This window comes from Pectobacterium sp. PL64 (assembly GCF_022477975.1).
Classification (GTDB): Bacteria; Pseudomonadota; Gammaproteobacteria; order Enterobacterales; family Enterobacteriaceae; genus Pectobacterium; species Pectobacterium jejuense.
Genome location: NZ_CP092070.1, coordinates 3,397,502 through 3,512,844, shown reverse-complemented (window position 1 = coordinate 3,512,844; position 115,343 = coordinate 3,397,502). Strand labels below are relative to the sequence as shown.

Here is a 115,343-nt window from a genome sequence, read left to right as displayed (position 1 = left end):
CTCGAACCGGCTCAACGTGAGCAACTGCGGCAGGCTGGTCAGGTGGACGGCGCGTTAATGCTGCCCGATGGACAACGCCTGCGGGTGAATGTGTTTCGCCAACGTGAAGGGCTGTCTGCGGCGCTGCGTATTATCCCGTCCGCTCAGCCTTCATTGGAAGCGCTACATGCGCCACCCGTTCTATCGACGCTGCTGGAGAAGCCGAACGGACTGATCCTGATTACCGGGGCGACGGGGAGCGGCAAATCCACGACGCTGGCGGCCATGCTTGGGGCGTTAAATGACAGCAGCGATCGCCATGTGATTACGCTGGAAGATCCGATCGAGTTTATCCATGCCAGCCGACGCTGTCTGATTCAACAGCGGGAGATCGGTGCGCACAGTGCATCGTTTGCACTGGCGCTACGGGCCGCATTGCGGGAGGACCCCGATGTGATTCTGCTGGGGGAATTGCGCGATACGGAGACGATTCGGCTGGCGCTGACGGCGGCGGAAACCGGCCATCTGGTGTTGTCGACGCTGCATACACGTAGTGCATCGCAGGCGGTCGATCGTCTGATTGACGTCTTTCCCGGTGAAGAGAAAGCCTATGTTCGTAGCCAGTTAGCTACCTGTTTGCAGGCCGTCGTGACGCAAAGGCTGTTGCCCGCTGCGCAAGGTGGTCGAATCGCGCTTTATGAAGTGCTGACGGCGACTGCGGCAGTCAGTAACCTGATTCGGGAAGGGAAAACGCACCAGCTTCCCGGCCTGATTCAAACCGGAGCCGCTGCGGGAATGCAAACGTTCGAGCAAAGCTACCAGCAGCGCTGTCGGGATGGGCTTATTTCACACAGTTGCGACCTTGCCGTTTAGCCGCATAGAGGTTTTCATCGGCTAACTGAATCCAGTCCTCAACGGACGCAAGATCGGAACAGTAGGCGGCAATACCTGCGCTAATCGTGAAACGCAGATTTTGGCGATCGTATTCCAGCGTATGTTGCTCGATCGCCTGTCGAATACGCTCAATCGTTACCACCGCCGTTTGGTAAGAGACGTCTTTTAACAGAATGATGAATTCTTCCCCACCGAGGCGAGCGACCAGATCTTCCTGACGTAGCGACATGCGCATAAGCATCGCCAGCTCTCTGAGGACGGCATCGCCAGCCAGATGACCGTATTGATCGTTAATGTTTTTGAATAAATCGATATCAATAATCGCCAGACAGCTTTTGTCCGTCTGATGGCTTTGCTTCTTGTTCTGAAAAAAAGCGTTGGCCTGTTCGAAGAAACTGCTGCGATTCGGCAGGCCAGTAAGAAAATCATGCCCCGCGTTAAAGCGCAGAGAGGCTTCTATCTGCGTGCGCTCATCTTCCAGCGAACGCGCGTGAATAATGATGCCGAGCGTTTTCACTAGCGGAGCCAGTAGCTCGATCATTGTTTGATCGTAACCTTCCCGGCGGTTAGCCAGCGCGATCATCCCGATCGCTTTGCCGTTGTGGGAGATAGGAATCCCAAGCAGGGAATACAGCGCGGGATGGATAGGCGGAAGGTCTCGGCCAGCCTTCTGCCTCAGTAGGTTATTGGTGCACACCACCGTATTGTGGGTGACCACGTGACCAAACAGATTGTCCAGTTTACGGAGCCTCAGGCCACCGTTGGTTCTGCGCTGGTGCCTGTACCAGTTCAGGGTTTCGTCATCCCAGGCAAGGTTGGATATCGAGGGAAGATAGAGCGACTGGCCGTCTTCGTCTTCCTGCAATGTGGCAATGAAGCCGAAGGTGCTGTTGGTGACGCTAAGCAGTCGCTCAAAGACTTTATCGCAGGCGGAAGGCAGATTGTGGTCGAGCAGAAAGCTGTCGTGGACTGACAGCAGAATATCGAGAATGATACCTTGTTGATGGGCTTTCTTTTCGGTTTCGACATTTTGCGTGATGTTGTGAGCATATTTAATGATTTTTCGTACATTGCCGTCGCTATCCATAACCGGACTGTAAGTTGCCTGTATCCAGAATGAATGTCTGCCTTTGCCAAGGCGGTGGAATCGCCCGCTGATAGGGTGACCGCGGTGCAAGGTTTCCCAGAATGTTTGATAGTCGGCTTGTTCAGTATAGAGAGGATCGCAGAGTGACTTGTGGTGCAGGCCGAGAATTTCCTTCTCTTCGTAGCCCGTCAGCATCAGGTAATGTTTATTGACGTGGGTGATATAGCCGTCTTTATCAAACTCGATTACGCCTTGCGAATTTTCAATCGCGTCTAGCTGTGCCCGGTGCTCCGACATCAGACGCTTTTCTTGAGTAATATCGAGCGCCAGTTTTATGACGCCGATGCGGCGACCTGAATGATCAATAATGGGCGTATAGGCGGCATGGAGCCAAATGATGTCTCCTTTTTGGGTTTTCCGTTGGAATTCCCCTGCGTTGATATTCCCTTTAATCACATCGTGCCAGAAATGATCGTGTTTTTGGCGCAGCGCTTCTGGCATAAAAAGCGTGTGGTTCTTCTGAATAATGTCTTCTTTTTTGTAGCCCAGCATTTTGCAAAAAAGAGGATTGGCTTCAATCAGTTTCCCTGCCAGGTCGAATTCGGCGATGGCATAAACGGAATTGAACGCGTGCAGTTTGGCTTCATTGTCAAACCTGGTAATCAAATCAACATCAACTGACTGATTATTCATGTTTATATTTGCCTATATTCTTTCTGTCTTTACCCTTGATTCGCTGTTGTCAGAGGCATTCGTTTTATCATGATGCCATCTGTGATGTTATCGGGTGATTGGCCGTCCCCTTTTTTGTACGCGAAAACCAATGGGTCGAATTAATAAAATAGCGTGCTATTAATTAAATTAATAAATATTATATCGAGATATAATTAATAGGCTAAAACGCATGATAAATATTACCAATAAGAAACATCTCTCATTGTCTTCTTATTCAATGTATTGAGGAAATTATTTTGGTCAGCGTTAACACTGCAACTCTATTTATACGCTCATGTGTAAAAACAGAGAATAGCGGTAAAAAAATAATACTCAAATTATCTGAAAGTATATCTATGAAATAGGTGTGTTAAGGGGAAAAAGGGTTCCTGCTTTTTCTCATTATTTATTCGATTTTTTAGGGAATAGGCGGAAGCGGAGCTCTCTGCGGGGGATGCCTGTAGTCAGCGCAGGGCTGACTACAGGCGGTGCAATCCATTAGTAGATTAGGAAAGGCGAGGATCGACCTGAAACAGTGCCATGGATCGCATCAACTGCTGAGACTGCTGCTCCAGCGACTGCGTCGTCGCGGATGAGGCTTTGACGAGCTGCGCGTTGTGTTGAGCGACTTTATCGATCTGTGTGAAGGCGACGTTAACCTGCTCAATACCGCGATGCTGTTCTTGCGTGGCGGTGGAAATGTCTCTCATCAGTTGTGTAATACGGATGATTTCGTCGGTCACTTCGTCCATGGTTTCGCCTGCTTTAGAGGCTAATTCAAGCCCTTCGGACACGCGCGTCTGGGAATCCAAAATCAATGCGCGGATCTCTTTCGCCGCCTGTGCGCTATGCTGCGCCAGATTACGCACTTCTCCGGCGACGACGGCAAAGCCTCTGCCTTGTTCGCCTGCGCGGGCGGATTCAACGGAGGCGTTCAGCGCCAGAATGTTGGTCTGGAACGCGATGCCGTCAATGACGCTGAGAATGTCATTGATACGCTTGGCGCTGGTGGCGATCTCCTGCATTTTTTCAATGACGTAACAGACAGACTCGTTGCTGCGGCTGCTGGTGTTCGAGACATTATTGGCGAGCTGATGCGCGAGCTCCGCGTGATCGGCATTGAGTTTCACCGTCGCGCTCAATTGCTCCATACTCGCTGCCGTCTGTTCCAGTGCAGCAACGGATTCCTCGGTGCGTTGGGAAAGTTGCGCGTTTTCTTCAAACAGTTCGCGGCTACCGAGATCGATTTTCGTGCTGGCATCGCGCACCTGACTGACCGACTCCAGCAGTGCCCCTTGCATGCGGCCGATGGCATCATTGAGCCGACCCAGCTCGTTGTCTCCGCCTTGAATCAGGCGGCGGGTCAGATTACCGCCAGCAACCTGCTCCAACTGCTCAATCGCATAGTCCAGCGGTTTGAGCAGCATGTGCCGAAGTGCGACCCAGGCTAATGCCACCAGCGTGATAGACAAGAGGCTGGCAATGGCAATGAGCAGCAGCATCATGCGCTCATTACTCTCGGACTGCGCCAGACCCTGTTCGGAAAGCTGCTGAGCATACTGACGGAAATTCTGGATCGACAAATCAAAGGCTTCGCTCAGTGGGCCGAGCTGCTTTTCCAGAACGTCATAATATTCGTCGGTATACTGTTTTTGCAGCGCACTTAGCATCGGGGTCATGCCCTGCTGAAAATAGGCCTGATAGGTTTTCAACACGTCCTGCGCCAGCGCCTGCTGTTTGGGATCGGCATTAGCCGATTTGATCACGCGTTCAATGTCTTCCTGCGATTGGCGAAGATGTTTCTCTACGACTCCGGTTTCCTTGGCACCGTCGTCCAGCAGGCCGATTTCGATTTTCCTGACGGCGAGCGTTGCCGAGGCTCTCGCGCTGAGTGTCTGGTTATAGCCGCTCATCAGGCTGCCCAGCTCAATGCCCTGAATCTGATTTTGTGCTGTCAGCGTTTCCCTGTCTTTCTTAATCGCGACTACGCCCATGCTGCTGACGATAAGTAGCAGCAGGGTAGTTAGCAGCAATAACGTTAATAAGCCGGTACGAATAGAAATATTTTTCAACCCCATGGTGTCCTTTTCCTTACGCCGCCTTCGTGGGTGATAACCCAGTCATCATTGGATGTGGTGTGTGCAACAGAAGAGAATACGTTATCTGTGTTGCGGTGAGATAAAATTAAAAAGATATGGCAGGTGTAAAAAGGATCGGGCAAGAAGGGCGTAGCCGAGAGGTTTCCGCAACACAGGCTTCTCCCACTCGGATTTCTCGCAACGCAAAGGGTATAAATAATTAGCCGTAGCGTTTACGCCAGTTTATTATCTGTCAATAGCGTTGGTTTTTCAGGGGCGTACTCAATACGCCAGTTAATGATACCCAGAGGTATCCGAGGTTTATGTGCAGTTAACAAGTTTTACGGATTATGGTTTGCGGGCGCTGATTTACATGGCATCGCTGCCGGGCGGGAAAATGACCAGCATTTCGGAAGTAACGGAAGTGTATGGCGTGTCCCGTAATCATATGGTCAAAATTATCAATCAACTTAGTCGTGCTGGGTTGGTGATGGCCGTGCGCGGCAAGAATGGCGGTATCCGTCTTGGAAAGCCGGCAGAAACCATCCGAATTGGCGATGTCGTGCGCGAATTGGAACCGCTCACGCTGGTTAACTGTAGCCATGAATTTTGCCACATCACGCCAGCCTGTCGCTTAAAGCAGGTGCTTCAACAAGCGGTACAAAATTTCCTGCATGAGCTGGATCAATACACGCTGGCTGATATGGTCAAAGAAAACCCGCCGCTTTATAAATTATTGTTGGTTGAATGAGTTTTGTTCAGCCTCCTGCTGATGACAACGGAGGAACCGCAATGTCACAAGATCCATTCCTGGAACGAGAAGCAGAAAAATACGAATCCCCCATCCCCAGTCGTGAATATATTTTGGCGCACATCGCCAAGCGCGATACCCCGATTAGCCGGGAAGAATTAGCCGCCGACCTGCAATTAACTGGAGAAGACGCTCTCGAAGCGCTGCGCCGTCGCCTGCGTGCGATGGAGCGTGATGGTCAGCTTATCTTTACCCGCCGTCAGTGTTATGCGTTGCCGGAAAAACTCGATCTGCTGCGCGGTACGGTTATTGGTCACCGTGATGGTTTCGGTTTCCTGCGCGTGGAAGGCCGCAAAGACGATCTTTATCTGTCGGCTGAAGAGATGAAACGGGCGATTCACGGCGATGTTGTGCTGGCACAGCCGCTGGGTGCGGATCGTAAAGGGCGTCGTGAAGGGCGCATTGTGCGCGTGCTGGAACCGCGTACCGGGCAAATTGTTGGCCGCTATTTTGTCGATGCCGGTGTTGGGTTTGTCGTACCGGATGACAGCCGCCTGAGCTTCGATATTCTGATCCCGAAAGAAGACATTAACGGCGCTCGTATGGGCTTCGTGGTGGTGGTTGAGCTGACGCAACGCGCCACGCGCCGCACGAAAGCGGTGGGTAAGATCGTCGAGATCCTCGGTGACAATATGGGCACCGGGCTGGCGGTAGATATCGCCCTGCGTACCCATGATATTCCCCACACCTGGCCGCCTAAAGTGGAAGAACAGGTGAAAGATCTTTCCGAAGAGGTGCCGGAAGCCGCGAAAAAAGGTCGTGTGGATCTACGTAAGCTGCCACTGGTTACGATTGACGGTGAAGATGCTCGCGATTTTGATGACGCAGTGCACTGTGAGCCGAAACGCGGCGGTGGCTGGCGCTTATGGGTTGCGATTGCGGACGTGAGCTATTACGTTCGGCCGAATACGGCGCTTGATCATGAAGCGCGGGCGCGTGGCACCTCGGTGTACTTCCCGTCTCAGGTCGTGCCGATGCTGCCAGAAGTGTTGTCGAACGGACTCTGTTCGCTTAACCCGCAGGTCGATCGCCTGTGTATGGTCTGTGAAATGACCGTTTCGGCGCAGGGTAAGCTATCGTCCTATAAGTTCTATGAAGCAGTGATGAGTTCACATGCACGCCTGACCTACACCAAAGTGTGGAATATTCTGCAAGGCGACGCTGAGCTGCGCGAGCACTACAAGCCGCTGGTGGGCGGGTTGGAAGAGCTGCACCGCATGTACAAAGTGCTTGAACACGCGCGTGAAGTGCGTGGCGGCATCGCGTTTGAAACGGAAGAAGCGAAGTTCATTTTCAACGCTGAACGCCGTATCGATCGTGTGGAAGCGGTGGTGCGTAACGATGCGCACAAGCTGATCGAAGAGTGCATGATTCTGGCGAATATCTCCGCCGCGAAATTTGTGGAGAAAAACGAAGAGCCTGCGCTGTTCCGCGTACACGATCAGCCGAGTGAAGACCATGTCTTAGCCCTGCGTAGCGTGTTGGGCGAACTGGGGCTGACGCTGAAAGGCGGAATGAAGCCACAGCCGAAAGATTACGCAGAATTGATGAATGAGTTGGCTGATCGTCCCGATCGGGAAATGCTGCAAACCATGCTGCTGCGTTCCATGAAGCAGGCGATTTATGACCCAGAGAACCGCGGCCACTTCGGTCTGGCATTAACGTCTTACGGCCATTTCACGTCACCGATTCGTCGTTATCCAGACCTGTCGCTGCACCGTGCCATTAAGTATCTGCTGAGCGATCGTCATGAGCGCTGGACGCCAACGGGCGGCTGGCATAGCGACATTAACGAGATGCTACAGTTGGGCATGCACTGCTCGATGACGGAGCGCCGTGCGGATGAAGCCACGCGTGACGTCGCGGACTGGCTGAAATGCGACTTTATGCAGGATCACGTGGGTGAGGTCTTTACGGGGATTATCTCCAGCGTGACTGGCTTTGGCTTCTTCGTGCGCCTGAAAGAGCTGTTTATTGATGGGCTGGTACACGTTTCCACGCTGGATAATGACTACTATCGCTACGATAATATCGGCCAGCGACTGATCGGCGAATCGCGCGGGCAGGTTTATCGTCTGGGTGATGAAGTCGAAATTCGTGTTGAAGCTGTCCATATGGATGAGCGCAACATTGATTTCGCGTTGATTTCCAGCACGCGCAAGGTGCGTGGCGAAGGTAAAACGGCACGCGATCGTGTGAAGAAACCGGAGTCGCGTGAGGCCAAGCCAAGTCGACGTCGTCGTAGCGCGAGCAAAGCGCCGGCAAACTTTGAGCCGGATGCCGCATTCCGCAAAGAAGGCGATAGCAACACGAAGTCGGATAAGTCAAAAGCCAAGCCGAAAAAGAACCGCGATAAAGCGAAAAAGAACGCGGAAAAAACGCGTAAAATCGCCGCCGCGACCAAAGCGAAACGTGCGAAGAAAAAATCTGCTGAGTAAGGTTAGTTAGCCCGCGCGCTCCACTGAGAAGGGGAGCGCGCGGGGAAAACCTCTATCTCTACATTAACGGGCTCCGCCTGTTATGGTTAATTTGAAGAGTATCAATGAGCGAAATTATTTACGGTATCCACGCGGTTAAGGCACTGCTTGAGCGCGATCCACAGCGTTTTCTGGAAGTTTTTGTTCTGAAAGGGCGCGACGATCGCCGCCTTCAGCCTGTGATTGCGGAACTGGAAGCGCAGGGCATCGTCATTCAGGTGGCGAATCGCCAATGGCTGGATAAGCAGGCTGACGACGCGGTGCATCAGGGGATCGTAGCGAAGGTCAAAGAAGGGCGGAAATATCAGGAAAACGATCTGCCTGCGATGTTAGACAACCTGGAAACGCCTTTCCTGCTGATATTGGACGGCGTGACCGATCCACATAACCTAGGCGCTTGCCTGCGTAACGCGGATGGGGCTGGCGTGCATGCGGTGATTGTGCCACGCGATCGTTCCGCGCAGCTGAATGCAACGGTGAAGAAGGTGGCCTGCGGTGCGGCAGAAACCGTACCGGTTATCAGCGTGACCAATCTGGCCCGTACGATGCGCCTGTTGCAGGAGCGTAATATCTGGATCGTCGGCACGGCGGGTGAAGCTGATCATACGTTGTACCAAAGCAAGCTGACCGGGCCGCTGGCGCTGGTGATGGGCGCGGAAGGGGAAGGTATGCGTCGTTTGACCCGTGAACACTGCGATGAATTGATAAGCATTCCGATGGCGGGCAGCGTGTCTTCACTGAATGTGTCGGTTGCCACTGGCGTGTGTCTGTTTGAAGCCGTTCGACAGCGCGCATAATCAGTGTCGCGAATGATAGTAAAGAGGTGCCCTGGGGCACCTCTTTTTCGTTGGTGCTATGCAGCGGGGATTGCCAGTCTGCGAACGTCTTGCTGTGAAGGCTGTAAAAGCCGGAAAACAGACACCGCATCAGACAGCACGATCGCCTGCTGTTCCAGAGACTGAGCGGCAGACGAGGATTGCTCCACCAGTACGGTGTTTTGCTGCGTGTTCTGATCCATTTCTATAATGGCCTGACCGACCTGAGAAATGCCGCGATGCTGCTCGTCCGAAGCGGTAGTAATGTCTTTCATGATGGCGTGGACCTGCGTCACTGACTGGACAATCCCTTCCATCGTTTTCCCCGCGCCGTTAACGAGTGCCGCGCCGTTATTAATCTGCGAAACCGACTCACCAATGAGCGTATCGATCTCTTTAGCCGCCTGCGCGCTGCGCTGTGCCAGATTACGCACTTCGCTGGCAACAACGGCGAAACCACGCCCTTGTTCACCGGCTCGTGCTGCCTCTACTGCAGCATTGAGTGCCAGGATATTGGTTTGAAACGCGATGCTGTTGATCATTGAGGTAATCTCAGCGATGCGGTGGGAGCTTTGCGCGATATCGTGCATGGTGTTGACGGCTTTAGAAACCTGCTCTCCCCCTTGATTCGCGGTATCGGAGGCATCCATAACCAGTCGGTTGGCCTGATGGGCGTTATCAGCATTCTGTTTCACCGTTGACGTCAGCTGTTCCATGCTGGCGGCGGTTTCTTCAAGCGCGGCGGCTTGCTGCGTTGTGCGAGAAGAGAGATCGGTGTTGCCGGCAGAAATTTCCCCAGCGGCATAGGAAATCTGGTTCGCGCTGAGGCGAATTTTATCAATCATGCTGTGCAGATTGCTGTTCATCTGCCCCATGGCTGAAATCAACTGGCCTAATTCATCATGACGATCGTTGTGAAGCTGCACGGTGAGATCGCCTTCCGCAATCGCGCGGGTGGCATGTAACGCCTGATGCAGCGGGCGAACGATCTGCCGCGAGATAACGATGGCCGTGGTCAGACCGAGTATGATGGCAATCAGTGTAATCACGCCCAGTTGGATATCGCTGCTAATGACGTTACGGCCCGCGCGGCTCTCTTCCGTGAAGTAAAGTTTGTTGATGTTTTCCTGCAACCCTGCCATCTGCTCGTTCAATTCACTGAGCCGCTGTTGGCTGACATCCGGGCTCATCACCTGCTGGCGCTGTGAAATATAAGCGTTGAGTGACGCACTAATATCCTGAATGGCGCTTTTGTCTTCCGCTGGCCAATGTCCCGTGTCGATCGCTTTCAGCAGCGCGGACAGCTCTTCCTTAATGTTACCGATCGCACTGTCGTGCTGTTCCAGATACTGTGCTTTACGCTCCAGCGCATAACCAAAGTTGCCTTCCCGCGCGACCACCGTCTTGTCATACATGGCGCCAAGACGGCTGATGCGTTTTAACGATTGGTCGCTATTGTGCAATCCGTAAAAGCCGACCATAGAGAGGATGACTCCCATGATGAGCAATAAACCAAACCCTACCAATAACTTGCGCGTTACAGACAGGTTTTGAAATGACATCCAGCGCAGCATAAACCTCTTCCTTTCGTTCATTAATTATTTACCGTCATCGCAGGTCAATAACGGATTAGTTGTTGTTGTGTGTTTGCATAAAAAGCAGGTGATGAAGGTGAAATCGGCACTATCTAACTGATAAAAAATGCCTTATCTGTTATCGGCATTTCAGGCGCAATGCTTATCCGTTTTCTTAAAAAATGTGAGGAGATTCGTGCGGATGTGAAGGCTGAGGGGATAATGCGCTCCGCTGGGGATTCCCGCATTGTTTATCACGTAAAGTCATGTATAAACGCTTTGCTATGCAAGAATCATCTATATTCTTCATGCTTCCTCTTATTATTACTGATGCGCCAACGGGGCTCATTTAAAAGGAATATCGCTATGCCTATTGTTACGTCGCTACTCGCTTTCGCTTCCTATTTCTTTATCGGGTTTGCCATGGTGCTGGCCTTTCTGTTTATCTACACCCGCGTCACGCCGCATGATGAGTGGGCGTTGATTAAAGAGAACAACAGTACGGCAGCCATTGGGTTTGGTGGGGCGTTAATTGGCTATGTGATCCCGCTTTCCAGTGCGGCGATTAATTCGGTGAGTCTGGTGGATTACATCACCTGGGGCGCAGTCGCGCTGGTGGTGCAATTGCTGATTTATTTCGCGGTGCGCCTGTATATGCCACGCCTCAGCCAGCATATCCAGAATAATGATGTCGCCACCGGTGCCTTTCTCTGTGCCGCTTCGCTAAGCGGCGGGATTCTGAATGCGGCGTGTATGTCGTATTAATTTGCCGTTGCATGACAATACCGGGAATCTGCCCGGTATTGTTTGGCGGACCTCCTTGCCCTGCACCTTTGTTTACCGCATTTTTACAAGCAGCCCTGCCGATTTAGCGGTACAGCACGGCGCGCGCGAACCACATGCCGGGGAGCGTGGCAGCCTCGGACTTCATCACAATCACATAATAATGCGCGCCGGAGGCATCGGCTTTCTGTTGAAGGGCACGATCCACATCATCAGCGTTTCCGCGCATGCTAACTGAAATCGTCCCCATTTTTTCCAGTTTGCTGGTTTGTGCATAGCGAATTTCTAGCGCTTTCTCCGCAGGCGGCGGTGCCGCGACAGGCTTCCCTTGTATGATCTGGCAGCCGGATAGCATCAGTATTAAGGGTAAGAAAAGTATCCGCACGATGTTCATCGTTTCAGCCTGACAGGAGTAGATAGCGGGAGTGTAGCGCTATCACCGGGCCGATGGCATTCTCTTTAACAGGAAAAAATAACGGGCAGTCGGTGCTGCCCGTGAATTGAGGTTAGCGCGACGTGACCAGCGTGAAGTCTTCGCCTTTGAAGACTTTTACTGGATTACCGCGTTCGATCTGGTGGTGGAACAGACGCCGCAGTGCCCGTAGTTCAGCATGCTGCTGTTGCTGTAATGCTTCCAGACGATAGGCGATGAGATAACAGGCAAGACGCTTGTTGGCGTGCTGGCTGCGTTCGCTCTGTACCTTCACCGTGATGCCGCTGGCGATATGGGTGGCGCGGACGGCAGACTCGGTTTTATTCACATGCTGCCCACCGGGACCAGAGGATTTGGTGGCTTCAAAGCGAATCTCGTTATCGGCAAACGCCTGTTCCTGATGAAAGCGCGCGACGCCGATAAACCAGTTTTTGCGTCCGCCACCTTTACGCCAGGGGCTATTGCACGTCCATTGAAGCGTACCGCACCAGCTGGCAGCTAGCGTTTCTGCCAGTTCACCGTTTAACAGAACCAGTGCGGAACGCAGTGTGCCTGCGCGTTTCCCCGCTTCGGTTTCGATAATTTCGCAGTCGACGCCTTGCCGCGCGGCATCTTGCGTCAGAGCCTGCAAAGCCTTTGCGGTTGCCAGCATGCATTCGTCCGGCCCCTGCGCGGCGGAGAGTTGAAGTAATATCATTTATCCTCCCCGCGCGTTTTGTAGGTGAGTACCGGTTTCAGGCGAGCAATCAGCGTGATTAACCCTGCTTGCTGCATCGCGCCGATCACGCTGTCTATCGGTTTGTAGGCTTCCGGCGCTTCCTGAAAAATCAGTTGCCTGTCCTGACAAATCACGCGGCTGCCGAAGCGGGTACGCGCGAGTTGCTGGACGCTGTAACGTGAAGACAGCCGATCTTTACACTCCGTGCGCATCCACTTCCTGCCCGCGCCATGTGCCAGTGAATACAGGCTGTCGGCGTGAGGAATGGGTTGCACGATGTAGCTGTAGTCACCGCGCGAACCGGGAATGATGACCGGGCCACAGTCGGCGGGTGTCGCGCCTTTGCGGTGCAGCCAGCCGGAAATGTCTTCAATCGTTGCTGATGTCACCAGATTGTGGTTCACGTCCAGTGCGGCATCGCCTTCCGTATGCCAACGTTCCAGCATTCGCTGCGCGATCAGCCGCCGATTGTGGGTAGCAAACGTCAGCGCGAACTGGTGCTGTTCCAGATAGGCCTCCGCGGCAGGCGTGTTGGCTTCAAGCCCCTGATGGCCGAATTCCCGCACGTGAGCTTCCAGTATGGTTTGCCCTAATCCGCGTGAGCCGCTGTGGACGAGCAATAGCAGCTGTTTAGGATCAATGTACAGAGCATGCAGTGCATCTGGTTGATAGATTTCATCAAGCTGCTGTAATTCCGCAAAGTGATTACCGCCGCCGATGGTGCCCAGCGAGTAGCGAAAATCCGCCAGCGAGGGGGGAATCTCGATATCGTCTTCCAGTGGCCCATCGATATTACCAAGCCGTTTCTCCAGCTTATCCAGAGAGATTTTGTTGGCGTTCAGGCTCGTGCGCCATAGCGCCATGCCGCAGCCGATGTCGTTTCCGACCAGCGCCGGATAGAAGCGCTGTTGTGAAAAAAAGGCGGCACCGATAGGGTAACCCCGGCCCGGATGCAAATCTGGCATGCCGGCCACGCGAACCATATCGGGAAGTTGTGATGTAATTTGAAGCTGTTGGATTGCTTTATCTTCAATCCAGGTATTTTCCGTCGCGATCACACTGACGCGCGCCGAAATAGAGCGAATAGCATTGCCCATAGATCATCCTGCTGATCAATTTAAAAATAGGGTAAGGCAGGCTACAGCTGGGGGGATAACGCAAAGCGGAAAAGAATGCGGAATTAGTCCCGAGATGTCCTGCAAAGAATCAGAGTAAGTTTTGTCATGATGTCGTCTCCTTTGTCAGTGTGGGGGATGGGTGAAAAAACGTCGGGATAATACGCAAGTGGTGACCATCGTGCAATACCCACAACACGATGACCGTTATACCCGTCATACTTCAAGCTGCAGGTGTGTTGGCTGCGCTTAGTTACCCGAATCACTTACTTGAGTAAGCTCATCGGGATGAAATGAGAGACATCCTGTCTCTCACCGCAGGCCAGCCTATGGCTGGTCAAATTCGTTCCCGACGAATTTGTCCTTCTATTGCCGCCTGCCTGCAACTCGAATTATTTAGGGTATGTGTGAATGTTAAATACGGAAGACGCTGACCAGCTCGCTGAGGTGGTGGCCTTTCTGGCGCAGGTTCTGCGCGGTGTCTTCCGAATTGTTGACCAGAATGGTGTTTTCCTGCGTTGCCTGACCAATCTGTACAATCGCGATATTCACCTGACCAATACCGGCGGACTGCTCGCGTGAGGCGATATCGATATCGTTCACGATGGTGCTGACTTGCAAGATGCGGTTACGCAAGTCGTCCATTACCGCCTGTGTCTTCTCTGAGAAATGGTAACCCGCTTCGATTTTCTCCAGTGATTCATCAATCAGACTTTCGATCTCTTTCACCGCGGTGGAGCTGCGCTGTGCCAAGGCTCGCACTTCGGCTGCAACCACGGCGAAGCCTCTGCCGTGTTCACCTGCGCGAGCGGCTTCTACTGCGGCATTCAGTGCCAGAATATTGGTCTGGAAAGCAATAGATTCGATCACGGTCGTGATATCCGCAATCCGCTGCGATGAATTCTTGATGTCGCTCATCGTAGAAACGGAGTCGGTGACGGTCTGGCTGCCGTTTCGTGCTGCTGCGGCGCTCTGCTCTGCCAAATCTTTGGCGGCGGAGACGTTATCGGCGTTCTGCTTCACGCTGGCGGAGAGTTGCTCCATGCTGGCAGACGTCTCTTCGACGCTGCTGGCCTGACGGGCAATCTGTTCGCTGATGTTTTCGCTATCGGCAGCCAGCGCATCGGTGCTGGCACTGATTTCTTCGGACGCATTTCGCACCTGCGACACGATGGTCGTTAGCCCTTGTCCGATGCCGTTAATGGCATCGATCAGGCGCCCAACTTCATCGTAACGGTTGCTGGAAAGCGTCGCGGTCAGGTTACCGGCAGAGAACTGTTCCGCCACTTTGACGATTTCAACCAGCGGCTGGCTCAGCCATTTGCGCGTCAGTACGACAAAGAATCCAGCGAAGAGCAGAACCAGAATAATGCCGCCGCCCAAAAACAGGTTACGGGTGTGATTAATTTCTGCCATTAGGCTTTCTTTGCTCACCGTGCCTGCAACAATCCAGTTCCACTGCGGAATACTGCGGTACACCATGATTCGGGTTTTTTCTTCGCCCGTCATCGTGTTGTTGTCGTATTCGATTGTACCATTACCGGTTGCCAGCACTTTCTCTAACGCACCTTCTGACCAGTCAGGACGCTGGTTGGCATTGCTTTGGTGGTAAAGATAGTTGCCTGTATCCTTTCCTTTTTTCGAGCTAAGTACAAAGAAATGGCCAGTTTCACCCATTTTCTTGTTCAGAATAGTTTGCTGCATCTCGGTAAATTGCTTCGTGATGTCGACACCGACGAACAGAATACCGATCACCTTGTTTTCACTATCGCGTATCGGTTGATACTGAGTGATGTACTGTTTGCCGAACAGCGTGGCTAATCCGCTGTAGGTGTCACCTTTCATCACGGGCGCATAGGCTGGGCTTTCACGATCGAGTTTGGTGCCCATCGCGCGCGATCCATCTTCTTTTTTCAGCGACGTGGTGACGCGCGTAAAATCCTCTCCATCGCGGACAAAAATCGTTGAAATCGCGTGGGTACGGCTCAGAAAATCGTCTGGCACTTCGGTGTTGAGGTTCAATACCGTATCGCCAGCCTTAAGCGTTGGGTGAGAGGTGTTGCCAAAAGGCGTGCGGTTAACGGTATCCAGTGAAAACCGCGTCGGCAGAAAGCTCGCCAGCAGCCGCGTATAATTGCTGACCTCGGCTTGTAGGCTGGTATCGTACATGTTGATCATGTCGGTGACGCCATTCACCTGGCTCTGCATGTCGTTAAGGGTCAGGGTCTTGAGCTGATTGCCTGCTGATCGGGTGAGGGATAGGGTGAATGCAATGAAAAGTATCGCCACGCTCAGTGAAGCGATGACGGATAGCTTGATACCCAGGCCCCAGTGTTTAAAAGAAAGTCCCAACATATGTGTGTCTCTTATAATAAAAAAGGTTATTTTTTAGTCTTGCTTCACATGCGTTAACGGCAGTAAGTGAAAAAAAATTAATCACGGAGTGTAAACATTCATTTCAGTTATTGATCTGGATCAATGTGATTTTTTTATTTACATAAATACGCCGATTAAACCAGCACGGAATCAGTGACAACACGGAGATAAGAAAATGGCTGTGAGTGGGTTATCGTAGAAGGTCACCCCCTTCTGCTAAATACGATTTCGCTACATAAGCATAGGCTGACAGAACAGAAAACGAGGGAAATATGGTCGAAATGTCACTGGATAAACTCGGTAGCGGTATTGAAACGATTCACGCGGCACCTGCGGAAAGGAGAGAGCAGCCTCTACCGACGATTTTTTTCTTTCATGGTTACACTTCATCAAAAGAGGTGTACTCGTATTTTGGCTATGCGTTGGCTCAGGCCGGGTTTCGGGTGATTTTGGCCGATGCGGCCATGCACGGTGCGCGCTATGACGGGGATGACGCACGGCGGTTGTGCCATTTCTGGGATATTCTGCAATCGAATATAGAAGAACTCCCTGACTATGTGGCGGAATATCGGCAGCGTGGCCTGATCGATGGCGAGAGGATTGGCGTTTGCGGCGCGTCGCTCGGTGGAATGAGTGCGCTTGGGTGTATGGCGCGCTATCCCTGGATTACCGCGGTGGCGGCGTTTATGGGGTCGGGCTATTTCTCTACGCTATCGTCCGCGCTGTTTCCTCCGGTTCCGGCCGATGGTGAGGAAAATCAAGCGGCGTTGCAGGCGTTAGCGAGCAACCTGGCTGATTATGATGTCACTACGCGTCTGGACGCGTTGTCCGAACGTCCGCTGCTGGTGTGGCACGGTGAAGCGGATGATGTCGTGCCGGCGGCAGAAAGCGCACGTCTCTATCAGGCATTACAGGCGCGCGATAAGCTGGCTAATCTGACGTATTTGACCGAACCGGGCGTGGGGCATCGCATTACGCCAACGGCGCTGCAGGCGGGCGCTGATTTCTTCCTGCGGACGCTGTAATCCTGCCCTGATGGCTTAAACATCACCATGCAGAAAACTCCTGTGTTTCTTCCTTGTGTTCTTTAATGTCGGGCACTATACTTACGCGTCATTTTTTCAGCCGCACATACACACGTTCCTTGCCTCCACGGGCCGCGGTTGACCCAGACAGGAGGCTGAATAATCCGTAAGGAGCAATTCGATGCGTCATTACGAAATCGTATTTATGGTTCATCCTGACCAGAGCGAACAGGTTCCGGGCATGATCGAGCGCTACACTGCCACTATCACTGGTGCGCAGGGCACGATCCACCGTCTGGAAGACTGGGGCCGCCGTCAACTGGCTTACCCGATCAACAAACTGCACAAGGCACACTACGTTCTGCTGAACGTTGAAGCGCCGCAGGAAGCGATCGATGAGCTGGAAACAAACTTCCGCTTTAACGATGCCGTTATCCGCAGCATGGTTATGCGCGTTAAGCACGCGGTAACTGAAGCATCTCCAATGGTGAAAGCGAAAGACGAACGCCGTGAGCGTCGTGAAGATTTCGCTGAAGCTGGCGATGATGTGGATGCAGGGGATTCTGAAGAGTAATTGTTGTGGTGACGGTGAATCGTCTGGTGTTGTCCGGCACAGTGTGCAAGACGCCCATTCGTAAAGTCAGCCCGTCAGGCATTCCTCACTGTCAGTTTGTGCTTGAGCACCGCTCGACGCAGGAGGAGGCCGGATTGAGTCGGCAAGCATGGTGTCGTATGCCCGTGATTGTCAGCGGACTCTCGTCACAAGCAGTTACCCACAGTATAACGGTCGGCACGCAACTTACCGTGCACGGGTTCATTAGCTGCCATCAAGGGCGCAATGGCTTGAGCAAGATAGTGTTACATGCCGAGCAGATTGAATTGATAGATTCTGGAGACTAGCCACATGGCACGTTATTTCCGTCGTCGCAAATTCTGCCGTTTCACCGCGGAAGGCGTTGTAGAGATTGATTATAAAGATATCGCTACGCTGAAAAACTATATCACTGAAAGCGGCAAGATTGTTCCGAGCCGTATCACCGGTACTCGTGCAAAATACCAGCGTCAGCTGGCCCGCGCTATCAAGCGTGCGCGTTACTTGTCTTTGTTGCCGTACACTGACCGTCATCAGTAATCGGCCACTGTCCATTAACGAGACTTTGAGAGGATAAAGTAATGCAAGTTATTCTGCTTGATAAAGTAGCAAACCTGGGCAGCCTGGGTGATCAGGTAAACGTTAAAGCGGGCTATGCTCGTAACTTCCTGGTTCCACAGGGCAAAGCTGTCCCGGCAACCAAGAAAAACGTTGAGTTCTTCGAAGCACGCCGTGCTGAACTGGAAGCCAAACTGGCTGACGTTCTGGCTGCTGCTGAAGCTCGCGCTGCTAAGATCAAAGAACTGGGTAGCGTTACCATCGCGTCTAAAGCAGGCGACGAAGGTAAACTGTTCGGTTCCATCGGTACTCGCGATATCGCTGATGCGGTAACGGCTGCCGGTGTTGACATTGCTAAGAGCGAAGTTCGCCTGCCGAACGGCGTTCTGCGTACTCTGGGTGAGCACGAAGTGAGCTTCCAGGTACACAGCGATGTCTTTGCTGAACTGAATGTTGTTGTTGTTGCTGAGGCGTAATTCACGTTTATCGTTGAATTAACACTTTAGTTAACATGTGAAACGCTGGCCTTGTGCCAGCGTTTTGCATTTTAGGGATCGGGAAATGACCTATCATTACCTATACCTAAAAAGCAGGCCGGAGGCCGCATGTCTGACTTGATTCATCTCACCCGTGTTTATGACGCGCACGCGCCTTTCTCTTCCCCCACCTTTCTGATTGACCGCTTGTGGCCGCGCGGCATCAGCAAAGCGCGTCTGGAGGGCGTTGAGTGGTTTAAAGACATCGCGCCGAGTAGCGAGTTGCGGAAATGGTTTCACGCCGAGCCGGAGCGCTGGGCGGAATTTGTGGATTATTATCGTAATGAGTTAGCGCAGGGTTCGGCGTGCGGCAGGCTGTTGGCGTTACTTGAAGAGAAGCGGGCAATCACGCTGCTTTATGGCAGCAAAGACGCGCAGCACAACCATGCTATCGTCCTGCGCGAGTTTCTATTGGAACGGCTGGCTCGCTAGCGAGTGCGAGTAAAGGCACCGTCTGCACCGCGGGTGAACCGAATCGTCTGGTTCGCCGTGGTTTCGATCTCTAGCTCGGCGACCATACCTTGTGCATTCAGCTGTAATTTAACTGCCTGACCTGCGCGTAAATTGCTGAGCGGCTTATCCCTGCCTTCCACCTGAGCCATCGCGAACACATCGCTGACGGGGAGATTGTTATCGCGAAAGAGCTGGGCCAGCGTTTGCCCCGAGGCGATCTCATACTGTCGCCACGGTGCTGATGATGGTGTCTGAGGTTCGGTAGCCGCAGGCTGCTGTTGGGGTATGGAAGGCTGGTTTTCAATAATCACGGCCTGCATCGCAGCCTGATTATCTGCCTGCGTAAGAGGTACGGGCGTGGTACGGGCAGGCTGCGGATGTTGGGCGCTGTAAGGCCAAAGCAACACAACGAGCAGCAGTGCGATAGCGATTAAAATCCAGCGGCGATGGAGGAACGGCAACGGTTCCATCCAGTGATAGCCGTCGGGCAGATGCCAGACTTTCTGTAGCATGGCACCAAGACGCTCGCGCAGGGAAGGAGAGGGCAGTTGTTCCTGCTCTTCGCGTTCCCCGTCGTTTTCTACGGCTACAGCATGTGAGGGCTGCCGCTGGATGATTCGCTGGCAGAAGCGTACTAGCGTTTGATAATCCCAGGTGGTTTTCCGCTTCCTGGGCGCAATTCTGCCCATGGTGACCTCTCTTACTACGGTTTAATATAAAAACAGTTCAGTATAAAAAATCAGTATAAAAACAGCATCATATAAAAATGATGTTATTAACAACGCTATGCCAGTCACTACGCTATACCAGTAGCCAGACGGCGTCGGCATAAAAACAGTATCAGGATAATAACGCAATCCAGTATACCGATAATCCGCATAGGCTGACCAGTTAACGCGTTGATGATTAAGGCAACCCGTGCGATAGAAACATCAGAACTACCAGTATAGGCCAGCTTCCCGGAATGGCTTGGCTGGCGTGCGGTTAACGTGATTACCTGCACACAGGATTTTACCCCAATCCCCGTCGCTGTTATGCTGCGCTTTCAGTTTTTTACAGATTAAAAGGAACATCCATGACAACTCCTTCTTTTGATAGCGTCGAAGCGCAGGCAAGTTACGGCATCGGCTTACAGGTTGGTCAACAGTTACAGGAATCAGGTCTTGAAGGCCTGATCCCAGAAGCGCTGCTTGCTGGTTTACGTGACGCGCTGGAAGGTAATGCGCCTGCGGTGCCTGTGGATGTGGTTCATCGTGCGCTGCGTGAAATTCACGAACGTGCTGATGCGGTACGTCGCGATCGCCAACAGGTGCTGGCGGTAGAAGGTCAGCAGTTCCTGGCTGAAAACGCGCAGAAAGAAGGCGTGAACAGCACGGAATCTGGTCTGCAATTCCGCGTGTTGACGCAGGGTGAAGGTTCGATCCCAGCTCGTCAGGATCGCGTACGTGTGCATTACACCGGTCGTCTGATTGACGGCAGCGTGTTCGACAGCTCCGTCCAGCGTGGTCAACCTGCTGAATTCCCAGTAAGCGGCGTGATTCCAGGCTGGATTGAAGCGTTGACGCTGATGCCAGTGGGTTCCAAGTGGGAACTCTATATTCCGCACAATCTGGCGTATGGCGAACGTGGCGCGGGTGCTTCCATTCCGCCATTCAGCGCGCTGATTTTTGAAGTGGAACTGCTGGAAATTCTGTAATCTCCAGACAAAAGAAAGGCGCTCAATGAGCGCCTTTCTTGTTTCTACGGAATGGTTTTTACTGAATGGTTATTTCTACTGACTTTCTTTTTTATTGAAGCGACATTACTCACCGCGCAGCGCGCGTGGGAACAGCAAATTGTTTTCCAGATGGATGTGTTCCATCAGGTCGGTAATGAACTCGTTGATACCGGAGTACAGCGCACGCCAGGTATTGCAGGCCCCTTCCGGCGGTACAACGCCGTTGGTCAGCTCTTTGACCACTTCCACATCACGTCCCGCGTCATCGTGCTCATGCTCCATCACTGAAATCGGTGCGGCAGCATTCGCGCCCATTCCCTGACTGATCATCGGGAAGAGGATGCGTTCTTCTTTCATCATATGCTGAGACAGCTCGTTATAGATGGCGGTCAGCTGGTTTGCGAGGCCGTGCGGGCAGTCGGCTTTATCGTGATGCACGCGCTCGACTTTTTCTGCCATCAGAATCAGCTCTGGCAGCTGTTCGCGGTGGCGATCGTGAAAGCGAGGGATGATGTACGCGATAATGTCGGCCAGCGGTGCTTCACGCCAGTCACGCGCGTCAGAAGGCTGCGCGGCCAGTTTTTCTAGCTGTGCTTCCAGCTCGTCGATATTGAGATCTTTTTTGCCAGCGGCGCGGCTGAGGGTTTGCTTTCCGCCGCAGCAGAAGTCCAGATTGAGTTCACGAAAGAGTTTGGTCGCGCGCGGAATAGCGATAGCCAACTCACCCAGGGATTGATCGCGGTATGCCATGATGATGCCTCTCAACGAATGCAGTTTATAAATTGCATTTTAAATGCATCTTTAATCATTGAATATACCGCTTACGAGGTAGGCGGTATAAAGTATGTCGTTCTACTGCACGGTATTGCGGGTCTCAAGTGACTGCGTGATGGTGTGTAAGAGCGCGGGAATATCCATTCTCGGCAGTACGACCTCTATAAGCGACAGGCGAGATTCTGTGTTCACCTGCTCAAGCGCCTGCGCGAGTGCAGCCGCTGAACACACCTGTTTGCAGAGTATCTCGTTTTCATCCGCGCCTAGTGCGGCGGGAAGCTGTGTCCAGTTCCATGCGGCAATATCGTTGTAGCGCTGTTCAGGGCCGTGAATGGCGCGTTCGACCGTGTAGCCTTCGTTATTCAGCACCACAATGACCATGTTCAAGCGATCCCGAATGATAGAGCCAAGCTCCTGTACGGTGAGCTGAAGTGAGCCGTCGCCGATCAACAGCACCACGCGCCGTTCCGGTTCGGCAATTTGTGCGCCGAATGCCGCTGGCAGGGAATAGCCTATCGATCCCCACAGCGGCTGGACGATGAAGTGGCAGTTGTTCGGCAGCCGGAGTGCCGCGGCCCCAAAACAGGAGGTGCCCTGGTCGGTCACGAGAATATCGCCAGAGCGGAGGAAGCGCTGCATCTGTTGCCACAACTCCCGCTGATTGAGTGTGTCTGTGTGCTCTGATGGTGGTAAAGCCGGAGGCGTAATGGTGCGGTGATCCCAACGGGGCGAGAGTGTCGCGGTGATGTTTTCCAGCGCGGCGATAGCGTCTGACATTGGAATCGCTGGGAAAACCTGACTGCCGACACGCGCCAGCGTGGGCTGGATATCGATATTTTTTTCGCTGGGAATCTGGTGGCTGAAGCCTGCGGTAATCGTATCGGTGTAGCGTACACCAATGCTGATGATGACATCCGCGTCTTCGATGTGTGCCCGGATCGCTTCGTGACTGCCGCCACCCGAGTAGGTGCCGGTAAAGCTATGGTGCTGTTCGTTTAGCGTGCCTTTCCCCATCAGTAAGGTGGCGTGGGGGAGCGGCGTTTTATCGAGCCAGCGTTGGATTTGCTCTGCAACGCCAACGCGCTGAGCCAGAAAATCAGCCAGTAATGAGACCGATTTTGCCTCGCTCAGCATCGCTGTGGCGGCGGTAACAAAGGCTTGCAGTGACTCATCAGAGCGTAATGGTTCAGGGATAACGAGCGAATACGGTCGTGTTCCAGCCGGTGCCGCAGCCACGTCTAAGGGCAGAAACAGGTATACCGGCTTGTGCTGAGCAAGCGCTTCTCCAATGACCCTGTCGATCTCTGTGGTGGCGTTCTCGGCGGTGAGGCTGGCTTGCGCAACGGTGACTTCTGCCGCCATGCGGGAAAAGTGGCTAAAGTCGCCGTCGCCTAATGTGTGATGGAGTAATTCTCCGTTGTGCTGTGATGCCAGACTGGGCGCAACGGCAATGTGAATGACGGGCAGGCATTCCGCGTAGCTGCCTGCGATACCGTTAATCGCGCTGAGCTCGCCGACGCCGAAGGTGGTGAGTAGGGCTGCCGCCGGACGGCATCGCGCATAGCCATCGGCGGCATAAGCGGCATTTAACTCATTCGCACAGCCGACCCAGGCGATCTCCGGATGCCTGATAACATGATCGAGAAAATGCAGGTTGTAATCGCCCGGCACGCCGAAGAGATGCTGAATACCAATTTGTGCCAGGCGATCCAGTAAATAATCACCCACTGTATAGTTTTTGCTCATCGCTGATTCCTCTATGAATGACGGATATTCTGACGTTAAGTATTAGCGTTAAGGTGAATATTTCTAATATTTATTCCCTATGGTTACTCCTTAATGCTACGTTTTTTCGTACTTGAGAGTTTTTTTAGTATTAAATTTATTAATGAATTAATAGGGTGCTGATGAATAGCGTGTATCGGCGTTAGCGAAACGTTAAGAATGGTAAAATCAGGAAAATAAGTATTTATCTGATAGTGGTGTAGAGGATTTCCCCGTATATCTCTGTCAGGCCGCAGTCGCGGTGAGCAAGGAGTTACCCTATGTTTAAGCCACTCGTCATCAGTGCCCTGTTTGTGGGAATGTTTGCGGTCATGCCAGCGCCAGAGGCTAAGGGTGCCAGCATCGATCTGATGCCCGGTGTCACGTTGAATATCGGCGAGCGTGACAGACGAGGTAATTACTGGGATGGCTATGACTGGCGCAGCGAGCGCTGGTGGCAGGAGCACCGGGGTTACCAGCGTGGTGAACGTAATCGGCACGGTTACTATTGGGATGGTTGGCGTTGGCGCGATGCCCGCGGGTGGCGTGAAAGTCAGCGCGACAGACGTGATTATGACAAGCGCCGTTTTGATCCCCCTCGCTATGTTGACGAGCGCGGGCCGCGTCGCGGTGATTGGGACAGACGCGGGCATGAGCGGGGTAATGGTTACTATCGCAATGGTCGGGGATCGTTTCGCGACTAGCCGTTCATACAGGCTCCTGCCGAAACAGGAGCCTGTGGATGACATCGCTGTCAGTCTTTATTTCGCGTGTTGCAGATCCAAGCGATAAACCGCAAAGCCCGTTTCGTCATTGCCGACGGACGTCATCGGGTACTGTGCTTTCTCTTTGATAAACGCCGTGGCTTTCTCAGACGGTGACGTCTCAAAACGGATATCCAGCGGCGTATCGCTGACGATAGGCGCCAGACGCCAGTTGTTATCCGCCTGCGGCTTCACTTCTCCCGACTTTTGCGTTTCCGCGCTGATGTAGGCCGCCAGAACGGAGCGGTTTTCATCTGGAGAGGCGAAGGCCACATACTTCTCACCCGTACCGGCAAATTTCTCACCGTAGGCGCGGTAGTTATTGGTGGCGATCAGGAAGGTCGCTTTGGGATCGATCGGTTTGCCGTTAAACGTCAGCCCTTTGATACGGTGCGATTTATCGTTGATCAATGCGCACTCGCTGTCATAGCGGGCAGGCTGCGTCACATCAATCTGATAATTGACGCCATCGATCACGTCGAAGTTATAGGTGCGGAAGCCGTCCCAGTTGAGCAGGGATTGCGGTTCACGCTTGTTTGGATCGATTTGTTTGAACTGACCCGCAGAGCACTCCAGCCACTCTTGTACCTGCTGCCCGTTAACTTTCACCACCACCAGCGTATTCGGGTAGAGATACAGGTCGGCAGCGTTACGGAAGGTGAGCTGGCCTTTTTCCACTTCGACATAGCTGGCAGGATCATTTTTACGTCCACCGGCTTTAAACGGTGCAGCGGCGGAGAGTACCGGTAGATCGGCCAGATCGGGATCGCCCTGAATAAAGTGTTCGACATAGGCGCGCTGCGCATTGTTGACGATCTGCACGGTAGGATCGTCCTGAATCAGCGACAGGTAGCTATACATGTTGTCTGCGGATTTGCCGATCGGCTTGCTGACAAATTCGCGCGTATTCTGGTGGGCATCGGACAGCACTTTCACCAGCTTGTCATCTTCCGCCGCCAGTGATTTCTTCTGCGCTTTGTCATAGATCGGTCTGGCTTCCGCTTTCGCCTGTTCCACCTTCCATGTGCCGCTGTCGTTATTCAGCGTGAAATCGACGACGCCGAGGTGGTCACCCCATTGTCCCGGCATTACCGCAGGCACGCCGTTGAGCGTTCCCTGTTTGATGTCTGCGCCCTTGATGTTCGCAAAGTCATTGCTGGGGAAAACCGCATGAGCATGGCCGAACATGATCGCGTCGACCCCAGGAATTTGGCTGAGGTAGTAAACCGAGTTTTCCGCCATCGCTTTATACGGTTCGGCAGAAAGGCCGGAGTGGGGGATAACGATCACCAGATCGGCACCTTGCTTACGCATTTCCGGAACCCACTTTTTGGCACTCTCCGTGATGTCTTCTACGGTGACTTTTCCTGTCAGATTGGCTTTATCCCACACCATGACCTGCGGCGGGACGAAACCAATATAGCCGATACGCAGAGTATGCTGTTTGCCGTCGCGATCCGTAACTGACTTGTTTTCAATGTGGTAAGGCGTAAACAGCGGTTTACCCGTTTTCGCATCCAGCACGTTGGCGTTCACATAAGGGAATTTCGCGCCGGACAGCGCCTTGTGCAAGTAGTCCAGGCCATAGTTGAATTCGTGGTTACCGATGTTGCCGACAGAATAATCCAGCGTGTTCATCGCCTGATAAACCGGGTGCACATCGCCCGCTTTCAGCCCCTTCGCGGCCATGTAATCGCCTAACGGGCTGCCCTGAATCAGATCGCCGTTATCCACCAGCACGCTGTTGGTGGCTTGTTCGCGTGCGGCGTGAATCAGGCTGGCGGTACGCACCAGACCGAATTTATCGGTTGGCGTATCCTTGTAGTAATCGAAATCCATCATATTGCTGTGCAGATCGGTGGTTTCCAATACCCGTAGATCAACAGTAGCTGCATGAACGGTCGTGGCGACCAGCGTAGCAAGCAGGCTGAGTGCCAGTGAATGCTTCATTGCGTAACTCCTTGTGAGGTAATTGTCGACGCGTGAGGCGATCGGGGGTGTCTTTCATATCATGATGAAGTTAAAGTGATTATCGTCTCTAAATGCTGAGGATGACATCAATAATGGCAATAATCGTAGATTGCCTCACAGATGTATAATGAATGACAGAGATGAAGTCTGCGTTACGTGTAACCGATAACGACGAGGTCGATCATGTTAGAAACTGTTTGCCAACTGGCTCGCGATGCCGGTGCTGCGATTATGCAGGTTTACGAAGGGCAACATCCTGTCGATGTTGCGCACAAGAAAGATGATTCGCCGGTGACGGCTGCCGACCTTGCGGCGCATCGAGTGATTAAGGACGGGCTGGCTGCGGCGTATCCCGATATTCCTTTGCTGTCAGAGGAAGATCCGCCTGAATGGGAAACCCGTCGGCACTGGCAGCGCTACTGGTTGGTCGATCCGCTGGACGGCACCAAAGAGTTCCTCAGCCGCAATGGTGAGTTTACGGTGAATATTGCGCTGATCGAGAACGGTCAGCCCGTATTGGGTGTGGTGTATGTGCCAGTCACCGACGTAATGTATTCTGCGGCGGACGGCAAAGCCTGGAAAGAAGAGAACGACCAACGTCGGCAAATTACAGTGAAGCAGGCTAGTCTGCCGCTGGTGGTGGTTAGCCGCTCTCATGCCGATCAGGAATTAAAGGATTACCTCAACCAGTTGGGAGAACACCAGACGGTGGCGATTGGATCATCGCTAAAATTTTGTCTGGTGGCGGAAGGCGAAGCGCAGCTTTACCCACGCTTCGGGCCGACCAACATTTGGGATACCGCAGCAGGCCATGCGGTAGCGGTGGCGGCCGGGGCGCAGGTTAACGACTGGCAAGGGCGTCCACTGTCCTACACGCCGCGTGAATCCTTCCTCAATCCCGGTTTTCGCGTCTCTTTATTTTAATCAGCTAGAGCCTGAGTTCGTTATTTCTCTTCCAGCAACTGGCGCAGCAGGGACATCACCTGCTGCACTTCCTGCCCGCTCAACGCGCCATCCTTCACGAAACGGACTTTCCCCTGTTTATCCAGCACCGCGATAGCCGAGCTTTGCGGCTGTAGCTGCCAGGTTTTCCGCACGTTGCCGTTGCTATCGACAATAAATTGCGACCACGGGAAGGCTTTCTTGTTGTCCTCAAGGCTACTGCGCACAAACATGCTGGTGCCGATGATGGCATCGTCGGTATTCACGATTGTCGTCGTTTGATAATAATCATGCGGTAGGTTAGCGGCCTTCAGTGCGGAGATGAGCGGATCGTTCATCTCTTTGGCAGAGGTGCGGCCAGCGATATGTTGTATCACCCGCACTTTTCCAGGCAATTGCGCGCTGTTCCAGTTTTTATAACTAAACTGATTATTAAGGTACTGAAGTTCTCCTCTGTCTGCGACGCCGACGGGAGGAACCAATTGGTTGAGTACCAGCGTATGGGCTAAGGCTGGGAGCCCCAACAGAGGCGTGATAGAGAGCGCGAGGAGCAGATGGCGTATTTTTATCATGGTATGTCCTTCAGTGTGGGGCCCGATGCGATGTCAATGATGGAAAATATCGAGCTATGGAATAAGCGTAGATTCAGGAAACTGGTCTGTCCTGCTTTGCGATAAAACGGTTTGTGCCCGAGTGCACAAAACCCTTATTTTTGAAGGTTTATACTGATGACTAAGGGTTTCCTTAAACACTACTCTGTAAAAATCTGTAAAAGCAGTTAAGAATACTGAATAGTGGGGAACTAAATGCCGTTTTACTGCACTAATTAGCAGTATCCGTTATCTCATTAGCGCTCCAGAACCTCAGCCATGTTGGCGAAAGGGAGAGCGTAAAAAAATAAAACGGGAGAGTAAAACGATGAGGATCTTCGAACGTTACAATCCTTTGAAAGTCGCCAAATATGTGAAAACCCTGTTTCGCGGGCGGCTGTACATAAAAGGGGTTGGTGCTTTTGAGTTCGACTACGGCAAAATTCTATTGCCAAAGAAACAGGATAAGCAGCATCTTCTGGTGATGTCTGAAGTGAATCGCCAGGTCATCCGGCTTCAGGCCGAGATGGGATGATTTATAAAGAAACGGCCCGTAGCGGGCCGTTCTGGTTTCTATGAAGCCTGATTGGCTTATGCATGTCTTTTAGCGGTTAATCGTCGCTATCAATCTTCACGGTGGATGAGACAATCGGGCGGTCTTCCAGACGCGTCACCAACAGCTGATCGATCTTGTAGCTGTCGATATCCACCACTTCAAACTTATAGCCTGAGAAGCGCACTGCATCGGTACGTTTCGGGATTTTCCGCAGCGTATACATCATGAAGCCGCCAATGGTTTCGTAGTTGCCGGAATGCGGGAAATCATCAATATTCAGCGCGCGCATCACGTCTTCTATTGGCGTGCCGCCTTCAACCAGCCATGAATTCTCGTCGCGCGCGACAATCTGTTCTTCCATTCCCTGACCCACGAGGTCGCCCATCAACGTCGTCATCACGTCGTTAAGCGTGATGATGCCGACGATCAGCGCATATTCGTTCAAAATAACGGCAAAATCTTCGCCCGCGGTTTTAAAGCTTTCTAGCGCTTCGGACAGCGTCAGCGTATCCGGCACGATCAGCGCCGGACGAATCTGCACGCCGCTACTCAGCGTCAGGCTCTGGTTTCCCAGTACCCGAATCAGCAGGTCTTTGGAATCCACGTAGCCGACGATCTGATCGATCGTGCCATCGCAAACCAGAAACTTGGAGTGCGGCTGCTGGGCGATCTTTTCCTTAATGCTATCTTCCTGCTCGCGCAGATCGAAGTAGACCACGCTTTCGCGTGAGGTCATCGAAGACGGGACGGTACGGGATTCCAGCTCAAACACGTTCTCGATCAGCTCATGTTCCTGCTTACGCAGTACGCCAGCCAGTGCACCGGCTTCCACCACGGCATAAATATCGTCGGACGTGATGTCGTCTTTACGCACCATCGGCAGTTTGAGCAGGCGGAAAATGACGTTAGCCAGACCGTTAAAGATCCAAACCAGCGGACGGAAGAGGAACAGGCAGAAGCGCATGGGGTTGATTATGCGGACCGCGACGGTTTCCGGCGCAATCATACCAATGCGTTTCGGGGTGAGATCGCCAAACAGGATAAACAGGCTGGTGACGAGAACGAATGAACAGATGAAGCTGACTTTATCTGCGGCTTCGGGTGACATGAAGCGTTCAAACAGTATGGAAAACGTCGGGGAAAATGCCGCATCGCCGATGATACCGGCCAGAATCGCGACGGCGTTGACGCCAATTTGAATTACGGTAAAGAAGATGCCCGGTGTTTCCTGAAACTTGAGCACCAGATCGGCATTGAGGTTTCCCTCATCGGCCATTAGCTTGAGTTTGATTTTACGGGACGCCGCCAGCGAGATCTCGGACAGCGAGAAAAACGCACTGATGGCAATGAGACAAAGAATCAGTAATAGACTGTTTAACATCATTTTTAAAGTTTTCGCATGAGTCGAGATTGACGCAGCGATCCTCAGAAAGGTGAACACATTATGGTAGTTATTGAAGGACTATAACCGGGCAACGCGCTGCCCGGTTCGGACGCATTATAGCAGGAGCGGTGAAATTACCGCCAGTGGTCAACGCTGAGGCGGAAGACAGACGCCGATACCGCCTAATCCACAGTAGCCGTTCGGGTTCTTGTACAGGTATTGCTGGTGATCGTCTTCCGCATAATAGAACGGACCCGCAGGCTCGATTTCTGTGCTGATGGCGCGTCCGTCACCGTTTTCCCTCATTGCTTGCTGGAAGCGTTGAAGGCTTTCCTGTGCCGCCTTTTCCTGTTCAGGCGTGAGCGTATAGATAGCAGAACGGTACTGGCTACCGATATCGCCCCCCTGACGCATACCCTGCGCGGGGTCGTGATTTTCCCAGAACAGTTGCAACAACTGCTCGTAGCCGATCACCGCAGGATCGAAAACGACACGCACCGCTTCGGCATGATCGGTCTGTCCGCTACACACTTCACGGTAGGTCGGGTTGGGCGTGTAACCGCCAGTGTAACCCGCAGCGGTGCTGTAGATGCCTGGCTGTTGCCAGAATAAGCGCTCTACTCCCCAGAAACAGCCCATCGCAAAAATTGCCACGGACATGTGATCCGGCACATGCGTCATCGAATGTTCATGCACGACATGCAGCCTGGCGACGGGCATGGGGGTGGAACGCCCAGGTAAAGCATCGGATTGCGTAATCCGCTGCGTTTTATCAATTGAATTCATCACGTTGTTAACTCCAGCTAGACTGGGTAAATAACCCGTTTTCATGGAAAGCATAACCAAGAAGCGTTGGGCTGTCTTTATATCTTCATGGTGTTTGATGTTAAGGTAATGTTTATCTGTAATGTCGCATATTGATGTTTGTAGGTGAAAATCTATTCTTAAGATAGAAAATTAGTATTTATCACTAATATCATGCAAAGTTGGTAGGAGATTTCGGCGCTGCGTGGCGGATTGTCAGGTAAGCGTACAGCGACGGCCGTCAATGCGGCGGGCGAAGTGATAAAAGCCATGCTATAGGTTTTATAAGACAAGGTTTTAGGCGACAGACAGATTTATCAGGGAGCTCAGTGACTATTTTCATCTCAACGAAAAGTTTCATTGGAAAAAAAAGCGTTACCGGGCAAAAAGGCATAGCAGGACAAAAAAATAGCTTTGCTGGCTGCGGTGCGTCACGATACCGGGTTCTTGGCCTGATGTGTGCGCTGCTGATGCTGGCCCCAGAGAGCCAGGCGGCGAATGTGCGTCTGCAAGTTATGGGGCTGGAAGGGCAGTTACAAAAGAATGTACGGGCACGCTTATCGACCATTTCGGTTGATGAGGTGAATGCCGATGGGCGTTTCCGCTCACGCGTTGATGAAGCGATCCGTCAGGGATTACGCGCGCTCGGCTACTACGATCCACAGATTGGTTTCGAATTCCGGCCTGCCGTTAATGGCGGACGACCCGTATTGATTGCCACCGTTACTCCCGGTGAACCGGTAAAAATTGCCGGGGTGAACATCACCCTGCGCGGCGGTGCGCATGACGATAAAGACTACCAACAGCTGGTTAAAGACGATCGCCCTGAAATCGGTTCGGTGTTGAACCACGGTGATTTCGATCGCTTTAAAAGCGGGCTGAACGGTTTGTCATTACGCAAAGGCTATTTCGATGCGCGCTTCCAGCAAAGTCAGCTTGGCGTGATGCGGGAAGAGAGAGAGGCGTTTTGGGATATCGACTTTGACAGCGGCGAGCGCTATCGCTTCGGTGCCGTACATTTTCAGGGCGCACAAATCCGCGATGACTATCTGCAAAATCTGGTGCCGTTTCACGAAGGTGACGCTTACACCAGCGAAGATCTTGGTGAATTAAACCGCCGTCTTTCTGCGACGGGTTGGTTTAACTCTGTCGTAGTCTCGCCTGATTTCGAGCGGTCGAAAAGCTCCAAGGTGCTGCCGCTGGAAGCCGTGGTGACGCCGCGAACCCGTAACCGTATTGAAACTGGGGTCGGCTATGCCACGGATGTTGGCCCACGCTTTAAAACGACCTGGAATAAGCCTTGGGTGAACTCACGGGGCCACAGTCTGGAAAGCAGCCTGAGTGTGTCCGCACCGGAGCAATCACTCGATTTTAGCTACAAAATCCCCTTGCTGAAGAACCCGCTTGAGCAGTATTACCTGCTGCAAGGCGGTTTCAAACGCGAAGATCTCAACGATACTAAATCCGATGGCACCACGCTGAACGTGGCACGCTATTGGGATCTCTCCAGCGGCTGGCAACGGGCGATTAACCTGCGCTGGAGCCTCGACCACTTTACGCAGGCGAGCGTGACGGATACTACGATGCTGATCTATCCGGGCGTTAGCATTAACCGAACTCGCCAACGCGGCGGGCTAATGCCGGTGTGGGGCGATACGCAGCGCTATTCCATCGATATTTCTGACACCGCCTGGGGATCGGATATCGACTTTGCCGTGGTTCAGGCGCAAAACGTCTGGATTCGTACGCTGGCGGATAAACACCGCTTTGTCGCGCGCGGTAATTTGGGCTGGATTGAGACTAATAATTTCTCCCGCGTCCCGCCTTCGCTGCGTTTCTTTGCCGGTGGCGATCGCAGCATCCGTGGGTATAAGTACAAATCGATTTCGCCGCGCGACAGCGACGGCAAACTGACCGGTGCGTCCAAGCTGGCGACCGGCTCGCTCGAATACCAATACAACGTCACAGGAAAATGGTGGGGCGCAGTGTTTGTTGATTCAGGTGAAGCAGTGAATGACATCAAACGGAGTAACTTCAAGACCGGCACGGGCGTCGGCGTACGCTGGGCCTCACCGATTGGCCCGGTGAAACTCGATGTTGCTATGCCGATCGGCGATGCAGAGAAGAAGAACGATGTTCAGTTCTATATCGCGCTGGGGCCTGAATTATGATGGATGAGAAAAACGAAAAAAAAGCCCAGGATCTGGTGACAGAAGAAAACGTCGCGCAGGATAACGTGCCGACGACGCCGGCACGAAAAGGGCGCTGGTGGAAACGCATCGGTATTGGCTTCGTGGCATTCTTACTGCTGCTCGTGGTTGGTGTGGGGCTGCTGGTGGGCACTACGCCGGGTCTGCACCTGTTGCTGAATACCGCCGCACGCGTGGTGCCGGGGTTGGACATTGCCAGCGTGAGCGGCGGCTGGCGTGATTTAACGCTGAAAAATGTCAGCTACGAGATGCCGGGAGTGACGGTAAAGAGCGAGGAGTTTCATCTGTCGCTCGCGCTGGGATGTCTGCGCAAAAGCCAACTGTGCATTAACGATCTTTCGGCGAATCGTGTCGATGTGATCGTGGATACCAAAGCCTTGCCTGTGGCCGAAGAGCCACCGCCGCCTTCAGAGCCGGTGACGGAAATTTCAGCACCTTTCCCTATCTCTCTACGTCAACTCGTGCTCAATAGCGTTCAGGTTACCGTGGATGACACGGCGATTTCACTGAGCGAATTCCGCACTGGGATGCAGTGGGAAGGGCGCGCGTTGACGCTATTGCCGACCAAAATCAGCGCCCTGCTGGTGGCCTTGCCGAAAACCCCTGTGGACGTGCTGGAGGATGGCAAAGTGACGGCGGCAGAAATGGCCGCGGTTATTAAAGAAACGGCGGCGAACGTTCGCGAGGCGGCTGAGCAAGGCTCTTCGCAAACCGTTCAAATCGATAAAGTGCTAGAGGCAAATAATACGGTAGCGGCCGCCACGACGACGACACCGATACCAACAGCATCGACATCCAAAACGGATAGCGCTTCTGACAAGCCAGCCGTGCCTGAACAACCGCTGGGTGAACGCCTTAGCGAGCTGTTCTCCAAACCGCTATTACCTGATCTACCCCAGTTCACGCTGCCGCTGGATCTGAATATTGTCGAGATTCACGGCGAACAGCTGCGGCTGACGGGCGATCAGGACATTTTGATTAATAACCTGTTCGTACAGGCCTCTACCCAGCAACAGCATTTGCGTCTGGACAAGCTGATCGTGCAATCGCCGCAGGGCGGACTGAATGTTCGCGGTGAAGCGACGCTCAGCGAGAACTGGCCCGTCTCGCTGACGGCGAACGGCGTGTTGAACGTCGATCCGATCAAAGGCGAAAAGCTGAAACTGACGGTTGATGGCGGCCTGCGCGAACAGTTGAATATGGCGCTGAATCTCTCGGGACCGCAGCGTGCTCAGCTGGATTTGCAAACCATAACTGGCGGAAGCCGGGTTGCCGCTGGCGTTGACGCTGCAAACCGAACGCGTGCGCTGGCCGCTGACGGGTGCAACGCAGTATCAAGCTGACAACGTCAGGCTGCGTTTTAACGGTAAAGCGACCGACTATGCGCTGTCGCTGCGTGGCGATCTGAGCGGGGCGGACATTCCCCCTGCGATGCTGCTGTTGGATGGCAAAGGCAACGAACAGCAGTTTACGCTGAGCCGCTTGCGGCTGGCGGCATTGCAGGGGAATGCTGACCTGACGGCGCTTATCGACTGGAGCAAAGCAATAAGCTGGCGTAGCGAGCTGCTGCTGAACGGGATTAATACCGCGAAACAGTGGCCTGAATGGCCTGCAAAAGTCGACGGCAAGATTACGACGCGCGGCAGCGTTTATGGCGGTAGCTGGCAGTTGCAGGTGCCGGAACTGCGTCTGGACGGCAATGTGAAAGCGAATAAGCTCACGGCCAGAGGCGAACTGCGCGGTAACGCGGCGGGACAGTGGACAATTCCAGCGCTGAATCTGGCGTTAGGCCGCAACCAACTGAACGTCAAAGGCGACCTGAGCGACAAGTGGCAGTTGGATGCGGACATCAATGCGCCATCGCTGGACGGTATGTTGCCCGGCCTAGCGGGGCGCGCCATCGGTACACTCAAACTCCGAGGCAATCTGCGTGAACCGCAGATGCTGGCGGATATCACGGCTTCCGGTCTGCGCTGGCAGGCGATAACGATTAGCCAGGTGAGAGTAGAAGGCGATGTGCGCTCCGAGCAGCAGATTCAGGGCAAGCTGGCCGTGCGTCTTGAAGCGCTCAAGCAGGATGGCCTGAATATTGCGCTGTTGACGCTGGATGCCAGCGGTAATGAAAAGCAGCACCAGCTCTGGCTGAATATGCAGGGCGAACCCGTTGCGGGGCAACTGGCACTTTCGGGCAGCTTTGATCGTCAGGAACAGCGCTGGCGCGGCACGCTGAACAATACCCGCTTCGACACGCCGGTGGGTGAATGGCGTCTGACGCAGGATATGGCGCTGGATTACCTGAATGCGCAGCAGAAGATCACTATCGGCACGCACTGCTGGCGGAATCCGAATGCAGAGCTGTGCGTACCAAAAGCGATTGAGGCCGGGCCGAGCGGACAGGCGAGTATTCGACTGAACCGCTTCGATCTTGCCATGCTGAAACCGTTCCTGACGGCGGATACAGTGCTGGCCGGGACGTTTACCGGCGGTGCCGATATCAGCTGGCAGGCGGGACAAGGCTTACCGCAGGCGAAAGTGTCGCTGGTGGGTAACGGCGTCAGCGTTCGTCAGCAAATGCAGGGCAACACGCTGCCGATTGATTTCGATACCTTTACGTTGAATGCCGGGCTCGATCGCGGGCGAGCACAGCTTGGCTGGCTAATGGCGATTCGCGAGAACGGACGCTTCAGCGGTGATATTCAGGTGACCGATCCACAGGGCCGACGCAACCTCGGCGGCAGCGTCACGATCAACAATATTTCGCTGGCGCTGCTCAACCCTGCGTTGAGTAAAGGAGAAAAAGCGGCGGGGATACTGAATGCGAACCTGCGTCTGGCGGGGGATGCGGCGCGTCCTCAGATCTTCGGCCAGATGGTGTTGGAACGCTTGGATATTGATGGCAACTGGATGCCGGTCGATCTGACCAATGGACGGCTGGCGGTGAATTTCAGTGGGATGTCGTCAACGCTGCAAGGCTTCCTGAAAACGGATAACGGGCAGTTGAACCTCGGCGGGAACGCGGACTGGTCGCAGCCTGATGCCTGGCGTGCGCGCATTGCGGCGAAAGGCCAGAAGCTGCGGGTGACGATTCCGCCGATGGCGCGGCTTGATGTCTCGCCGGATATTGTCTTTGAGGCTACGCCGCAGCTGTTCGCATTAAACGGATCGGTCAGTATTCCGTGGGCACGCATTGTGGTTAAAGACATGCCGGAAAGTGCGGTGGCGGTGTCATCGGATGAAGTGATGCTGGATGCACAGCGCCAGCCGCTGAAGAAAGCCAGCGCCGCGATTCCGATTAACAGCAACCTGACGATCCGCGTCGGTAATGATGTGCGGCTGGATGCGTTCGGGCTGGCGGCTCGTCTACAGGGCGACCTGAAAATGGTTCAGGACGAACGCGGATTAGGGCTGAACGGCCAGATCGACATTCCATCTGGCCGCTTTAAAGCCTACGGGCAGGATCTGATCGTCCGCAAAGGGCTGATTCTGTTCTCCGGCCCGCCGGATCAGCCGATCCTGAATATCGAAGCTATTCGTAACCCAGACAACACGGCCGATGACGTCACCGCTGGCGTACGTGTTACTGGCATGGCCGCGACACCGAAGCTGGAAGTCTTCTCCGATCCGGCAATGTCACAGCAGGAAGCGCTTTCTTATCTGCTGCGTGGACAGGGTTTGGACAGCGGTGGAGCAGATAGCTCGGCAATGACCTCAATGTTAGTCGGTTTAGGGGTTGCACAAAGTGGTCAAGTTGTGGGTAAAATCGGCGAGGCCTTTGGCGTAAGTAATTTAGCTCTGGATACACAGGGTGTTGGCGATAATTCTCAGGTTGTCGTCAGCGGCTACGTCCTTCCGGGTCTGCAAGTGAAATATGGTGTTGGCATATTCGATTCTTTGGCAACGTTAACGCTACGTTATCGCCTGATGCCAAAACTATACTTGGAAGCGGTGTCTGGAATTAGCCAGGCATTAGATGTGCTCTATCAGTTTGAGTTCTAGCGATGCGAATTATTGTTTACGGCAGTTTACGACGCAAACAGGGAAACAGTCATTGGATGACAAATGCGCAATGGTTAGGGGATTGTCAGCTCGCAGGTTTCGAGCTGTACGATCTCGGCCATTATCCGGCAGTCGTACCCGGCGATGGAGAAATCCATTGCGAGGTCTATCGCATTAGTTCGTCGATTTTGACAGAACTGGATGCCTTAAAGCGGGACGGTCACGAATACCAACGTGAGTTGATTCGTACGCCTCTGGGCAGTGCCTGGATCTATTTGTACAAGCACCCTGTTGTAGGGCTGACGCGTATTGCCAGCGGTGACTGGCTAAAGCGCAGTGAAGAAGAGGCTTGAGGCCGAATCGCCAATCAAGTCATGGTCGCCATAAATAAAAACACCGCGCAAGGCGGTGTTTTTGATCATGCGATATCTTGAGCCCGTAAGGGCTTTAATGCATATCGTGTGGCGCTTATTTGTTTTTCGCGCGCTCGAAGGAAGCAACGATCTCGGCTTTCGCCGCAGCCGCGTTATCCCAACCTTCAACTTTAACCCACTTGCCTTTTTCCAGATCTTTGTAGTGTTCAAAGAAGTGGCCGATCTGTGCACGCAGCAGTTCAGGCAGGTCGTTAACGTCTTTAATGTGATCGTATTCTTTGGTCAGCTTGCTGTGCGGAACGGCAACCAGCTTGGCATCTTCGCCCGCTTCGTCGGTCATTTTCAGCACGCCAACAGGACGGCAGCGGATCACTGAGCCTGGTTGCAACGGATACGGAGTTGGCACCAGAACGTCAACCGGGTCGCCATCCAGAGACAGCGTGTGGTTGATGTAGCCGTAGTTGCATGGGTAGAACATGGCCGTAGACATGAAACGGTCTACAAACAGCGCACCGGTATCTTTATCAATTTCATATTTGATCGGATCGGCGTTCGCGGGAATTTCAATCACTACATAGATATCTTCCGGCAGATCTTTACCCGCCGGGACATTGTTCAGACTCATGTCGGTTTCCTTCTCTTAAACCTGAAATAGCGTGGCCGTCATTATAGCCAAAAAGCGTTTAATGTCCCCGATTTTTAGCGTGTGCAAGGCGCGATGCGCTGGCGCGAGTCGTTTAAGTAAAAATACTTTCGTTACTAAAGTTTCTTTAAAGAAAGCAGGCTTGCTACCGATAGGAATATGATCTGGATCACGTTATGCGGAGCCTTTCTCCGCATTTATTTATCATTTGTAATATCAGGGAAACAAAAATGTTAAGAAACATCACAATCAAGACGAGCTTGATTGCTTTGTTAGGAACGATGGTACTGCTGTTATTGCTGGTGTGCGGAATTGGCATCACCTCAATCAATCAGGGAATCACTTCACTTACGACAATCGACAAGATTCAGGGCAAAGAAGTCACGGCGCTGGCGGGGAGCTATACCGCGTCACTGCGTGCAAGAACAGGGGCTGCGTTAGCGGCTCGTCAGATGGAAAGTGGGTTGACCGATCTGGCGAATGCATCGGTCGCACGAGCAGAAGCCTACACGGCGCTTTCCCACAAAGAAATGGCACGCTTTCTTTCCTACGGCACCGTAACGGAGCGCGGTGCCAAAATGGCCGCAGAGGTTAAAAGTAACTACGAGCAATACATGAATCTTGGCGTTCAGCCGATGGTTGATGCGCTGAAACGTGGCGATGTCGCAGCTTACTACGTGCTGTTGCAGGACGTGTTACCACCGCTTAGCGTAAAGATGGACAAGGTGGCGAATGAATTCCGCGACTTCGGTCTGGAAGTGGGGGAAAACATGCTCGCAGAAGCGGAAAATTTCGCGTTCAACCGCCTGATGATCATCGGTATTGCCTGTATATCTGTGCTGCTGCTGGTGTTGGCTGCCTGGATTGCCTTGAAGCGTTCTATTCTGTCTCCGCTTGAAGAGACGGTCGGTCAACTGGAGTTTATTGCCCGTGGTGATTTGACCCAGCGCATCGCCGATGGTGGCAATAATGAAATTGGCCGCCTGATTCAGGCGATGAAGGCCATGCAGCATTCGTTGGCAACCGCCGTGGGCCGCGTCCGTGATGCCGGTATGCAGATTGACGTCGGCACGCGCGAGCTGTCTTCCGGCAATACCCATTTAGCCGCACGTACGGAAGAATCAGCCTCTTCGCTGGAAGAAACCGCAGCCAGCATGGAGCAGTTGACCGCGACAGTGACGCTGAACGCAGAGAGTGCAGAGCAAGCGCATACGCTGGCGCAAAATGTATCCGATATCGCTAATAAAGGCAGCGAAACCGTGGGGAGCATGATTGAGAAAATGCAGATGATCTCCAGCAGCTCCGCACGCATTGGCGATATTCTGGCGGTGATTGACGGCATCGCGTTCCAGACCAATATTCTGGCGCTGAATGCGGCGGTTGAAGCTGCACGTGCGGGTGAGCAGGGGCGTGGATTTGCGGTGGTTGCGGGTGAAGTCCGCAGTCTGGCGCAGCGCAGTGCGCAATCGGCCAAAGAGATCAAAATGCTGATGGAAGAATCTCAAAGTCGCGTCAGTGAAGGCACCGTGATGGCGAAAATGGCGGGCGAAACGATGAATGACGTTTCTGACGCCGTGGCGCGCGTGACGTCTCTGATGCGTGAGATCTCAACGGCCACGCGTGAGCAAAGCAATGGCATTGGGCAGGTGAATCTGGCGGTATCGCAGATGGATGAAGTCGCACAGCAAAATGCGTCTCTGGTAGAAGAGTCCGCCGCTGCCACGCGCTCACTGGAGGATCAGGCGCGCCTGCTGGCAGAAAGTATGTCTCAGTTTAAAGTGCAATCGCAGGAGTTTGCCGCCATCGGCCGATTCTAATTCCCCCTTCATACTTCATAAAAAAATTCCCGTGAAAACGGGAATTTTTTTGTCTTATTCTTCGGAGGACGTCTGTTCGTCTTCTGGCTGCTTCTTCTTGCGTAGCTTATTCCAGATTTTACTTTCCTGTCCGCGCCAGAGGCGTTGGATATTGTCATGATGGCGCATCAGTATCAGGCAAGAGAGCATCGCGACGGGGAAGGTAAACTGTGGCTTGAACCACCAGACATAAAACGGTGCGATGAGCGCACTGACAATCGCGCCAAGCGAGGAATAGCCGCTGAGCAGCACGGTCAGTAGCCAGGTGCCGGTCATCAGACCCGTCAGATCCCAGCCAATAGGGGCAATGGCACCCAGCGCCGTTGCCACGCCTTTGCCACCGCGAAAGTGGAAAAAGACTGGATAGATATGGCCGAGGCAGGCAGCGATAGCGGTTAGCCCAAGATACAGCGGCGGAACGCCCAATTCGTAAGCGGCCCAGACTGGCAGCATGCCTTTCAGAACATCAAACACCAATACGGTTGCAGCGGCCGCTTTGCCGCCAATACGCAATACGTTAGTGGCTCCGGGGTTCCCAGAACCATGCTGGCGCGGGTCGGGTAGCCCAGCAATTCTGCAAAACAAAATCGCACTGGAAATAGAGCCACACAGATACGCGATTAACATCATACCAAGCGCGGTAACACTCATAACGCTATTCCGTTTAGTTTGTATAGAGAGACGTTTAATAAGGGTCGTTTTACTCTTCTCATCTGTGGATAATACGCACATTCCGTCGGAAGTGGTATCCGACAGCGACAAAAACAGAGAATGGCGTGATGGATATCGTATTTATTGAAGAACTTACTGTAATCACCACTATTGGTGTTTACGATTGGGAACAGACCATCCAGCAGAAACTGGTGTTCGATATCGAAATGGGCTGGGATAACCGTCAGGCAGCTGCCAGTGACGATGTGAATGACTGCCTGAGCTATGCCGATGTCAGCGAGGCGGTGATTGCCCACGTGGCAAACCAGCGCTTTGCTCTGGTGGAACGCGTTGCCGAAGAAGTCGCACACATGCTGATGCAGCGCTTCTCGATTCCCTGGCTGCGGATCAAGCTCAGCAAGCCGGGTGCCGTCGCACAGGCACGTCAAGTAGGCGTCATCATTGAGCGCGGTACACGATAAATCTGATTTAACAGAATAAATACTGATTTACGTGCAACTAAACCGTAACCCAAATAGTCTATAAGCCAGTTATAGCGGCTCGCGGAAGTACGCAGCCGCTTTTTTGTGCGCTGCATTTTTCGTTTTTATTAGAGGCAAGGATTTTTAGATGACTGACCTGCATTCATTGCTAATCGCATTTATTCTTGGCGTGGTTGAAGGACTGACCGAGTTTTTGCCCGTATCGTCTACGGGGCATATGATTATCGTTGGTCATTGGTTAGGGTTTGCTGATGAGAAAGCCAAGACGTTTGAAGTTATCATTCAGCTTGGCTCGATTCTGGCCGTTGTCGTGATGTTCTGGCGCCGCCTCTTTGGTCTGATAGGGATTCACTTCGGAGAAGTTCCGCACGAGGGGCAAACCTCTGGGCGTCTGAAACTGACGCACATCTTGCTGGCAATGATTCCTGCCGTGGTGCTTGGTCTGATTTTTCATGACGTCATCAAGTCGCTGTTTTATCCGCAGAACGTGATGTATGCGCTGGTGATCGGTGGCTTCCTGCTGTTAGCGGCGGAATGGTTCAAGCCAAAACAGCCGCGTGCTGTCGGGCTGGATGACATCACGCATCGTCAGGCATTTATGATTGGTTGTTTTCAATGTCTGGCGCTGTGGCCCGGCTTTTCACGTTCGGGGGCGACCATTTCCGGCGGGATGCTGATGGGCGTCAGCCGCTATGCCGCTTCTGAGTTCTCTTTTATTCTGGCGGTTCCCATGATGATGGGCGCGACCGTTCTGGATCTGTATAAAAGCTGGCATTTCCTGTCGCTGGCCGACGTGCCGATGTTTGCCGTTGGTTTCGTGACGGCGTTTATCGTGGCGCTGATTGCGATTAAAACCTTCCTGAAAATCATCAAACGCATCTCGTTTGTCCCATTCGCGATTTACCGTTTTATCGTCGCGGGCGTGGTTTACATGGTGTTTATGTAAGACTGAGAACGTCGATTTTAGGTTGATCGTTATAGAGAAAAGAGGCCACGCACTAGCGTGGCCTCTTTGTTTCAGGACGCGCCTGATGAATCTGGCTGCTGTGCTTTCCAGTCTGCCAGTGCATGAATGCGGCGGCGTGCCAGTTCGTTACGCACGTCAATGCCCTTAAATCCATCGGCGACGACATCCGCACTGCTGACCTGGCTGGCGACGCGGAAGGCTTCACGCAGATAGTCGCCTTGTGGATACGGGTTCTCTTCAAAACCGGCACGGCCTCTGGCATCGGCTTCGCTCGTGAGCGCTAATTGCTCCAGACGCTGTGGCTTGCGCCAGACGTCAATCGCATCAAATAACTTCAGCAGGGTTTTGGGTTGCAGCACCTGCACGGTATGAACCAGATCATGATATTCCGCAACCAGCTTTGCCAAATCGCGAATCGGGTTAGGGATGCGCAGACGCTGACACAGGGCTTCAACCAGTTTGACACCCGCCGGGCCATGCCCGTGATGACGCGGCCAGAGTTCAGGCGGCGTCAGCCCTTTTCCTAAATCGTGGCACAGCGTAGCAAAACGTACGTCAATCTCAGGGCTGAGGCGAGCAGCCATCGCCACTGTCATCATGGTATGAATGCCGGTATCGATTTCCGGGTGCCATTTGGCGGGGGCGGGCACGCCGTACAGGTTATCGATTTCAGGGAACAGCACGGCCAGCGCGCCGCAGTCTCGCAGCACCTGAAAATAGACATCTGGCGACGAGGTACCGAGCGCTTTTTCCGTCTCTTTCCAGACGCGCTCTGGCGTCAGGTAAGCCAGCTCGCCCTCATGCGCCATTTTTTGCATCAGCGCCATGGTTTCTTCGGCAATCTGGAAGCCGAGATGCGCAAAACGCGCGGCAAAACGGGCGACGCGCAGCACCCGTAACGGATCTTCGCTGAATGCATCGGAGACGTGGCGCAGCACGCGATTCTCAAGATCGCGACGACCGTGATAAGGATCGATAAGGTCGCCTTGCTCGGTGCGGGCAATGGCATTGATGGTCAAATCGCGGCGCAGCAAATCCTGCTCTAACGTGACATCGGGTGCGGCATGACAGACAAACCCAGTATAGCCTTTGCCAGATTTGCGTTCGGTGCGCGCGAGAGCGTATTCATCGCGGCTAACGGGGTGTAAGAAGACGGGGAAATCCTTTCCAACCTGCTGGTAGCCCTGCGAGAGCAGGTTCTCCGGCGTCGCGCCGACCACCACCCAATCTTTCTCGGTGACGGATAAACCCAGCAGGCTGTCCCGAACAGCGCCGCCGACAAGGTAAATCTTCAACGTCGGGCTCCTGAATCAATAACCAATACTTCATTACATACTACCATCTTTGCGCCGCTACGTTGGCTGCAAAGAAAAATGCCTGCAAGAAGCAGGCACATGTTCTGATTAGCTCATCCAACGGTCATTTTTCTTTTTGCGGGGGATGATGTGCGGCAACAGCAGACCTAGCAGCAAGCCTATGCCAGCAACGCCGCCGCCATACATAAACCACTGTAGAATGATGGTGCGCTGCTTATCATCAAGTTGGACATTCGCTGCGCTGACTTTCTTCTGCGCAACGATAAGCTGATTTTTCAGATCCTGATTTTCCTGGCGTAATCCATTGATAACACTATCGCTGGCAGCGACTTTCTGCTGCATATCAGCGGTACGCTGGTTCCAGGTCTGATCGATATTATTCAGTTTGTCAGTCAGGTCTTTAACCTGATTTTCCAGCTCCGGCACCCGCGTGCGCAGGCTCGGCGTATTGCTAAGCTGGTCGAGAGGAATCCAGGTGGTGCGGTTTTTGTCATCACGGATCTGCGCATAGCCCGCGTTCTCATTAACGCTGAGTAACGTGACCTCTGCACCTGCATTCAGTGTGCCGACGATACGATATTGATTGCCAGGGCCGCTGTGGACATACGTCAATAACTCATCGGAAATGTAGCGTTTTTCTTCTGCCTGTGCGGTCCAGCTCAGCGTGAGAGAAAACAAAGTAAAACAGAGTAAGCCTAATTTCTGCATAAGATCATCATGTTGCGTTAATGGTGGTCCGATAGTAGAGGCTTAAGTCTGACGAGGCAATGTATAAACCGAAATGAGAACAGTCTTAGAACCTCCCCATTAGGGCTATTTCACACCAATAATGCCTACAGGGATAGGTTGTTAGAAGGCGGCAGGCCGCCTTGTTTAAGCGGGTGAAAGCGGTGTCGCTGATAGCAGGTTTGCATAAGAAATGCGCGCTTGTTCGCAGGTGAAAAAGAGTGTGTGCGGTAAGAGTAGTAAGCTGAAGTAAAATGTTATTTACTGACATGATAATGAACGTGGTCTTGGTGTTGTGAATGCTATGAGTGAAGAAATTGAGCTGAAGTTTATTGTTCATCCCGACAGCGTTGAATCGCTGCTGACGCAACTGGCTGACTGGGAGAGTGATTACAGTCAGTATGAGCACATGCGTGCTCAGCGTCTGAGCAATACCTATTATGAAACGGCGGATAATTACCTGCGCCGCAATGGCATCGGCCTGCGTATTCGTGGCGAAAATGAACGCTACGAAATGACGGCGAAAACGGCTGGTAAGGTGATTGGCGGGCTGCATCAACACCCAGAATATAACGTTGAGCTGGAGAAAGCTGAGTTGGATCTCAGCCTGTTTCCGGCGGAAGTCTGGCCGGAAGATTGCGATGTTGTGGAACTGCAATCGTCGCTCAATCCGCTGTTTAGTACGGATTTTACGCGTGAAAAGTGGGTGTTTACTTACTATCAAAGCGTGATTGAGGTTGCCTTAGATCGCGGTGAGATTCGTGCCGGAGATCTGAGTGAACCGCTGTGCGAGCTGGAGATGGAACTTAAGATTGGGCAGACCACCCATCTGCTGGAACTGGCAAAGGAAATCGCAGAGTTTGGTGGTATGCGGCAGGGTAGCCTGAGTAAGGCGGCGCGCGGATATCATCTGGCTAAAGGTAATCCCGTTCGCGAGTGTCAGCCTCTCACTCGATTGGCTGTGGATCCAAAAACCAATATCGATCAGGCCATTCGCGCAGCGCTGGAGCTGGGGTTGAGTCACTGGCAATACCACGAAGAACTGTGGGTAAGAGGGAATGCCTCTGCCCGTGAAGCCCTGCCAGAAGCCAGCGCGATGATGCGTGAAATGTTGGTGCTGGTGGGCGGTGTCGTGTTACGCAAGGTCACCACGCTTTTTCGCTCTGCACTCGCCACTCTGGAGGCTCGGCTACAAAGCTCCGACGGTGCGGAAGTGTGCTACAGCGTCGACTATCTGCAAAGTAAGTTGGTACTGACTTCTTGGCTGGTTGAGTCTGGCTGGCGTGACCATATGGATAATAAAGATCGCATTAAGCTACAGGGTTCGTTCAAACGCTTTGCCGACATTATGCTAAGCCGTAGCACCGCGGATCTGAAAAGCGCCTTTTCTTCTAAATTAACGGAAGCGCAGTACGAACAGCAAATCCCTCGTCTGCAACGTAATATCTACGCGTTTCTTCTCTTATCCAGTGCTTATCCGGCGGAGCAGGTGGAAACCTACATTTCACACTGGCGGGCGTTACTCCAGGAAATTGAGCGGCTCGCTGCCGGGCAGGCACCTTCTGCCTATCTGGAAGCCTACCGTAAAGAGGTGCTGAACTTGTCTCCGTTCTGGCTACATAGCGGCGGACCATCACAGTAACCGTTAACTGCCGCTTGTCAGTGAGGATAGGCGGCGCATCAAGGGAACCCCCATGTCGATACTTCCTTTGCCCGCTTTACCTGTGCTTCTGACGGAACAATCTCAGCGTGCTCTGTCGCGTTTGCGGGAAGCCGCACCTGATGAACCGATAACCGACAGTGACTCTGCTGTTCTGGCATTGAGCGATTTTGTCAGCGATGCGCTTGCACTGCATCCTGACTGGTGGCAAGGGATTCATCAGCAACCGCCGCAGCCCGAAGAGTGGCAGCATTACGCTGACTGGTTGAATAACGCGCTGGTCGATATTAACGATGAAAATGCGTTGATGGCGGCATTGCGCCGGTTTCGTCGCCATATGCTGACGCGAATTGCGTGGTCGCAGGCGCTGCAAACCAGTACCACGGAACACACGCTGCGTCAGTTGAGTGAACTGGCAGAAGTGGTGATCGTGGCGGCTAGAAGCTGGCTATATCAGGCCTGTTGTCGCGAGTGGGGCACACCTTGCAATGCGCAGGGCGTGGCTCAGCCTCTGCTGATTCTTGGCATGGGAAAACTGGGTGGGGGAGAACTTAACTTCTCTTCGGATATCGACCTGATCTTCGTCTATCCCGAAAATGGTCATACGCAAGGCGGACGACGCGAGCTGGATAACGCGCAGTTCTTCACGCGTCTGGGACAGCGACTCATTAAGGTGCTGGATCAGCCGACCGTTGATGGTTTTGTTTATCGTGTGGATATGCGGCTACGTCCCTTTGGCGACAGTGGCCCGCTGGTGCTCAGTTTTGCGGCGATGGAAGATTATTATCAGGAGCAGGGCCGCGACTGGGAACGCTATGCGATGGTCAAAGCGCGTCTGATGGGAGGAATGGACGATGCCTACAGTCAGGAACTGCGCAGTACGCTGAAGCCCTTTGTCTTCCGTCGCTATATCGATTTCAGCGTGATCCAGTCGCTGCGAAATATGAAGAGCATGATTGCACGCGAAGTGCGTCGCCGGGATCTGCGCAACAACATCAAGCTGGGTGCGGGCGGCATTCGTGAAATCGAATTTATCACGCAGGTTTTCCAACTGATTCGTGGCGGGCGTGAACCGGGGTTACAGGGGCGCTCGCTGCTGCCTACGCTCCAGCATGTCGGCACTCTGGGATTATTAACGCCGCAGCAGGTGCTCGATCTCAGTACCTCTTACCTGTTTCTGCGTCGTTTAGAGAACCTGTTGCAGGCGATTGCCGATGAGCAGACGCAAACCTTGCCGGGTGATGAGCTGAATCAGCAGCGGCTGGCATGGGGAATGGGTTTCGAGAACTGGGACGCGCTGCAATCCATGCTGGAACAGCATATGCAAGCGGTGCGTCACGTCTTTGATGACCTGATTGGCGATGATGCGCCGGACAATAATGATATCCCTGAACATAGTAGCTATAGCAGCCTATGGCAGGACACGCTGGATGATGGCGAGCTGGCTCCGCTGACGCCGCATCTCTCGGAAAACGTGCGTGAAAAGCTGATGCGGACGATTGTGGAGTTCCGTCACGATGTAGCGAAACGCACGATAGGGCCGCGCGGGCGAGACGTGCTGGATCAGCTCATGCCGTGTTTGCTGGCGGAAGTCTGCGCTCGTCAGGAAGCAGATACGGTGCTGTCTCGTCTGACGCCGCTGCTGCTGGGGATCGTCACACGCACCACCTATCTCGAACTGCTGCTGGAGTCTCGCGCTGCGCTCGGCCAACTGATTCGCCTGTGTGCGGCATCGCCAATGGTTGCCAGCCAACTGGCGCGTTATCCCCTGCTGCTGGATGAATTGCTCGATGCGTCAACGCTGTATCAGCCGACGGCACCGGGCGCGTATGCCGATGAGCTACGTCAGTATTTGATGCGCGTCCCTGAAGATGATGAAGAACAGCAGTTGGAAGCGGTTCGCCAGTTCAAGCAGTCGCAGCAGCTACGCATCGCCGCAGGGGATATCGGTGGCGTACTGCCCGTGATGAAAGTGAGCGATCACTTAACGTATCTGGCGGAAGCGATTATCGCGGCGGTGGTTCAGCAGGCGTGGGGACAGATGGTGGCGCGCTATGGCCAGCCGTCCCATTTGCAGCACCGTGAAGGCCGTGGGTTTGCCGTTATTGCTTATGGCAAACTCGGCGGCTGGGAGCTGGGATACAGCTCCGATCTGGATTTGGTATTCTTGCTGGATTGTCCCTCGGACGTGATGACGGATGGCGAACGCAGTATCGATGGTCGCCAGTTTTACCTGCGCCTTGCACAGCGAGTGATGCATCTGTTTAGCACCCGGACGTCATCAGGCATTTTATATGAAGTGGATGCCCGTCTGCGGCCATCGGGCGCGGCGGGTATGCTGGTGAGTACGGTAGAAGCGTTTGATGAGTATCAGCGCAATGAGGCATGGACGTGGGAGCATCAGGCGCTGGTGCGCGCGCGTATGGTGTACGGCGAAAGCGGCGTGCAGCAGACCTTTGAGTCTATTCGCCGCAGCATTCTGTGCGCCGAGCGTGACGCGGAGACGCTGCGAACCGAAGTGCGCGAAATGCGGGAAAAAATGCGTCAGCATCTGGCGAACAAAGATAAAGCACTCTTTGACATCAAAACGGATGCGGGCGGTATTACGGATATCGAATTCATTGCCCAATATCTGATGCTGCGTTACGCCGCTCAGGAACCGCGTTTGACCCGTTGGTCAGACAATGTGCGTATTCTGGAACTGATGGCGCAATATGGCGTGATGGAAGAGAGCGAAGCCAATGCGCTCAAGCTGGCCTACGTCACCATGCGCAATGAACTGCACCATCTGGCTTTGCAAGAGCTGTCCGGTCGGGTCAGCAAGGATCGGTTTGTTGCGGAGCGGGAGCAGGTGCTGGTGAGTTGGAATAAGTGGCTGGTGGGAGCGTAAGTTCCTTCTATCTATTGGTCAAATGTGTCGTGCGGTTTAGAGCCGCGCGGCAGTGGCGTGTATGATACGTGCCTATGATATTATTACGCGCATTATGCGAAATAAGCCTGGAGTAGAGGATGAAAGTGACGCTGCCTGATTTCCGTCAAGCGGGTGTGTTAGTGGTGGGTTGATGTCATGCTGGATCGTTACTGGTATGGGCCGACCAGCCGAATTTCACCGGAGGCACCGGTGCCTGTAGTCAAGGTGGATACGATCGAAGAGCGCCCCGGCGGCGCGGCGAACGTCGCCATGAACATCGCTGCATTGGGCGCGGGGTCGCGTCTGGTGGGGTTAACGGGCATTGATGATGCTGCTCGCGCACTGAATGCCAAACTTGGCGAAGTGAATGTGAAGTGTGACTTTGTCGCGGTTCCTACGCATCCGACGATCACCAAGCTGCGCGTGCTGTCGCGCAATCAGCAGTTGATCCGACTGGATTTCGAAGAGGGCTTTGAGGGAATTGATCCTCAGCCGATCATCGAGCGTATTCAACTGGCGCTGCCAAAAATTGGCGCGCTGGTGCTGTCTGACTATGCAAAAGGCGCATTAGCGCATGTGCAAACCATGATTCAGACGGCAAAAGCGGCTGGCGTTCCGGTGTTGATCGACCCGAAAGGCACGGATTTTGCCCGTTACCGTGGCGCGACGTTGCTGACGCCAAATCTGTCTGAGTTCGAAGCGGTGGCAGGGCGTTGCAAAACGGAAGAAGAACTGGTTGAGCGCGGTATGCAACTGGTGGCCGATTACGATCTGTCCGCGTTGCTGATTACCCGTTCCGAGCAAGGAATGACGCTGCTACAGCCGGGCAAAGCACCGCTGCATTTGCCGACGCAGGCGCAGGAAGTGTACGACGTGACTGGTGCGGGCGATACCGTAATCGGTGTGTTGGCCGCTGCGCTGGCGGCAGGCAACCCGCTGGAAGAGGCCTGTTTCCTGGCGAATGCCGCCGCAGGCGTCGTCGTCGGCAAGCTGGGTACGTCCACGGTCACGCCGATTGAATTGGAAAATGCTATTCGCGGCCGTGCCGACACCGGATTTGGTGTAATGACCGAAGAACAGCTGAAGCATGCCGTTGAACTGGCGCGTCAGCGTGGCGAAAAGATCGTGATGACCAACGGCTGCTTCGATATTCTGCACGCCGGACACGTGTCTTACTTGGCAAACGCCCGCAAACTTGGCGACCGATTAATTGTTGCGGTAAACAGCGATGCCTCAACCAAGCGTCTGAAAGGACCGACTCGTCCCGTCAACCCGCTGCCGCAGCGGATGATCGTTCTAGGTGCGCTGGAAGCTGTCGATTGGGTCGTGCCGTTTGAAGAAGATACGCCGCAGCGCCTGATTGCCAGCATTCTCCCGGACATTCTGGTGAAAGGCGGAGACTACCAGCCACATGAAATCGCCGGTAGTGAAGAAGTCTGGGCCAACGGCGGTGAAGTGAAAGTCCTGAACTTTGAGGACGGCTGTTCCACGACGAACATCATCAACACAATTAAAGCCAACACGTCTAAATCTTAAATGAAATAAAACTGACGGTGCTCGAAAGATTTCGGCGCCGTTAGGCCGCAAGCTAATGATTCTCGCTTTGGTACATCACGGGCGAGAATCATAACAATCACGACGCCGACAGGGCGACACGTCAGATAAAACAGGTATGAAACCAGTGAAGAAAGAACCAGCCGAAGTGAATGCGGCCGCACTGCGGGTAGCGGAGTTGCGCCGGGTCTTACGCCATCACGAATACAAATATCACGTTGAAGATGCGCCCGAAATTCCTGATATCGAATATGACAAGCTCATGCAGGAACTGAAAGCGTTAGAGACGGATCACCCCGAGTTGGTGACCAGCGATTCTCCCACGCAGCGCGTGGGTGCCGCACCGCTGGCGGCATTTGAGCAGGTACGCCATGAAGTGCCGATGTTATCGCTGGATAACGTCTTTGATGAAGAGAGCTATCTGGCCTTCAGCAAGCGAATTGGCGACAGGCTGAAGAACGGTGACGATCTGACCTTCTGCTGCGAGCTGAAACTGGATGGTTTAGCGGTCAGCCTGTTGTATGAAGACGGCGTTCTGGTACAGGCGGCTACGCGCGGGGATGGCACGACCGGGGAAAATATCACCAGTAACATTCGTACCGTTGCAGCGATTCCACTGCGCCTTGAGGGTGACAATATTCCGCGTCGTGTTGAAGTACGCGGTGAAGTGTTTATGAAGCACAGCGGTTTTGAAAAGCTGAACGAAGAGGCTCGTCGTACGGGGAGTAAAGTGTTTGCCAACCCGCGTAACGCTGCCGCCGGATCGCTGCGCCAGCTTGACCCGCGCATTACGGCTAAGCGTCCGCTGACCTTCTTCTGCTATGGCGTCGGTCTGCTGGAAGGCGGTGAGTTGCCCGCCAGCCACTGGGAGCGACTGATGCAGTTCAAGAATTGGGGACTGCCGGTTAGCGACAGAATTAAGCTGTGCACTGGTCTGGCCGAGGTGCTCGATTTTTATCGTCAGGTTGAGCAGACACGTAGCGCGTTAGGCTTTGATATCGACGGCGTGGTTGTCAAAGTTGACTCTCTGGAACTGCAGGAACGGTTAGGGTTCGTTGCCCGTGCGCCTCGCTGGGCGGTGGCTTTTAAATTCCCGGCGCAGGAACAGCTGACTTGGGTGCGCGATGTCGAGTTTCAGGTCGGGCGGACAGGCGCGATTACGCCCGTCGCGCGTCTGGAGCCGGTCGCTGTGGCTGGGGTTATCGTCAGCAACGCCACGCTGCATAATGCCGATGAAATTGAGCGGCTAGGTTTGCAGATTGGCGATCGCGTTATTGTGCGCCGAGCGGGGGATGTGATCCCGCAGATCGTCGGCATCGTGGAGTCTGAGCGGCCAGAAACGGTGCGCCCGATCATTTTCCCGGCAGCCTGTCCCGTGTGTGGATCTGACGTTGAACGCGTAGAGGGCGAGGCCGTCACGCGCTGTACCGGTGGCCTGATCTGCGGTGCCCAGCGCAAAGAGGCACTGAAGCATTTTGTTTCTCGTCGCGCTTTGGATGTGGAAGGTATGGGCGATAAGATCATCGATCAACTGGTGGAAAAAGAGTACGTCAAGACGCCAGCCGATCTGTTTCGTCTGAGCGCTGGGCTCATGACGGGGCTGGATCGCATGGGGCCGAAATCCGCGACGAATCTGGTCAACGCGCTAGAAAAGGCGAAAAGTACCACGCTGGCACGTTTCCTCTATGCGTTGGGGATCCGTGACGTTGGCGAATCGACGGCGGCTAATCTGGCTGCTCATTTTGGTTCGCTAGAGGCGCTTTTTGCTGCCGATGAAGAAGCACTGCTGGCGGTGCCGGATGTCGGTAAAGTCGTTGCCGCGCATGTGCGTCATTTCCTTGAGGAAGAGCACAACCAAACCGTGATCCGCGAATTGACCGATCCCGCTGGCATTAACATTCACTGGCCAGCGGTTCAGGTGGTTAATGCGGAAGAGATCGACAGCCCATTTGCGGGGAAAACGGTGGTCTTGACCGGATCGCTAAGTATTCTGTCCCGCGACGAAGCCAAAGATCGGTTAACGGCGTTAGGGGCGAAAGTAAGCGGCAGCGTCTCGAAGAAAACCGATATGGTGATTGCGGGTGAAGCTGCGGGTTCTAAACTGGCGAAGGCGCAGGAACTAGGGATCCCAGTGATCGATGAGGCGGAAATGATCCGACTATTGGGGGCGTAAACGGATGGAAAAAGAAGACCTGATAGACATTGCCACGATGCAGATGCCGTTTGGTAAATACAAAGGGCGAGTGCTGATCGATTTACCGGAAGAGTACCTGCTGTGGTTCTCCCGCAAGGATGAATTTCCTAAAGGTCGCTTAGGGGAATTGATGCAGATTACGCTGGCAATCAAGATAGAAGGTCTGCAAGGGTTGGTCACGCCGCTGAAGCGGTCCCGCTCCTGATTATCATTTCCTGTCGTAACCTCTGACGAAAAAGGTCGCTTCAATGAAGCGACCTTTCACATTGACTGGCTACCCCATCCCTGACGCAGACTACACGTAGATATTAATCTGGTTATCTGCTGTCGGGCGGTTAACGCCTTCTTGTTTAGCACTTTGAGCCGAAGATGTGGAATCAGACTGCTGTTCCGATTTTTCACAATCTGCAAGCGGGCAATTTGTGCCTGTAACGCCTGGATCTGCGCTTGAATGGCCTGCTGCTGCTGTTCGATCAGTTTACGTTCTTCGTCGCTTTCTGCGCTGGAAGCGGATTCGGTCAGTTTACTCACCTGTTTGGTAAGCGCCTGAACCTGCTTGGTGAGCTGCGCAATCTGTTGCTCTGAGGTGTTGCTGCTTTTACTGCTGCTTGCCGTGGTTGTCGATACGCTGATACTACTGATGGTGTTTGACATTTTCCCTCCTGAAAAGATGCCGATGTACCCGAATGACTTGGGCTAGATGCCTGTGCATCGGCAATTTAAGCACTTTCTCGAAGGGGATATTGTTGGCAATGAAACATGAAATGCTCACTTTCCTGACAGCTCATGTAACAAAATGTATCAGTCAGGAAAGGGAGAAAAAGAAAGAGAGGGATACGCCAGATATTGCAGTTAGACGTAGATATCAACACCGCCTTTTTGGGCTTTATTTACAGTTTGTTGTGATGTTGTTTTGGATGCAGCTTCCATCGCTTTCTTTTCCGCTTCTTCTTTTTGGATGCGGGCAATTTCGGCATAGAGCGCCTGGATTTGTGCCTGAATCATCTGCTGCTGCTGTTTGATGAGTTTACGCTCGTCTTCACTTTGCGCATTGGCAGCCGATGTGCCCAGATCTTTTAGCTTTTTGGTCAGCTGTTTGATCTGATGTTGTATTGCGGCAATTTTTTGTTGAGCAGCACTACTGCCAGCAGGCGCAGCTTTACTCTCACTCGTCGATGCAGCCTTACCCTCCGTATTAGATCCAGACTTGCTGGCCGTAGAGGCCGCTGCTACGTTTGATACCGTATTCATTGTAATCCGGCTGATATCATTGGCCATCACTTCCTCCTGAAATAAGTCAATTCTGCAGTGATTATCGGCAGTCTCGCCCTTTTCTTTACGAAAAGCTTACAAAACTACGAGGGGGACATGCGCTTACAGGAGGGAAAGAAAGGGGGGCAAGGGGGCTTTCTACTCCCTTGCCGCAATGGATGAGATGACGTTAGTTAACTACCGTACACGTTAATCGCGCTATTCAGCCGCCTTGCCTGAAGGTTGAGCCCTTCAGCGGCTTCTGTTGAGTGCGTAACCATATCGGTGTTGCGCTGTGTCATTTGTTCTATCTGCGCAATAGAGGTATTGATCAGGCCCAATGCTGAGGTTTGCTCATGCGTTGCGTTGCTGATCTCTTTGATCATGGTGGAGACCTGCAAGACTTCATCAACAATGTCGCTGATATGTTTGCCCGCGTTCTCGACCATTGTGCTGCCCTGTTTCACACTTTCAACGTTGGCATCGATCAGCGTTTTAATCTCTTTGGCCGCAGAAGCGGAATGCTGTGCCAGATTGCGAACCTCAGCGGCCACCACCGCAAATCCGCGCCCCTGTACGCCCGCACGAGCGGCTTCAACGGCCGCATTCAGCGCAAGGATGTTGGTCTGGAAGGCAATACTGTCTATCACGCCAATAATATCAACGATTTTATCGCTGGCGCTGGAGATGGAATCCATCATGCCGATGGTTTCCTTCATGATATTGCCACCTTTAAGCGCGGTACCGCTGGCGGCTTCTGCCATGATGGTGGCCTGTGCCGCCGTTTCTGCACTCTGCTGCACGGCAACGGTAATTTCTTCAATGGCGGCGGCAGTTTGTTGCAGATTGGCCGATGTTTCTTCCGTGCGGGTATTCAGGTCGACATTGTTTTCCGCCAGCTTATGGCTGACGTTGGTGATGCCGTTTACCTGTGTACTAACGTCGTCGACAAGCGAATGCAGGTTCAGGCCAAACTGGTTAACAGAGCGTAGCAGCAAGCCAATTTCGTCGACCCGGTTCAGGTGGACATGCTTTACTTTACGGCCCGATACCACATGCTGAGCCTGCTTCAGTATCATCCTGATTGGCTGTGCAATTTGCTGTTGCAGAAACTGATCCATGATGACGATGAGTAGTAGCGTCAGTGCCAGCAGCCACAGCGGATTCATACCGCTGAAAGCAAGCAGTGCGGGAATGAGGCCCACCGCTAAGATCGCAATGCGCAGGCGCCAGCGGACTGACAATTTTTGCAGAAGCGAAAGTGGCGAAAAGAGTCCGGTGCGAACGACTAATCCTTTGTAGAAATTACGGCTGCCTGCCTGTTTTTTCTGCACGGCGCTATACAGCGCTTCGGCAGACTTGATTTCTTCGGCGTTGGGCGTGTTACGTACGGAGATATAGCCTGCGAGCTGTTCCTGCTGGTAGACCGGCGTAACGTTGGCACGAACCCAGTAGTGGTCACCGTTGTTGCGACGATTTTTAACTAACCCAGTCCAGCTATCGCCTTGTTTCAGCGTAAACCACATGTCGGCATAGGCTTCAACGGGCATGTCAGGATGGCGCACAATATTGTGAGGCTGATTGATGAGCTGCTCTTCGGAAAAACCACTAACCGTAATGAAGGCAGAGTTGGCATAGGTAATGTGGCTGTGAATATTTGTCGTGGACATCAATATGGTGTCCATGTCTAACAGATACTCCTGCTGTGTAACAGGTGTATTCAATCTCATTAGAAACCCCGGCGTACGTATCCCGCTCAGTTTCCAGGTTCAGACACGCTGGCCGCTTTTCTCGCCTCAGACGCTCTGGTTATTACAGAGGTTGAAACGTAGTGTCGCTGCCGAATGGTTCGTCCCGTGAAATCTGTCAGGCATATTGCTGTGTAAATATTCAAGTTATTCAAATGGGTATACTGAAATTTTTTGGGTGACTCGTTCATTTATATAAAATAATTTTATGCATTATTTATAATGATCGGCCTATTTACCCTATATTGTGCGTGATGGCGATTTTGTAACAAATATTTCATCAGTGTTAGCACGCTTTTTCAGCACGCGTAAATTTATGATGAGGGCGATTATCTGTCAATTGATTCATTTTATTAGCAATAAATAATTGGTAAAAAATGATTAAAAAATAGGTAGGAAGTAAAATAGGGATTTTTCTTAAAAGATGTTTTGGAATCGATGAATTTGACGCTAAGAAGAATGACTTGTTAAGTTTTTTTTATTTTTTCTTTGCGTGAATGAAATTAAATGTTGCTGCTCTGCTGTTTATTCTTTTAATTACCGCCTTTCTTTCGTTTTTATTAACGCTGAATTTATTGTAGATCAAATAACGCTATCCGCAGACCAGATAATGACGCTGGCCTGCGGAGAACGGTAATCAGGTTACTGGCGCTGGATTGAAGACGGCCAGTGCATTATGCAGCCCCCATTGATCGGACCAGGTTTTTTTCTTGCCGCTGGCGATATCCAAAATGAAGTGGAAAAGCTGCCAGCCTACGTCTTCGATTGTGGCTTCTCCGGTAGCAATCGTACCGGCATCAATATCCATCAGATCGTGCCAGCGGTTTGCCAATGCGGTGCGGGTCGCCATTTTGATGACGGGGACAGCCAGCAGGCCATAGGGGGTACCGCGACCGGTGGTGAAGACCTGCACGGTGATACCGGAAGCAAGCTGCTGGGTACCGCACACAAAGTCGCTGGCGGGTGTTGCGGCGTAAATCAAGCCACGTTTGGTTGGACGCTGTCCGGGGGACAGGACTTCGACAATCGCGCTGGTGCCGGATTTGGCGATGGAGCCGAGCGCTTTTTCCACCACGTTCGCTAGGCCGCCTTTTTTGTTGCCCGGCGATGGGTTGGCGCTACGGTCAGTTTGCCCGCTGTCGAGGTAGTTATCGTACCAGGCCATTTCTTCCAGCAGGCGTTTACCGACTTCTTCATTGATGACGCGTGGCGTTAACAGATGAATGGCGTCGCGTACTTCGGTCACTTCGGAGAACATGACGGTTGCGCCGCAGCGTACCAGCAGGTCGGATGCAAAACCAACGGCTGGGTTCGCGGTGACGCCGGAGAAAGCATCGCTGCCACCACACTGCATGCCGACAACCAGCTCGGAGGCCGGGCAGGTTTCACGCTGACGTTTGTTCAACCGCTGCAGGTGCTTGTCTGCCATCGTCAGAATGTCATCCACCATCGATCTGAAACCAACGTGGTGTTCATCCTGCAAGCGGACAATGCTGGTGTCGTCAAGGGAGATGGCCTGTACGTCAGACGTTCCTTCCAGCAGGCGCTCCGGCTGTAATTTTTCACAGCCCAGGCCGACCACCAATATCTCGCCGCCAAAATTCGGGTTCAGCGCCAGATTGTGAATGGTACGGATAGGAACCACCGCAGCGGGGGCATTGATTGCTACGCCACAGCCATAAAGATGGTTGAGTGCGACCACGCCATCCACATTGGGATATCTCGGTAATAAATCGCGCTCGATAATTTTGACGACATAGTCCACCACACCCGCGACGCAGTGCACGCTGGTGCTGATGCCTAACAGATTTTTCGTGCCTACGCTGCCGTCGGCGTTGCGGTAGCCTTCAAAGGTATAACCTTCCAGCGCAGGCAGTGCAGGGGGGATTTTGGTCGCTAGCGGCAGGGTTTCCAGCGCGGGAGCCTGAGGCAACTCGACCAGCGATTCATCGATCCAGCTTCCTTTGGCAATATCGCGCAGCGCATACCCGATAATTTCACCATAGCGGATGATGGCGCCTGATTTGGCGATATCTACAAGGGCCACTTTATGACCTTGCGGAACATGCTCAATTAATTCCAGATCGTCATTAAAACGGGTTCCAGCACGTAAGCCATTATTATTAACAACAATGGCAACATTATCAGAATCGTGGACCTTAATATAAAGTGGCTGCTCTTGTGCAGCATTACTTTCTGATTTATCTGACATGATGCAAGCCTTTATTATTGGTTTATCAGAAACGCGGTGATAACTATTATCACGCTATTATTTCATTGCTCGCTAACGAGTATACGTGAGGTTCTCTTCTCGTACATTATGCAATTGACCTAAGCCAGCGCTTTTTGTTTCGGATTTATCAGGCGAAGAACCAATTTTCGGTGAGTTTGATCACATTCTGACTGCGTACGGTTTTTTCAGGAGGAAATGACAATAATGTGTATAAATGTAAAAAGAGAACGGCGGTGTTTTTCGTGAAATACCTCGCATTATATCGTGCAAGTGCACCAACATATTCAAAAGGACATTTTTAATGTTGTGCTTTTATCTAGTGAGCAGTCAGTAGGTAAAAATTATAATGTTCCTGCGAGTTGAAGATGTCAGCTAATTACTCTGATGCTATATAGCCTGGCTATTCGCAAAAAAAATAAAAATGGGAATGTTAACTATCCACTGATCTTCATTCTGATAACCCTACACCGTTATCTGTTATTCGGAATGAATGAGCGAACCGCGATTGAAGCAGGAGTTCATCATGAATACAGTAAGCTCAGCAGCTGGCGCGATACAAAAGAGAACAAACGCCCGCTACTGGATTGTCGTGATGTTGTTTATTGTCACGTCATTTAACTATGGAGACCGTGCGACCTTGTCCATTGCTGGCTCAGCAATGTCTAAGGAAATTGGGTTGGACGCGGTGGGGATGGGTTATATCTTCTCGGCGTTCTCCTGGGCCTATGTTATTGGGCAAATACCCGGAGGCTGGCTGCTCGATCGCTTTGGCTCAAAGAAAGTCTACTTCTACAGTATCTTGACCTGGTCGCTTTTTACCTTATTACAAGGCTTTGTCGATATCTTCAGCGGCGCGGGCATTGTTATTTCTCTGTTCCTCCTGCGCTTTATGGTCGGTTTGTGTGAATCGCCTTCCTTCCCAGGAAATAGCCGCATTGTCGCTGCCTGGTTCCCTGCACAAGAACGTGGTACTGCCGTTGCGATATTCAACTCGGCACAGTATTTTGCCACGGTCATTTTTGCACCGATCATGGGATGGTTGACGCAGGCCGTTGGCTGGGCGCACGTGTTCTGGTTCATGGGCGGATTGGGTATCATTCTGAGCTTCATCTGGCTGAAAGTGATCCACGATCCGAAAGATCACCCTGGTGTGAATCAGGCCGAACTGGACTACATCGAAGCCGGTGGCGCACTGATTAACATGGACGCCAAAGGGACGAAGAAAGCGACCGAAAAAGGCGAAAAATGGCACCAGATCAAGCAATTAATGCAGTCCCGTATGATGCTGGGTGTGTATATCGGTCAATACTGTATTAACGCACTGACCTACTTCTTCATCACCTGGTTCCCGCTTTATCTGGTTCAGGCTCGCGGTATGTCGATCCTCAAAGCGGGATTTGTCGCCTCGGTTCCTGCTATCTGTGGTTTTGTGGGGGGCGTTCTGGGTGGCGTGATTTCCGATTACCTGATGCGCCGGACCAATTCACTGACCTTTGCCCGTAAAACGCCCATCGTTCTCGGTATGTTGCTCTCCATGTCGATGGTGATTTGTAACTACGTTGAAACCGAATGGGTGGTTATTGCGGTGATGTCAGCAGCCTTCTTCGGTAAAGGCATTGGTGCGCTGGGCTGGGCGGTTATGGCCGATACCGCACCGAAAGAAATCAGCGGGTTAAGCGGCGGACTGTTCAATATGTTCGGTAACGCGTCTGGTATCGTGACGCCGATTGCGATTGGCTACATCATCGGAATGACCGGTTCCTTCAATGGTGGTCTGGTGTATGTCGGGATTCATGCGCTGGTTGCGATCTTTAGCTACCTGTTCATCGTGAAAGATATTAAACGTATCGAATTGAAGCCGTTCGTTAAGAATTAAGGCTATTCGTTACCGCATTAATCTAAATATAGGCAATAACACAAAACGCTGCGCTATCTGCATGATGGCGCAGCGTTTCGCTATTAGGCTTGCCGTTTATTTATCTCATGGAAATCCAGGTGTTATCTCTTTGAAATCGGCGTCTGGGAGGACGTATTTCGGTGTTTATAAGGCGGAAATTCGCTTTCCCCGGTTTTCGTGAAACACCTCCCATTGGCCTGTGATAATGACATATTTAATCTGCATTTCGGCAGGGAATGCTGTGCTATTGCCCAATGAGTTGTGAAATAAGAAAACTTATACTTTTTACTGAGGTTGGTAAGGCGGTACGGGGTACAGCATCGCTTTCCTGACCGGTTTATTTCGGTATCGGGACAGTTATAACCTGTTTTTATTCTGATAACCCTACAAGCTGTGTTCAGTTCAAATCAGAGTAAAAACAAGGTCGCGCTAATAAAGTAGGAAAACAACATGAAATCATCTACTGGTGCACCATCTGTTTTTTATTTCTGTATGACTGAATTATTTTCATCCGCCTCAGCGCGCCCCTGCGTTGTGGCACACATCGGAAACCTAAGCGTCAATTCTGTGCGCGCCATTCATGACGGGAGCCTGTCATGACAAACTTTTCAGCGACGCCTGTGATTACCGACATGAAAGTCATCCCCGTTGCGGGCTATGACAGCATGTTGCTGAACATCGGCGGTGCGCATGGTGCTTACTTCACGCGTAACCTCGTCATTTTAACCGACAGCGCCGGGCATACCGGTGTCGGCGAAGCGCCCGGTGGTGAAGTCATTTACAACACGCTGGTTGAGGCGATTCCCCGTGTGAAAGGCGAGCAAATCGCCCGTATGAACCGTCTGGTTCATGACATTCATGTCGGCAACCAGTCTTCTGATTTTGATTCCTTCGGCAAAGGTGCCTGGACGTTTGAGCTGCGCGTGAATGCGGTGGCGGCACTCGAAGCGGCGCTGCTCGATCTGCTGGGGCAATTCATGGGTGTTCCCGTTGCCGAGCTGCTGGGGCCCGGTAAACAGCGTGATGAAGTCACCGTACTCGGTTATCTGTTCTATATCGGCGATCGCACGAAGACGGACTTACCTTATTTATCTGGTGAGAAAGGCAAGCACGAGTGGTATCACCTGCGTCACCAGCAGGCGATGGACAGCGAAGCGATTGTGCGTTTGGCCGAAGCCACAACTGACCGCTACGGATTCAAAGATTTCAAACTCAAAGGCGGCGTGTTGCCCGGCGAGCAGGAAATCGATGCCGTGAAGGCGCTGAAGAAACGTTTCCCGGATGCGCGTATCACCGTCGATCCAAACGGTGCCTGGCTGCTGGATGAAGCGATTGGGTTGTGCAAAGACATGAAGGGCATTCTGACCTACGCGGAAGACCCGTGCGGTGCCGAACAAGGTTTCTCCGGCCGTGAAGTGATGGCGGAATTTCGCCGCGCCACCGGGCTGCCAGTAGCGACCAACATGATTGCCACCAACTGGCGTGAAATGAACCATGCCGTGATGCTACAGGCGGTCGATATCCCGCTGGCCGATCCGCATTTCTGGACGATGCACGGTGCGGTGCGTGTCGCCCAACTGTGTGATGAGTGGGGCCTGACGTGGGGCTGCCATTCCAATAACCACTTCGATATTTCTCTGGCGATGTTCACGCACGTGGGGGCTGCGGCACCGGGCAATCCGACGGCGATTGATACGCACTGGATCTGGCAGGAAGGGCAGCATCTGACCAAAGAGCCACTGCAAATCGTCAACGGCAAAATTAAGGTGCCGGATCGTCCCGGTCTGGGGATTGAGTTGGATATGGCACAGGTTATGAAAGCCCACGATTTGTACAAAAAATTACCGAGCGGGGCACGTAATGATGCCGTCGCCATGCAGTACCTGATTCCTGGTTGGAAATTTGATCGTAAACGCCCGGTTTTTGGCCGCTAACCCTACATAGAAAAATGAGAGAGAAAGGATAAGAAAATGACATTGCAAAGTTCAACGCCGGTGATTACCCACATGCAGGTTATTCCGGTTGCAGGTCACGACAGTATGCTGCTCAACCTGAGTGGCGCACATGCACCTTATTTCACTCGCAACATTGTGATTCTGAAAGATAACGCCGGGAATACCGGTGTCGGCGAAATTCCCGGCGGTGAGAAAATCCGTCAGACGCTGGAGGATGCTGCTGCGCTGGTGGTGGGCAAAACGCTGGGCGAATACAAAAACGTGATGACGGCGGTACGTGCACAGTTCGCCGACCGCGATTCTTCCGGGCGTGGTTTGCAGACGTTCGATCTGCGTACCACCATCCATGTCGTTACGGGGATCGAAGCCGCCATGCTCGATCTGCTGGGGCAATTCCTCAACGTCAGCGTGGCCTCGCTGCTGGGCGATGGTCAACAGCGTGATGCCGTCGAGATGCTGGGCTACCTGTTCTACATCGGCGATCGTAATAAAACCGACTTGCCTTACCAGAGCCAGACTAATGAGAAATGCGACTGGTATCGCCTGCGTCACGAAGAAGCCCTGACGCCAGAGACCATCGTGCGTCTGGCTGAAGCTGCGTACGAAAAATACGGTTTCAACGATTTCAAACTGAAAGGCGGCGTACTGGCCGGTAGCGAAGAGGCCGAGGCGGTTACCGCGCTGGCAAAACGCTTCCCACAGGCGCGTATCACGCTGGATCCCAACGGTGCCTGGTCGCTGGATGAAGCTATCGGTCTGGGCAAACAGCTCCGCGACGTGCTGGCGTATGCGGAAGATCCGTGCGGCGCGGAGCAAGGCTTCTCCGGGCGTGAAGTCATGGCGGAATTCCGTCGTGCGACGGGGCTGCCTACCGCGACCAACATGATCGCCACCGACTGGCGGCAGATGGGGCACACCATTTCGCTGCAATCGGTCGATATCCCGCTGGCCGATCCGCATTTCTGGACGATGCAAGGTTCCGTTCGCGTGGCGCAAATGTGCCACGAATGGGGCTTAACCTGGGGTTCTCACTCCAATAACCACTTTGATATTTCACTGGCCATGTTTACTCAGGTTGCCGCGGCGGCACCGGGCAAGATTACGGCGATTGATACGCACTGGATCTGGCAGGAAGGCAACCAACGCCTGACGAAAGAACCGTTGCAGATTGTTGGCGGCATGGTGGAAGTGCCGAAGAAACCGGGTCTGGGCGTCGAGCTGGATATGGACCAGGTGATGAAAGCACATGAACTGTATAAAAACATGGGATTAGGCGCACGTAACGACGCTATGGGAATGCAGTACCTTATTCCTGAGTGGACATTTGATAATAAACGTCCGTGTCTGGTTCGCTAACGTTCTGACTTTCCGTTTTTTGAGCGCGCCGCTTCAGGCAAGCGGCGCTGGAATGACCGAGGATAAAAAATGAAGACTCCGCTGTTACCTAACCGTTTTCGCCAAGATTTGCTGCAGGGGAAAACGTTGATTGGCTGCTGGTGTGCGCTGGGCAACCCGATTTCAACTGAAGTGCTGGGGCTGGCGGGATTCGACTGGCTGGTGCTGGATGGAGAGCATGCGCCTAACGATATCGTGACGTTTATTCCTCAGCTCATGGCGCTGAAAGGCAGCCACAGCGCGCCCGTCGTCCGTCCGCCGTGCAATGAGCCGATCATCATCAAGCGGCTGCTGGATATTGGGTTCAATAACTTCCTGATTCCCTTCGTGGAAACGGCGGAAGAAGCCGCGCGTGCGGTGGCATCAACCCGTTATCCACCCGCGGGGATTCGCGGGGTTTCCGTGGCGCACCGTAGCAACTGCTATGGCACCGAACCGGATTACTTCGCCAAGATTAACGACAACATTACCGTCGTGGTGCAAATCGAAAGTCAGGACGGCCTCGACAATCTGGATGCGATTATCGCAGTTGACGGCGTAGACGGGGTGTTTGTTGGCCCGAGCGACCTGTCTGCGGCGCTGGGCTATCTCGGCCAGCCTAACCATCCTGAGGTGCAGAAGGCGATCCGCCACATCTTCGATCGTACCGCGGCGCATAACAAGCCGTGCGGCATTCTGGCTCCGGTTGAAGCCGATGCGCGTCGCTATCTGGAATGGGGCGCAAGCTTCGTTGCGGTCGGTAGCGATCTGGGCGTGTTCCGCAGCGCAACACAGGCGCTGAGCGACAAGTACAAGAAGTAATTCATTAATTCCGTGCGAATCGGATCCGCCATGAGGCGGGTTCATCGTGAATTGAAGTGATATCTACATCAGACAATGAGGTTAGGGCGATGAAAATTGGTTTTATTGGATTGGGCATCATGGGAAAACCGATGAGTAAAAATCTGCTGAAAGCAGGTTACTCATTAGTCGTGATGGATCGAAATCTGGACGCGGTCGCGGAAGTGGTTGCAGCGGGTGCTACAGCGGCTGAAACGCCGAAACAGGTTGCAGAGCAGTGCGATGTCATCATCACCATGCTGCCTAACTCTCCGCACGTTAAAGACGTGGTGCTGGGTGAAAACGGCGTCATCGACGGTGCACGCGCCGGAAGCATTGTGGTGGATATGAGCTCAATCGCCCCGCTTGCCAGCCGTGAAATTGCTACCGCACTGGCGGCGAAAGAGATCGCGATGCTGGACGCGCCGGTCAGTGGCGGTGAGCCTAAAGCGATCGACGGCACGCTGTCCGTGATGGTCGGTGGCGACAAAGCGCAGTTTGACCGTTGCTTTGAGATTCTGAAATCTATGGCAGGTTCCGTTGTGCATACCGGTGATATCGGCGCGGGCAACGTGACCAAACTGGCGAACCAGGTGATTGTGGCGCTGAACATTGCCGCCATGTCTGAAGCGCTGGTGCTGGCAACGAAAGCTGGCGTTAACCCGGATCTGGTTTATCAGGCGATCCGCGGTGGGTTGGCGGGCAGCACCGTGCTGGATGCGAAAGCGCCGATGGTGATGGATCGTAACTTTAAGCCAGGTTTCCGCATCGATCTGCATATCAAGGATCTGGCGAACGCGCTGGATACCTCACACGGCGTTGGTGCACAGCTGCCGTTAACCGCGGCGGTGATGGAAATGATGCAGGCACTGAAAGCGGACGATCTGGGATCGGCCGACCACAGTGCGCTGGCGTGTTACTACGAGAAGCTGGCCAAAGTTGAAGTTACGCGATAAGCCGTGAAGCGATAGTCACGAGGCTGGCACAGGATGCCAGCCGACTGGCAGATAATCACTCTGATCTACCTACTGGGTTTCAGGATCTTCTGCCCTGAACGTTGGCAGGTATAAGCGCCGTTTCATGAGCGCGCGGATTATTGATGCAATCGGAACGTTGATGAAATCGGATCGTTTATGAAAATAGTGATCGCACCGGATTCTTATAAAGAAAGCCTGTCTGCACAAGATGTTGCTACGCAGATTGAAAAGGGATTTCGTGAAATATTCCCCGATGCCTGCTATGTCAAATTGCCTGTTGCAGATGGTGGGGAAGGCACCGTTGAAGCCATGGTCGCTGCGACCGATGGCAAGATTGTGAATGTTAAGGTGACAGGACCGTTAGGCGATAACATCGATGCGTTCTTTGGCCTGTCTGGCGATGAAAAAACGGCTTTTATTGAGATGGCGGCGGCAAGCGGTCTGGAACGAGTGCCTTCGCAACTGCGTAATCCGTTAAAAACCACCAGCTATGGCACGGGCGAGTTGATTCGCTGCGCGTTGGATCACGGTGTTCGGCACTGCATCATCGGAATTGGCGGGAGTGCAACCAATGACGGCGGGTCGGGCATGGTACAGGCGCTGGGCGCGAAGTTGCTGGATAAGCAGGGCGAACAGATTGGTTTTGGCGGTGGTGAACTCGACAAACTTGAACGCATCGATATCAGCGAGTTGGATGAGCGTATTAAAAATTGTCGCTTTGAAGTGGCCTGCGATGTGACTAACCCGTTGACGGGGAAACAGGGCGCGTCGGCGATTTTTGGCCCTCAGAAAGGGGCAACGCCAGAGATGATTGAACAGCTGGATAATGCGCTGAAGCATTATGCGGCGGTGATTCGCCACGATCTGGATATGGACGTGGAACACGTTCCCGGTGCGGGGGCGGCGGGCGGTATGGGGGCGGCGCTACAGGCCTTTTGCGGTGCTGAGCTGCGTCAGGGCATTGAGATTGTCACTGAAGCGTTGGGGCTGGATGAACTGGTACGAGATGCCACGCTGGTGATTACCGGGGAAGGGCGCATCGACAGTCAGACGATCCACGGCAAAGTACCGATTGGCGTGGCGCGGGTTGCCAAACAGTATAATAAACCGGTGATTGGCATTGCCGGTAGCCTGACGGCAGATGTTGCCGTGGTGCATGAACATGGCCTGGATGCCGTATTCAGCGTGCTTTACAACATCTGCTCACTAGAAGAAGCGCTAGATAATGCGGCAGAGAATGTACGGATGACGGCACGTAATATCGCTGCCACGATCCGACTGGCGCAGTCGGTATCACGTTGATCGTCATCGTGATGGGATGGCGCTACGGTTAGTCAGTGCCTTTTATCTACATATTTTTATGCAGACTGAGAGACGGTTTCGTGCGCTCGTCCCTTAAACGTTCAGCGTTAGGTTCTCCCTCTGTCAGGCTGCTGTTTCTTATACGAATGCAGCGACATTGTGGGTTTTGCCGTTATCCGGCGTAAAAAATTATGCTGAGGAGATAGCGGGCTTCGGATGAGCCGCAGGACGCGGCGAAAGCTTGCGCCACGTAGGGAACGTGTCGCAAGCGGTCCGTAAAGCCCGATACCGACGAAGGCCCCGCGTTAGCGGCATAATTTCCGCCTTAAAAAGCCTGGGGTCACGGGGCGAGCGGCGTTTGAGCCGTCCCGTGTCGGGCGCGTGCTGCGGAGGAGCATGGAATAGCCATATTGTAAGCGCACGAAACTGTCTCTGTAGCCCCATAATATGTAACGAAGAGACAGGGCTTAATTACGAATGCATAGGGTTGATATGCGGTTGGGCGGCTTTGTTGACGTTGTCGATTTCGTCCAGCAGCTCCAGCCATTCGGGTTCCAGATCGCTGGCGTGAACGCCTTTACGCAGCTGTTGTTCCAGGTAGCGGCAGATACGTTGCAGACGCGGAACGCCGCTGTAGCTGCAACTGCCGTGCAGTTTATGAACCAGCTCGATGATGTCATCATCCGTCTGGCCCTTCAGCACGTTTTCTATCTTCCGCTGAACCTCCGGCAAGAAATCCAACAGCATTTGCAGCAGATCACGCGCTAACTCTGGTTTGTTGGCCGCCTGTTGCTGCGCCAGCGCCCAGTCGAGTGATAGCTGGCTATCGTCGTGCTCGTTCAGTAATCCCGTCATATCGCCCTGACTGTGCTTCAACGGATCTTGCCGTGCATGACGTGTCAGCACGCTTTTCAGCATCTGTTCGTCTATCGGTTTAGCCAGATAGTCATCCATACCCGAACGCAGTAGATGCTCGCGCTCACCGGTCATGGCCTGCGCCGTTACTGCGATGATCGGCGTGGTGGCATGGTGAGGGATCTGACGGATCAGCTCACTGGCGCAAATGCCGTCCATACCCGGCATCTGAATATCCATGAGGATAATATCGCACTGATTCAGTTCTGCCTGTGCAATCGCATCTTGTCCGCTTTCGCACAGGATAATCGTCTCGACCTGTTCTTCCAGCAGCGTGCCGATCAGTTTCAAATTAGCCGGATTGTCATCCACCGCCATCACGCGCAGCGGCAAACGGGCGGGATGGCGTACGACACCCTGATTCGGTGCTGCATCGTCCGGCAGAAAAGAGAGCTGGAACAGCGTACTGTCCTGTAACAGCGGCAGCAGGCGTGACGCGGCGAGCGGTTTGCTCAGGCAGGCATGTACGCCGAAGGTTTTCAACTGCTCGGCATCCATTTGCGCGAGGCTGGGCAGCGCCAGAATCACACAGGGCGAGCGGCGGCAGATATCGCGCAGTCTGGGCGTGTAGTCGAGCAGGGTATTGCGATATTGCACGGGAATACCGAGCAGTAGGATATCGAACTCCCCTTCCGGCAGTTGCTCAAACGTCGGGCTGTAGCTCACGATAAGCGGCGTCTGGCTCAGGATATCCAGCGTAGCCTGCGCGGCGATGGGATGATACTCAACGTAGGCCAGATGTTTGCCTTGCAGCATCGTGTAGGCTGGCTCGGTCGGCATAGCGTGCGGGTTGAGCGGCAGCGTGATGTGGAACCAGAAGGTCGATCCCTTGTTGAGCTGGCTCTGGAAACTGATGTCGCCCCCCATCTCTTTGACCAGACGCTGGGTGATGACCAGCCCGAGCCCCGTACCGCCATGACGGCGCGAAATACTGGTGTCGGCCTGACGGAAAGCCTGGAACAGCTGCGATTGCTGTAACTCGGCGATACCGATGCCGGTATCGCGTATTTGCACTTCTAGCTGCACCTGATGAGATTCCTGTCGGCGCTTCTCCACCCGAATATCGATATTGCCCTGTTCGGTGAATTTGATCGCATTGCCCAGCAGATTGGTGATGATTTGCTGTATCCGCAGCGGATCGCCGACAAACTGTTCGGGCACGTCATTCTGAATACTGAGCGTCAGCTCCAATCCTTTTTCATGTGCCGTGTGCGCCAGCAGCATCACAACGTCGTCCAGTGTGTTGTGCAGCGAGAACGGAATATCCTCCAGCACCAGCTTTCCGGCCTCCAGCTTCGAGAAATCCAGCACATCGTTAATAATATTCAGCAGGTTATTGGCGGACCGTTCGATGGTGAGCAGATAGTCCGTCTGCGTGGTGTTCAGCGGCGTCTTCAACGTCTGGCGGGTGAAACCAATCACGCCATTCAGCGGCGTTCTCAGTTCGTGCGACATATTTGCCAGAAACTCTGATTTGATGCGTGCCGCTTCCTGCGCGCGCTTTTTGGCCAGATCCAGCTCGACGTTCTGGATCTCCATCTGCTCCAGCGTTTCCCGCAGATCGTAGGTCGCCTGATCGATATTTTGCTGCATTTCTTCGTGGTAGGCGGTCAGCGACATTGCCATCGAGTTGATGCCGTTTTTCAGCATATCCAGCTCACCGAGCATGTAACCTTCGACCCGGCTATCCAACTGCCCACGGCGAATGCGGTCAACGGTATCCACCATATTACGAATCGGGGTGGTGACATCCCGCATCAGACGATAGGCAAAGATGACGGCGGCACCCAAAGAGAGCAGCAGCAGGAGCGCGGCGATGAAGATTTCCTGATACTGCTGAAGCCGAATGGTGCTGGTATCCAGCTCGATCACCAGATAGCCGAGAGGCGTGGCGGTACCGGGCAGCACCGGTGTTGTTCCGCCCGGCATGAATTCGCTGTCATTGACGATCGGCATGTGCAGAATCAGCGCGTCATTCGTGTGGTGCAGGTGCAGTTTATTGTGTGCAAGCGCATCGCTGCTGAGCGGCTGCAATGTCACGTTGTTGCGTACGTTGGTGGTTGCCAGAAGCTGATTACGCGCATCGAACACGCTAATGGTACGAATAATCGCGGAGTGGCGGCGATGAAGCGTATTGATTAACGCGGGAATCGTGTCCATCTGGCGATGGGTAATGGCGTAAGCGCTGATGGTCGCCAGCGGCTCAATGATACTGGTGCCCGAATCGGCCAACTGCGACTGCAGCTGATTGTAACGATGAATGACGAAGAACGAACTCAGCAGCAGCCCGATCATCAACGTCGGTGCCAAAATCAGTATCAACATCCGTGCACGAAGACTGTATTTGGTCATGGGGTTCCAATGTGGGAGAATTAGGGGATGCTAGGCACCCTATTATGTCATTAGTTATACCTTAAATAATTCGAGTTGCAGGAAGGCGGCGACACAGTGAATCCTCAGGAGCTTACTTAGGTAAGTGACTGGGGTGAACGAGGAAAGCCAACGCACATGCAGCTTGAAGTATGACGGGTATTCGGGTACAGCCGTTCAACTCAAGAGAAAATCGATAGTACATTATGGCGCAATTCTACTCTCCAAACCGGCGTGTGACGACCCGGAAAGCGATTCCTGCTAAGAACCTCACTGTTACGGTCACGTCGCTTGATCCGTTTGGGCAGGGGGTGGCGCGTCACGAAGGCAAGACGGTGTTTGTCACGGGTGTACTGCCGGGAGAGCAGGCCGAGGTTCAGTTGACGGAAGAGAAGCGTCAGTTTTCGCATGCAAAACTGAAACGCCTTCTGACGCCTAGCCCGCAGCGTGTTACGCCGCCGTGCCCCCATTTTACCCGCTGTGGCGGCTGCCAGCAGCAGCACGCAGACATCACGCTGCAACAGAGCAGCAAAACGGCTGCATTGGTGCGCCTGATGACGCGGGAAACGGGCGCAGAGCTGCCTGAAGCCTCGCTGATTGCCGGCACACCTTATGCCTATCGGAGGCGCGCGCGGCTTGCGTTATACTTTCAGGCAAAAGAGCAGCGTCTGTTGATGGGCTATCGACAGTCAAATTCTCACGATCTGGTGGATATCAAAGCCTGTCCGGTGTTGCGCCCCGAGCTTGAAGCGCTGCTGCAACCGCTGCGTGATTGCCTGAGCCGATTGAAGGCCGTGAAGCGTCTTGGGCATGTGGAACTGGTGCAGGCGGAAAACGGTCCGCTGCTGGTGCTGAGGCACCTTGACCCACTCCATTCATCGGATCAGCAGGCGCTGCGTGATTTTGCCCAGCAGCAGGGCGTATCGGTTTATCTGGCACCGGATGCCGACTTGCTGACGTGTCTACAGGGTGAAGAACCGGTTTATCACGTTGCCGGGCTGACGCTGGCCTTTAGCCCGCGCGATTTTATTCAGGTCAATGACGCGGTGAACCAGCAGATGGTCGCGCAGGCGCTGACATGGCTGGATGTGCAACCACAGGATAGAATATTAGATCTGTTTTGTGGCATGGGTAACTTTACGCTACCGCTGGCACAGCGTGCCGCTAGCGTCGTCGGCGTGGAAGGTGTGACCGCGTTGGTTGAGAAAGGACGCGAGAATGCCCGACGCAATGGGCTGTCCAATGTCACATTTTTTCACCAAAATCTTGAAGATGACGTCACCCAGCAGCCGTGGGCGGCTCAGGGTTTTGATAAGATATTACTTGATCCGGCACGTGCAGGCGCGGCAGGCGTGATGGAGCAGATAACCAGACTGGCACCGAAACGCGTGGTGTATGTCTCCTGTAACGCCACGACGCTAGCACGCGACAGCAAAGTATTACTGGCCGCAGGTTTTAGGCTGGCGAATGTCGCCATGTTGGATATGTTTCCACATACCGGTCACCTTGAATCGATGGCACTGTTTTTGCACGAAACCGGCACGCGAAAGGCGTAACAGGCAGCAAAGCGGCGTTGTTTGCAAGGTGAAGGGTAACGTAGGGAGAAATTATGGTTGCGGTAAGAAGTGCGCATTTGAATACGGCAGGTGAATTTGTCCCTGACGCGTGGATTGCTTCACTGGGTATTTCCAGCCAGCAATCGTGTGAACGTTTAGCCGAAACCTGGCGTTACTGTGAGCAGCAAACGCAAGATCACGCCGATGCGTCGCTACTGCTGTGGCGCGGCATTGAAATGGTGGAAATTCTGTCCACGCTCAGCATGGACAATGACAGCATGCGCGCGGCGCTGCTCTTTCCGCTGGCCGATGCAAACGTGGTCGATGAGGCGACGCTGGAAGCCGCGTTTGGTAAAAACATCGTTGATTTGGTGCATGGCGTGCGCGATATGGATGCAATTCGTCAGCTCAAAGCGACGCAGAATGATTCCGGCGCGTCTGAGCAGGTCGATAATATCCGCCGCATGCTGCTGGCGATGGTGGAGGATTTCCGCTGCGTGGTGATCAAGCTCGCGGAGCGGATTGCGCACCTGCGTGAAGTGAAGGATGCCCCAGAAGAAGAACGGGTATTGGCGGCCAAAGAGTGTACCAATATCTATGCGCCGCTGGCTAACCGCCTGGGTATCGGCCAGTTGAAGTGGGAGCTGGAGGATTTCTGCTTCCGCTATCTGCATCCTGATGAATATAAAAAAATCGCCAAGCTGCTGCACGAACGCCGTATCGATCGTGCGCAGTACATTGACGATTTTGTTAAAACGCTGCGCAACGCGATGAAAGAAGAGGGCGTGCAGGCGGAGATCTACGGTCGTCCCAAGCATATCTACAGCATCTGGCGCAAGATGCAGAAGAAGGCGCTGTCGTTCGATGAGCTGTTCGATGTGCGTGCGGTACGTATTGTCGTTGAACGCTTGCAGGACTGCTACGGCGCGCTCGGTATCGTGCATACCCACTATCGCCATCTGCCGGACGAGTTCGACGACTATGTCGCTAACCCTAAACCAAACGGTTATCAGTCCATCCACACCGTGGTGTTAGGGCCGGGCGGGAAAACGCTCGAAATCCAGATTCGTACGCGGCAGATGCATGAAGATGCCGAACTGGGCGTGGCGGCACATTGGAAATACAAAGAAGGCACCTCCGTGGGCGGACGTTCCGGCTACGAAGGCCGCATTGCCTGGCTGCGTAAACTGCTTGCCTGGCAGGAAGAAATGGCGGATTCGAATGACGTCCTGGACGAAGTTCGCAGCCAGGTGTTTGACGATCGGGTTTATGTCTTTACGCCGAAAGGCGATGTGGTGGATCTCCCCACAGGCTCCACGCCGTTGGATTTTGCCTATCACATCCACAGTGATATCGGGCACCGCTGCATCGGGGCGAAAATCGGCGGACGCATCGTGCCGTTTACCTACCAACTGCAAATGGGCGATCAGATTGAAATCATCACCCAGAAGCAACCGAACCCGAGCCGTGACTGGCTGAACCCGAATCTGGGGTATATCACCACCAGTCGCGGACGTTCGAAGATTCAGAACTGGTTCCGTAAGCAAGATCGCGACAAGAACATTCTGGCGGGTCGACAGATCCTGGATGACGAACTGGCGCATCTGGGTGTCAGCCTGAAAGCAGCCGAAAAACTGCTGCTGCCACGCTACAACGTGAATTCGCTGGATGAATTACTGGCTGCTATCGGCGGCGGTGATGTTCGCCTGAACCAGATGGTGAATTTCCTGCAATCGCAGTTAAAACAGCCGAGCGCGGAAGAGTTGGATCGTGAAGCGCTGCGCCAGCTGACGCAAAAATCGCATCAGCCAGCGGCACGCAACACGAAAGACAACGGCCGCGTGGTGGTAGAAGGTGTCGGCAATCTGATGCACCACATTGCCCGCTGCTGCCAGCCGATTCCGGGTGATGAGATCACCGGATTTATCACGCGCGGACGGGGAATTTCTATTCACCGTGCCGATTGTGAACAGCTGGACGAACTGCGCGCCAGCTCGCCAGAGCGCATTGTGGATGCCGTCTGGGGCGAAAGCTACTCCAGCGGTTATTCGCTGGTGGTGAGGGTGATTGCTAACGATCGCAGCGGGTTGCTGCGAGATATCACCACGATTCTGGCGAATGAGAAGGTCAATGTACTGGGTGTCGCCAGCCGTAGCGACACCAAGCAGCAACTGGCCACGATTGATATGGATATCGAGATCTACAACCTGCAGGTGCTGAGCCGCATTCTGGCGAAACTCAACCAACTGCCGGATGTGATCGACGCGCGGCGCCAGCAGGGGGCGTAAATGGTGGTTTCACCATCAGCCTGTTGAAAACCTTGTGCAGGCGTGGCGAAAAGTTTCGTGCGTGATTAGCAGTATTGTTCTTTGTGGCACCATTGCCACGCCCGACTGAGGGATGCTCAGACGCCGCATCCCTCAGAACCCAGGCTTTTGGCGAGAATTGTGCCGCGTTGCGGTTCCTTCGATGAACATGTCCGCTGTCGAGCCACCTGTGACGCGTTTACTCGCCCATAAATGGGGCTCGCCCTTCGGGCCAGCACAAGTGCTGTTCAAAAACGTTTTTGACGTTTTTGTCCGACGCGGCACAGGTTTTCGCCGCATCCATGCGGCTCACTCGGCGGTCATGTGCATCTCAGCACAATTTTCTACGCCGTTGAAATGAAAATAGTGATGTCTTGGCGCTTTTTAGCCGAAGTTGGCTGCCGTGTTTTGCTATTTTTACACAAATTTTTTCAGGAATATTATGACCGTACCTTTGACGAATGTATCCCCCGTCGAGCGCCTGCTCGCCATCATGAAAACCCTGCGCGATCCCGAAAATGGCTGCCCGTGGGACAAGAAACAGACCTTTGACACCATCGCGCCTTATACGCTGGAAGAAACGTATGAAGTGCTGGATGCCATCAGCCGTCAGGATTTCGATGACTTGCGCGGTGAGCTAGGGGATTTGCTGTTTCAGGTGGTGTTTTACGCGCAAATGGCACAGGAAAAGGGCCTGTTCGATTTCTCCGATGTGTGTAACGCCATCAGCGACAAGCTGGAACGCCGCCACCCGCATATTTTCGGCGACCTGATGCTGACGGACAGCGATGCCGTGCTGGCAAACTGGGAGCAGACCAAAGCGCAGGAGCGTGCGGAGAAAGATCGTCATTCGCCGTTGGATGACATTCCTGATGCGCTGCCAGCCTTGATGAAAGCGCAAAAAATTCAGCAGCGTTGTTCGTCTGTGGGCTTCGATTGGAACAGCCTGGGCCCGGTGCTCGACAAAGTGTATGAAGAGATCGACGAGGTGATGCACGAAGCGCGGCAAGCCGTTGTCGATGAAGAAAAATTAGGTGAAGAGATTGGTGATTTATTGTTCGCCACAGTCAATCTCTCTCGTCACCTGGGGCACAAGGCTGAGAATGCATTGCAGGCAGCAAATCGCAAGTTCACTCGTCGTTTTCGTGAGGTAGAACAAATCGTTACTGCATCGGGAAAAACGCTGGAACAGGCGACGCTGGATGAAATGGAAGCCGCATGGCAGCAGGTGAAAAAACAGGAAATAGGCCATTAATCCATTTTTAGTCACAAACCGTATTTTTATCGATTTTAATGAGTTTATTGCATTGTTATTAAAGGTGATTATTGGTTGTGGTAAGGGCGGTTTTATCTCGCCTTCGAGTGTGTTGGAATCGCCACATTGTGTAAAACGAACATTTGTGGCGTTCATCAGGTTCAGGTATACTACTTTCCCGTCTTGGTACCTCCATCGTCTTTAAACCTAAACTCTCAGGTTCAGCATGACAACTAATTATATTTTTGTGACCGGCGGGGTCGTTTCCTCTCTGGGTAAAGGCATTGCCGCAGCCTCTCTGGCGGCTATTCTTGAAGCCCGTGGCCTCAACGTTACCATCATGAAACTGGACCCGTACATCAACGTGGATCCGGGCACGATGAGCCCGACGCAGCACGGTGAAGTGTTTGTCACCGAAGACGGCGCCGAAACCGATCTGGACTTGGGTCACTACGAGCGTTTCATCCGCACTAAAATGTCGCGCCGCAACAACTTCACCACTGGCCGTATCTACTCTGATGTCCTGCGCAAAGAGCGTCGTGGTGACTATCTGGGCGCGACTATTCAGGTGATTCCACATATCACCAACGCGATTAAAGAGCGCATCATTGAAGGTGGCGAAGGCCACGATGTCGTTCTGGTCGAAATCGGCGGTACCGTCGGCGATATCGAATCTTTGCCGTTCCTTGAAGCGATTCGGCAGATGGCGGTGCAAGTAGGCCGCGAACACACGCTGTTTATGCACCTGACGCTGGTGCCGTATCTGGCGGCGGCGGGCGAAGTGAAAACCAAGCCGACGCAGCACTCCGTTAAAGAACTGCTTTCCATCGGTATTCAGCCTGATGTGCTGATTTGCCGTTCCGATCGCACCGTGCCGGCCAATGAGCGTGCAAAAATTGCTTTATTCTGTAATGTGCCAGAAAAAGCAGTAATCTCCCTTAAAGACATTGATTCGATTTATAAAATCCCGTCGCTATTGAAATCACAGGGGCTGGACGATTATATTTGTAAACGATTCAGCTTGAACTGTCCTGAAGCGAACCTGTCAGAATGGGAACAGGTTGTATATGAAGAAGCGAATCCGGGCGGTGAAGTCACTATCGGTATGGTCGGCAAATATGTTGCGCTGCCGGATGCCTACAAATCCGTGATTGAAGCCCTGAAACACGGCGGGTTGAAGAACCGTTTGACGGTAAATATCAAGCTGATCGACTCACAGGATGTTGAAACCCGTGGTGTCGAAGTATTGAAAGATTTAGACGCTATCCTGATTCCGGGCGGTTTTGGTTATCGTGGCGTCGAAGGGAAAATCATGTCGGCGCGCTACGCCCGTGAGAACAATATCCCTTATCTGGGCATTTGCCTGGGGATGCAGGTCGCATTAATGGAATTTGCCCGTAACGTTGCCGGAATGGAAGGCGCAAACTCAACGGAGTTTATGCCAGACTGTAAGTATCCGGTGGTTGCGCTGATCACCGAATGGCGTGATGAGAACGGCAATGTTGAAGTCCGTGATGAAGCTAGCGATCTGGGCGGCACCATGCGCGTTGGCGGGCAGCAATGCCATCTGACCGAAGGCAGTTTGGTGCGTCAGATGTACGGTGAGCAGACGATTATCGAACGTCACCGTCATCGTTATGAAGTTAACAACATGCTGTTGAAACAGATTGAAGCGGCGGGATTACGGGTTGCTGGTCTTTCCGCCGACCGCAAACTGGTGGAGATTGTTGAATTACCCGATCATCCCTGGTTCGTTGCCTGTCAATTCCACCCGGAATTCACATCAACGCCGCGAGATGGACACCCCCTGTTTGCCGGCTTTGTGAAAGCCGCTGGCGCGTACCAGAAGCGTCAGGTGAAGTAAGAGTTATATCAGCAACGCGCGATCACTATCGCGCGTTGTTCGTCTAGGGTTTTAGTTCTATCTAAAGTTTTAGTTTAACTTGTACTGAGGAAAATCTAATGTCCAAAATTGTTAAAGTCATCGGCCGTGAAATCATCGACTCACGCGGAAACCCAACTGTTGAAGCGGAAGTTCATCTGGAAGGTGGTTTTGTAGGTCTGGCTGCTGCGCCATCAGGAGCTTCTACTGGCTCTCGCGAAGCACTGGAACTGCGTGACGGTGACAAATCCCGTTTTCTGGGCAAAGGCGTAACGAAAGCCGTTGCTGCTGTTAACGGCCCGATTGCTCAGGCTGTACTGGGTAAAGACGCGAAAGATCAGGCGAACATCGACAAGATCATGATCGACCTGGACGGTACTGACAACAAATCTCAGTTCGGTGCTAACGCTATTCTGGCCGTTTCTCTGGCAGCCGCTAAAGCAGCTGCAGCGTCAAAAGGCCTGCCGCTGTATGCTCACATCGCTGAACTGAACGGCACCCCAGGCAAATACTCTATGCCACTGCCAATGATGAACATCATCAACGGCGGCGAGCACGCGGATAACAACGTTGATATCCAAGAGTTCATGATTCAGCCTGTTGGCGCGAAAACCCTGAAAGAAGCCATCCGTATGGGTTCTGAAGTGTTCCACACCCTGGCTAAAGTTCTGAAATCCAAAGGTATGGGAACTGCTGTTGGTGACGAAGGTGGCTATGCGCCAAACCTAGGTTCCAACGCTGAAGCGCTGGCCGTTATCGCTGAAGCGGTAAAAGCAGCAGGCTACGAGCTGGGCAAAGACATCACCCTGGCGATGGACTGTGCAGCGTCTGAATTCTACAAAGACGGTAAATACGTTCTGGCTGGCGAAGGCAACAAAGCGTTCACCTCTGAAGAATTCACTCACTTCCTGGAAGATCTGACCAAACAGTACCCAATCGTCTCTATCGAAGACGGTCTGGACGAATCTGATTGGGCTGGCTTCGCTTACCAGACTAAAGTTCTGGGCGACAAAATCCAGCTGGTTGGTGACGATCTGTTCGTAACCAACACCAAGATCCTGAAAGAAGGTATCGAGAAAGGCATCGCTAACTCCATCCTGATCAAATTCAACCAGATCGGTTCTCTGACCGAAACGCTGGCTGCAATTAAAATGGCGAAAGATGCAGGCTACACGGCTGTTATCTCTCACCGTTCAGGCGAAACTGAAGATGCAACCATCGCTGACCTGGCTGTTGGTACCGCAGCAGGCCAGATCAAAACCGGTTCTATGAGCCGTTCTGACCGTGTTGCTAAATACAACCAGCTGATTCGTATCGAAGAAGCGCTGGGTGATGCTGCACCGTTCAATGGCCTGAAAGAAGTTAAAGGCCAATAATTACGTCTCTGGCGTCATCAGCTCGCTGAGAACGCGGCCTGATCTACACCAACGTGATTAACCCTAAAAATCCAGAAGCGTGAAAACGTTTCTGGATTTTTTTATGGCAGACATCCCTGTCTGCCACCCTGCGGGCCGTTGCTTGCGTAACGTTGAAAAATGCACTGTCCCTTCCTTTTCTTGGGTATCCACTGCCCACTTTGTGGTATCGGTCTACTACCCGTTTTTATATTTTAATTTTTAAAATTCAAGGTTTTATAAAATAAATCCCTCTATGGCTCGCCTTATTTTCTTTTTGTCATGTCTGTATAGTATGCGGCGATATATAAAAACTTACATATCGATTATTGACATAATATTGACCAACAGGGACATAGCAGATGAAAGCCCCAAGAAAAAATAATAGAAAAAAAGCACAGTGGTTATTGCCAGCATTGATGGTGGTTGTTCCACCCGTATTGAGCGCCGAACCGACAACCAGCAAGGTCAACGAAAAGGCAAAAGCGGCCGATGTTATGGTCGTCCAAGCGGAACGCAGTGAGGCGAATGCGAATCTGGCTGGCGCAGGCATGACGACCGATGATGTGGAGATCGGGCCGCTGGGGAAACGTTCACGGCTGGATACGCCGTATTCGACCACGACCGTGACGGAAGCCATGATTGCCAATCAGCAGGCGAAGAACGTTAACGACCTCCTGAAATACAGCGCGTCCAGCCAGATGCAAGCGCGAGGGGGCATTGACGTTGGCCGCCCGCAAAGCCGTGGTATGCAAGGCGATGTGCTGGCGAACAGCCGGTTGGATGGATTAAACATTATTTCCACCACGGCGTTCCCGGTCGAAATGCTGGAAAGACTGGATGTGATTAACAGCCTGACTGGCGCGCTGTATGGGCCTGCCAGCCCGTCCGGCCAGTTTAACTTCACACAAAAAAGACCGACAGCTCAAACGCTGAACCGTTTTACCGTGGGCTATTCCGGTAAAGGTGCCGCGATGGGCCATGCCGATTTAGGTGGACATCTGGGTGATGAAAACCAGTTCGGCTATCGCATCAACCTGCTGCACGATGAAGGCGAGGGGAGTATTAGCAACAGCACGCTGAGACGGCAACTCGCCAGCGTCGCGTTTGACTGGAATCTCTCACCCGACACGGTGTTGGAAGTTAACGCCAGCGAGTATCGCTTCAGAAAAATGGGTTATGCCAGTGGCTTTTCCTATGGTCCGGCGATTCAGTTACCTAGTGCACCGGACGTGACAAAACAGGGATACGGGCAGAGCTTTGCGGGTCTCGACCTCATTACCAAAACGGCCAGCACACGCCTGAAGCACTACTTCAACAATAACTGGTATGCCTCGGGCGGGGTGGGTTATCAAACTGCCGATCGTGGTATGCGCTCGCTGTCGAATGCGATTACTAACAATCAGGGCACTGTGAGTACCTCTCTGACGCAGCCTTATACCGCCGGACGCTTTAAGGTATTGAGCAATACGTTGCAACTGAACGGCCATATTGATACGAACGGGCCTTCTCATGATGTGGTATTCAGCACCACCGGATACCAATGGACAATCTATAACGGACTGGGGAATAGCAAGCGCTTCCCGTTGGGAAACAGCACCATTGATTCACCGCGTAGTTATACCGATCCTAGCGATGGGCGTTTCTATCTGGGATCGGGTCGCTATAAATCCAGCCGTACCAGTCAGCAGGCTATCACCGCTGGCGATACCGTTACGTTCAACGATCGCTGGTCGGCGATGGGCGTGGTGAGCCAAAGTTGGATCACCTCACGCAGTTTTGGCTCTGATGGTGGAGTGACACGCGATACCGGCACCAGTCCGACTGTGTCATTGATGTATAAGCCTTTGCCTAACGTGATGACTTATGTCGCCTATGCTGATTCACTGGAACAGGGCGGCACTGCGCCAACAGATGATTATGTGGTGAATAAAGGGCAGACGCTGAAGCCTTATCGCAGTACCCAGTATGAAGCGGGAGTGAAATCGCAGTGGGATGGGATGAACCTGAACGCGGCTATTTTCCGTCTGGAACGTCCCTTCGCGTATGTCGCATCAGATAACGTATTCAAAGAGCAAGGTAATCAGGTCAATACGGGTCTGGAGTTAATGGCGGATGGTGAAGTGTTTTCCGGCTTGCACCTTTACGGCAGCATGACGTTATTGGATCCCAAGCTGAAGGACACCGGATTAGCCGCAACGCGTGATAAGCGAGTGGTTGGGGTGCCGAAGCTTCAGGCCAATCTGCTGACGGAATACAGCTATCCGTCTACGCCTAATCTGGTCTATATCGCGAATCTTCACTACACCGGTAAACGTGCGGCCAATGATACCAACACAACCTGGGCGGGTAGCTACTTTACGCTGGATTTGGGCACACGCTACGGCTTCAAACTGTACGATAAGCCTGCGGCATTTCGTGTTGCACTCAATAACGTCACCAATGAACGTTACTGGGCTTCCATATTCCCTGGCAGCACGGACGGCATTAACGGCGGTGCCAATGCGTTTGTCGGCGAACCACGTGAAATTCGTGCTTCTCTGACCGTTGACTGGTGAGTGTGATGCTGAAACGTAACCTTACCACGCGGTATCGCGAGCTTCTGCTCAATGCGTTAGTGCTGTTGGCGGTGAGTTTCTCTGGCGTGCATCTGGTTCAGGCGGAAACGCCTGAACCCGCTACGCGGACGATTCACTATTACGGCGATCGCACTGTGACGGTGCCCGCGACGGTTGAGCGGGTTGCCACCTCGTGGAATGCGCAAAACTCGATACTGGCGATGCTGGGCTATGGCGATCGTATTGTCGGGACGACGAAACTCGTGCGCGATATGCCGCTGTTCCGCCAGTTTGTGCCGTCCATTACGCAGGCATCGCTAGTTGCTCATAGCGGAAACATGGGAATTAATACGGAAGCGCTGATTTCTCGCCGTGCTCAGGTCTTTTTCGTATCGGACAGCGTGCCGGTTGCTGAAGCGGAAGCGCTGAGTAAAGCGGGGATTACCATCGTACCGCTCCGCTATAACTCGCTGGCGGCAATGGTCGAACGCACACTGATTACTGGTGAGGTTCTGGGGCCGGACGCATCGCGTCGGGCAAAGGATTTTGCCGCCTACTATCAGGATAACGTCAGGCGCGTGACGGAGGTGATCCAGAACATTCCGTCACAGCAGCGTGTGAAGGTCTACCATGCGGTTGGCGATCCGCTAACGACATCGGGACGTCCTTCGTTGAATCAGGACTGGATGGATCTGGGCGGCGCGATCAACGTGGCGGAGCCGTGGTTTAGCCGTTCTGGCGTGACGACGGCACCCGTATCGCTTGAGCAGATTTTTCAGGCCGATCCCGATGTGATCATTACGATGCGGGCTGACGATGCGAAGGCGATTCGGCAGGATGCGCAGTGGCAGCAGCTACGTGCGGTAAAACAGGGGCGCGTTTATGCGAATCCGCTAGGGATGTTCTGGTGGTGTCGGGAAACGTCGGAACAGGCGTTGCAGTTTCTTTGGCTGGCAAAAACGCTGTATCCGCAGCAGATGCAGCACATTGATATGGCAAAAGAGACGCATGATTTCTATCAGCGCTTTTACGGTATCGATTTAACCGCGCAGCAGGTTGATTCTATTTTGTCTCCACCCTGAGTATGCCGAGGTGGATTATTTAATGACAGGGCCGCATCGTGATGCGGCCCTGTTTTTTTAGACACAGACAAATGAGGGGATAGCGCGGATTATGCCAGCTGCTTGAGAATCGCTTTAGCAACCACTTCCGAGCTTGCCGGGTTCTGACCGGTGATCAGCTTGCCGTCTTCAACGAGGTACGGCGCCCAGTCAGGGCCTTTTTCATACAGGCCGCCGAGTTTCTTGAACTCATCCTCAATCAGGAAAGGTACGACGTCAGTCAACTGAACCGCTTCTTCTTCACCGTTGGTAAAGCCTGTCACTTTGCGGCCTTTAACCAGCGCGTCGCCATTTTCTGCTTTCACATGAATCAGTACGCCCGGCGCGTGGCAGACAAACCCGGTCGGCTTGTTGGCGCGAACAAAGGCTTCGATGAGCGCGATAGAGACCGGCGATTCTGCCAGATCCCACAGCGGGCCGTGACCGCCAGGATAGAAGACGGCATCGAAATCCTGTTCGTTGACGGTATCGAGTTTTACCGTATTGGCCAGTTCCTGCTGTGCAGCAGGATCTGCTTTAAAGCGATGCGTCAGTTCAGTTTGAAAATCGGCCAGATCGCTTTTCGGGTCGAGAGGCGGCTGGCCGCCAGCAGGGGAGGCGAGCACCAGTTCGGCACCGGCATCTTTAAAGGTGTAATAAGGGGCGGCAAACTCTTCCAGCCAGAAGCCGGTTTTATTACCGGTGTTGCCCAGTTTGTCGTGAGAAGTCAGGACCATTAAAATTTTCATTATTTTTCTCTCTATGGTTGCAGGATGATTGGGTGAAAGCTGCCGATTACCCTTTGAGGACGGCAACAATCGCGTCTTGTTTTTCATGGTAAGGCGCACGCAGTGTCAGGTTAGACGCGCCATCTTCACTTTGTATGACAATCGGTTTGGCATGGCTGAAACGGCGGAATCCGTGAACGCCGTGATATGCGCCGATGCCGGATGCGCCGACGCCGCCGAACGGAAGTGTGTCGATAGACACGTGCGTCATCACATCGTTGATAACCAGCGCGCCTGATGTCGTTCTGGCAGCGAAACGCTGTTGCATGGCTTCATCTTTGCTGAACAGATACGCCGCCAGCGGGCGTGGATGTGCATTGATGTAGTTAATCGGTTCCTCTGCCGCCTGATAGGTTTTAATCGGCAGCAGCGGACCAAAAATTTCTTCCTGCATGATTGTCATATCATCATGTACGCCGAACACCAGATGCGGAGCAATTTTGCGGCTTTTCGCATCGTAGGGCGCTTCGCCTTCCGGTGCCAGACTGACGACGGTCGCGCCTTGCTGCTCAGCCTCTTTCAGAATACGAATCAGGCGATCGTAATGCTTGTCAGCAATGATAGACGTGTAATCCGGGTTCGCCTGTAGCGTCGGGAAACTTTTCTGCATAAACGCTTTCGCCGCATCGCGGAAAGCCTGCTCCTGACCTTCGGGCAGCAGAACGTAGTCCGGCGACAGGCAGATTTGCCCGGCGTTGAAGGTTTTCACCGTCAGCGTGCGTTCAACGGCTTCGGTGATGTCTGCGCTGCGATCAATCACGACCGGTGATTTGCCGCCCAGCTCCAGCGTGACCGGCACCAGATTCTCTGCCGCCGCACGCATCACATGTTTCCCAACGGCGGTGCTGCCGGTGAAGACCAGATGATCGAACGGCAGTTCGCTGAATGCCTGACCGATTTCTGCATCACCCAGCACCACGGCCAATTCCAGCGGATCAAAATAGTGGGCAATCAGTTCTGCCAGCAGTTCAGACGTACGCGGCGTGAGTTCTGACGGTTTCAGAATCGCGGTATTACCAGCGGCAAAAATGTCAGCCAGCGGGCCGAATGACAGATTTACCGGGAAGTTCCACGGGCTGATCACGCCAATCACGCCCAGTGGTTGATGCTGAATCCACGCCTGCATGCCGGGAGCGGGTTCATCCACGGGTTCTGGCTGCATCCAGCGTTCAACGTTGTCGATGGCGTTCTGAAGTATTTTCAGCGTAATGCCGATGTCGGCAGCGAACGAGTGATACAGGCTGCGATGGCCGAAATCATCACTCATGGCCTGCGCGAGCGCCGCATGGTTTTCACGGAGCAGGTTGATGCTGCGCTGTAAGCGATCTTGACGCAGCGCGGCATCGGCTGGGCCAGATGCAATGTGAGCACGTTTCATCGTATTCAGGATGGCTTGTAAATCCTTTTTGGATTGTTGTGTCGACATGTTTTGTCCCCTTTTAGTCGTCGATTACCAGAGAAAACAGAAGGTTAGCCGGGGTTTCCGGGTCACTCAATATGGGGTAAAGGATACGGCAGGGGTTGATCCGTCCGCCAACAAGATTATTATTCGGGGGGTATAAATAATTTTATGGGTCTCGTATGTCACTCATCCGTCTACGCACGTTTGTGGAAGTCTATCGGCAGCGCTCGATTAGCGGAGCGTCGCGCGCGCTCAATCTGACTCAGCCGGCGGTGTCGCAGCACATTGCCGGGCTGGAAGTGGCGGTGGGGCGGCGTCTCTTTGAGCGTCAGGCAAATGGCGTAACGCCAACGTCAGCGGCAGACGACTTAGCGGCGGATCTGGGGGACAAGCTTGATGAGGCCGAGGCGGCGCTGGCGTCTGCCCGCGCGAGGTCAATGGACGTCTCAGGGACGCTGCATATCATTGGCCATGCGGACTTCATGGCTGAAGTGGTGTCGGAACAGCTATTGCCGCTGCTTGAGGCGGGTGTGCGGGTACATATGCATACCGGCGACGGCGATTTGATTAAACAGATGCTGCTGGAAGGACACTGTGATTTGGGCATAACGGCGCATCCGGTGACGGATAAGCGGCTGAAAAGCGATTTGTTAAAGAGTGTGACACTACAGGCGGTGGCGGCTCCCGCGATTGTCGAACGGCTATTGCAGACGGGCGATCTGCCGCAGGCGCTGGCGCAGGAACCGATGCTGGCGTATGACCTTGAGTTTCCTCTAATCGATCACTGGTTGAAGAAGAACCGCATGGAGGAGAAGGGGCTGGTGCCCGCCGTGGTGAGTCAGGATCTGCGTGCGCTGCGTCGCGTGCTGACCAGTGGATTTGGCTGGACGGTGATGCCGGTGTATTTATGTCAGGACCTGCTGGATACGGGGGAGCTTGCCATTATTCCGCCTCCTGTCGGCACAACACAGCTGGATTACTATCTGGCCTGGGTACCGGGGGCACTGCGCCAGCCGCGCTTAGCCCACGCGCGGCAAACCTTCCTGTGGCGATTACAGCACGCTGAATAGCGCTAGTCTCTGCTAAAAAAACACCATTTTTCAAGACATCACGAGGCAACGTCCGCTGGCGACGCTGCCTTTCTTCCTGCTGACTTCCTATCTTCTATCCTGTGATCGCCATAAACGAACTGCTGGTTTCGTTCAGTTAAAATGGCTTTTTATAAAATCTTTGAAGCGGATCGCACCAATCTTCCCTGTGCTGCCAGCGTGGGGCGCGTGGTGGCAAAAGCGCAAAGGTTTTCACGATCGCCGGGCGCTACCGTATCAGCGTGACACCTTCATAATTAAAAATGTTCGGGGAAGGATGGCGATGAAAACGCGTAAGATCGGTTTGGCTAACTATTTAGCCTACGGTTCAGGGGACTTTCTTGGCGCTGGTACAACGGCGCTGACGGCCGCTTGGTTACTCTATTTTTACACCACGTTCTGTGGCTTAACGCCGATAGAGGCAACGTTTATTTTTGCGATGGCGCGTGTGCTTGATGCCGTCGTCAGCCCGCTGATGGGCTTCCTGACTGATAACTTCGGTTCAACCTGGCTGGGCAAACGCTTTGGCCGCCGCAAATTCTTTATTCTGCTCGGTATTCCCTTCGTGTTCAGCTACAGCTTCATGTGGGTCGGGGATATGAGCTATTGGTACTATCTGCTGACGTACCTGCTGTTCGATATCGTCTATACGATGGTGCTGGTGCCGTATGAAACGCTGGTGCCGGAAATGACCGACGATTTCAAACAGAAGACCAAGTTCTCCGGCGCGCGCATCGCGCTGGCGCAGCTGTCTGCAATTTTGGCCGCGTTCCTGCCAGGCATCCTGCTGGGCTACTTTGGTAAAGACAACGCTATTTCCTTCTTCTATTCGAGTCTGGTGTTCTCCGTTATCTGTGCGCTGGTGCTGACGCTGGTCTATTTCTTTACCTGGGAACGGCCGCGCGATCAGATGTCGGAAGCATCGCTGCGGGCGGAGAAAGAGCGCCAGTCTCTGACGTTAGGCCAAAGCCTGAAACGGCTGAACGTCGAACTGGTTTCCACGCTGCGTATTCGCATTTTCCGTCAGCATCTTGGGATGTATCTGGGCGGGTATATCGCGCAGGACGTGTTTAACGCCGTGTTCACCTATTACGTGGTCTTTGTGCTGATGCAAAGCCCGACGATGGCGTCAAACCTGATGGGAACGATGGCGATTCTGCAATTCATTGCGGTGATCGGCATGATTCCGCTGTGTATCCGTTTTGGACCGGCTCCGTCTTATCGTTTGGTCGTGTGCCTGTTTGGCGTGAGTGCGCTTTCCTACGCCGTCTTGTGGTACAGCGGCCTGCACGACACCTTCTCTCTGCTGCTGTTGATTTCTGCGCTGGCGGGTATCGGGCGCGGCGGGATCAACTACGTGCCGTGGAACACTTACACTTACATCGCGGATGTGGATGAGGTGATCACTGCGCAGCGTCGCGAAGGGATCTTCGCTGGGATTATGACGCTGACTCGCAAAGCCTCTCAGGCTGGTGCGGTGATGCTGGTGGGCGTGGTGTTACAGCTCTCCGGTTTTGTGTCCGGCCAGAGCGTACAGGCACCGGGCGTTAGCCACACCATTCTGATGATTTTGAGCTTCGGCACCGTCGGCGTGCTGGCGCTGGGCTTCCTGGTTTCTCTGCGCTTTAAACTCAACCTGCAAACGCACAGCGTGCTGCGGGAAGAGACGCTGAAAATGCGTGAAGCCGGGCGTCCTGTGCCGGAGAAGATTACGCCGCAGGCGCGGGCAACGGTCGAAATGCTGGCTGGTATGCCGTATGAATCGCTGTGGGGCAATAACAATATCGGCTACCTGAACCGCCATAAAGGCGACAAGCCGGTCACGCACGCTACGCAGCCGTAACTGTATTGAACTGTTAACTGATAACTCAATTGGATGAATGACTATGACCGTATTCAGTGTAAAACATAGCCCGCTTTTACGTCAGCCAGAACGCTTCATCTCCCGCGAGGATCTGAAGGCGCTGATTTGCCGTATCACCGACAATCTGGTGAATATTGAGGATAAAACCGGTGAGTTCTTGTTACGGCTGGACGATGGTCGGGTAATTGATACCAAAGGCTGGGCGGGATGGGAATGGACGCACGGCATCGGGCTGTACGGGATTTATCAGTATTACCAGCAGACGGGCGACGAGCAAATGCGCGCCATCATCGACGACTGGTTTACCGAGCGCCTGGCGGAAGGTACGCCGACGAAGAATGTGAACACCGTGTGCCCGTTCCTGACGCTGGCTTATCGCTATGAAGAGACGGGCGATGCGCGCTGGCTGCCATATCTGGAGCGCTGGGCGGAGTGGGTGATGTATGAAATGCCGCGCACGGACAAGCAGGGCTTGCAGCACATTGTTTATAACAATGAAAACCACCAGCAGCTGTGGGACGACACGCTGATGATGAGCGTGCTGCCGCTGGCGAAAATCGGCAAGCTGTTAAACCGGCCGGAGTTTGTGGAAGAAGCCACGTATCAGTTCCTGCTGCATGTGCAATATCTGATGGATCGCGAAAGCGGCTTGTGGTTCCACGGCTGGACGTTCGAAGGACAGCACAACTACGCCAAAGCACGCTGGGCGCGTGGTAACAGCTGGCTGACGATCGTTATTCCTGAATTTATCGAACTGCTGGATCTGCCGGAAAACAATGCGACGCGCCGCTTCCTGTTGCAGGTGCTGGAAAGCCAGATTGAAGCATTGGCGAAATATCAGGATGACAGCGGCCTGTGGCACACGCTGATTGACGATCCAAATTCGTACCTTGAAAGCTCGGCAACCGCCGGTTTTGCCTACGGTATTTTAAAAGCGGTGCGTAAGCGCTACGTCGATCCGAGCTACGCTGAGGTGGCGGAGAAAGCGATTCGCGGCGTTATTAATCATGTTAATCAGGACGGCGAACTGACGCAGGTGTCATTCGGCACGGCGATGGGTAACGATCTGGATTTCTACCGCAACATCGCGCTGACCTCCATGCCGTACGGTCAGGCAATGGCGATCCTGTGTCTGGCGGAATATCTGCGGGTATATTTGTAACAGGTTAACGCAATTCTTATATGTAAATGCTGCGAATTTTTATGGTTTGGCCGTTATCCGGCGTGAAAATTATGCAGCGGTGCGCTTGACCGCCGAGTGAGCGACAGGACGTCGCGAAAGCCAGCGCCATGCCGGGAGCATGTCGCTGGCGGCTCGAAAAGTGGGCAGGGGCACCGATGGAACCGCGTAGCGGCATAATTTAGCCGGAAGCCTGGGTTCGTAGGGCGGCGGCGATTGAGCCGCCCTACGTCGGGCGCGAGTCTGTATCGCACATGAATTTCCGCAGTATGGCGCACGAAAGCCTCTCTTAATCTGCATACAAGTGTGATTAAGAAACAGACTAAGCGGTGGGAACCTGCATAGGTTGCGTCTATTTCCCACCCGCGAGATCGATAAAATTCCCTGTGACGTAAGACGCCTCATCCGATAACAGCCAGCCTATCGCTTGCGCGACCTCCATCGGGTGACCACCTCGCTTCATGGGCAGCGAATGCTTGATGCGATCGACCCTTGCTGGTTCGCCTCCGTCGGCATGCATATCGGTATAAATAAAACCAGGACGCACGGCGTTAACTCGAATGCCCTGATCGGCGACTTCCAGCGATAAGCCAATCGTCAGCGTATCAAGCGCGCCTTTTGATGCCGCATAATCAATATATTCATGCGGTGAACCCAGCCGGGCAGCGGCGGATGACACGTTGACGATAGCCCCGCCTTTTCCGCCATGACGGAACGCCATACGTTTGACCGCTTCCCGAGCACAGAGAAAACTGCCCACCGTGTTGGTCGCAAAAATGTCGTTAAGCCGCACGGCATCAAGCTGTTCAATGGTGGCTTGAGGTTTAAGCATCGCGGCGTTATTCACCAGACCCGTGAGGCAGCCAAGTTCTTTATCCGTCCGCTTAAAAAGCTCGATAACCTGCTCTTCATCAGCGATATCGACCTGAACGGCGATAGCCGTTCCGCCACTCGCGCGAATCTCTTCGAGAACGCTATTCGCACTGTCCTGCTGGGTGCGGTAGCCGATGCAAATCTTGTGGCCTTTTCCGGCCAGATAGCACGCGGTTGCGCGGCCAATGCCGCGCGAACCGCCAGTAATCAAGGTAATGGGTTCCACTCTGATACCTAGTTCTTTAGCCCTGCGACACTGTAATTCGCCGGAAGCCAGCGGTAGCCGTTGGTGGTGCCGTTGCGTTCCAGACGAGTACCCACATGGCCGATGCCGGGGAAGGGCAGGTGAGCGCCCGCAACCCAGTAACCCTGACTGGCAGCGTCGGCCAGCGCTTTATTACGGGATTCCGTCGCCTGATCCATATTGGAGTCAAAGCTGATGGTGGTGGCCGGTAAGCTCATTTGTACCGCTTCCGCATGAATGATGTCTCCCCATGCCAGCAGTTTTTTGCCTTCGCTCTCAATCAGAAATGACGTGTGCCCCGGCGTATGTCCCGGACTTGGAATGGCGGTAATGCCGGGCAGCAGTGTTGCTTGCTGAGCCGGGAACGTTTTCAGCTTGTTCTCTTTGCGAACAACATCAAAGGTACTTTGCACGCGTTGGAACGCGGCCTTTCTGTTCTCTGGCGCACTCTTCAGATTATCTGGGCTGAGCCAAAAATCGGTTTCTGGCTGGCTGACATACACAGTGGCATTTGGGTAATTCAGCTTATTGTCCTGCACTAAACCGCCAAAATGGTCGCCGTGCAGGTGAGTCATTAACACGGTATCGACCTGCTCAGGTTTGTAGCCCGCCGCAATCAGGTTCGGCAGCACTTTTCCGACCGTAGGATTGCTCTGTTTACCGTTACCGGTGTCGATTAGAATCAGGTGTTTGCCGGTATTGACCAGATAGGCGTTGATAGAGGTTTCCACCTGCGGTGTCAGCGCTTTTTCTGCCAGCAGTTCGGTGATTTTTTCCGGCGGGGTGCGCTGTAACAGCTTATCCATCGGCATGGTATTGGTGCCGTCAGACAGCGCGGTAATTTCAAACTGGCCCAGCATCATGCGGTAATAGCCCGGCTGCGTTTTAATCTGCGCGATATCCTGCGCCTGAGTAAATGCAGGCACAAAGGCACACGAGACGAGTAATAGGGCGAGAGGTTTCAATAACTTCATTGATTCTTATCCTTGTTAATAATGAAACGTATGAAAGCAGGTGAAGTTGTAACAACAGATTGATTATTGACGCACCGGCCAAATTACTCAACTGTCCCTGATGTCGTGTGCTCCAGCCAGATTTGCCCGCGCATTGCTGACGTCCTGCAACGCGAATGATTTAGGGTATAATGCATTTTTAAGTGAACGAGACAGTGAAAACCATGCAGTACCCGATTAATGAAATGTTCCAGACGTTACAGGGCGAAGGCTATTTTACCGGTGTGCCGGCGGTGTTTGTGCGCCTGCAAGGCTGCCCGGTCGGCTGTAGCTGGTGCGATACCAAACATACCTGGGACAAACTGGCAGAGCGGGAAACCTCATTGGATCAGGTGCTGGTAAAAACGGAAGAGAGCGATGCCTGGGGCGCGGCGAGTGCGGACGACATTCTGGCGCTGATGGTGCAGCAAGGCTACACGGCACGCCACATTGTGATCACCGGTGGTGAACCCTGCATCCACGATTTGGCACCGCTGACGCTACAGCTGGAAAAGCAGGGCTTCAGTTGCCAGATCGAAACCAGCGGCACTCATGAGGTGCGCTGTTCGCCAAAAACCTGGGTGACGGTATCGCCGAAAGTGAATATGCGCGGCGGTATGAAAGTGCTCGATCAGGCGCTGCAACGGGCGGATGAAATAAAACATCCGGTGGCGCGTGAGCGTGACATTGAAGCGCTGGATGCGCTACTGGCACGGCTTGATGATGATAAGCCGCGCATCGTAGCGCTACAGCCGATCAGCCAGAAAGACGATGCGACCAAGTTGTGTATCGAGACCTGTATCGCCCGCAACTGGCGGCTGTCTATGCAGACACATAAATACCTGAATATCGCCTGATATTCATTTACTGATAATAGCGACCGATCGTAGCGGCGTGAGAGAGGGATGCTCACGCCAGACTACAGCACCACCACTGCTTTATTACTCGCCTTTATAGACGCAGCCGGCGGTGCAGGTTTCTTTCACCATTACGGCGCTGAGCAGCGGTAATGTCGGCTTCAACTGGTGCCAGATCCAGTGTGCCAGCACTTCGCTAGTTGGGTTTTCCAGACCGGGGATCTCATTCAGATAGTGATGATCCAACCGTTCCCATGTAGGTTTAAACGCGGCTTTCAGCTCAGAGAAATCCATCACCCAGCCGGTATACGGATCCACTTCACCGGTAATTTCCAGTCTCACCATGAAAGAGTGCCCATGCAGCCGCCCGCATTTGTGGCCGTCTGGTACGTGAGGCAGATGATGCGCGGCTTCAAACTGAAAATCTTTAAAGAGTGTAGTGACCATAGCGATGTTCCCGGTTTCGTTCTGAAAAAGGAGCTCTCAGAACATAGTATGCAAAAAACCGTCGCATACTACCCGAAAGTGCTTATTCTTCCAACTGCACGATCGCGGCATGATTCCAGCCGGAAGGCAGCGGATCGGGACGGTGGATCGTCATATGGCTGGTGGTCAGGTTCAGGACGCCACGGGCAAAGAGCGCGGGCATGCCGCCAGGGTAGTGCTCAACGCCGAATGCACGTCCCGTGGTGGGATCGACCCCCGATACGCATTGTCCAGCCCCATACCCGTCGGGCGTTCTGGATTGCAGGGCGGACGCACATCGTACATGCCCTGTTCCGGTGAGTCGCTCTGCCGTTGTTCGAGATGCATGGCATGGAAATGAATATCCCGAATGTAGCCTGCGGGCGTGCTGTGCAGGTTAATCGCTCCCTCGCTGATCCCCGCGATCTGAGAAAACTGTACCGCTTCGATCCGGCCCGGTTCGATGGTGGGATCGCGATAGCGCACGGAGATAAAGATCGGATCGGCCTTGCCCCAGTGGCACGGATGCGCGGCGACGCACTGGAATGTGATATTGCTGAACTGTAGGCGTCGGAACGCGCCGCCATCGCGCGAGATCAGGCCGATCGCACGGTTGGTATCGTAAATGGCGCAGTTGCTGACGGAAATGTCTTCAATATCGGCAAAGGTTTCGGTGCCGATCTTCAGGGCGCAGCTCTTGGATCGCAGCAGGCAATTGCTGATGACGACCTGCTGCACCTTACGTTGCAAATGGGGCGGCTTATTAGTGGTTTTGATGCACAGCGCATCGTCGGCGGCGCTCAGCGAGCAGTTGCTGATTTGCACCTGTTGGCAGCTGTCGAGATCCAGCGCGTCGGTATTCGCCATGCTCAGATCGTTATCAATCGTCAGCCGTTCGACGATGATGTTGCGACAGCTGACCAGATGCACGGTCCACATCGGCGCGAGTTCAATCGTAAAATCACACAGGCGGACGTGTTCGCAATCCTCAAAGACCACAATACGCGGGCGATGTTGTGCAGGCAGGCGATAGCCCTGATCGTCGGGCTCCGCCGAGAAATAGGCATCGGCATTTCCCATAATCTTACCCTGACCGCAGATCGTGATATTGCGCTGCTGATAAGCATAAAGAAACGCCCGGTGCGACAGTTCGGCCATGCTGATCGTCGTGGCCTGCGCAAACTGTTCATAGTCACCGCTGACGATTAACTCAGCCCCCGCCTCCAATTGCAGACAAAAATTGGAAGGCAGCAGTAATCCCCCTAACAGATAGCGCCCCGGTTCCACCGTTAGGGTGCCGCCGCCCTGTGCCGCAATCCGATCGATAGCCTGCTGAAAGATAGCGGTATCCGGCGTGATGCCGTCGGCGGCGGGGGAGTATGACTGAATAGAGTGCTTCATTGCTTTATCCTATCTGATCGAGCCTGCTCCGATTGCAGCACGTTTGCTGGCCTTTGGCTGTGTCTGTGGTGGTTAAATCTACGGAGGTTGGAGCGGGCTTCACAGCGCGCGGCGCGCGGCATCAGAGAATGTGAAAGGCATAACGAAGAGGGCGATGCGGCGCGTTATGCAGTGTGTGTTTCATCACACTTTTACGCCGTTTTTTCTCTTTCGCCGCGCACATGGCGTAGTTTTGTTGTTTTTGTGTTTCTTATTTGTGAATTAAATCTCTTTTTGGTGTGGTGCGTCGGTTAATGATGTGAGGCACCTCCCTGCCGCGTCACATTGGGCTTACACCGCGTGGTTGAAACGCCCGCTAACGCGGTGCAGCCATCAGCATTTCTTCTGTCAGCCCCGCAAATCACACGTTTTCCCGCCGTGATGACTAGCGCGATAAAAAGGGTTCTGCCTATCTTGTCAGGGTCAGGGAGAGGTTGATTCCCAAGACAATAGGCGGTTGTGTACCCGACCTGCTTTCTCATCCATACGCCACACCAGTACGCCAGACACACGCACAAACACAATAATAATGTCGTTGGGGGAAAAATGAGATTACCTGGACTGATTGTCATCGCCTTCTCTGCGCTCTGTTCGTTCGCGCAGGCTGCTGAACCTGTGGAATTACGCCTCTCCTGGTGGGGAGGAAACAGCCGCCATCAGGCGACCTTGACTGCGCTGGAAGCGTTTCAGAAAAAGTATCCGCACATCAGCGTGAAACCAGAATATACCGGTTGGGATGGGCACCTATCCCGCCTGACGACGCAGATCGCCAGCGGTGAAGAACCGGATGTCATGCAGGTCAACTGGAACTGGCTGCCGATTTTTTCCAAGACGGGCACCGGCTTTTATGACCTGAATAAGCTGACCGATACGCTGAAATTACAGGATTTCCCCGAAGATGCGCTGAAGCCCGCGACGATTGACGGCAAGGTGAATGCGATTTCCACCTCGCTGAATGCGCTGGTGATGTACTACAACACGGAAACCTGGAAGAAGGCCGAACTGGCCTATCCGACCACCTGGGATGAGCTGTTCCATGCGGGCAAGGTGTTTAAAGAGAAACTGGGCGATAACTATTTCCCCATTGCTTCACCTGCACAGGACAGCGGTGAAGGCATGCTGGAACTGATTAACTATTACATGACGCAGAAGTACCAGATCGGCATGATCGATGAAAAGAACAAACGCTTTAACTACAGCGAAGCGCAGTGGATCGAGGCGTTTCGTTTCTATAAGCGTTTGATCGACGAGCATGTGATGCCGTCCTCGAAGTATTACAACGCGTTCGGCAAAGTCGGGATGTATGAAACACGCCCCTGGATTAACGGGGAGTACGGTGGGGCACACCTGTGGATTTCGGTTGTGAAGAAATACGCCGATCCGCTGGCGGCGCCCAGTAAGCTCGAATTAGGGCCATACATCATGACGCCGGGATCGGATAACTCCGGGCAGTTCTTCAAACCGTCAATGCTGTTTGCCATCAGCAAAAATACCAAGCACCCGAAAGAAGCGGCGCTGTTGTTGAATTATCTGATGAACGATCCTGAAGGCGCGCTGCTGATGGGCACCGAGCGCGGCATTCCGCTCAGCCGTATCGCCAGACAAGCGCTGGAAGAAAAGCAGAAGCTGGATACGAACGATTTGTCGGTTGCCGGGCTCTCGATGGCACTGGAAAAACCGATGCAAACGCCCGTGTCCTCGTATCTTGAAGATCCACAGCTGGCCAGCCTGATCCTGCAAACCATCGAACAGCTCGACTATGGCAAAAAGAGCGTGGAAGAATCGGCGAAAAACTTCAGCAACTCTGGCGATCGCATCCTGAAGCGGGTTATTCGCTAGCAAGCGACTGACTAAGATCGTTATTGATTAAGATCGTGTAGTAACTGCCGGTGCGTTACGTGAGTTCAGCCAACTGCTGTTGCAGGCTATCGGCTAACGCGCGTGGACGCCCGGCATCAAACATCACATGTAGGCTCACCGGGTAATCCCGGTGTTGCAGGCAGAAATCCTCCATTTCATGCCCAATCCCGTATAGCGCCTGAATATTGGTTTTGGCGATTTCCCGCAGCGTCCAGTTGTTCTCCACTTGTTTGCAGTAGTGCAGCGTAAAGAAGGCTTTCTGCGCGTGAACAAAGGCGCGGCAATACAGCGTCAGACCGCGCCATTCCTGCTGCCAGCGCACGTTAAGCGCTTCTGGCATCGCGTGTTCGCGGGAGAATTGCAGTGCGGCCTGCTGGCACTGTTCCGCCAACTGCCAGGCGGCATCTTTCTCTTTGGCGATGTGATAGAGGTTCTGCGAAGCCAGCTCTGCATGCTGCGGATCGAACGTAATATCTTGACCGGAACCCGGTAGCCAGTGGTTGCGATTGAGCTGACCGTACAGGCTCCAGATCGCCTGACCAAAGCTGGTCGGCAGCAGACTGTGGCGATGGAAAACGTGGTGGCGTGCGTACAGCGACAGGGAAATGGCCTGATGTGCATGCTCCAACAAGGCGAGCATCGCATGCAGAATGGTATCGTCCGGCTGCCATTGGTAGCGCGCCATTAGCCACTGTGCGAACAGCGTGCTTTCGTTTGCCGCTGCGGTCTGGTTAGTCAGCAGTCGGGAACAGGCAAACAGCGTAAATTCGCTCAGTGTGCCGATCACGCTGTGATTATCCACCCCTTCCCAACTGATACGGCACAGTGCGCTGACAATCGCGGGATTTTTCTCCCGGCACCACAGCAGACGCCCCTGAACTTCGGTGTAGCGCAGGAAGGGGAGATTGCCCCAGCCGACTTCTTCGCCAGCCAGATCCAACTCAACCCAGACTTCACGCCCGCTGACGCCCAGCAGTGCGGGGTTATTGGGAAATTCCGGCCAAAAGCGTTCCGGCGTGACTTTGATGGCGACGGAGACCGATTCCGGCAGCGTGCGAATGGCGTTCAGGACATTACCGATATCCTGATGGCTGGCGGGAAACGCACGTAATACCAGATGGCGCTGGTGGTAGTGCATCACGCGGGTGACGGCGGAAAATAGGCGGTGGTAGATTTGTTCGCTGTCGGCGTGGGTCGGCCAGAGTGTGGTAACGGGAACGACGCCGTTGATCGCATCGCCGGAAGGGGCAGAAAAGCGCAGCAGGCTATCGCTGTTGGAGATCGCCAGCAGCAGGCCGCTCAGCCGTGGGATCTGCTGCATCAGCAGTTCGACTTTGGCGGCAAGGTAGTCGCACCAAAAATCGGTATCCATGCGGAGGCTATGTTTGTCGTCCAGCAATTCCGGGTGATGGAGCAGTAAATCTGTGGGAAAGGACAGCTCTTTGCATTGCAGATATAGCGCTAGCCCCTGTTCACGGCAGTGCGCCGCGACCTGATTCAGGTAAACACAGCGTGAACGCTGCTGGCTGCTGATGCGATCGTCAAAACGCGCGTTATTGTAGGCTTCCGGCGTCACCAGCTTATCCAGCAAATCCGCCGCGCCCAGCACCAGCGTATTGAAACCCTGTTCACGGGCGTAATCGACGACCGAGATGACCTGTTGCCAGTGCCAAATATCCTGCGTATTGAGTTCCAGCGCGCGTCGTTGCCACATCATTTTTCTCCCGTTGCCACTGGCGTGAGTATCGCATTGATGTGTTATCGCAAAGGAGAAATTCCCAGAGTGAACGCCAGAAATGTGAGCCTGTTCGCTAATCGCGAGCGTCTAAGGCATTGTTGGCTGGACATTTATTGTGGGAGTGGGTATCGCGGATTGACTATGATGCGTTAACCCACGAGAGGCAGGACAGAAAAATCGAGGATGCTAGCTAAAAGCCTTCCAGCAGCCTTAATTGGCTGAATGTGAGTGGGCGATAGAAGATATATCCTTGAATCCCAATGGGGTGGTATTTATTTAACCGGTTTAAATCGGTCGCCTTCTCAACGCCTTCACAGATAATGTTTACGCCAAGAGGAATGAGTTTGTTCAGTAAGACCTTGAGTTTTTGTGATTTGGTCTCTTCTTTCCCGATGCCATCGATAATAGAGCGATCGATTTTTATGGTATCGAAGTCAAACAAGCTCAGGCTGTCTATTTGTAGATTTCCTGCGCCGAAGTCATCTAATGAAATCATAAAGCCATATTTCTTGGCCTGATTTAAAAAGGGTATCCCATCTATTAGCTGCTGCCGGGTCGTTTTTTCACTGATCTCTATTTCTATATTCTTCGGGTTAACCTCATGTATGAGGCATTTTTGGTATAACGTTTCCAGATAGGCGGAATTATTAAAAAGTAAATGTGACAGGTTGAATGATATTGTCATACTACTTTTGTTTTTTATTACCTGACAGACCACATCAAACATAAAGTCTGTCACTTTATCGATTGCTTTACATTCCTCAATTTTATCTATGGTCTGCTGAGTCGATGTTAAAACGCCTTCCGAGTTATAAAACCTGGCGAGGGCTTCATAGCGGAATATTTTATTTTGAGGGAGATGGATAATAGGCTGAAACTCGGCGGTCAGCCTAAGAATTTTTCCATCGATATTCAATGTTGTTGTATTCATTTTACTGATTACTCACCCTCTCCATAGAAATAGGCATTCCATAGCGTTACTCGTCTGGATTCTACACAGCAATTTGGAATATTTGGAAATTGTTTAAAATGATCAATAATCCCCATTTGATAGTATTTGTCTATTGAATGAAAAATAATGATCGTTTAAATCTATGTTGTTGTTGGTTTTTTATTCCATATTTATTAATTTACATGAGTTTTTATATTGCTATTTTTTGTTTAATTGGCTTTTAAGTTGTTTTTGTTTGAATTTAAGCCAATTTGATCGGTGTGTGTGACCGTTGAGACTTTATGACATCCTTGTTAGGATGATAAACGACATAAAGCTCGTCGTTTCGTCATGGTACTGGAGTGAAGAAGAACGCATAAATTAAATCTGGGGAATGTTTGACTCAGTAAGAATAAGTGTTTTTCTACCGTGTTTAATGTGTGTGAAAAATTTAATCTCGTGTAAAAATTTGTTTCTATTAAAAGAGAAATCCTTTTTGGGTTTTGGGGTATATCACCATCGCGTTAATAGGTAGATCTTATCGTGGAACACTTTTCTCCTCCTCCCGCTAAAGTGATTAGCGCATTACTGCAACATCCCTATGTGATGTCTATCTATGCCAAGGATATGCTATATGCATTAAAGGCAGACGTTGCGGAATTGAATCCGGATAAAAACCGTATCGTGTTAGATGTGGAATACTCTGGCTCGGATATCGACAGATATCTTGCCGATGGTGGTTTGAATTTTGATCTGGAGGCGCTCAAGGGCACGGATAACATCGAACGAGAAACCTACAGTCTGTGTAATATTTCTACCCAATTATTCAAGACGGACAGTATGTTTTATCGTCTGGAATGCCGCCTGCCAGAATCTGTTTTTGTCACTGAAAACAGGGGGGCGATTCGTATTCCCTTTATTCTTGGCATGCAGGCTCGTGCTCGCATTGAAGTTTATCTACACACCCTGAATGTGCCCGGAACGCTGCGTAATTTATCGACCGGTGGATGTCTGGTCGAAATCGATCTGGTTGAGAGTATTGCGATTGAAGTGGGCCAAGATATCCCCGGCATTACGCTTGAATTCCCTAACGGAGAAAGCTTCTATGCCGAGGGGAAAATTCGCCATATACGCCCCTTTGGAAATAATGGCTATGCGGCCGTTGGCATCCAATTTATCCATTTGTCTTCATCTCAGTCTGAAGCCCTGCTTCATTACACAAATGAGTCGGAAAGAGAGGCGGCATACCGAACCGGCATAACTGGCAGCATGGTGTATTCGTCCCCGTTGTTCATTCCGGGCACCAAGGAGAAAAATCTGTTGCTGCGAGAAAGTCAGGAGCGAGAGAAACGTACCCGGCAGACGCCCATGGAACGGGGTGTCATGGAAGTTGCCCATCGGCTTCAGATTGGGCTTATGTACATCAAAACGCGCAATCAACTGCCGGTTGAGATCTTTTATGACTGTGTCGATACCTTGCTGTATATGGTCAAAAAAGAGAGAAAGGCTTTTCTGTATGCGCTGTCGTTCCTGCGCGATGAGGCGGACTGGGTTAGGCATGCGGTACAGGTCGCGGGGAAATTGGCCGACATGCTGTTAATTGCCGATCCGCACGATCCCTATGTGCGTGAGGCTGTGTTAGGCGCGTTACTGCACACGATGGGTAAACCGCTGCTGGTTAACGCCCGTCTTCCGTCGCTGAAGGTCAATATGAATCCGGCGCAGAAAGCGATCCTGAGCGGTCATGTGGAGGTGCTGTGCGCGAAGTTACGTGAGCTAGGCTGGTCGATAACCCCCACCTGTCGCGATGTGATTGAGAATGCCAACGAGCGTTTGGACGGCAGCGGCTATCCGCAAGGCAAACGCGCCGAACAATTGTCGCCGTTAGTCCGGCTGGTCTCTGTGATTAAGGCGATTAATAAGCTCAGGCATGCGCGTAATGGTGTTTCTCCCCGCACGCCATTGGCCGCCTATCGTAAAATCTATGAGGCTAACGCGGCCTATGATAAGGCGGTGTTGGTCAAATACGTGCAGATTTACGGCCTCTATCCCATCGGCAGTCTGGCGAAATATTCGGGAGGCTTCCTCGGGTGGGTGATGGATATTGATAAAAAGGGTAAGCCTATCGTGGTGCATCTCACCAAGAACCTGCGTTTTCCTGATACCAATATCAGCAGTGTCGTTTCTAATGGCGACTTGCAGCAGGTCGGTAAGCTCGAAAACATCGTTCATCCTGACGATTTCGGCATGAAGGTCCTGAAAATTTAGCGTAGTATCGTCTGCACAGAGGGCTGCATAGCAGCCCTTCTTCCTCATCACATCCTACCGACATTTTTCCCGCAACAGGCATGAAGCGCACGTGCTATCAGGCATAACACTTTAAGCAATAAGGACTATCAGAAAAACCATTTAGTCATTTTGGTTATTTAATATTTCCATCATTTCTTTAATTGTTAAGATGCAGATCGTTACCCTTATCCTCCATCCATCTTTTTATTGCATGTTTTTGTATTAGCGTCGTTGGCTAACAGCACAGGCACAAGGAAACAGAAATCACAATGACTACTCCGGTTTCCCCCACTTCATTGCTTCCGCTGAGTGTGGAGCAATTAACGCGTTTACAGGCGGCAACCGGTGATTTCTCATCGACGCAGCTGGCCTGGCTATCCGGCTATTTCTGGGGTTTAGTACAGCAGCCAGGGAATGTGCAGCCGGGGGCGATCACCGCCACGGCAACTACAGCATCCGCAGTCACGGTGCCAGTACAAACGATTACGCTGATTTCTGCCTCACAGACTGGCAATGCACGTCGAGTGGCGGAACAGCTGCGTGACGACCTGCTGGCAGCCAAGCTGTCCGTCAATCTGGTTAATGCGGGTGATTACAAATTCAAGCAAATCGGGCAGGAAAAACTGCTGCTGATCGTGGCCTCGACGCAGGGAGAAGGGGAGCCGCCGGAAGAAGCTGTCGCGCTGCACAAGTTCCTGCTGTCCAAAAAAGCCCCGGAGATGAAAGACACCGCGTTTGCCGTGTTTGGTCTGGGTGATACGTCTTACGAATTCTTCAGCAAGGCGGGTAAGGATTTTGATAGCCGTCTGGCTGAGCTAGGCGCTGAACGCCTGCTGGATCGCGTGGATGCCGATGTCGATTATCAGGGGCTTGCCGAACAGTGGCGACGCCAGCTGGTTGATATTTTGCAGGCGCGGGTGCCGGTTCAAGGCGAAGCCGTCGCGCAGATTGCCGCTCAGGGTGCACTGGATGAAATTACCAGCAGCCCGTACAGCAAATCCTCACCGCTGCATGCCACGTTTGCCGTAAACCAGAAAGTGACCGGACGTAACTCCGAAAAAGATGTTCGCCATATCGAGATCGATTTGGGCGATTCCGGTTTGCGTTACCAGCCGGGAGATGCACTGGGCGTGTGGTTCGATAACGATCCTGCGCTGGTTCAGGAATTGTTGGAACTGCTGTGGCTGAAAGGCGACGAGTCCGTCAGCGTTGACGGCAAGACGCTGCCATTATCGCAAGTGCTGAAAAGCCACTTTGAGCTGACGCAGAACACTGCACCGATTGTCGAGAAATATGCGGCACTGTCGCGTAATGAAACGCTGTTGTCGCTGCTGGCCGATAAGCCTGCGCTTCAACAGTTCGCACAGCGCACACCGCTGGTGGATATGGTGCGACAAGCGCCGACTGAGCTGACGGCGGAACAACTGCTGGGTCTGCTGCGTCCGCTGACGCCGCGTCTTTATTCTATTGCCTCCTCGCAGGACGGAAGTCGAAAGCGAAGTGCACATCACCGTTGGCGTGGTGCGCTACGAATACGAAGGCCGCGAGCGCGCCGGTGGTGCCTCCAGCTATCTGGCCGACAGACTGAGTGAAGACGATGAAATCCGCGTCTTCATCGAACATAACGATAACTTCCGTCTGCCAGCGAATTCCGACACTCCGGTCATCATGATCGGGCCGGGCACCGGAATCGCGCCGTTCCGCGCGTTTATGCAGCAGCGTGATGCCGATGGGGCCGAGGGGAAAAACTGGCTGTTCTTTGGTAACCCACACTTTACGGAAGATTTTCTGTATCAGGTTGAATGGCAGCGCTACGTCAAAGATGGCCTGCTGACCAACATCGATCTGGCTTGGTCGCGCGATCAGGCGCATAAAGTTTACGTGCAGGACAAACTGCGGGAAAAAGGCGCAGAAGTCTGGCGCTGGATTCAGGATGGCGCGCACCTGTACGTGTGTGGTGATGCCAACCGTATGGCGAAAGACGTCGAGCGGGCACTTCTGGACGTGATAGTTGAGCATGGCGGCATGGACAGTGAACAGGCCGATGAGTTTTTAAGCGATCTGCGCCTTGAGCGCCGTTATCAGCGAGATGTGTACTAATGAGTGAAAAATACGTTTTCAGTGAAAAACACCCCGGTCCCTTGGTCGTAGAAGGGAAACTCGCTGACGCCGAGCGCATGAAGACAGAAAGTAACTTTCTGCGCGGTACGATTGCTGAAGACCTGAACGATGGTCTGACCGGTGGCTTCAGGGGCGATAACTTTCTGCTGATCCGCTTCCACGGTATGTATCAGCAGGATGACCGCGATATTCGCGCCGAACGTGCCGAGCAGAAGCTGGAGCCGCGCCATGCGATGCTGCTGCGCTGCCGTCTGCCGGGTGGCGTGATGACGCCAGAGCAGTGGCTGCGGATCGACAAATTTGCGACTGAAAATACGATCTACGGCAGCATTCGCATCACGAACCGCCAGACGTTCCAGTATCACGGTATTCTCAAATCGAACGTGAAACCGGTACACCAGATGCTGAATAGCATCGGGCTGGACGCGCTGGCGACGGCGAATGACATGAACCGTAACGTGCTGTGTACGTCCAACCCGATAGAATCCGAACTGCATCAGCAGGCGTATGAGTGGGCGAAAAAGATTTCTGAGCATCTGCTGCCGCGCACGCGTGCCTATGCCGAAATCTGGATGGATCAGGAAAAAGTGGCAACGACGGATGAAGAGCCGATTTTAGGTTCAACATATCTGCCGCGTAAGTTCAAAACCACGGTGGTGATCCCGCCGCAGAATGATATCGATCTGCATGCGAACGATCTCAACTTCGTGGCGATTGCTGATAACGGCCGTCTGGTGGGCTTCAACGTGCTGGTGGGTGGTGGGCTCTCTATCGCGCACGGCGACAAAGAAACTTACCCGCGTACCGCCAGTGAACTGGGCTACATTTCCATTGAACATACGCTGGCAATCGCGGAAGCGGTGGTGACCACGCAGCGCGATTGGGGTAACCGGACCAACCGTAAAAACGCGAAAACCAAATACACGCTGGAGCGCGTAGGTGTAGACAACTTCAAGCAGGAAGTGGAAGCGCGTGCCGGTGTGAAATTTGAAGCGGTGCGCCCTTATGAATTCACCGGACGTGGCGATCGTATCGGCTGGGTAAAAGGCATCGACAATAAATGGCATCTGACGCTGTTTATCGAAAACGGTCGTGTTCTGGATTATCCGGGCCGTCCGCTGAAAACCGGTCTGGCGGAAATTGCCAAGATCCACAAAGGGGATTTCCGCTTAACGGCGAACCAGAATTTGATCATCGCGGGCGTTCCTGCGCGTAGCAAAGCGAAGATTGATGCGCTGGCGCGTGAGCACGGCCTGATTGATGACGGCGTCAGCGAGCAGCGCAAGAATTCGATGGCCTGTGTGTCGTTCCCGACCTGTCCGCTGGCGATGGCGGAAGCCGAGCGTTTCTTGCCAGAGTTTGTCACGAAAGTGGAAGACATCATGCAGCAGCACGGCGTGGGCGATGAGCACATTGTTCTGCGCGTGACGGGTTGCCCGAACGGCTGCGGTCGCGCAATGCTGGCGGAAATCGGTCTGGTGGGCAAAGCGGTGGGACGTTATAACCTGCACCTTGGCGGGAATCGCGAGGGGACACGCATTCCGCGTATGTATCGCGAGAACATTAATGAAACCGAGATCCTGGCAGAAATGGATCGGCTTATCGGGCTGTGGGCGCAAGATCGCCAGCGCAATGAAGGCTTTGGGGATTTCGTGATTCGTACCAACATCATTAAACCGGTGCTGGATCCCGCTCGCGATTTTTATGACTGACAGGAGAGCCTGATGGCCGAATTTAATCTTGAGGCGCTCAACGCGTTACCGAAAGCGGAACAGGCGGCAGAATTGGCTGTCGTGAATGGTCAGCTTGAACAGCTATCGGCGCAGGAAAGAGTGAGCTGGGCGCTGGAGAATCTGCCGGGCGATTATGTGTTGTCGTCCAGCTTCGGCATTCAGGCGGCGGTGTCGCTGCATCTGGTGACGCAACAGCGGCCGGATATTCCGGTTATCCTCACGGATACGGGCTATCTGTTTCCTGAAACCTATCAGTTTATTGATGCACTGACGGAACAGTTGACGCTGAATCTGCAAGTGTATCGCGCCGCTGAATCCCCGGCCTGGCAAGAGGCGCGCTACGGCAAGCTGTGGGAGCAGGGTGTGGAAGGCATTGAGCGCTACAACCTGCTGAATAAAGTCGAGCCGATGAATCGGGCGCTGAGCGAGTTAAAGGCGAAAACATGGTTTGCTGGCCTGCGTCGTGAGCAGTCCGGCAGCCGAGGTGAATTGCCAGTGCTGGCGATTCAGCGCGGCGTCTTCAAATTCCTGCCGATTATCGACTGGGATAACCGAACGGTGTACCAGTACCTGAAAGAAAATGGCCTGAGCTACCACCCGCTGTGGGATCAGGGCTATTTGTCCGTTGGCGATACGCACACCACCCGTAAATGGGAGCCGGGTATGGCCGAAGAAGAAACGCGTTTCTTCGGCCTGAAACGTGAATGTGGGCTGCACGAAGGGTAAAACAGAAAACCGGGCATCGCCCGGTTTTTTACTTCTGGGGTTAAGGGGTGTGCTGCGCGCCCTGAATCGCGGTCACATACAGCAAATGGGTTATGCATAAAATGGGTTATGCATAGTTGGATGCGCCAATGCACTGCCCTGAATGTAAGTTATTGAGAGCTGGGTTAACCGTGATTTAACGCCGCCAGGCTACTGCTACGTAAATCAATGACCATCCGGCCTTTGATTTTTCCTTGCTCCATTTCTTCAAAAATGGCGTTGACGTCAGTCATTGGGCGTAGTGTCACTTTAGGGACGACTTTCCCTTCCTGAGCAAACTGGAACGCTTCCTGTAAATCCTGACGTGTCCCTACCAGTGAACCGATGACCTGAATGCCATCGAGCACCAGACGCGGAATGTACAGATCCATGCTTTCGGGAGGCAGGCCGATGGCAACCACCCGCGCACCAGCGCGTACCGCATCAATGGCAGAATTAAACGCCGCTCGCGCGACGGCAGTGACGACGGCAGCATGCGCACCGCCCACTTTTTCCTGAATAATATCCGCCGCGTTTTCTTTCGCTGGGTTGATGACTAAATCTGCACCCATCTCTTTTGCAAAGGCCAGTTGTGCATCGTTAACATCCACGGCGATAACGTTGGCGTTAAAGACATTTTTTGCGTATTGCAATGCCAGATTCCCTAACCCGCCGAGGCCATAAATAACAATCCACTGGCCGGGTTTAACGGTGGAAACTTTGACCGCTTTGTAGGTTGTTACACCCGCGCAGGTAATACTGCTGGCCGCAGCCGGATCCAATCCATCGGGAACCTTGACCGCATAATCTGCGACGACAATACATTCCTCAGCCATACCGCCATCGACGGTATAACCGGCATTTTTGACGCCACGGCATAGTGTTTCATTGCCGCCGACACAGTATTCACAGTGTCCACATCCTTGATAGAACCAGGCCACGCTGGCACGATCGCCCGGTTTGAGTGAGGTGACACCGGGCCCAATGGCTTTAACGATGCCAATGCCTTCATGGCCGAGAATGACCCCCGTTTTATCACCATAATCGCCATTTTTGACGTGTAGATCCGTATGACAGACACCGCAGTATTCCATGGCGAGTAACGCTTCGCCGTGTCCGGGTTTGCGTAATGCTTTTTCAATAATTTCGGCTTTTCCACCTTTACCGGCGACAACTGCTTTCATAACTGACTCCTGTTTGTATTTCACATATCAATAAGCTGACGATGAAACATGCCTCTTGTGAGGCGACGGCGAAAAATTAAGACGAGTTTGACCTTGTGATGCTGGATGGCATCACATAAAGACTCGTTATACGGATAAAGAAAAGATAAGTAGCTAGTGTTGTAAGCGCCGTCGTAGCGTTAACGATGGCTTCTCGTTAAAGAGCTTTTGATAATCTCTGGCAAACTGGCCCAGGTGCCAGAATCCCCATTGCATGGCGGCATCTTGAACCGTACGGTGCGGCGATATTGGGCTGATGAGTTCGCGACGAACCGCGTTGAGACGGATGATTTTTAGCCAGGCATTGGGACCAATGCCTACCACGTTGTGGAAGGCGTTCTGTAATGTTCGGCGACTGACGTGTAACTGGCGGCAGAGATCGAGCACGGTGACAGGCTCTGATGTCTGGCTCAACACATACTCACGTACAAAAGAAATCAATTTGCGATGGTGATGACTTTGTGCATATTCAGAGGGCGATTGAACGTTTTCCAGAAAGGAAATGAGCGTAGTCAGTAGGTTATGTTTCAGCACTTTTTCTGCATTACGTGTTTTCATCACGTGGGGAAAATGGCAGCTATACCAGAGAGCCTGACGAATAAATGAACACAGTGTGGCTTTTTTGTCGTGTTCTATTTGCAGCGTTGCGCCCTGATTCAACCTCTGAGTCAGCCATTCTGGATCGCTAAGTGCGCCAATATACTGATTAAGCACATCGTGTGAGATAACAACGCCCAAAATGGAAAACTCGTCGGGTGTGCTTAATTCAAACTCTTTGCCGCCGGGGCTAACCGCGATGCTGTATTCATCCAGCGGTTGGGCATCAATAAATCCCATACTCTCTTGTGTCAAAGGGACGCCGAACCAGAATGAACCGGGCCATACCATACAAGATTGGCGGAGCGCGAGGTTCGTGTATTCGTGACAAAGCTGAATGCCATCTAACAGTAATTCCTGAAGTTCGCCGCGGAAATGGCCGGGTGAAACCTGATCGTACAACTGCTGCCAAGCTGTGATCGTACAGGACTGGGCATAAACATCCTGTGTGGAATACTGATGGATGTACTGCTCCTGAGAAGACAATCGTTTTTCTGGAGGAGTGACCCTGGCATCAAGCTGATGCAGTGGTGGGGTATTCTCGGTTCTCATAGGCATTTTCCTCCCAGAAAAAGCTTTACTCTATGGTGACATCCAACATTCTGATACCCAACATATTTGCAAGCCATCGTCGCTATAACGCGCTCCTGCCTGTTATTCACGTCGATGGCTGTATACCCGTCATACTTCAAGCTGCTTGTGCGTTGGCTGCCTTTAAATACTCGCCCTTAAGGGCCGCGGCAACTCAAATTATTTAGGGTATGGTTCTGATAAAATTAAACGATCCTGAACATATCAACCATCACACAGCGTCGAATTCGCACAAAAGTGCGTGCAGATGTCACACCTTCGCCCGTCGGCGTGGAAATGGTCATTGACGTACACCCTTCGCCGCCCAATCCTAATCCCGCAATACAGGGGCCATTTTTCACAAAGATGCTGGTGTTGATCGCATTCGCCATCTTGTGCAGGTTATTAATATTTGTCGAGTGCATGGCGGCGGTATGACGACGTCCGCCTTCCAGATGGATGGCAAGCTCGATGGCCTCCTCTACATCCCGTACACGAACAATGGGCAGAACCGGCATCATCATTTCGGTTACGGCGAACGGGTGATTTGCGTCCGTTTCCGCCAGTAGCAGGCGAGTGTGTTCGCTAACATCCAGGCCAATGGCTGCCGCAATTTTTGCCGCGTCGCGTCCTACCCAATCGCGATGTGGACGACCGTTCCCATGTTCATCAATATCGGTGAGTAACAATGACTGAAGTTGCTCGGTTTGTTGGCGAGTGAGTAATACAGCCTGATGGTATTGCATTTCCGACAATAACTCATCGGCAACGCTGTTGACCACGATTGCCACTTTCTCATCGACACAGATAATGTTGTTATCAAACGATGCGCCGCGAACAATATCACGTGCGGCACGTTCGATATTTGCCGTCTCATCAACAACTACCGGTGGATTTCCCGCACCAGCAGCAATCAAACGTTTGTCTGTATGTTTGCGGGCTGCTTCCACGACGGCTTCGCCGCCGGTAACAACCAGCAGGCTGATACCGGGGTGCCGGAATAGCCGCTGTGCAGTTTCAATATTAGGCTCAGCCACCGTCACTAACAGGTTCTCTGGGCCACCTACGGCAACAATGGCTTTATTCAACAGGCTGATCGTGTAGAGCGATACTTTCTTTGCCGAGGGATGTGGAGCAAAAACGATACTGTTGCCTGCGGCAATCATACTGATGGCGTTATTGATAACGGTGGCGGCCGGATTGGTTGACGGCGTGACGGATGCCACGATGCCCCATGGTGCGTTTTCAATCAGCGTGAGGCCGTTGTCCCCTGTTACGACTTTTGCCGACAGGCTCTCGGTTCCGGGCGTACTACGTGCCTGTGAAACATTTTTGGCATATTTATCCGCCACGCGCCCCATGCCGGTTTCTTCCACGGCCATTTCGGCCAGAACCTGCGCATAGCGTTCGCCAGCCTGACGGATAGCCGCAATAACGTTTTGCCGCACAATGACGTTATCCAGCCGCTTTTGCGCGTGCGTTGCTGCAGAGACGGCATCGTCCAGAGAGGCAAAGATCCCATATTGTGCATCAAAGTCAGTAATAGGGCGTGCCGGGGCGTTGAGCTCGAGTGTTGATTGTTCCATACGCGCAATCCTCTTCTATTAATAAGCTAATTTGGCTTGACGTTTGTCGTGGCATGACCACAACAGATTCGCGTCCATACCACGAGGAATCTTGATCCATTCTGTTCAATCAACGCTTGAACGAATCGTGTGAACCTCTTCTCGTTAATGGCTTTTTGCTACCCGCGGGGCTACTGGCATGTTGCAATGAATCTGGAAAAGCAAATATCAAAAATCGGCAAACTGTCCGCAACTTTGACATGCGTCATAAACTCTTTTGAACAAATGTCGGTGTAAGGTCGATAGCTGACGAGGATGTGTGAGTAGTCGGATTTATTTTACTGTTATTCCATTACGGAACTTGTCATTCCAATTCGGCATTTCATAAGTGTTCTGTCCGCACCGTATAGTCGCATTATCTATTTTTTTGCTTAGTTAAGGCGACTGTGAACTATCTCCCTTTATTTGCCGATCTTCGTCAGCGTCCGGTACTGGTTGTTGGCGGCGGCGAGGTTGCTACGCGCAAAATCGATCTGCTGCAACGCGCGGGTGCGGAGATAAAAATTGTCGCGCAGGTGCTGGCGGAACCATTGGCGGCGCAGCATCAGGCCGGGCAGCTTGAATGGCTGGCGCACTCTTTTACACCGGAACTGTTATCCGGCGTGTTTCTGGTGATTGCCGCTACGGATGACGCCGAGCTGAATGCTGCGGTATTTGAGGCGGCGAATCAGCGTCATTTGCTGGTGAACGTGGTGGACGATCAGCCGAAGTGTTCGTTTATTTTCCCCTCGATTGTCGATCGCTCTCCGCTGGTGGTGGCCATTTCCTCGGGTGGACAGGCGCCGGTGCTGGCGCGTCTGCTGCGTGAAAAGCTGGAATCCTTATTGCCCGCCAGTTTGGGTACGATGGCGGACATCGCCGGAAGCTGGCGCGACAGAATTAAAACCCGACTGCATTCGATGCCAGCACGCCGTCGTTTTTGGGAGCGGCTGTTTGTCGGGCGCTTTGCGTCGCTGGTGTCCGCTGGGCAACTGGCGCAGGCCGAAGACGAATTGCAGCAGCAGCTGGTGCATCAGCAAGAGGAACAGCAGCAGCCAGCGGCCGCACGCGGTGAAGTCGCACTGGTTGGTGCCGGCCCCGGCGACGCCGGACTGCTGACGCTGCGTGGATTACAGGTGATGCAGCAGGCGGACGTGGTGCTGTATGACCATCTGGTCAGCCCCGAGGTGCTGGATCTGGTGCGACGCGATGCCGAACGCATCTGCGTTGGAAAACGTGCCAGTGCGCATTCGTTGCCGCAGGATGAGATTAATCAGCTACTGGTGACGCTGGCGCAGGAAGGAAAACGGGTAGTGCGCCTGAAAGGCGGTGACCCCTTTATTTTTGGCCGTGGTGGCGAAGAGCTGCAAGCGGTGGCGCAGGCGGGCATCACGTTTCAGGTGGTGCCCGGCGTGACGGCTGCGGCGGGCGTCACGGCGTATGCGGGAATCCCGTTAACGCACCGTGACTACGCGCAGAGCGTACTTTTTATTACCGGACACTGTCGCCCGGATGGCGACGAGTTGGACTGGTCGACACTGGCGCGTGGCCGTCAGACGCTGGCGATTTACATGGGGACGATGAAGGCTGCGGAAATTTCGCAGCAGCTGATCGCGCATGGTCGTTCATCGCAGACGCCTGTTGCCGTGATCAGTCGCGGTACCCGACACGATCAGCAGGTGCAAATTGGCACGCTGCAACAGTTAGAACATTTGGCACGGCAAGCGCCGACACCGGCGCTGCTGGTGATTGGTGAGGTGGTGGATTTGCACCAGCAGATTGCCTGGTTTGGTCAGACAACGCCGACGGTGCCGCAAGACAGCCGCCCAGCGGTAGTAAACTTGGCTTAAGGAAAGGGTATGGACGAGAAACGACTCACGCATTTACGGCAGCTTGAAGCCGAAAGCATTCACATCATCCGCGAAGTAGCGGCCGAGTTCAGTAATCCGGTGATGATGTACTCCATCGGCAAAGACTCTTCGGTGATGCTGCATCTGGCGCGCAAGGCGTTCTATCCGGGATCGCTGCCTTTCCCGCTGCTGCACGTTGATACCGGCTGGAAATTTCGTGAAATGTACGAATTCCGCGACCGGACGGCGAAGGCCTACGGCTGTGAACTGCTGGTGCACCGCAACCCGCAGGGTGAAGCGCTGGGGATTAACCCCTTTGTGCACGGCAGCGCCAAGCACACCGACATCATGAAAACGGAAGGGCTGAAGCAGGCGCTGGATAAATACGGTTTTGATGCCGCGTTTGGCGGGGCGCGCCGCGATGAAGAGAAATCGCGTGCTAAAGAGCGTATTTACTCCTTCCGCGACCGTTTCCACCGCTGGGATCCGAAGAATCAGCGCCCAGAGCTGTGGCATAACTACAACGGCCAGATTAACAAAGGCGAGAGCATCCGCGTTTTCCCGCTCTCTAACTGGACCGAGCTGGATATCTGGCAATACATCTATCTGGAAAACATCGATATTGTTCCGCTGTATCTGGCTGCCCCGCGTCCGGTGGTGGAACGTGATGGCATGTTGCTGATGGTGGATGACGATCGCATCGATCTGCAACCCGGTGAAGTGATCGAACAGCGCATGGTGCGCTTCCGCACGTTGGGCTGCTGGCCGCTGACGGGCGCGGTCGCCTCGCATGCGCAGACACTGCCGGAAATCATCGAAGAGATGCTGGTTTCCACGACCAGTGAGCGTCAGGGAAGGGTAATTGACCGCGATCAGGCCGGTTCAATGGAGCTGAAAAAGCGTCAAGGGTATTTCTGAGGAATCGTCGAATGAGCCAAATTTCTTTAAAAGACACAGCGGCAGACAATGCGGCTGAGAAAGATGCAGTCGTCATCAACAATGCGATTGCACAGCAGATCGCCGAGCAGGGCGGTGTGGAAGCCTATTTACACGCGCAGCAGGATAAAACGTTGTTGCGTTTCCTGACCTGCGGTAGCGTCGACGATGGAAAAAGCACGCTGATTGGCCGTTTACTGCACGATACGCGCCAGATTTATGAAGATCAGCTCAGCACGCTGCATAATGACAGCAAGCGTCTGGGCACGCAGGGCGAAAAGCTGGATCTGGCTCTGCTGGTCGATGGGCTTCAGGCCGAGCGTGAGCAGGGCATCACCATTGACGTGGCCTACCGCTATTTCTCGACGGAAAAACGCAAATTCATCATCGCCGATACGCCGGGACACGAGCAGTACACCCGCAACATGGCGACCGGCGCATCAACCTGCGAGTTGGCAATTCTGTTGATTGACGCTCGCAAAGGCGTCCTGGATCAAACCCGTCGCCACAGCTTCATTGCGACCCTGCTGGGGATTCGCGATCTGGTGGTGGCGGTAAACAAAATGGACTTAGTGGATTATCAGCAAACGGTGTTTGAGCAGTTTAAGCAGGATTATCTGGATTTTGCTCAGCAGCTGCCTGCCGACCTGAATATCACCTTTGTGCCGATTTCCGCGCTGGATGGCGACAATGTCGCGACGCCAAGTACGACGATGGGCTGGTATACCGGGCCGACGCTGCTGGACGTGCTGGAAACGGTCAATGTGGCACAGCGTACGCTGGAGCAGCCGATGCGCTTCCCGGTGCAGTATGTGAATCGCCCGAATCTGGATTTCCGTGGCTACGCGGGAACGCTGGCATCCGGCATCATCCGCGTTGGGCAACGGGTGAAAGTGCTGCCATCCGGCGTAGAATCCACCGTCAGCCGTATTGTGACCTTTGACGGGGATTTACCGCAGGCGCAGGCGGGTGAAGCAATTACGTTGGTGCTGGCGGATGAGGTGGATATCAGCCGTGGTGATCTGCTGATCGACAGTAGCGAATCGCTGAAAGCGGTGCAGCATGCGCTGGTGGATGTCGTCTGGATGGCGGAGCAGCCGCTGGTGCCGGGACAGAGCTACGACATCAAGATTGGTGGTAAGAAAACGCGCGCTCGGGTCGAGAATATTCAGTATCAGGTTGAGATCAATACGCTAACGCAGCGCGTAGCGGAGAACCTGCCGTTGAATGGTATCGGTTCGGTTGAGCTGATTTTTGATGAGCCGCTGGTATTGGACAACTATCAGTATAACGCGGTGACGGGCGGGATGATCTTTATCGACCGTCTGAGCAATGTCACGGTCGGTGCTGGTCTGGTGCGGGAGCCTATCGAGCAGGTGTATCAGGAGCCGGGCGCACACAGCGCGTTTGAGCTGGAACTGAATGCGCTGGTACGTCGCCACTTCCCACATTGGGGTGCGCGCGATCTGCTGGGAGGCAAGTAACGTGTCTTTACGCGATGAACCGACTGACGATAACGTCGTCTGGCATGCGCACGATGTCACCCGAGAGTCGCGCGAGAAGTTGCATGGTCATCAGGGCGTCGTTATCTGGTTTACCGGGTTGTCTGGATCCGGTAAATCCACGCTGGCGGGGGCGCTGGAACAGGCGCTACACGCTCGCGGCGTCAGCACCTACCTGCTGGATGGCGACAATGTGCGGCATGGGTTGTGCCGCGATTTAGGCTTCACCGACGACGATCGGCGCGAAAACATTCGCCGTGTGGGTGAAGTCGCCAAATTGATGGTGGACGCGGGTCTGGTAGTCCTGACCGCGTTTATCTCGCCGCACCGCGCCGAGCGTAAAATGGTGCAGGATTTACTGGGCGAAGGGCAGTTCATCGAAGTCTTCGTGGATACGCCGTTAGCGACCTGTGAAGCGCGCGATCCTAAGGGGTTGTATAAAAAAGCCCGTGCCGGAGAGCTGCGTAATTTCACCGGGATCGACTCAGCGTATGAAGCGCCGGAAGCGCCGGATAGTCATCTGGATGGCGAACAATTAGTAACAAATTTGACAGACCAATTGTTAGATCTGCTCGGCAAGAGAGCTATTATCAAGCTCTGATATCCCGCTTTTTTCACCGCGCTAGAGGGTGATGAGGGGACGAATGGGAAAGATTATGCAAAATGCCACGCAGTTAACGATTAGCAAGACTCGGCCAGCGCAACAAGAAGAAGATGACGGCGTTTCCTACCTGTTTATGGGGGCGGTAACGGGGTTCTCCTTTTATTGGTTGGCCTTTACGATCCCTTTTCTGGTATACGGCTCTAATACCACGTTTTTCTTCATGCTCTACACCTGGCCGTTTTTTCTGGCGCTGATGCCGTTTTCAGTGCTGGTTGGTGTCGGGTTTAGCTTCCTGCTGAGAGGCTATATTTTTTATACGCTTTTTGCGACAGGGCTGACGGTGGTCTGCCTGTTTTGGCTGGTATTTTCTTTTCTGACGGGGTGGTAAAAGAAAAAGGCTGCCAGCGAGGAAGACGCTGACAGCCCAGGTCTACCGTATTTACAGTATCTTGCTCAGGAAAGCCTGCGTGCGCGGGTTACTCGGATGAGTAAAGATTGCGTCTGGCGTTCCCTGTTCCTGAATAATCCCCTGATCGATAAAGATCACTCTATCGGCCACTTCTCTGGCAAATGCCATTTCATGCGTCACGATGACCATTGTCATGCCTTCATTTGCCAGCGTTTTCATGACTGCTAACACTTCGCCAACCAGCTCCGGGTCCAACGCGGATGTCGGTTCATCGAACAACATTATCGCGGGTTCCATCGCTAACGCGCGGGCAATCGCGACACGCTGCTGCTGTCCGCCGGACAGGCTATTCGGCCAGGCATCAATTTTATCCAGCAGGCCAACCTTGCTGAGCAACGCTTTAGCCCGTTCAACGGCCTGTGCGCGCGGCAATTTTTTCACATCCATCGGTGCCATAATTATGTTTTCCAACACCGTCATGTGTGGAAACAGATTAAAGCGCTGGAACACCATCCCCACGCTTTCGCGCACGCGATTGATATTGGTTTTCTGATCGTGAATAGCAAAACCGTTGACCGTAATCTCGCCTGCCGATAGCGTCTCCAGTGCGTTGATGCAGCGCAGAAAGGTACTTTTTCCTGAACCGGATGGGCCAATCAGGCAGAGCACTTCCTGAGGGGCGATGTCGCAGGAAATACCGCGCAGGACATGCGTATCACCAAACTGTTTTTGCAGGTTTTTAACGTGAATCACTTTTGCCAAACCTCGTTTCCATGTGCCGCACCAGCAGCGAAAGCAGGAAAGTAATAACCCAATAAATGATAGAGATCGTCAGGTAGGGTTCCCAGTACGTGGCGTAAGCCCCTGACACCGTACGTGCGGCATAGGCGAGATCCGCCAATCCGATTGCCGAAGCCAGCGATGAATCTTTCACAATCGCGATGGCGTTGTTGCCCAGCGGCGGCAGCATGCGGCGAAAAGCCTGCGGCAGAATGACTTTCCGCATAGTGCGGCCATAGCTCATTCCGAGAGAGCGTGACGCTTCCATCTGACCGCGATCGATCGACTGAATACCGGCGCGGAATATCTCGGAGACATAGGCACCCGCATTCAGCGTAATCGCCACGACGCATGAGAGGAACGCGCCGTAATCTGAGCGTAGCGTGCGGGCAAAATCGACCGACATAATATTGCTGGTCACCAGCAATCCATCACGTGGGTTGATGAATAGCGGCACCAGCGCGAAGTGCACCACCATGATTTGTACAAACAGCGGCGTGCCGCGGAAGGCGCTGATGTAGATGCGTACTGGCCATTGCACGCCGTAGTGCAGGATATATTTCCACGGCCCGTGCGGCGCCTGCGCTAAGCGGCCTAATCCGAGTGTTAATCCCCAGCAGGTGCCAAGAATGACACAGATAATGGTGCATTTGATGGTCATCCAGGTGCCTTCCATAAACAGCGGGGCATATTCCTGAATGATCTCCCAACGAAATCCCGTCAAGATCGTTTCCTTTTTTGAATAGGCTAACGTAATGATTATTCTAAATTAAACCGGACAGGCTAGCTGTCCGGTTGATGCGACGTCTCATGTGAGGCGGTGGAGGCCTGGAGAGGTGCGCAGTATCTGCAGGCGTTATTCTGCGGGTAAGGTTGGAACGTTGTTATCAAACCAGGTTTGATAGATCTTGGCGTAGGTACCATCAGCAACGATTTTTTTCAGCCCAGAGTTAATCTTCGCGCGCAGCTGATCGTTGCCTTTCGCGACAGCGATCCCGAAATACTGGCGTTCAAATTTGGCATCGGAAACCAGATTGAACTGTTTTTCAGGGTGAGTCTTAATGTAAAACTTCACCACGCCCACGTCGCCAACCGCGGCGCCCACACCATCTTCATACAGCTCTTGTAACATTAACGGGGTGTTATCAAAGCGCTTAATCGATGTACTGTTTTTGCCTAATACATCGGAGACCACGATATCGGCGGTACTGGAGTTCACGACACCGACTTTGTGATCTTTCAGCGCAGCAATCGAGTCGATCGTTGAGCCTTTAGGCACCACGATGGACTGCTCGGCTGGGAAATACGGTGCGGAGAAATCGACCATTTGCTTACGTTTGTCGGTAATCGTGATACCGGAAATGATAATGTCGCGGTCGCCGGAGTTAAGGGTCGCGAAGATCCCTTCCCACGGCGTATTGATCAGCTTGATATTAAAATTCTCCGCCTTGGCGATCGCTTTAATAATATCAATATCAAAGCCTTCCAGCTCTTTCTGCGCGTTTTCAAATTCAAAGGGACGATAGGTTCCGCCAGAGCCAACAACGTAAGTGGGTTCTGCAGCGAAGGCGCTGGTGGGGAGTACGGTAGTGGATAGTGCGGTGGTGAAGAGCGCACCAACGAATAACAATTTTTTGAACATGGTTTTCTCCTGGTTTAAATGTAAAACTTTCTTTTTTTATGCACTTTGTATGCATAAAAATACACAGATAGCATTAATGGTTCAACTGACGTTTTTCCTATGGACGGTTTTAGCCAGGCGGACGCGATGTTCTTGCATCTTCTGACGAATAGAAAGTACGAGAGGATGAATGGACGACGTGAGTGTGTCGTGGGCGCGCGTTTGGCGTGCTCTTCTGCCCGAAATATCCCCATTTGGGCACGTGGCAGGGTGAATATTG

The 115,343-nt window shown here is 53.2% G+C and carries 85 protein-coding genes and 5 pseudogenes (1 of these 90 cut by a window edge); 53 read left to right on the top strand and 37 right to left on the bottom strand.

Annotated elements, in window-relative coordinates:
• On the top strand, nucleotides 1-852 hold the 3' portion of the coding sequence (locus HP572_RS15740) for a type IV pilus twitching motility protein PilT (protein ID WP_240583696.1). The gene continues 165 nt to the left of window position 1, outside the view; only the last 852 of its 1,017 coding nucleotides appear in the window; the start codon falls outside the window, past its left edge; it ends in the stop codon at nucleotides 850-852.
• Here the strand turns inward: HP572_RS15740 and HP572_RS15735 are convergent.
• Together HP572_RS15735 and HP572_RS15730 are read right to left on the bottom strand one after the other, a co-directional pair.
• Complete coding sequence (locus tag HP572_RS15735) at nucleotides 821-2,653, bottom strand: diguanylate cyclase (protein WP_240583695.1); 1,833 nt, start codon at nucleotides 2,651-2,653, stop codon at nucleotides 821-823. The genes HP572_RS15740 and HP572_RS15735 overlap by 32 nt on opposite strands.
• A gap of 527 nt (nucleotides 2,654-3,180) precedes the next feature.
• Nucleotides 3,181-4,752, bottom strand: a complete 1,572-nt coding sequence (locus HP572_RS15730; protein WP_240583694.1) for a methyl-accepting chemotaxis protein — start codon at nucleotides 4,750-4,752, stop codon at nucleotides 3,181-3,183.
• Nucleotides 4,753-5,077: 325 nt separating this feature from the next.
• Here HP572_RS15730 and nsrR point away from each other — a divergent pair, with 325 nt between their 5' ends.
• The 3 genes from nsrR to rlmB all read left to right on the top strand — a co-directional run bounded on the left by nsrR (nucleotide 5,078) and on the right by rlmB (nucleotide 8,837).
• On the top strand, nucleotides 5,078-5,503 hold the full coding sequence (gene nsrR / locus HP572_RS15725; protein WP_010279087.1) for a nitric oxide-sensing transcriptional repressor NsrR: 426 nt from the start codon (nucleotides 5,078-5,080) through the stop codon (nucleotides 5,501-5,503).
• Nucleotides 5,504-5,544: 41 nt separating this feature from the next.
• Nucleotides 5,545-8,001, top strand: coding sequence for a ribonuclease R (gene rnr / locus HP572_RS15720; protein ID WP_240583693.1), 2,457 nt, complete (start codon nucleotides 5,545-5,547; stop codon nucleotides 7,999-8,001).
• A gap of 104 nt (nucleotides 8,002-8,105) precedes the next feature.
• Nucleotides 8,106-8,837, top strand: coding sequence for a 23S rRNA (guanosine(2251)-2'-O)-methyltransferase RlmB (rlmB, locus tag HP572_RS15715; RefSeq protein WP_010279080.1), 732 nt, complete (start codon nucleotides 8,106-8,108; stop codon nucleotides 8,835-8,837).
• Nucleotides 8,838-8,893: 56 nt separating this feature from the next.
• Here rlmB and HP572_RS15710 read toward each other — a convergent pair whose 3' ends face one another.
• Nucleotides 8,894-10,429 (bottom strand): methyl-accepting chemotaxis protein, encoded by a 1,536-nt coding sequence (locus HP572_RS15710; RefSeq protein WP_240583692.1) that lies wholly within the window; start codon nucleotides 10,427-10,429, stop codon nucleotides 8,894-8,896.
• A 366-nt stretch (nucleotides 10,430-10,795) separates the two neighbouring features.
• On the opposite strand from HP572_RS15710, the gene HP572_RS15705 reads away from it, so the two are divergent.
• The gene (locus HP572_RS15705) at nucleotides 10,796-11,194 is read left to right on the top strand and encodes a DUF350 domain-containing protein (protein ID WP_205551492.1); all 399 of its coding nucleotides are present in this window, start codon (nucleotides 10,796-10,798) and stop codon (nucleotides 11,192-11,194) included.
• Nucleotides 11,195-11,297: 103 nt separating this feature from the next.
• Here HP572_RS15705 and bsmA read toward each other — a convergent pair whose 3' ends face one another.
• The 4 genes from bsmA to HP572_RS15685 form a co-directional block, all read right to left on the bottom strand.
• Nucleotides 11,298-11,606 carry a biofilm peroxide resistance protein BsmA gene (gene bsmA, locus HP572_RS15700; RefSeq protein WP_240583691.1) on the bottom strand — a complete coding sequence of 103 codons (309 nt, stop codon included), beginning with the start codon at nucleotides 11,604-11,606 and terminating at the stop codon, nucleotides 11,298-11,300.
• A 112-nt stretch (nucleotides 11,607-11,718) separates the two neighbouring features.
• Nucleotides 11,719-12,342, bottom strand: a complete 624-nt coding sequence (prfH, locus tag HP572_RS15695; protein WP_240583690.1) for a peptide chain release factor H — start codon at nucleotides 12,340-12,342, stop codon at nucleotides 11,719-11,721.
• On the bottom strand, nucleotides 12,339-13,460 hold the full coding sequence (locus HP572_RS15690) for an RNA ligase RtcB family protein (protein WP_240583689.1): 1,122 nt from the start codon (nucleotides 13,458-13,460) through the stop codon (nucleotides 12,339-12,341). Before HP572_RS15690 ends, prfH begins: the two co-directional genes overlap by 4 nt.
• Before the next feature lie 432 nt (nucleotides 13,461-13,892).
• Nucleotides 13,893-15,833, bottom strand: coding sequence for a methyl-accepting chemotaxis protein (locus HP572_RS15685; protein WP_205551484.1), 1,941 nt, complete (start codon nucleotides 15,831-15,833; stop codon nucleotides 13,893-13,895).
• 293 nt (nucleotides 15,834-16,126) lie between these two features.
• On the opposite strand from HP572_RS15685, the gene yjfP reads away from it, so the two are divergent.
• From yjfP to HP572_RS15655, 6 genes are all read left to right on the top strand, one after another.
• A complete protein-coding gene (yjfP, locus tag HP572_RS15680; protein WP_240583688.1) occupies nucleotides 16,127-16,879 on the top strand; it encodes an esterase in 753 nt (250 codons plus the stop codon).
• A 181-nt stretch (nucleotides 16,880-17,060) separates the two neighbouring features.
• On the top strand, nucleotides 17,061-17,453 hold the full coding sequence (gene rpsF / locus HP572_RS15675; protein WP_005974793.1) for a 30S ribosomal protein S6: 393 nt from the start codon (nucleotides 17,061-17,063) through the stop codon (nucleotides 17,451-17,453).
• 5 nt (nucleotides 17,454-17,458) lie between these two features.
• Nucleotides 17,459-17,779 (top strand): primosomal replication protein N, encoded by a 321-nt coding sequence (priB, locus tag HP572_RS15670; RefSeq protein ID WP_015841576.1) that lies wholly within the window; start codon nucleotides 17,459-17,461, stop codon nucleotides 17,777-17,779.
• Between the two features lie 4 nt (nucleotides 17,780-17,783).
• On the top strand, nucleotides 17,784-18,011 hold the full coding sequence (rpsR, locus tag HP572_RS15665; protein ID WP_005974788.1) for a 30S ribosomal protein S18: 228 nt from the start codon (nucleotides 17,784-17,786) through the stop codon (nucleotides 18,009-18,011).
• Nucleotides 18,012-18,052: 41 nt separating this feature from the next.
• On the top strand, nucleotides 18,053-18,505 hold the full coding sequence (gene rplI / locus HP572_RS15660) for a 50S ribosomal protein L9 (RefSeq protein ID WP_010279043.1): 453 nt from the start codon (nucleotides 18,053-18,055) through the stop codon (nucleotides 18,503-18,505).
• Between the two features lie 129 nt (nucleotides 18,506-18,634).
• A complete protein-coding gene (locus tag HP572_RS15655; RefSeq protein WP_240583687.1) occupies nucleotides 18,635-18,997 on the top strand; it encodes a DUF488 domain-containing protein in 363 nt (120 codons plus the stop codon).
• Here HP572_RS15655 and HP572_RS15650 read toward each other — a convergent pair.
• Nucleotides 18,994-19,707: a LysM-like peptidoglycan-binding domain-containing protein gene (locus HP572_RS15650; protein ID WP_240583686.1), complete on the bottom strand. Its 714-nt coding sequence runs from the start codon at nucleotides 19,705-19,707 to the stop codon at nucleotides 18,994-18,996. The two genes, HP572_RS15655 and HP572_RS15650, sit on opposite strands and share 4 nt — an antisense overlap.
• 386 nt (nucleotides 19,708-20,093) lie before the next feature.
• Here HP572_RS15650 and fklB point away from each other — a divergent pair, with 386 nt between their 5' ends.
• Nucleotides 20,094-20,714, top strand: a complete 621-nt coding sequence (gene fklB, locus HP572_RS15645; protein WP_010279036.1) for an FKBP-type peptidyl-prolyl cis-trans isomerase — start codon at nucleotides 20,094-20,096, stop codon at nucleotides 20,712-20,714.
• 105 nt (nucleotides 20,715-20,819) lie between these two features.
• On the opposite strand, the gene ytfE is transcribed toward fklB, so the two are convergent.
• Both ytfE and ipdC read right to left on the bottom strand, forming a co-directional pair.
• The gene (ytfE, locus tag HP572_RS15640) at nucleotides 20,820-21,485 is read right to left on the bottom strand and encodes an iron-sulfur cluster repair protein YtfE (protein WP_010279034.1); all 666 of its coding nucleotides are present in this window, start codon (nucleotides 21,483-21,485) and stop codon (nucleotides 20,820-20,822) included.
• Between the two features lie 102 nt (nucleotides 21,486-21,587).
• A complete protein-coding gene (gene ipdC, locus HP572_RS15635; RefSeq protein ID WP_240583685.1) occupies nucleotides 21,588-23,255 on the bottom strand; it encodes an indolepyruvate decarboxylase in 1,668 nt (555 codons plus the stop codon).
• A 299-nt stretch (nucleotides 23,256-23,554) separates the two neighbouring features.
• Here ipdC and HP572_RS15630 point away from each other — a divergent pair, with 299 nt between their 5' ends.
• Complete coding sequence (locus HP572_RS15630; protein ID WP_205551475.1) at nucleotides 23,555-23,977, top strand: DUF2502 domain-containing protein; 423 nt, start codon at nucleotides 23,555-23,557, stop codon at nucleotides 23,975-23,977.
• 57 nt (nucleotides 23,978-24,034) lie between these two features.
• On the opposite strand, the gene HP572_RS15625 is transcribed toward HP572_RS15630, so the two are convergent.
• Complete coding sequence (locus tag HP572_RS15625; protein ID WP_240583684.1) at nucleotides 24,035-25,987, bottom strand: bifunctional 2',3'-cyclic-nucleotide 2'-phosphodiesterase/3'-nucleotidase; 1,953 nt, start codon at nucleotides 25,985-25,987, stop codon at nucleotides 24,035-24,037.
• Between the two features lie 204 nt (nucleotides 25,988-26,191).
• On the opposite strand from HP572_RS15625, the gene cysQ reads away from it, so the two are divergent.
• Nucleotides 26,192-26,932 carry a 3'(2'),5'-bisphosphate nucleotidase CysQ gene (cysQ, locus tag HP572_RS15620; RefSeq protein WP_240583683.1) on the top strand — a complete coding sequence of 247 codons (741 nt, stop codon included), beginning with the start codon at nucleotides 26,192-26,194 and terminating at the stop codon, nucleotides 26,930-26,932.
• Between the two features lie 20 nt (nucleotides 26,933-26,952).
• On the opposite strand, the gene HP572_RS15615 is transcribed toward cysQ, so the two are convergent.
• Nucleotides 26,953-27,522, bottom strand: coding sequence for a YtfJ family protein (locus tag HP572_RS15615; RefSeq protein ID WP_010279011.1), 570 nt, complete (start codon nucleotides 27,520-27,522; stop codon nucleotides 26,953-26,955).
• A 346-nt stretch (nucleotides 27,523-27,868) separates the two neighbouring features.
• On the opposite strand from HP572_RS15615, the gene HP572_RS15610 reads away from it, so the two are divergent.
• Nucleotides 27,869-28,075 (top strand): DUF1107 domain-containing protein, encoded by a 207-nt coding sequence (locus HP572_RS15610; protein ID WP_005974755.1) that lies wholly within the window; start codon nucleotides 27,869-27,871, stop codon nucleotides 28,073-28,075.
• Between the two features lie 76 nt (nucleotides 28,076-28,151).
• Here HP572_RS15610 and HP572_RS15605 read toward each other — a convergent pair whose 3' ends face one another.
• Nucleotides 28,152-29,477 carry a hemolysin family protein gene (locus HP572_RS15605; protein WP_240585768.1) on the bottom strand — a complete coding sequence of 442 codons (1,326 nt, stop codon included), beginning with the start codon at nucleotides 29,475-29,477 and terminating at the stop codon, nucleotides 28,152-28,154.
• A gap of 150 nt (nucleotides 29,478-29,627) precedes the next feature.
• Entirely contained in the window at nucleotides 29,628-30,266 is a 639-nt protein-coding gene (gene msrA, locus HP572_RS15600; protein ID WP_205551830.1) for a peptide-methionine (S)-S-oxide reductase MsrA, read from the bottom strand.
• A gap of 473 nt (nucleotides 30,267-30,739) precedes the next feature.
• Here msrA and HP572_RS15595 point away from each other — a divergent pair, with 473 nt between their 5' ends.
• The 3 genes and pseudogenes from HP572_RS15595 to HP572_RS15585 all read left to right on the top strand — a co-directional run bounded on the left by HP572_RS15595 (nucleotide 30,740) and on the right by HP572_RS15585 (nucleotide 36,843).
• A complete protein-coding gene (locus tag HP572_RS15595; protein ID WP_240585767.1) occupies nucleotides 30,740-32,455 on the top strand; it encodes an autotransporter assembly complex family protein in 1,716 nt (571 codons plus the stop codon).
• Nucleotides 32,452-36,490, top strand: a pseudogene (locus HP572_RS15590) (translocation/assembly module TamB domain-containing protein). Before HP572_RS15595 ends, HP572_RS15590 begins: the two are co-directional and overlap by 4 nt.
• Nucleotides 36,491-36,492: 2 nt before the next feature.
• Complete coding sequence (locus HP572_RS15585) at nucleotides 36,493-36,843, top strand: gamma-glutamylcyclotransferase (protein ID WP_095992797.1); 351 nt, start codon at nucleotides 36,493-36,495, stop codon at nucleotides 36,841-36,843.
• A 115-nt stretch (nucleotides 36,844-36,958) separates the two neighbouring features.
• Here the strand turns inward: HP572_RS15585 and ppa are convergent, their stop codons facing one another.
• Nucleotides 36,959-37,489, bottom strand: coding sequence for an inorganic diphosphatase (gene ppa, locus HP572_RS15580; protein WP_010278977.1), 531 nt, complete (start codon nucleotides 37,487-37,489; stop codon nucleotides 36,959-36,961).
• A 248-nt stretch (nucleotides 37,490-37,737) separates the two neighbouring features.
• Here ppa and HP572_RS15575 point away from each other — a divergent pair, with 248 nt between their 5' ends.
• On the top strand, nucleotides 37,738-39,324 hold the full coding sequence (locus HP572_RS15575; protein WP_240583682.1) for a methyl-accepting chemotaxis protein: 1,587 nt from the start codon (nucleotides 37,738-37,740) through the stop codon (nucleotides 39,322-39,324).
• A 54-nt stretch (nucleotides 39,325-39,378) separates the two neighbouring features.
• Here HP572_RS15575 and plsY read toward each other — a convergent pair whose 3' ends face one another.
• Nucleotides 39,379-40,014, bottom strand: a complete 636-nt coding sequence (gene plsY / locus HP572_RS15570) for a glycerol-3-phosphate 1-O-acyltransferase PlsY (protein ID WP_010287497.1) — start codon at nucleotides 40,012-40,014, stop codon at nucleotides 39,379-39,381.
• Between the two features lie 128 nt (nucleotides 40,015-40,142).
• Between plsY and folB the strand changes: the two genes are divergently transcribed.
• Complete coding sequence (gene folB, locus HP572_RS15565; protein WP_010287496.1) at nucleotides 40,143-40,496, top strand: bifunctional dihydroneopterin aldolase/7,8-dihydroneopterin epimerase; 354 nt, start codon at nucleotides 40,143-40,145, stop codon at nucleotides 40,494-40,496.
• 148 nt (nucleotides 40,497-40,644) lie between these two features.
• Nucleotides 40,645-41,463 (top strand): undecaprenyl-diphosphate phosphatase, encoded by an 819-nt coding sequence (bacA, locus tag HP572_RS15560; RefSeq protein ID WP_205551461.1) that lies wholly within the window; start codon nucleotides 40,645-40,647, stop codon nucleotides 41,461-41,463.
• 71 nt (nucleotides 41,464-41,534) lie between these two features.
• On the opposite strand, the gene HP572_RS15555 is transcribed toward bacA, so the two are convergent.
• Complete coding sequence (locus tag HP572_RS15555; protein WP_240583681.1) at nucleotides 41,535-42,779, bottom strand: multifunctional CCA addition/repair protein; 1,245 nt, start codon at nucleotides 42,777-42,779, stop codon at nucleotides 41,535-41,537.
• A 108-nt stretch (nucleotides 42,780-42,887) separates the two neighbouring features.
• A complete protein-coding gene (locus HP572_RS15550; protein WP_010287218.1) occupies nucleotides 42,888-43,508 on the bottom strand; it encodes a TIGR04211 family SH3 domain-containing protein in 621 nt (206 codons plus the stop codon).
• 322 nt (nucleotides 43,509-43,830) lie between these two features.
• Between HP572_RS15550 and HP572_RS15545 the strand changes: the two genes are divergently transcribed.
• The 5 genes and pseudogenes from HP572_RS15545 to HP572_RS15525 all read left to right on the top strand — a co-directional run bounded on the left by HP572_RS15545 (nucleotide 43,831) and on the right by HP572_RS15525 (nucleotide 52,050).
• A complete protein-coding gene (locus HP572_RS15545; RefSeq protein WP_240583680.1) occupies nucleotides 43,831-45,168 on the top strand; it encodes an inorganic triphosphatase in 1,338 nt (445 codons plus the stop codon).
• Nucleotides 45,169-45,220: 52 nt separating this feature from the next.
• A complete protein-coding gene (glnE, locus tag HP572_RS15540; protein ID WP_240583679.1) occupies nucleotides 45,221-48,076 on the top strand; it encodes a bifunctional [glutamate--ammonia ligase]-adenylyl-L-tyrosine phosphorylase/[glutamate--ammonia-ligase] adenylyltransferase in 2,856 nt (951 codons plus the stop codon).
• A 119-nt stretch (nucleotides 48,077-48,195) separates the two neighbouring features.
• A pseudogene (gene hldE / locus HP572_RS15535) lies at nucleotides 48,196-49,633 on the top strand (bifunctional D-glycero-beta-D-manno-heptose-7-phosphate kinase/D-glycero-beta-D-manno-heptose 1-phosphate adenylyltransferase HldE).
• Nucleotides 49,634-49,769: 136 nt separating this feature from the next.
• Nucleotides 49,770-51,824, top strand: a complete 2,055-nt coding sequence (gene ligA, locus HP572_RS15530; RefSeq protein WP_240583678.1) for an NAD-dependent DNA ligase LigA — start codon at nucleotides 49,770-49,772, stop codon at nucleotides 51,822-51,824.
• Nucleotides 51,825-51,828: 4 nt separating this feature from the next.
• On the top strand, nucleotides 51,829-52,050 hold the full coding sequence (locus tag HP572_RS15525) for a DUF3820 family protein (RefSeq protein ID WP_039486232.1): 222 nt from the start codon (nucleotides 51,829-51,831) through the stop codon (nucleotides 52,048-52,050).
• A gap of 90 nt (nucleotides 52,051-52,140) precedes the next feature.
• Here the strand turns inward: HP572_RS15525 and HP572_RS15520 are convergent.
• The 4 genes and pseudogenes from HP572_RS15520 to garD form a co-directional block, all read right to left on the bottom strand.
• Nucleotides 52,141-52,499, bottom strand: a pseudogene (locus HP572_RS15520) (FlxA-like family protein).
• Between the two features lie 198 nt (nucleotides 52,500-52,697).
• On the bottom strand, nucleotides 52,698-53,123 hold the full coding sequence (locus HP572_RS15515; RefSeq protein WP_240583676.1) for a FlxA-like family protein: 426 nt from the start codon (nucleotides 53,121-53,123) through the stop codon (nucleotides 52,698-52,700).
• A gap of 167 nt (nucleotides 53,124-53,290) precedes the next feature.
• Nucleotides 53,291-54,826 (bottom strand): PAS domain-containing methyl-accepting chemotaxis protein, encoded by a 1,536-nt coding sequence (locus HP572_RS15510; RefSeq protein ID WP_240583675.1) that lies wholly within the window; start codon nucleotides 54,824-54,826, stop codon nucleotides 53,291-53,293.
• Between the two features lie 655 nt (nucleotides 54,827-55,481).
• Nucleotides 55,482-57,056 (bottom strand): galactarate dehydratase, encoded by a 1,575-nt coding sequence (gene garD, locus HP572_RS15505; RefSeq protein WP_014916496.1) that lies wholly within the window; start codon nucleotides 57,054-57,056, stop codon nucleotides 55,482-55,484.
• A gap of 544 nt (nucleotides 57,057-57,600) precedes the next feature.
• Between garD and HP572_RS15500 the strand changes: the two genes are divergently transcribed.
• The 6 genes from HP572_RS15500 to HP572_RS15475 all read left to right on the top strand — a co-directional run bounded on the left by HP572_RS15500 (nucleotide 57,601) and on the right by HP572_RS15475 (nucleotide 65,422).
• A complete protein-coding gene (locus tag HP572_RS15500) occupies nucleotides 57,601-58,953 on the top strand; it encodes an MFS transporter (protein ID WP_205551443.1) in 1,353 nt (450 codons plus the stop codon).
• Nucleotides 58,954-59,570: 617 nt separating this feature from the next.
• Nucleotides 59,571-60,908, top strand: coding sequence for an enolase C-terminal domain-like protein (locus HP572_RS15495; RefSeq protein ID WP_205551441.1), 1,338 nt, complete (start codon nucleotides 59,571-59,573; stop codon nucleotides 60,906-60,908).
• Between the two features lie 36 nt (nucleotides 60,909-60,944).
• Nucleotides 60,945-62,285 (top strand): glucarate dehydratase, encoded by a 1,341-nt coding sequence (gudD, locus tag HP572_RS15490; RefSeq protein WP_205551440.1) that lies wholly within the window; start codon nucleotides 60,945-60,947, stop codon nucleotides 62,283-62,285.
• A gap of 69 nt (nucleotides 62,286-62,354) precedes the next feature.
• Nucleotides 62,355-63,125 carry a 2-dehydro-3-deoxyglucarate aldolase gene (garL, locus tag HP572_RS15485; RefSeq protein WP_119888568.1) on the top strand — a complete coding sequence of 257 codons (771 nt, stop codon included), beginning with the start codon at nucleotides 62,355-62,357 and terminating at the stop codon, nucleotides 63,123-63,125.
• An 89-nt stretch (nucleotides 63,126-63,214) separates the two neighbouring features.
• The gene (garR, locus tag HP572_RS15480; RefSeq protein WP_039552084.1) at nucleotides 63,215-64,099 is read left to right on the top strand and encodes a 2-hydroxy-3-oxopropionate reductase; all 885 of its coding nucleotides are present in this window, start codon (nucleotides 63,215-63,217) and stop codon (nucleotides 64,097-64,099) included.
• Nucleotides 64,100-64,276: 177 nt separating this feature from the next.
• A complete protein-coding gene (locus HP572_RS15475) occupies nucleotides 64,277-65,422 on the top strand; it encodes a glycerate kinase (protein ID WP_014916492.1) in 1,146 nt (381 codons plus the stop codon).
• Nucleotides 65,423-65,893: 471 nt separating this feature from the next.
• Here HP572_RS15475 and barA read toward each other — a convergent pair whose 3' ends face one another.
• Nucleotides 65,894-68,689: a two-component sensor histidine kinase BarA gene (barA, locus tag HP572_RS15470; RefSeq protein ID WP_240583674.1), complete on the bottom strand. Its 2,796-nt coding sequence runs from the start codon at nucleotides 68,687-68,689 to the stop codon at nucleotides 65,894-65,896.
• 224 nt (nucleotides 68,690-68,913) lie between these two features.
• Between barA and rlmD the strand changes: the two genes are divergently transcribed.
• From rlmD to HP572_RS15435, 7 genes are all read left to right on the top strand, one after another.
• On the top strand, nucleotides 68,914-70,263 hold the full coding sequence (gene rlmD, locus HP572_RS15465) for a 23S rRNA (uracil(1939)-C(5))-methyltransferase RlmD (RefSeq protein WP_240583673.1): 1,350 nt from the start codon (nucleotides 68,914-68,916) through the stop codon (nucleotides 70,261-70,263).
• A gap of 53 nt (nucleotides 70,264-70,316) precedes the next feature.
• Nucleotides 70,317-72,551, top strand: coding sequence for a GTP diphosphokinase (gene relA / locus HP572_RS15460; protein ID WP_240583672.1), 2,235 nt, complete (start codon nucleotides 70,317-70,319; stop codon nucleotides 72,549-72,551).
• Nucleotides 72,552-73,011: 460 nt separating this feature from the next.
• Nucleotides 73,012-73,824 carry a nucleoside triphosphate pyrophosphohydrolase gene (mazG, locus tag HP572_RS15455; protein ID WP_240583671.1) on the top strand — a complete coding sequence of 271 codons (813 nt, stop codon included), beginning with the start codon at nucleotides 73,012-73,014 and terminating at the stop codon, nucleotides 73,822-73,824.
• A gap of 226 nt (nucleotides 73,825-74,050) precedes the next feature.
• Complete coding sequence (pyrG, locus tag HP572_RS15450; RefSeq protein WP_010305827.1) at nucleotides 74,051-75,688, top strand: glutamine hydrolyzing CTP synthase; 1,638 nt, start codon at nucleotides 74,051-74,053, stop codon at nucleotides 75,686-75,688.
• Between the two features lie 98 nt (nucleotides 75,689-75,786).
• Complete coding sequence (gene eno / locus HP572_RS15445; protein ID WP_010305823.1) at nucleotides 75,787-77,082, top strand: phosphopyruvate hydratase; 1,296 nt, start codon at nucleotides 75,787-75,789, stop codon at nucleotides 77,080-77,082.
• A 380-nt stretch (nucleotides 77,083-77,462) separates the two neighbouring features.
• A complete protein-coding gene (locus tag HP572_RS15440) occupies nucleotides 77,463-79,658 on the top strand; it encodes a TonB-dependent siderophore receptor (RefSeq protein WP_240583670.1) in 2,196 nt (731 codons plus the stop codon).
• Between the two features lie 5 nt (nucleotides 79,659-79,663).
• Nucleotides 79,664-80,740 (top strand): ABC transporter substrate-binding protein, encoded by a 1,077-nt coding sequence (locus HP572_RS15435; protein WP_240583669.1) that lies wholly within the window; start codon nucleotides 79,664-79,666, stop codon nucleotides 80,738-80,740.
• Between the two features lie 89 nt (nucleotides 80,741-80,829).
• Here the strand turns inward: HP572_RS15435 and HP572_RS15430 are convergent, their stop codons facing one another.
• Both HP572_RS15430 and HP572_RS15425 read right to left on the bottom strand, forming a co-directional pair.
• A complete protein-coding gene (locus HP572_RS15430) occupies nucleotides 80,830-81,507 on the bottom strand; it encodes a type 1 glutamine amidotransferase domain-containing protein (protein ID WP_094431469.1) in 678 nt (225 codons plus the stop codon).
• A gap of 46 nt (nucleotides 81,508-81,553) precedes the next feature.
• Complete coding sequence (locus HP572_RS15425) at nucleotides 81,554-82,972, bottom strand: coniferyl aldehyde dehydrogenase (RefSeq protein ID WP_240583668.1); 1,419 nt, start codon at nucleotides 82,970-82,972, stop codon at nucleotides 81,554-81,556.
• A 155-nt stretch (nucleotides 82,973-83,127) separates the two neighbouring features.
• Here HP572_RS15425 and HP572_RS15420 point away from each other — a divergent pair, with 155 nt between their 5' ends.
• The 3 genes from HP572_RS15420 (at nucleotide 83,128) to HP572_RS15410 (ending at nucleotide 87,062) form a co-directional block, all read left to right on the top strand.
• Nucleotides 83,128-84,018 carry a LysR family transcriptional regulator gene (locus tag HP572_RS15420; RefSeq protein WP_240583667.1) on the top strand — a complete coding sequence of 297 codons (891 nt, stop codon included), beginning with the start codon at nucleotides 83,128-83,130 and terminating at the stop codon, nucleotides 84,016-84,018.
• 301 nt (nucleotides 84,019-84,319) lie between these two features.
• Nucleotides 84,320-85,879 carry an MFS transporter gene (locus HP572_RS15415; protein ID WP_039530748.1) on the top strand — a complete coding sequence of 520 codons (1,560 nt, stop codon included), beginning with the start codon at nucleotides 84,320-84,322 and terminating at the stop codon, nucleotides 85,877-85,879.
• Between the two features lie 43 nt (nucleotides 85,880-85,922).
• Nucleotides 85,923-87,062 (top strand): glycoside hydrolase family 105 protein, encoded by a 1,140-nt coding sequence (locus tag HP572_RS15410; protein WP_205551418.1) that lies wholly within the window; start codon nucleotides 85,923-85,925, stop codon nucleotides 87,060-87,062.
• A gap of 370 nt (nucleotides 87,063-87,432) precedes the next feature.
• Here HP572_RS15410 and HP572_RS15405 read toward each other — a convergent pair whose 3' ends face one another.
• Together HP572_RS15405 and HP572_RS15400 are read right to left on the bottom strand one after the other, a co-directional pair.
• Nucleotides 87,433-88,179, bottom strand: a complete 747-nt coding sequence (locus HP572_RS15405) for an SDR family oxidoreductase (RefSeq protein WP_240583666.1) — start codon at nucleotides 88,177-88,179, stop codon at nucleotides 87,433-87,435.
• A gap of 8 nt (nucleotides 88,180-88,187) precedes the next feature.
• A complete protein-coding gene (locus tag HP572_RS15400; RefSeq protein ID WP_240583665.1) occupies nucleotides 88,188-89,171 on the bottom strand; it encodes an MBL fold metallo-hydrolase in 984 nt (327 codons plus the stop codon).
• Between the two features lie 203 nt (nucleotides 89,172-89,374).
• Here HP572_RS15400 and queE point away from each other — a divergent pair, with 203 nt between their 5' ends.
• Nucleotides 89,375-90,046, top strand: a complete 672-nt coding sequence (queE, locus tag HP572_RS15395) for a 7-carboxy-7-deazaguanine synthase QueE (protein ID WP_095701958.1) — start codon at nucleotides 89,375-89,377, stop codon at nucleotides 90,044-90,046.
• Between the two features lie 84 nt (nucleotides 90,047-90,130).
• On the opposite strand, the gene queD is transcribed toward queE, so the two are convergent.
• Together queD and HP572_RS15385 are read right to left on the bottom strand one after the other, a co-directional pair.
• Entirely contained in the window at nucleotides 90,131-90,493 is a 363-nt protein-coding gene (gene queD / locus HP572_RS15390) for a 6-carboxytetrahydropterin synthase QueD (protein ID WP_010309068.1), read from the bottom strand.
• 82 nt (nucleotides 90,494-90,575) lie between these two features.
• Nucleotides 90,576-91,912, bottom strand: a pseudogene (locus tag HP572_RS15385) (glycoside hydrolase family 28 protein).
• 585 nt (nucleotides 91,913-92,497) lie between these two features.
• Between HP572_RS15385 and HP572_RS15380 the strand changes: the two are divergent.
• Nucleotides 92,498-93,790, top strand: coding sequence for an ABC transporter substrate-binding protein (locus tag HP572_RS15380; RefSeq protein ID WP_240583664.1), 1,293 nt, complete (start codon nucleotides 92,498-92,500; stop codon nucleotides 93,788-93,790).
• 55 nt (nucleotides 93,791-93,845) lie between these two features.
• Here the strand turns inward: HP572_RS15380 and HP572_RS15375 are convergent, their stop codons facing one another.
• Complete coding sequence (locus HP572_RS15375) at nucleotides 93,846-95,525, bottom strand: hypothetical protein (protein WP_240585766.1); 1,680 nt, start codon at nucleotides 95,523-95,525, stop codon at nucleotides 93,846-93,848.
• 214 nt (nucleotides 95,526-95,739) lie between these two features.
• Nucleotides 95,740-96,480, bottom strand: a complete 741-nt coding sequence (locus HP572_RS15370) for an EAL domain-containing protein (RefSeq protein ID WP_240583663.1) — start codon at nucleotides 96,478-96,480, stop codon at nucleotides 95,740-95,742.
• Nucleotides 96,481-97,023: 543 nt separating this feature from the next.
• Between HP572_RS15370 and HP572_RS15365 the strand changes: the two genes are divergently transcribed.
• The 4 genes and pseudogenes from HP572_RS15365 to HP572_RS15350 all read left to right on the top strand — a co-directional run bounded on the left by HP572_RS15365 (nucleotide 97,024) and on the right by HP572_RS15350 (nucleotide 103,349).
• Nucleotides 97,024-98,748: a PilZ domain-containing protein gene (locus HP572_RS15365; RefSeq protein WP_240583662.1), complete on the top strand. Its 1,725-nt coding sequence runs from the start codon at nucleotides 97,024-97,026 to the stop codon at nucleotides 98,746-98,748.
• A 290-nt stretch (nucleotides 98,749-99,038) separates the two neighbouring features.
• Nucleotides 99,039-100,869, top strand: a pseudogene (gene cysJ / locus HP572_RS15360) (NADPH-dependent assimilatory sulfite reductase flavoprotein subunit).
• Entirely contained in the window at nucleotides 100,869-102,602 is a 1,734-nt protein-coding gene (cysI, locus tag HP572_RS15355) for an assimilatory sulfite reductase (NADPH) hemoprotein subunit (protein WP_205551403.1), read from the top strand. The pseudogene cysJ and the gene cysI overlap by 1 nt, the downstream one beginning before the upstream one ends.
• A 12-nt stretch (nucleotides 102,603-102,614) precedes the next feature.
• Nucleotides 102,615-103,349: a phosphoadenylyl-sulfate reductase gene (locus HP572_RS15350; protein ID WP_205551401.1), complete on the top strand. Its 735-nt coding sequence runs from the start codon at nucleotides 102,615-102,617 to the stop codon at nucleotides 103,347-103,349.
• 164 nt (nucleotides 103,350-103,513) lie between these two features.
• Here the strand turns inward: HP572_RS15350 and adhP are convergent, their stop codons facing one another.
• The 3 genes from adhP to HP572_RS15335 all read right to left on the bottom strand — a co-directional run bounded on the left by adhP (nucleotide 103,514) and on the right by HP572_RS15335 (nucleotide 107,343).
• Nucleotides 103,514-104,551, bottom strand: a complete 1,038-nt coding sequence (adhP, locus tag HP572_RS15345; RefSeq protein ID WP_240583661.1) for an alcohol dehydrogenase AdhP — start codon at nucleotides 104,549-104,551, stop codon at nucleotides 103,514-103,516.
• Nucleotides 104,552-104,704: 153 nt separating this feature from the next.
• Entirely contained in the window at nucleotides 104,705-105,739 is a 1,035-nt protein-coding gene (gene eutR, locus HP572_RS15340; protein ID WP_240583660.1) for an HTH-type transcriptional regulator EutR, read from the bottom strand.
• A 224-nt stretch (nucleotides 105,740-105,963) separates the two neighbouring features.
• Complete coding sequence (locus HP572_RS15335) at nucleotides 105,964-107,343, bottom strand: aldehyde dehydrogenase family protein (protein WP_240583659.1); 1,380 nt, start codon at nucleotides 107,341-107,343, stop codon at nucleotides 105,964-105,966.
• A gap of 425 nt (nucleotides 107,344-107,768) precedes the next feature.
• Between HP572_RS15335 and cysG the strand changes: the two genes are divergently transcribed.
• The 5 genes from cysG (at nucleotide 107,769) to HP572_RS15310 (ending at nucleotide 112,641) form a co-directional block, all read left to right on the top strand.
• Nucleotides 107,769-109,211 carry a siroheme synthase CysG gene (cysG, locus tag HP572_RS15330; protein ID WP_240583658.1) on the top strand — a complete coding sequence of 481 codons (1,443 nt, stop codon included), beginning with the start codon at nucleotides 107,769-107,771 and terminating at the stop codon, nucleotides 109,209-109,211.
• Nucleotides 109,212-109,220: 9 nt separating this feature from the next.
• Nucleotides 109,221-110,129 carry a sulfate adenylyltransferase subunit CysD gene (gene cysD, locus HP572_RS15325; RefSeq protein ID WP_205551390.1) on the top strand — a complete coding sequence of 303 codons (909 nt, stop codon included), beginning with the start codon at nucleotides 109,221-109,223 and terminating at the stop codon, nucleotides 110,127-110,129.
• 74 nt (nucleotides 110,130-110,203) lie between these two features.
• Nucleotides 110,204-111,631, top strand: a complete 1,428-nt coding sequence (gene cysN / locus HP572_RS15320; RefSeq protein ID WP_371745334.1) for a sulfate adenylyltransferase subunit CysN — start codon at nucleotides 110,204-110,206, stop codon at nucleotides 111,629-111,631.
• On the top strand, nucleotides 111,570-112,250 hold the full coding sequence (gene cysC, locus HP572_RS15315; RefSeq protein WP_240583656.1) for an adenylyl-sulfate kinase: 681 nt from the start codon (nucleotides 111,570-111,572) through the stop codon (nucleotides 112,248-112,250). Before cysN ends, cysC begins: the two co-directional genes overlap by 62 nt.
• A 55-nt stretch (nucleotides 112,251-112,305) precedes the next feature.
• Nucleotides 112,306-112,641, top strand: a complete 336-nt coding sequence (locus HP572_RS15310; RefSeq protein ID WP_205551824.1) for a DUF3561 family protein — start codon at nucleotides 112,306-112,308, stop codon at nucleotides 112,639-112,641.
• Nucleotides 112,642-112,692: 51 nt separating this feature from the next.
• Here HP572_RS15310 and HP572_RS15305 read toward each other — a convergent pair whose 3' ends face one another.
• The 3 genes from HP572_RS15305 to HP572_RS15295 form a co-directional block, all read right to left on the bottom strand.
• Nucleotides 112,693-113,415: an amino acid ABC transporter ATP-binding protein gene (locus tag HP572_RS15305; RefSeq protein ID WP_205551822.1), complete on the bottom strand. Its 723-nt coding sequence runs from the start codon at nucleotides 113,413-113,415 to the stop codon at nucleotides 112,693-112,695.
• Nucleotides 113,402-114,166 carry an amino acid ABC transporter permease gene (locus HP572_RS15300; RefSeq protein WP_039509767.1) on the bottom strand — a complete coding sequence of 255 codons (765 nt, stop codon included), beginning with the start codon at nucleotides 114,164-114,166 and terminating at the stop codon, nucleotides 113,402-113,404. Before HP572_RS15300 ends, HP572_RS15305 begins: the two co-directional genes overlap by 14 nt.
• A gap of 132 nt (nucleotides 114,167-114,298) precedes the next feature.
• Nucleotides 114,299-115,084 (bottom strand): basic amino acid ABC transporter substrate-binding protein, encoded by a 786-nt coding sequence (locus tag HP572_RS15295; RefSeq protein ID WP_039466034.1) that lies wholly within the window; start codon nucleotides 115,082-115,084, stop codon nucleotides 114,299-114,301.
• Nucleotides 115,085-115,343: the final 259 nt, after the last annotated feature.

Bases quoted from the DNA above. Each gene is read 5' to 3' on its own strand.
- HP572_RS15735 (WP_240583695.1), bottom strand. From the start codon at position 2,653: ATGAATAATCAGTCAGTTGATGTTGATTTGATTACCAGGTTTGACAAT.
- HP572_RS15730 (WP_240583694.1), bottom strand. From the start codon at position 4,752: ATGGGGTTGAAAAATATTTCTATTCGTACCGGCTTATTAACGTTATTG.
- rnr (WP_240583693.1), top strand. From the start codon at position 5,545: ATGTCACAAGATCCATTCCTGGAACGAGAAGCAGAAAAATACGAATCC.
- rlmB (WP_010279080.1), top strand. From the start codon at position 8,106: ATGAGCGAAATTATTTACGGTATCCACGCGGTTAAGGCACTGCTTGAG.
- HP572_RS15710 (WP_240583692.1), bottom strand. From the start codon at position 10,429: ATGCTGCGCTGGATGTCATTTCAAAACCTGTCTGTAACGCGCAAGTTA.
- HP572_RS15705 (WP_205551492.1), top strand. From the start codon at position 10,796: ATGCCTATTGTTACGTCGCTACTCGCTTTCGCTTCCTATTTCTTTATC.
- bsmA (WP_240583691.1), bottom strand. From the start codon at position 11,606: ATGAACATCGTGCGGATACTTTTCTTACCCTTAATACTGATGCTATCC.
- prfH (WP_240583690.1), bottom strand. From the start codon at position 12,342: ATGATATTACTTCAACTCTCCGCCGCGCAGGGGCCGGACGAATGCATG.
- HP572_RS15690 (WP_240583689.1), bottom strand. From the start codon at position 13,460: ATGGGCAATGCTATTCGCTCTATTTCGGCGCGCGTCAGTGTGATCGCG.
- HP572_RS15685 (WP_205551484.1), bottom strand. From the start codon at position 15,833: ATGTTGGGACTTTCTTTTAAACACTGGGGCCTGGGTATCAAGCTATCC.
- yjfP (WP_240583688.1), top strand. From the start codon at position 16,127: ATGGTCGAAATGTCACTGGATAAACTCGGTAGCGGTATTGAAACGATT.
- rpsF (WP_005974793.1), top strand. From the start codon at position 17,061: ATGCGTCATTACGAAATCGTATTTATGGTTCATCCTGACCAGAGCGAA.
- rpsR (WP_005974788.1), top strand. From the start codon at position 17,784: ATGGCACGTTATTTCCGTCGTCGCAAATTCTGCCGTTTCACCGCGGAA.
- rplI (WP_010279043.1), top strand. From the start codon at position 18,053: ATGCAAGTTATTCTGCTTGATAAAGTAGCAAACCTGGGCAGCCTGGGT.
- HP572_RS15655 (WP_240583687.1), top strand. From the start codon at position 18,635: ATGTCTGACTTGATTCATCTCACCCGTGTTTATGACGCGCACGCGCCT.
- HP572_RS15650 (WP_240583686.1), bottom strand. From the start codon at position 19,707: ATGGGCAGAATTGCGCCCAGGAAGCGGAAAACCACCTGGGATTATCAA.
- fklB (WP_010279036.1), top strand. From the start codon at position 20,094: ATGACAACTCCTTCTTTTGATAGCGTCGAAGCGCAGGCAAGTTACGGC.
- ytfE (WP_010279034.1), bottom strand. From the start codon at position 21,485: ATGGCATACCGCGATCAATCCCTGGGTGAGTTGGCTATCGCTATTCCG.
- ipdC (WP_240583685.1), bottom strand. From the start codon at position 23,255: ATGAGCAAAAACTATACAGTGGGTGATTATTTACTGGATCGCCTGGCA.
- HP572_RS15630 (WP_205551475.1), top strand. From the start codon at position 23,555: ATGTTTAAGCCACTCGTCATCAGTGCCCTGTTTGTGGGAATGTTTGCG.
- HP572_RS15625 (WP_240583684.1), bottom strand. From the start codon at position 25,987: ATGAAGCATTCACTGGCACTCAGCCTGCTTGCTACGCTGGTCGCCACG.
- cysQ (WP_240583683.1), top strand. From the start codon at position 26,192: ATGTTAGAAACTGTTTGCCAACTGGCTCGCGATGCCGGTGCTGCGATT.
- HP572_RS15615 (WP_010279011.1), bottom strand. From the start codon at position 27,522: ATGATAAAAATACGCCATCTGCTCCTCGCGCTCTCTATCACGCCTCTG.
- HP572_RS15610 (WP_005974755.1), top strand. From the start codon at position 27,869: ATGAGGATCTTCGAACGTTACAATCCTTTGAAAGTCGCCAAATATGTG.
- HP572_RS15605 (WP_240585768.1), bottom strand. From the start codon at position 29,477: ATGTTAAACAGTCTATTACTGATTCTTTGTCTCATTGCCATCAGTGCG.
- msrA (WP_205551830.1), bottom strand. From the start codon at position 30,266: ATGAATTCAATTGATAAAACGCAGCGGATTACGCAATCCGATGCTTTA.
- HP572_RS15595 (WP_240585767.1), top strand. From the start codon at position 30,740: ATGTGTGCGCTGCTGATGCTGGCCCCAGAGAGCCAGGCGGCGAATGTG.
- HP572_RS15585 (WP_095992797.1), top strand. From the start codon at position 36,493: ATGCGAATTATTGTTTACGGCAGTTTACGACGCAAACAGGGAAACAGT.
- ppa (WP_010278977.1), bottom strand. From the start codon at position 37,489: ATGAGTCTGAACAATGTCCCGGCGGGTAAAGATCTGCCGGAAGATATC.
- HP572_RS15575 (WP_240583682.1), top strand. From the start codon at position 37,738: ATGTTAAGAAACATCACAATCAAGACGAGCTTGATTGCTTTGTTAGGA.
- plsY (WP_010287497.1), bottom strand. From the start codon at position 40,014: ATGAGTGTTACCGCGCTTGGTATGATGTTAATCGCGTATCTGTGTGGC.
- folB (WP_010287496.1), top strand. From the start codon at position 40,143: ATGGATATCGTATTTATTGAAGAACTTACTGTAATCACCACTATTGGT.
- bacA (WP_205551461.1), top strand. From the start codon at position 40,645: ATGACTGACCTGCATTCATTGCTAATCGCATTTATTCTTGGCGTGGTT.
- HP572_RS15550 (WP_010287218.1), bottom strand. From the start codon at position 43,508: ATGCAGAAATTAGGCTTACTCTGTTTTACTTTGTTTTCTCTCACGCTG.
- HP572_RS15545 (WP_240583680.1), top strand. From the start codon at position 43,831: ATGAGTGAAGAAATTGAGCTGAAGTTTATTGTTCATCCCGACAGCGTT.
- glnE (WP_240583679.1), top strand. From the start codon at position 45,221: ATGTCGATACTTCCTTTGCCCGCTTTACCTGTGCTTCTGACGGAACAA.
- ligA (WP_240583678.1), top strand. From the start codon at position 49,770: ATGAAACCAGTGAAGAAAGAACCAGCCGAAGTGAATGCGGCCGCACTG.
- HP572_RS15525 (WP_039486232.1), top strand. From the start codon at position 51,829: ATGGAAAAAGAAGACCTGATAGACATTGCCACGATGCAGATGCCGTTT.
- HP572_RS15515 (WP_240583676.1), bottom strand. From the start codon at position 53,123: ATGGCCAATGATATCAGCCGGATTACAATGAATACGGTATCAAACGTA.
- HP572_RS15510 (WP_240583675.1), bottom strand. From the start codon at position 54,826: ATGAGATTGAATACACCTGTTACACAGCAGGAGTATCTGTTAGACATG.
- garD (WP_014916496.1), bottom strand. From the start codon at position 57,056: ATGTCAGATAAATCAGAAAGTAATGCTGCACAAGAGCAGCCACTTTAT.
- HP572_RS15500 (WP_205551443.1), top strand. From the start codon at position 57,601: ATGAATACAGTAAGCTCAGCAGCTGGCGCGATACAAAAGAGAACAAAC.
- HP572_RS15495 (WP_205551441.1), top strand. From the start codon at position 59,571: ATGACAAACTTTTCAGCGACGCCTGTGATTACCGACATGAAAGTCATC.
- gudD (WP_205551440.1), top strand. From the start codon at position 60,945: ATGACATTGCAAAGTTCAACGCCGGTGATTACCCACATGCAGGTTATT.
- garL (WP_119888568.1), top strand. From the start codon at position 62,355: ATGAAGACTCCGCTGTTACCTAACCGTTTTCGCCAAGATTTGCTGCAG.
- garR (WP_039552084.1), top strand. From the start codon at position 63,215: ATGAAAATTGGTTTTATTGGATTGGGCATCATGGGAAAACCGATGAGT.
- HP572_RS15475 (WP_014916492.1), top strand. From the start codon at position 64,277: ATGAAAATAGTGATCGCACCGGATTCTTATAAAGAAAGCCTGTCTGCA.
- barA (WP_240583674.1), bottom strand. From the start codon at position 68,689: ATGACCAAATACAGTCTTCGTGCACGGATGTTGATACTGATTTTGGCA.
- rlmD (WP_240583673.1), top strand. From the start codon at position 68,914: ATGGCGCAATTCTACTCTCCAAACCGGCGTGTGACGACCCGGAAAGCG.
- relA (WP_240583672.1), top strand. From the start codon at position 70,317: ATGGTTGCGGTAAGAAGTGCGCATTTGAATACGGCAGGTGAATTTGTC.
- mazG (WP_240583671.1), top strand. From the start codon at position 73,012: ATGACCGTACCTTTGACGAATGTATCCCCCGTCGAGCGCCTGCTCGCC.
- pyrG (WP_010305827.1), top strand. From the start codon at position 74,051: ATGACAACTAATTATATTTTTGTGACCGGCGGGGTCGTTTCCTCTCTG.
- eno (WP_010305823.1), top strand. From the start codon at position 75,787: ATGTCCAAAATTGTTAAAGTCATCGGCCGTGAAATCATCGACTCACGC.
- HP572_RS15440 (WP_240583670.1), top strand. From the start codon at position 77,463: ATGAAAGCCCCAAGAAAAAATAATAGAAAAAAAGCACAGTGGTTATTG.
- HP572_RS15435 (WP_240583669.1), top strand. From the start codon at position 79,664: ATGCTGAAACGTAACCTTACCACGCGGTATCGCGAGCTTCTGCTCAAT.
- HP572_RS15430 (WP_094431469.1), bottom strand. From the start codon at position 81,507: ATGAAAATTTTAATGGTCCTGACTTCTCACGACAAACTGGGCAACACC.
- HP572_RS15425 (WP_240583668.1), bottom strand. From the start codon at position 82,972: ATGTCGACACAACAATCCAAAAAGGATTTACAAGCCATCCTGAATACG.
- HP572_RS15420 (WP_240583667.1), top strand. From the start codon at position 83,128: ATGTCACTCATCCGTCTACGCACGTTTGTGGAAGTCTATCGGCAGCGC.
- HP572_RS15415 (WP_039530748.1), top strand. From the start codon at position 84,320: ATGAAAACGCGTAAGATCGGTTTGGCTAACTATTTAGCCTACGGTTCA.
- HP572_RS15410 (WP_205551418.1), top strand. From the start codon at position 85,923: ATGACCGTATTCAGTGTAAAACATAGCCCGCTTTTACGTCAGCCAGAA.
- HP572_RS15400 (WP_240583665.1), bottom strand. From the start codon at position 89,171: ATGAAGTTATTGAAACCTCTCGCCCTATTACTCGTCTCGTGTGCCTTT.
- queE (WP_095701958.1), top strand. From the start codon at position 89,375: ATGCAGTACCCGATTAATGAAATGTTCCAGACGTTACAGGGCGAAGGC.
- queD (WP_010309068.1), bottom strand. From the start codon at position 90,493: ATGGTCACTACACTCTTTAAAGATTTTCAGTTTGAAGCCGCGCATCAT.
- HP572_RS15380 (WP_240583664.1), top strand. From the start codon at position 92,498: ATGAGATTACCTGGACTGATTGTCATCGCCTTCTCTGCGCTCTGTTCG.
- HP572_RS15375 (WP_240585766.1), bottom strand. From the start codon at position 95,525: ATGTGGCAACGACGCGCGCTGGAACTCAATACGCAGGATATTTGGCAC.
- HP572_RS15370 (WP_240583663.1), bottom strand. From the start codon at position 96,480: ATGAATACAACAACATTGAATATCGATGGAAAAATTCTTAGGCTGACC.
- cysI (WP_205551403.1), top strand. From the start codon at position 100,869: ATGAGTGAAAAATACGTTTTCAGTGAAAAACACCCCGGTCCCTTGGTC.
- HP572_RS15350 (WP_205551401.1), top strand. From the start codon at position 102,615: ATGGCCGAATTTAATCTTGAGGCGCTCAACGCGTTACCGAAAGCGGAA.
- adhP (WP_240583661.1), bottom strand. From the start codon at position 104,551: ATGAAAGCAGTTGTCGCCGGTAAAGGTGGAAAAGCCGAAATTATTGAA.
- eutR (WP_240583660.1), bottom strand. From the start codon at position 105,739: ATGAGAACCGAGAATACCCCACCACTGCATCAGCTTGATGCCAGGGTC.
- HP572_RS15335 (WP_240583659.1), bottom strand. From the start codon at position 107,343: ATGGAACAATCAACACTCGAGCTCAACGCCCCGGCACGCCCTATTACT.
- cysD (WP_205551390.1), top strand. From the start codon at position 109,221: ATGGACGAGAAACGACTCACGCATTTACGGCAGCTTGAAGCCGAAAGC.
- cysC (WP_240583656.1), top strand. From the start codon at position 111,570: ATGCGCTGGTACGTCGCCACTTCCCACATTGGGGTGCGCGCGATCTGC.
- HP572_RS15310 (WP_205551824.1), top strand. From the start codon at position 112,306: ATGCAAAATGCCACGCAGTTAACGATTAGCAAGACTCGGCCAGCGCAA.
- HP572_RS15295 (WP_039466034.1), bottom strand. From the start codon at position 115,084: ATGTTCAAAAAATTGTTATTCGTTGGTGCGCTCTTCACCACCGCACTA.